Here is an 82,625-nt window from a genome sequence, read left to right as displayed (position 1 = left end):
AAAACAGCCGACTATCGCCGACTGCTTTCTAGGAGATTATATGAAAAAGAATTTGTTTGCTATTTCTAGCTTGAAGACAGTATAGCTCTCATAACTTAAACAAAACTAAAAGATTTCTTATAAAAACCTTAAAGAATGCTCGATTATTTTCAAACAACCTAAGACACGAAAACAGCCGACTATCGCCGACTGCTTTCTAGGAGATTATATGAAAAAGAATTTGTTTGCTATTTCTAGCTTGAAGACAGTATAGCTCTCATAACTTAAACAGAACTAAAAGATTTCTTATAAAAACCTTAAAGAATGCTCGATTATATTCAAACAACCTAAGACACGAAAACAGCCGACCATCGCCGACTGCTTTCTACGAGATTATATGAAAAAGAAGTTGTTTGCTATTTCTAGCTTGAAGATAGTATAGCTCTCATAACTTAAACAGAACTAAAAGATTTCTTATGTAAACCTTAAAGAATGCTCGATTATTTTCAAACAACCTAAGACACGAAAACAGCCGACCATCGCCGACTGCTTTCTAGGAGATTATATGAAAAAGAATTTGTTTGCTATTTCTAGCTTGAAGATAGTACAGCTCCCATAGCTTAAACAGAACTAAAAGATTTCTTATGAAAACCTTAAAGAGTAAATCATCCTGTGGAGTATCTGAATCGAACATATAAAAAACTTGCTCGAAAGGCATTATCTGCTATCGTTGCAAGCCAAATACTAGGCAAGCCTAATTGAAAATTTTTTATTAGAAAATATGCTAGACCTATTCGAACCACCCACATGCCTATACCAGTCGCATAAAAAGGTAGTCGAGCATTGCCCATACCCTGCCAAAGTCCTGTAAAGACAAGAGTTGCTGCTGTAAAAGGTACCCCAAGGACAGAATAGAGCAAGACCGTCTGACTAGCTTGTGCCACTTGAACATCCATCGTGAAAAGACTAATTAGTAAAGGTCCTGCTAAGTAACTAATGCCTCCTATTACGAACATAAAAATCAGCGAGAGTCCAAGACCAATTCGATAAATCCGTTGAACAGCTAACGAATCTTGCCTACTCTTTGCAGTCATAATAAGCGTTGCTACTGAGATTCCTAAGGTGGGCATATAGTTAAATTGAGTAATGGTTTCTCCAATCGCATTTCCAGCAACAACAGCCGTTCCCAAACCAGTAATCATTCCTACAATGACTACATCACCTGCTCTCATCATCAACCGTTCGCCAATAGCAGGTAGGGCAAGCCTAACTAACTCTTTATCAACAGACCAAGCACTTGGTTTAATAGAGATCGAGAGGCGTGACCAAAGTAGACCGCACCCGACTATTCTTGACAATATAGTTCCAAAAGCAACTCCGGCCACCCCTGTATGGAGTACAAAAACTGCAATGGCCGAAAATACGGCATTTAGGAGATTTGAAAATAAACTAATATACATTGGATAACGAGGTTGACCAAGAGTTCTCAGGATTCCACCCAAACAGGTCATAAGTCCCAGTAACAAAATACTACCCCCGACCAAAATCAAATAGAGACCACCAAGTTGAGCTACCTCACGTTCTGCCCCCAAGCTAGTCAGCAATGTTGGACCTAGTATAACCGCTAAAATACCCAGAAATACGCCTACATAAACAGTCAACTTGACACTATCGGTGACAATGGCAGTAATCTGCATTCCTTTCTCTTTTCCTAAAACATGGGCCAATTGGGATGAAACGGCTGCAGCTAACGCAATAAAAACCGCCTGATAGACGGCTAATAGATTATTTGCAATCGATACGCCAGATAAAGCTACGATTCCAAGACTGGCGACCAAATAGGAATCCACCATCCCCATCAACATTTGAAGAAGGTTTTCTCCCATTGCAGGAAAGGCAATTGATATTAGTTCTTTGCAAATCTTTTTGTTCATATTCTCCAATTCATTTTTTGTGGTATCAACATCAACTCAATTAAATATTTTTACTTTAAAAAACAAACTGTCGTTTAAACAGTTTGTATAAAAATATCCATGCATTAAACATCCAAATATCGTTCTACTTCTGCTTGCATATCCGCAGCTGCAACAACGGTATTGTGACGAACCGGTGCAGTTTCCAAACCATCTACAGCTGGTGGCAAGGCTACACCTGAAATCTCATGTAATTTTGCAAGAGCTTCAAAGTCAGTTAAACCTGACTGACCAGTCACAGCTTCAACCGCAACCACAGGGAACTTGTACGGACTAGCTGTTGAAGCAATTACTGTTGGAGTCTGATCACCAGTTTGCTGTACATATTTCTTATAAACTGCAGATGCTACAGCCGTATGTGGGTCTTCAATATAGCCTGACTCCTCATAAACACGTTTGATTTCTGCAGCAGTTTCTTCTTCTGTCGCAAAGGCAGCAACAAAGAAAGATAAAATATCCGGGTCAGCCCCCTGTATCTCATACTGACCAGCTGTGTTCAAGGCTTCCATCAGCTCCGCTGTTTTGACAGCGTCATTACCAAAAAGGTGGAAAATCAAACGCTCCAAGTTTGATGAGACCAAAATATCCATAGATGGACTAGTGGTCACGCGGAAAGTACGGTTCTTGTCGTAAACACCAGTTGAGAAGAAGTCGGTTAGGACATTGTTGTCGTTGGAAGCACAGATGAGCTTGCCAACTGGAAGACCGATCTGCTTAGCGTAGTAAGCCGCTAAGATATTCCCAAAATTCCCTGTCGGAACAGTGAAATTGATCTTGTCGCCCGCCGCAATCTCACCAGTCTTAACCAGCTGAGCGTAGGCATAAACATAGTAAACAATCTGTGGCACTAAGCGACCGATATTCATGGAGTTGGCTGATGAAAACTGGAGTTTTTTATCCGCCAACTTGGCACGAAGATTCTCGTCATTGAACATGTGCTTCACATTAGTCTGAGCATCGTCAAAGTTACCATCAATGGCCACCACGTGAGTATTAGCCCCCGTCTGCGTAGTCATCTGCAATTCTTGGACCTTAGATACCCCGTCACGTGGGTAGAAGACGATGATTTGTGTACCTGGTACATCCGCAAAACCGGCCATAGCAGCCTTACCTGTATCACCAGATGTTGCAGTTAAAATGACAATCTCATTTTCCAGACCATGTTTTTTAGCCGCTGTCGTCATCAAATAAGGTAAGATAGACAGTGCCATGTCCTTAAAGGCAATGGTTGAGCCACGGAAAAGTTCCAAGTTGTACTGACCTTTTAGTTTGACAACTGAGGCAATAGCTGGAATGTCAAACTTGCTATCGTAGGCATTTTTGATACAGTAGTCCAGCTCATCTGCCGTAAAATCATCCAAAAAAGCCGACAAAATCAACTTGGCAATATCTTGATAAGAAGCATCTTTGAGTACAGAAAAATCCAACTCAACCCTTGGCATGGAAATAGGGGTAAACAACCCACCATCAGTTGCCAACCCTTGTAAAATGGCTTGACTTGCTGATACGGTATTCTTGGCATCACGTGTTGATTGATATACTAATGTCATGGTATCCCTCGTAAAAATCTATTTTTTCTATTCTACCATAAATTGACAGAAAATTGGCAAGATATGAGAAATAGTTCCTTCATTTACTAGAATTTCTTAACGATGAAACAAAAAAATCCAAAATCGCATTGATTTTGAATTTTTTTATGTCTATTTTATCCTAAACGTTGTTTAGCATCAGCTGCACGTTGGAAAGCTTGACCGACATAGTTGATACAGAGCATCATCACAAGGATGAATATAGCTGCCGGTAGCCAAATCCATGTCTTATTCTCTAAAATATCTGCATTACGAGCATTGGCAATCAAGGTCCCTAAACTTGGTACTGTCGATGGTAGACCGAAACCAAGATATGTCAATGAAGTCTCGATACCGATATTCCCAGCAAAGTTCAAGGTCAGGTTGACGATAATCAATGAACTTAAGTTTGGCAAAATTTCACGGAACATAATCATGAAGTCGCTTGTTCCCAATGTTTTGGATGCATTTACATAATCCAAACTTGCCTCTGACAAAGTCCTTGTACGGAAGAGACGAGCCTTAGCTGTCCAGTAGAATGCACTCATTATTAAAATGAAATGATAAATAGTATAATCTTTGATTACAGTTACGAATACAATAATAAGCATTGTAACTGGTAAAATCATGATAAAGTCTACTATACGCATTAAGAGGCCATCCAAACGCCCACCATAATAACCCGAAATCAGACCGATTGAGATACCTACTATACTAGTAATGATTGTTATGGCAAAACCTATTACAATTGAATTGCGTGCTCCGATGATTAACTGACCAAAAATGTCCTTACCGCCTTCATCGGTTCCTAAAATATATCCATCAACCCCTGGTTCCAAGTAGCGTCCTAATAGATTTACTTTCATAACTTGTTCCTGATCCAATACTAAGGCACCAATAAAGACTGCCAATAGAACTGTCACCAAGATAAAGAATGAAGCTAATGCAAGCTTATCCTTCGTAAACTCTCGGACAATGACACGGAAACCGCCAGGAGGAGTTGAAGCTGATTGTACTTGTTTTTTCTTATCTTTACTCACCATTCTCCTCCTTCTACTTCACACGGATACGTGGGTCTACAATACTCATGATAATATCTGAAATCAATGTCCCCAGCAAGGTACCCATACCAAAAATTAACAAGAGAGCCAAGATGACACTATAGTCACGGCTTGAGATAGAGTTGAAGAACAATTGACCAATACCGGGATAAGTAAAAATATTTTCGATAAAGATTGAACCTCCGATTAAACCAGTCAATTCATAGCCTAAGAATGACGCAATCGGCAGAATGGAGTTACGGAAAATATGTCGGTTATAAACTACTCTCTCTGGAACACCTTTAGCTCGAGCTGTACGTACATAATCTTGACTTTTTGCATCAATAATTCCTGTGCGGAGATATTGAATTGTGACCGTCGTCGACAGAATAGCCATCGTAATTGCAGGGAGAATCATATGGTGCAGGCGACTCAATATAGCTGCGAATCCTTCTACACCACCTCCAATAGATCCCCGGGTTGGGAACCATCCTAGACTAAAACCAAACATCCATAGCATAAGAATCGCAAATACAAAGATTGGAGTAGAGAAAGTCAAGAAGTTATATACACCAATAATTTTATCTGCCAATGAGTTTTGATAACGACCCGCTATCATACCCAACGGGAGTGCAATAAGATAGGTCAATACCATGGTTAAAAGCGACAACCAAATTGTGTTATTCAAACGTTGTATAATCACATCAATAACAGGTTGTTTAAATAGGATACTTTGACCAAAATCACCTTGCAATAAATTACCAACCCAACGGAAATACTGAATATGGATTGGATCATAATACCCAGCTGCGATACGTTTTTGTTCAATAATTGCAGGGTCAATGTTTGGATCAATCATACCTGTAAACGGATCACCTGGCATCATCTTAGCAACAAGGAAAGCAATGACACTCAAAATAATAATTTGCGGAATCATCATGAGCAAACGACGTAATATTGTTTTCCACATCTTAGTTCTTACCTCCTTCTGGAAGGGCTACCTGATGAGTTGCCGAAAAGGCTTTTAAATCATACACACGACCGTTTTCATCATAGTAACGGCCTTGCATTTCTTGATATTCTTTTTCAGCAGCCAAACGCTTTTCTTTATTCTTTAGACGATTGACTGGATCAATCGACGGAATAGCAGACAACAATCGCTTGGTGTAAATGTGTTGAGGATTCGTATAGATATCACTCTTATTTCCTGTTTCAACAAAACGACCGCGATACATAATGAAAAGCTCATCACACATGTGTTGTACAACACCAAGGTCGTGGGAAATAAATAAATAGCTTAGTTTGAATTCATCTTGGATGCGCTTCATATAATTCAATACTTGCGCTTGAACAGATAGGTCCAAGGCAGAAACAGGCTCATCCGCAATTATTAATCGAGGGTTACTTGCCAAAGCACGTGCAACACCAATACGTTGGCGTTGACCACCTGAGAATTCATGAGGATATTTGATGAGTGCTTCTTCATTTAAACCAATTGTGTCCAACAATTGAAGAACTTTTCTCTTTTCTTCATCGGGTGAAAGACGATCAAAATTACGAATTGGCTCTGCAATAATGTCCAAAATACGTTTTTTAGGATTAAAACTAGAAAGTGAATCTTGGAAAATCATTTGAACATCGCGGTTAAAGTTGCCTTTCTTACCACGAGAATTATTCGTTACATCTTTTCCTTCATAGAAAATCTGACCTGAGGTCGCACGTTCCAAACCAATAATTGCCTTACCAATGGTTGATTTTCCTGATCCTGATTCACCAACTAAACCATACGTTTTACCTTCATCAAACTCAATATTAATACCATCTACAGCATAAACATGGTCTGTAACACGGTTGAAGAAGCCACTACGAATTGGATAATGGACTTTCAAATCTTTTACTTCAATAAATCCCACTATTAGGCCTCCTCTTTAAAATAGAATGTCTCATGGCAGGTGCAACGAACAAAATGATTTGGACCTATCTCATGCATGCTTGGATTTTCTTCATGTGCTTCTGCACCAATCCATGGAATGCGTGGAGCAAAGCGGCAACCTGTACGAAGCATTTTTGTAATTGGTGGTACAATCCCTTCAATTACATGAAGTTCTCCACCCTCACTACCTGTTTGTGGATTTGATTTCAGTAGTGAACGAGTGTACGGGTGTTTCGGATTTGTAAATAATTCCTCAACTGGTGCAACCTCTACAAATTGTCCACCGTACATAACTGCTACGCGATCAGCAGTCTCTGCCACAACTCCCAAATCATGGGTAATCAAAATGATACCTGAACCCGTTTCAGCTTGAATATCATTTAGGAGATCCAAAATCTGTGCTTGAATCGTAACATCTAATGCAGTAGTTGGTTCATCCGCAATGATAATTGGAGGTTTACAAGATAATGCCATAGCTATAATTATCCGCTGACGCATACCGCCTGAAAGTTCATGGGGATATTGTTTAAATGTCCGCTTTGGATTTGGAATTCCAACTTGAGCCAACAATTCTAAAACACGTTCTGTACGTGCACTGGAGTCTAAATCAGTGTGATAGAAAAGTGCTTCATCAATCTGTGCACCAATCGTCATCAATGGGTTTAGAGAAGCCAAAGGATCTTGGAAAATCATACCAATATCATTGCCACGCACTGTATTGTACTTAGCTTCATCCATTCCTATCAATTCCATATCATTGTACTGGATGCTCCCTGTAATTTTGGTATTCAAGGGATTGTGCAACCCCATAATTGTTGTTGCTAAAGTTGATTTACCACATCCTGATTCCCCAACGATTGCCAAAATTTCATTTTCTTGCAATGAAATATCAACACCATCTACAGCATCAAAATAGTCATCTCCAATACGGAAACCGACATGCAAATCTTTAATGTCCAAAAGCTTTTTTTCAGTAGCCACGCTTTCTCCTCCTTTTTTCATCAGCTAACCAACCCTATTCAATACTAATACTTACAAAATTCAATTTCCTGAAGAATATGGTCAGCCAATTTGATAACAAGTTATACTAATCAATCAAGTGTTTCATTAAACATGTAAACGGGTACCTTTTGCTCAAAAAACGAAACGTTCGTACTTAGTATACCTTATCTACTATACCATAACTATCTGAAAATTCCAACAGTTATTTGAAAAAAGCCAAACGAGTTGGCTTTTTTCAAATTATTATTAAAACTCAACCTTATTCAGCTGCTACACCTTTATCAGCTGTGAGTTCTATGTTTTCTAACGCGATACCATTTTCTGATGCGGAACCATAGTTAGTGTCAAAGTTTTTAACGCGCTTATTCAGTGCAGTAATTGCTTCTGATTCAAATGTTGGAATAGCAAACGCTTGTTCAAAAGCATATTCTTGCCATGCTTTGTAGTTCTTCAAGTTTGTTTTCTCATCAAATGAAGCAACAGAACCAATCGCATCCAATAACTCAGTATTCTTTTCATCTACAAAACGTGACATGTTAAATGGTGCAGTTTCTCCCCAAAGTCCATTAGGGTTTGGATCGTAACCAGTTGACCATCCACCAGCATACATGTCGATAGACGGATCATTAGCTTGGACTGCATCATAGAATGTGTTGATTTCTAAAGTTCGACCAGTATACAAGTCAACATTCAAACCAACTTCTTTCCACCAAGCAATGTATTGTTGAACAAGTGCTTCGTTCGCCTCAGTACGTTTACGAGCAGCAAATGTAATTTTAAATTCTTTTCCGTCTTTGCCTTCACGAATACCATCACCATCAACATCTTTATAGCCAGCTTCATCTAATAGCTCATTAGCCTTATCTGGATCATATGAGTAGCCTTCCAATTCAGAATCATGAAGATCACCAAAGAACGAGATGATTAATGAAGTTGCTGGGTGATAAAGTCCATTATAGAGTTTCTCACCAGCTGTTTTCGTATCAATCGCATACGCAATCGCTTGACGAAGTTTCACGTCATTCATCTTAGCATTTTCATCCATGATATTCTTTCCAGATGCTTCATCATATTTACCAAGGTTGAATGAGATGTATTCATATGAAGATTCTAGAGATCCAACAAGGTTAAGGTTAGAGGCATCCTTGTAAGAATCCAACTGGTCTGCTGGCATTTGGGCTATATCATAGTTACCAGCTTTCATTTCAGAAACAATCGTATCCGGTGATACAATATCAATCTTCAATGAACTTGTTTTAGGAGTTGTTCCTTTGAAGTAGTATTCATTAGGAACGTAGGTGATAGACTCACCATTAACGATTTCTTTGATTTTCCATGGACCCATACCGACTAATTTTGCAGTACGTGAGTACTCACTGCTTTCCCATTCTGCAACCGGAATATCTTTGTAAATATGTTCTGGTTGAACATATGCAGGCACATCGCCACCAGCATACATCATTGAAGGTGACATTTCTTTAACGGTCAATTCTACAGTATAATCGTCAACTTTTTTAAGACCTGAGATATCTGAAGCTGTGCCAGCAACAAATTCATCCATACCCACAATGTTCAAGAATTTATCATCAAAACGAACACCTGTGTAATCTTTGCTTGCCATTGCTTTAATTGTGAAAATATAGTCATCAATTGTAAATGGTTCGCCATCAGACCACTTATAGTCTTTACCAGTCAAGCTAACAGTGATTTTCTTGCCATCAACATCAAACTCCGCTTTCGCGAGACCTGAATCATCCAACTTACGATCCCCATCGTAACCAAACATTGAAATATCAACCATTCCACCAAAGGTTGAGTCAGTCGTAGTCTCTGTTAATTCATCAATTAACAGACCTGATGAAGTTGATGCTGATACCAAAGCATATTTCAATTGTGACTCAGCAACTGCTGTACCATCTTGTTTTACTTCTGCTGGGAAAGATAACTCTGCTGTCTCAGAGCTAGAAGAAGATTTAGAACCACACGCAGCAAGTACAGATGCCGAAAGAAGCGTTACACCCGCTAGAGCAAATAATTTAGTCGTCTTTTTCATAGAACACCTCTGTTTCATATAATTCGACATTTAGTACAATGTCTTATGGAATTATTATATCATAAAATTTTCTTAAATCACGTCTTTTTGTCAGAAAATTTTACAAAAAACAGATTTTTCAGTTTTTTCTAATCTTTTTCTATTTATTTTCAGATTTTATCTCACAATTCTTGTGATATAATGGTAAAGAAATGAGGTTAAAGGATTCATAATGCGTAAAATATTTTTATCACTGCTAACAATGTTCACTCTTTTTCTTGGCATCACCCCTGTACTTGCTGAGGACTTTTCAATTGCTGCCAAACATGCTATTGCAGTAGAAGTTTCAACAGGCAAGGTTTTATATGAACAAGATGCACAAACACCTGCTAGTATTGCTTCCATCAGTAAGCTGCTGAGTGTTTACTTGGTTTATGAGGCTTTAGAAAAAGGAGAAATTCAATTAGATACTATGGTGGATATATCAGACTATCCATATAGCTTAACTGCCAATACAGAATTGAGCAATGTAAACCTTGATGCCCGCTCTTATTCTGTCAGCGATTTGCTGAATGCATCTCTGATTACTTCTTCTAATAGTGCGATTATTGCGTTAGCTGAGAAAATTGCTGGAAGCGAAGCTGCTTTTGTTGACAAAATGAAAGCTAAGGTCGCTGAATGGGGAATTACTGATGCAACGATTGTCAATACTTCTGGTCTTGACAATTCTGACTTAGGGGAGAATATCTACCCTGGTTCAAAACCTGATGACTCCAATCAATTTTCTGCTTTAGACGTAGCAATTATTGCAAGACGTCTAATTCTGGACTATCCCCAAGTCTTAAATATCACTTCATTGAATGCCTACGATTTTGGTGAATATACCTACTATAGTACAAATCAAATGCTTAGCGAGGGGACTCACGCTCGTGGTGGTGTTGATGGTTTGAAAACTGGTACTTCTAATTCAGCTGGATCAAGTTTTGTAGCCACGACAATTCAAGCCAATATGAGAATTATTACAGTGGTACTAAATGCTACTGATGGGTTGACAAATTCAGATAATCGTTTTGTAGAAACAAATAACCTGATGAATTATGTCTATAATAATTACTCAGCTATTACTCTCGTAAAAAAAGGGGAAGCTTTTGAGAATAGCTCTGTTAAACTATTCAATGGTACTAAAGCATCCAGTCCTGCCGTTGCAACCGCCGACTTACTTGCTATTCAAAAGAATACCTCTGAACAACCCGTTACTGCCACTTTCACCTCTAATCAGTCTGAATTTGATGCACCTATCACGTCTGGAACTGTTGTGGGGCAACTAAAAATTATTGATAACGATTTAATAGGTGTAGGCTATCTTGACAACATAGCCCAAATTGATATGGCAATACCAACTACAATCAAGACAGCTCCTTGGCCAGTCTCTTGGTGGAATCAATTTGTGAGATATGTCAATGAAAAATTATAATCGTTTTAAAATGGGGATGCTCATTTTTCAACATACTTTGAAATAATTCATATAAAAAACGCATAAACCATCGTTCTTTCATAGGAACAGGTGATTTTATGCGTTTTTTATTATGAGCGACTCCCGTCGCTCCTTATTTCCTACTTCCTTGGCGGGAGTTCCTGCGGAACTCCTTATTACATATCGCTTCCTTACAGGAAGTGACGTCAGTAGGATAAAAATAGTCTCCCAGACTATGTTATTTATAGAGAAGAGCGATTTCCATCGCTCCCTATCTCCCACCTCGGTTGGAGAGAGTTTCTACGAAACTCCTAGCTACATATCGTTTTCTTACAGAAAACGACGAGCGTGGAAGGTAACAATTCCATTCGTCAATTTATAAAGAAGAGCGACTGCAGTCGCTCCTCATCTCCTACTTCAGTGGGGAGTTTGACGGGCTTGAACAGCTTTAAAGCTATTTGAGTCACAAGGTTATCTGAATTACAAAGAAGAGCGACTGCCATCGCTCCTCATCTCCTACTTCAGTGGGTAGTTTGACGGGCTTGAACAGCTTTAAAGCTGCTTGAGTCACAAGGTTATCTGAATTACAAAGAAGAGCGACTTCCGTCGCTCCTTATCTCCAACCTCGGTTGGAGATTTTTTGGCTTTTAGCAAACTCATGTTTGCTAAATTGCCAAAAATCTAACCAACCGACCCCTCCATCTCATAGGCAATCAATCTGTTAAGTTCAACTGCGTATTCCATTGGGAGTTCTTTGGTGAATGGTTCGACAAAGCCCATGACAATCATCTCTGTTGCTTCGGATTCGGATAGGCCTCGGCTCATGAGGTAGTAAAGCTGTTCTTCTGAGATTTTTGATACTTTGGCTTCGTGTTCGAGGGCCACCTGCGAGTTGTGAATTTCATTGAATGGGATTGTATCTGATTTAGAAATTCCATCCATAATAATGGTATCACATTCAATATGGCTAATCGACTTGGCTGAATTTTTAGCAAAAGTTACTTGACCACGATAATTCACTTCCCCACCGCCACGGGCAATAGATTTAGATACGATAGAAGATGAAGTCCGTGGTGCGTTGTGAATCATCTTAGCACCTGTATCTTGGACTTGTCCTTTGTTGGCAAAAGCTATTGACAGCATAGTTCCACGGGCACCTTCGCCTTCCAAGTATACCGCAGGGTATTTCATAGTCGTCTTGGCACCAAGGTTACCGTCAATCCACTCAACTGTGGCATTTTTTTCGGCACGGGCACGCTTGGTTACCAAATTATAAACGTTGTCAGACCAGTTTTGAATGGTCGTGTACCGCATATAGGCACCTTCATGGGCAATGATTTCCACAATGGCAGCGTGGAGGCTGGCCGTTGAGTAAGTCGGAGCGGTACAGCCTTCTACGTAGTGAACGCTTGCACCTTCATCTACGATGATGAGGGTACGTTCAAACTGACCTGTTCCTTCATTGTTAATACGGAAGTAGGTTTGGAGTGGAATATCTAACTTAACGCCTTTTGGTACATAGATGAAGGTCCCGCCTGACCAAACCGCTGAGTTGAGGGCGGCTAGTTTATTGTCTGACGGTGGAACGAGTTTTCCAAAGTATTTTTTGAAGAGTTCAGGGTGTTCCTTAAGCGCTGTATCTGTATCTGTAAAGATAATGCCGTGCTTGTCGTACTCTTCCTTCATGTTGTGGTAGACTACTTCTGATTCGTACTGGGCAGAAGCACCTGCCAGGTAAGTACGCTCAGCTTCTGGAATACCAATGCGTTCAAAGGTTTCCTTGATTTTATCTGGCACATCATCCCAGCTACGTGCTGGCTTATCCGACGGTTTTTGATAGTAAACAATATCATCAAAATCTAGTTCGGATAGATCGGCCCCCCAAGTCTGCATAGGCATTTTCTTGAAGGTTTCATAGGATTTTAAACGGAATTCCAACATCCATTCAGGCTCCTCTTTGATACGGGACATTTCACGAATGACTTCTTCGTTCAAACCCTTACCAGTCGAAGCTACCAGTTCCACGTTTTCATCATGGAATCCAAATTTGTATTCCCCAAGATCAATCGGGGTTGGTTCTATTCTTTCTTCTGACATAATTTAAGATACTAAGCCCGTTAAGAAAGCAAATGAAAAATAGAGATTCGATTTCGTGTGCAAACACACGAGGAGATTTATCTTTTTTCATAAGCTCTTAGGGCGAGTTCAATTTCAATTCCAATCAGAAACTGAACAATCCTTTCTGTATGATTTTCGTTTTTGTTATTTTATTGGTTTTCAGTCAGCACTCTCACTGCGTTCCAGTGCTTTCTTCAAGACACTAAACTTGGTTGGGACTTGCTATTTGAATCCATGTTTCGCAAAGAGAATGTTATGTTCTATCAATGACACGAACTACGTTCGCTTCATTTCCAACCTCCAAAGGTTCCCCAAACCTTTGGAGCTAATTAGCTGATTTTGGTATTATCGACCAAAATCGCTCATGTCGCAGTCCCCCTTCAGTCAGTACTCTCACTACGTTCCAGTGCTTTCTCCAGGGCATTCCATGGTAAAGTAGCACATTTGATGCGTTGAGGGAATTTTGCGACACCAGCTAATAATGAGGCATCTTGCAGTTCCTTTTGGCGTTCATCTTTTTGACCTTGGACCATTTGTGAAAAGACTTCTGCTAATTCTTGCACGTGTCTTTTTTCTTTTCCAATAACGGCATCCGTCATCATTGAAGCCGATGCAGTTGAAATAGTGCACCCTTCTCCATCAAACGCAATGTCTGTTATAACACCATCTTCAACTTTGACAGACAATTCGATCACATCTCCACAGGTTGGATTGTGAAGTTCTAGCTTTTCCACTCCGTCCAAACTTCCATGGTGATGAGGCGACTTAGAGTGTTCTGAAACAACTGCCATATAAAGAGAATCTAATCTAGATAGGGCCATTGAAAAACTCCTTCGTCTTTATCAAAGCCTCGACCAACTTGTCGCAATCAGCCTTTGTATTGTATATGTAGAAACTTGCTCGAACTGTAGCAGGTACCTGCAAATACTTGAGGAGAGGCTGAGCACAATGGTGTCCTGCTCTTACGGCAACTCCTTCATAATCCAGAGCCGTAGCTACATCGTGAGGATGTAGATGATCTAAGTTAAAGGCAACAAGTCCAGTTCTTTTGGCTACATCCTGACTTCCATATATTGTTAAACCAGGAATGGCCTTTAGTTTCGGCCAAAGATAGGTAATGAGTTCTTCTTCATGCTCACGAACTCTATCCATACCAATTTGATTCAAATAATCAATCGCTGCTGCAAGACCAATCGCACCTGCTATATTCGGAGTTCCTGCCTCAAACTTCCATGGTAATTCTTTCCACGTAGCTGATTGCTCATAGACAAAGTCAATCATCTCACCACCAAATTCAACAGGAGACATCTGGTTCAAAATCTCTTCCTTACCATAAAGTACCCCTATTCCAGTTGGCCCTAACATCTTGTGGCCTGAAAAAGCAAAGAAATCAACATCTAAATCATGAACATCAATAGCTATGTGTGGAGCTGATTGTGCTCCATCCACTACCAAATAAGCTCCTACTTCGTGTACCAAAGTTGCAATTTGCTTAATGGGTGCAATTGCCCCCAAAACATTGGAAATATGGGCAATGGAGACAAACTTAGTTTTAGAAGACAAAAGTAATTTCAAGTGTTCTATATCAATTTCACCATCTCGTAGATAAACATATCGGAGATGTGCACCGGTTTGTTGACAGGCTTGTTGCCAAGGAATGATATTTGAATGATGCTCCTGGACGGAAATGATTACTTCATCGTCTGGCTGTAGAATTTCTCTAGCAAACTGAGCAACCCAGTTTAAACTCGTTGTTGTTCCTCGAGTAAAGAGAATTTCCTTGCTTGATTTTGCATGAATAAAATCTGCAACCGTTTGACGAGCAGCTTCATACCGAGCTGTTGCCCGCTCTGAAAGGGTATGCACCCCTCGGTGAACATTGGCATTATCCTGTTGATAGTAGTCAGCAAGTACGTCTAGAACCTGCTGAGGTTTTTGGGTGGTCGCAGCATTATCCAAATAAACCAAGGGCTCATCATTGACAAACTGGTCTAAAATTGGAAAATCCTTGCTAATACTATTCAATTCGTTCATAAACTTATCTCTTTGTTAATATTTCATCAATTACTGCGACTAGTTCATCACGAACTTCCTTCACCGGAATTTCTGTAATAACAGACCCAAGGAAACCACGAACAACTAAACGCTCCGCTGTTGCACGATCCAAACCGCGACTCATGAGATAATACATGTCCTCTGGATCAACCTGACCAATGGAGGCCGCGTGACCCGCAGTTACTTCATTCTCATCAATAAGGAGTATTGGATTAGCATCTGATCGCGCCTTATCCGACAACATCAACACACGGCTTTCTTGTTGAGCATCAGCACCTTTGGCACCACGAATAATGTGGCCAATCCCATTAAAGGTTAACGTTCCACTCTCTAAAATAACACCATGTTGAAGAATATGCCCCACCGAATTATGGCCATAGTTGGTTACCCGTGTATCCACACCTTGCACTTGACGACCAGATGATAAAGCTACCACTTTGAGGTTCGCATGACTTCCATTTCCTTTTAAATCACTATCAAAATCGGCAACGACATTTCCTTGGTTCATTAAGCCGATTGCCCAATCAATACTTGCATCATTACCAAGTAAACCGCGACGTGCGATATAGGTATCTAAATGCTTTCCTAAGCGATCAATCGCAGCAAATTTAATTTGACTCCCCGCTTGTGCAATGATTTCAACAACAATGTTGGCGGAACTAGCCACATTTCCATCGCCCAAACTTTCAAAACGTTCTAAATAATTGAGCTTGGCATTTTTCCCAGCAATAATTAAAACCCGCTTGTTAAAGGCAACCGGACTGGTGCTGTCTTGGTAGAATAAAGCTTCAACAGGTTGCTCAATTTCGACATGGTCTGGAACATAGAGTATTGCAGTTGCATTAAAATAGGCTGTATTGTAAGCTGAAAGTTTGTGTTCATCATATGCAACAGCTGCACCTAAGTATTTCTCAATGACATCTGGAATCACATCCATGGCAGATGCAAAATCTGTAAAGACGACGCCCTGTTCCACCAAATCCATCGGTAACTGCTCTAAAACAGTTTGACTGCCAACTTGCACCAATTTCGGATTATCACCAAGCTCTGTAAAATCTGGAACTGAACCAATTGCATCATTGGTTTCCAAACGTCCATCTCCTAAATTCCAACGGTGAAATTTAACGCGCTCAACAACTGGCAAGTCTAGCTCGGATACTTTTTCAAAGGCCTTGAGACGGAGATCTGTCAACCAAACTGGCTCTGCCTGTTCTAATGAAAATTCTTGAATTCTATCTTTGGTCATATATCCCTCCAAAGACCTAAATGTCATCTTCTTTGTAGTCAATGCCAAGTTCGGCAGCTACTTGTACGTAACCTTCATTTTCCAAACGTTGTGCCAATTCTGGTCCGCCTGAAAGAACAACACGTCCTTCCATCATGACATGAACAACGTCAGGTGTAATGTAGTTCAACAATCGTTGGTAGTGGGTAATGATCATTGCACCAAAGCCTTCGCCACGCATAGCATTGATTCCTTTTGAAACCACTTTAAGCGCATCAATATCCAACCCTGAGTCAATCTCATCAAGAAGTGCAAAAGTCGGTTCCAACATAAGCAATTGCAAAATTTCGTTACGTTTCTTTTCACCACCTGAGAAGCCTTCATTGAGGTAACGCTCTGCCATTTCTTCTTTCATGTTTAAAAGTTCCATTTTTTCATCCAGCTTAGTGATGAAATCACGAACTGAAATCTTGTCCTCATCTTCTTTACCAGCATTCATAGCTGCTCGGAGGAACTCTGCATTAGTGATGCCTGGGATTTCTGATGGGTATTGCATAGCCAAGAAGAGTCCCATACGGGCACGTTCATCAACTTCTAATTCCAAAATGTTTACACCATCAAAAAGAATCTCACCTTGGGTAACTTCATAACTTGGATTACCCATAATCGCTGCTGAAAGGGTGGATTTTCCTGTTCCGTTAGGTCCCATGATAGCTGCAATTTCACCTGTTTTCAAGGTCAAATTCACACCTTTTAGGATTTCTTTGCCTTCAATTTCCACATGAAGGTCTTTGATTTCTAATACTGACATACTACACTCCTTGTATTGTTTATCCTCGTTAAAAACTATACGTATCTTTACATTGTGTTTTTATCGGGCATGGATTTATTTTTATAGTCTTTTCTGACAATTTTAATAAATCATATCTTTTACATTATATCAAAAAAAGAGCCAAAGGGCTCTTTCTTTGTCTTCAGAAGATTAATTATTTTCCTTAGTATCCTGCGAATCTGAACGCTTTATTTTTCTCTTTGCAATCATTTCTTGCCGATATGAACTGTTTCCAATAAAACGCAGTAGATTTAGGACAGGTGTCCTATTTTCACCAAAAATTCCAATCAATTCACACAAAATTTCCACGCCCAAGGCAAGTGAAACCACCAACAAGACTCCCCCTGCTTGACTGGAAATATTCAAAAGCAAGGACGTTAAGGAAAAAATAAATGAAATCGCGTAAATGACTAAGACAGTTCCACGATGCGTCAGCCCTAGCGAGAGTAATCGGTGATGCAAATGCATCCGGTCAGCTTCATAAATCTTTTGTCCAGACAATTTTCGACGAATAATTGCCACCACAGTATCAGTGATTGGAACTCCAAGTATAATAATTGGTGTTACAACCGCAACCGCTGTTGAGTTTTTTAATCCCTGCAAGGAGAAGACGCCAATCATAAATCCAATAAAAAGCGCACCTGTGTCTCCCAGATAAATAATAGCCGGATGGTAATTATAGGGGAGAAAGCCTGCAATCGCCGCAACCAAAACAAAAATTGTCAAACTTAAGAAAATATTACTATCATACAAAAAGAAATAGGATACTATCCCCATCGTTAAGAGGGAAATAATGGATACCCCTGCAACCAAACCATCCAGCCCATCTATCAGATTAATTGCATTTGTAATCGCAACAATCCATAAAACAGTTAAACAAAATGCTAGCCAAGTTGGGAACACCAGTAACGGTCCCCCAAATGGAATTTTAAAACTATCAAAATGAAAATCTGTGAAAAACCAAATGATAAGAGCAGCAAATAAGATACCTAAAAGTTTAGGTAGCGGTGCTAGTTCCCTGACATCATCAATTAATCCCGTCAGGATAATCACAGCACCCGCAACCACGATAGGAAATACATATTCAAAATAGGTGTCAAAAAAGTGAACGCGTGTAACAATAAGGGGTAAGAACACCAAACTGGATATTGCAAAAGAAATAAATATTGCTAGACCACCAGCCGATGGCATTGGAACTTTGTTGATTCGTCTTGCATTCGGGTTATCAACAGCTCCAATTCGTAATGCCAAGAAACGAACCAAGGGAGTAAGCACAACAGCCATAACGATTGTCACTATTAAGACCATAACATACTTAAGCGCAAATGGAATCATACCGTTTGCACCTTTTTCAACTCATCAATGGCCCCATTTCCCAACATCAAGATTCCGTGCTCTTGAAGAAATGGTCGTGTCAATTTGGTATCGTTTGTAAATTCAAGCATGCGAGATAGAATATACTCCGGATACTGCTTTGAACGCTCTGCAACATTAATCAATACTGTCATATAATAGGTTTGTTCCACCTTGTAGAGCTCAGATTCTTCAACTGGATAATCCACTGTTTGAACAAAATTTACCGCATCAATCAAAGCAGGAAATTCTAAGATATAGTAAATATATTGTTCTTGGTATTCATCACTATCTTCTTTTTCAGCATCTTCTAATAGACGAACTGCTTTTGAGTCATGCGTGCTTCGTTCACGAACTGTACGTTCCAAACTTTTCAGCAATTCATCTGGAGTCATTCTTGATACATCGCCTAATTCCGATAAATCTGTAAATTCATCAAAATTTAAACTTTGATCCATTTCAGATTTTGTGACAAAAATATCCACTTTATCCGGTTTTGGAGTAACTCTAAAACTAAGCATTCCACTTTCTCGGAAAGTCATTGGCAAATCCAATTCATCCAATACTGTATAAAAAAACTCTTCCGTCTTTTCTTGAGGGATAAGGAAATCCGCAATTTCCATCCCGCGCTCCTCTAAATCTTCTAATTGGATAGTGATTTTTAGAGTCGAATCACTTATTTGTTTTACTTTCATAACTACCTCATTCATCTAGTACGATACTTCTAGCCTAGATAATATTAATTCTCATACAAATCTCTTCTCATTATACTAAAATGCCTCTCGAAAAACAAAAAAAAAGCAAGTTTCTAAACTTTCTGCCTCAACTATAGAAAAACGGCACAAGAAAAGCCTAGAACTACAATCTAGACTTTTTTGCCGATTTAACAACTAAATTATCTTATAAAATGAATGTGAAAAATGAGTAAATCAGTAAGATAGCCCCCAAAACAATCCGGTAGTAACCAAAGACTGTAAAATCATGTTTTTTCACAAAATCTGTCAACATTCGAATGACAACTACTGAAACTAGGTAAGCAGTCACACTAGCTACCAATAATATTAAAACTTGTTCAAGTGACAAACTATTACCATCCAAAAAGTATTTTACAGCTTTTAATCCACTGTAGCCAAACATCGTTGGAATTCCCAAAAAGAAAGTAAAGTCCGCGGCAACAGAACGACTTGTCCCAAGAATAATTGCGCCCAGAATAGTTGCACCAGACCTACTTGTACCCGGTACAATACTTAAGACTTGAAAACATCCAATCAGTAAAGCTATTTTGTAGGACATTTTTTCCAAATTCGTCACTTGTGGCTCAACATCTTTGTTACGTTTCTCAATCCAAATAAAGGCAATACCATAAACTATCAGAGCAATCGCAATCGGCACCATAAAATTGAAATGCGCTTCAAACCAATTATCTAAGGGAACTGCAATGATAATGGACGGAATACAAGCAAGTACTACCTTTGCCCACAATTGCCAAGTTAAACGAATTTCTTTCTGCGTTTTTCCAGGTTGAAATGGATTAAGTCTTTGGAAGTAAATTGTAATAACCGCTAGTATTGCTCCCAATTGGATCACAATATTAAACATCTCAATAAAACCAGCACTTTGTTTTAATTGAATAAATTCTTGCACTAATATCAAATGGCCAGTAGATGAAACTGGCAGCCACTCAGTTATCCCCTCAATAATACCCAAAAAGATGGCTTTCAAAATCTCTATTATCATGATAACTCCTTAAGATAAATTCTACTCATTATACCACAAATTATACCACATAAATAAATATCCCCAATAAAAATTGTGTAAAAAACTATCTCTCACAGCCAGCTGAGTCAGTATCAGATAAGTATTCAAATTTGCTATTTTCAAACATTTTAATACGAATTTTTCATACAATTTGAGTGAATAAATAAAACAAGCATATTGAAATTTTTCAGAATTTTTTATACAATAGTATAATACATTTTACTAAGGAGATTTTATGAAGCATAAAATTAGTATACTCCTGCTAAGCTTATTAGCTGTTTTTTCGATAACAACTGGAGTAAAAGCAGATGAATACCTTCGTGTCGGAATGGAAGCTGCCTATGCTCCTTTTAACTGGACACAGGAAGATGATAGCAACGGTGCAGTCCCAATCGAAGGAACCAATCAATTTGCCAACGGATACGATGTCCAAGTAGCGAAAAAGATTGCTGAATCGATGAATAAAGAATTGCTTGTTGTCAAAACCAAATGGGAAGGCTTGGTTCCTGCCTTAACATCTGGAAAAATTGACATGATTATCGCTGGTATGAGTCCAACTGAAGAGCGAAAAAAAGAAATCGCCTTCTCAGATAGCTATTATACTTCTATACCAACCCTTGTTGTCCGTTCAGATAGTCAATATGCAGATGCAACTAGCTTATCAGATTTTGCTGGTGCCAAAATTACAGCTCAGCAGGGTGTCTATCTTTATGATTTGATTGATCAAATTGAAGGGGCTGATAAACAAACTGCGATGGGCGATTTCTCCCAAATTCGCCAAGCACTTGAAGCTGGTGTGATTGATGCCTATGTTTCTGAGCGACCAGAAGGACGTACCGCTGAGGCTGCTAACAAAGCTTTCAAAATGGTTGAATTGACAGATGGCTTTGAAACAAATGCCGAAGACGTTACGATTGCAGTTGGTATGAGAAAAGATGATACTCGTATCACACAAGTAAACGAAGTGTTAGCAGCTTTTTCTGAAGCAGATCAAATCGCACTCATGGATAACATGATTAAAAACCAACCTGTTGAAAAAGCGTCAGATGAAAATCCAAATTTCTTTTCTCAAGTTTGGAAAATTATTGTTAACAACTGGCAACAGTTATTACGCGGAACAGGAATGACCCTACTAATCTCAATACTTGGTACAATTATAGGTACAATTATTGGTCTTCTCATCGGTGTATTCCGTACCGCACCAAAAGCAGCTAATAAAGTTTTAGCAATCGGACAGAAACTCTTAGGTTGGATTATCAATGTATATATTGAAGTGTTCCGTGGCACCCCAATGATTGTACAATCAATGGTTATCTACTATGGTACTGCCCAGGCTTTTGGTCTCAACCTTGACCGTACCTTAGCGGCTATCTTTATCGTTTCTATCAATACCGGTGCTTACATGAGTGAAATTGTACGTGGTGGTATCTTTGCTGTTGATAAGGGGCAATTTGAAGCGGCAACAGCTCTTGGATTTACCCATAATCAAACCATGCGTAAAATCGTACTCCCTCAAGTTGTTCGTAACATTTTACCGGCTACTGGTAATGAGTTCGTTATCAATATCAAAGATACTTCTGTTTTAAATGTAATCTCTGTGGTAGAACTATACTTCTCCGGAAACACGGTTGCAACCCAAACCTATCAATATTTCCAAACATTTACTGTTATTGCTATTATCTACTTTATTCTAACCTTTACTGTAACACGTATTCTACGCATAGTTGAAAAAAGCTTTGACATAGATACGTATACAACAGGCGCAAATCAAATGCAAACGGGGGTCCTCAATGACTAATAATATTATCTTGGAAATTAAAAATCTTAAAAAGTCATACGGACAAAATCAAGTACTTAAAGATATTTCTATTACAGTTGAAAAGGGCGAAGTTATCTCTATCATCGGCTCTTCTGGTTCTGGAAAGTCTACTTTCTTACGTTCTATCAATCTCTTAGAAACACCAACTGATGGACAAATCCTTTACCACGGACAAGATGTTTTGGCAAAGGGTTATAACCTACCTCGTTACCGAGAAAAACTTGGTATGGTGTTTCAATCCTTTAACCTCTTTAACAATTTGAATGTTTTAGAAAATGCGATTGTAGCTCAAACAACCGTCCTAAAACGTGAACGGTCAGAAGCTGAACGCCTTGCTAAGGAAAACCTAAACAAGGTAGGGATGACTGAGCAGTACTGGACAGCTAAACCAAGTCAATTGTCTGGCGGTCAAAAACAGCGTGTTGCTATTGCTCGTGCTCTTTCTATTGATCCCGAATTGATTCTATTTGACGAACCAACCTCTGCTCTCGATCCTGAAATGGTTGGTGAAGTTCTCAAAACGATGAAAGACCTAGCAAAATCTGGTCTAACCATGATTATCGTAACTCATGAAATGGAATTTGCGCGTGACGTTTCCGATCGTGTCATTTTCATGGATAAAGGGATTATTGCTGAAGAAGGTAGTCCAAAACAAATTTTTGAGAATCCACAAGAAGAGCGTACCAAAGAATTCCTCAAACGTTTCTTAGGATAAATTGGAGATTTTTGAATAGGAACACATTCACGATACCAGGTCACTCTGGTATCTTTTTTATGGAAAAAAAGAGGCTCCTCATCGGAACCTCTTTTTTAAAACTACATAGATTAGTTTTCAAATTTTTTGTGGTTTTTATCGTAAAAGTCAATCAAACCCAATGCAGTAGCAAATGAGATGTTATCAATCTTAGCACGGCCTTGTGCAAGAGCGATGACTGACATTTCACGAGCATTAGTTTCTTTACTAATACGGTAGCCAGTGATTTTCTTTTCACGTACCCAGTTAACAACTGCAGCAACTTTTTCGTAACTTGTCATGAGAAACCCCTTTCCATTTTATTCGTGCAACTTAGTATAATATAGCCTTGCACATTTTGTCAAGCAAAATATTCGGCTTTTGCCAAAAATTACTTCACTTTCAGAGCGGATAGTATCTGAGTCCGAATGTCCTCAACTCCTTCTGGATTCCCAGGAAGGAAAATTGTATTATTACCTCCTTGTGCAAAATTATTTAAAGTGTCCAAATATTGGTTAGTCAACAGAATCGACATGATTTGTTCTTCCGACAAACTGACATTGGATTCCTTCAATTCACGAATCGAATCTGCTAATCCATCCACTATGGCTTTACGTTGATGAGCAATCCCCACACCATGTAGGCGATCTTTTTCAGCTTCTGCCTCTGCAGCAGTAACAATTTTAATTTTATCTGCTTCCGCCAATTCCTGAGCTGCAACCCGTTTGCGCTGAGCGGCGTTGATTTCATTCATTGATTGTTTCACTTCTGCATCCGGTTCAACCTTTGTAATCAAGGTTTTTACAATAACATAACCATAGGTCGACATCTCTTCAGCTACTTGCCTTTGAACTTCTAGGGCAATTTCATCTTTCTTTTCAAACAATTCATCCAAAGTCAATTTAGGAACTGATGAGCGTAAGGCATCTTCAATATACGATTTGATTTGTGCCTCTGGATGCATGAGTTTATAGTAAGCATCCGTCACATTATTCTCATTAACTCGGTACTGAGTTGCTACATTCATTGTCACAAAAACATTGTCCTGTGTTTTTGTTTCAACAATAATTTCACTTTGTAGCATCCGTAACTGAATTCGGGCCGCAATCACATCTATACCAAATGGAATTTTAAAGTTAATCCCAGATGTTGATGTCTTTTGATACTTACCGAATCGTTCAATGATAGCGACAGTCTGTTGCTTAACCACATACAAACCTGAAAAGAGCAAAATCAAAGCGATAAATAATACAAACAGCACCACAACAATAAAAATAATTGAACCAGTAGACATAGTAGCCTCCTAAACTAGCATTTTATAAAGCGAATCATTCTCATGCAAATTGATATATTGAGGATCAAATTGTTCTAGTCGTGCAATAAACTCAGCGTAATCCCTCTTATCACCCAATGCAATCCCAATTAAAACCGGACCCGTTCCTTTATTCGCACGTTTTATGTATTCAAACCGTGTAATATCATCATTCGGACCTAAAATGTGGTTAACAAATTCACGAAGAGCTCCCGGTCTTTGAGGAAAATTGACCACAAAATAATGTTTAATCCCCTCATAAATTAGAGCACGCTCTTCCATTTCTGGCATACGGCTAATATCATTATTTCCTCCAGAAATGATACAGCAAATCGTTTGACCCTTAATTTGATCCTTGATAACTTCAAGTGCCGCAATGGTTGCTCCGCCAGCAGGTTCCGCAACAATTCCCAATTTTGAATATAGATCCAAAATGGTTTCCGAAATCCGACCCTCGTCAACGCCAATCAGTTGATCAACATTTTTGCGAGCCACCTCATAAGTTGTTTTTCCAACTTTTTGAACTGCAATACCATCTGCGAATTTATCAATATGCTCCAACTTAACAGGGCGACCTTTATCAAAAGCAGCCTTCATTGACCTTGCACCACTCGCCTCTACGCCAACGATTTTAATCTCAGGTGCTTGGTCTTTCAGATAGGCAGAGACCCCAGCAATTAGACCTCCTCCACCAACTGGGACAAGTAGCTGATCAAAACTCACAGACTGCTCTTCAGCTTCCTCAAGAATTTCATAAGCAACAGTACCTTGGCCTGCTTGTACATTTGGATCATCAAAGGGGTCAATAAATGTTTTTCCCGTTTCCTTAGTATACTTCATTGCCGCTGTAGCCGACTCATCAAAGGTATCCCCAACCAAACGAATCTCGACAAACTCTCCACCAAAAAACTTAACTTGTCCAATTTTTTGTTGAGGTGTCGTTATTGGCATAAAAATTGTTGCCGGAATCTGCATTTCTTTACAGGTATACGCTACCCCTTGGGCATGGTTACCAGCAGATGCGCAAACAACTCCATTCGCTTTGTCTGCATCTGTCAATTGTGAAATGGCATAATAAGCACCGCGAATTTTAAACGAGCGAACCCGCTGTTCATTTTCTCTCTTGATATAGATGCTTGCTCCATATCTTTCAGATAAATAGCGGTTAAAATCCAATGGAGTCCGAACGACAACATCTTTCAGAACTGAATACGCTTGCTCAATATCTCTTGCTGAAATCATAATGCACTTTTTTCTTTCTATTTATATCTATTGTACCAATAATGCAAAAATAAATATAGTATTTATACTTAAATATTCTATTTTTTATTATACCAGTTTTTTAATCACTTCAAAAATAAATTTCCAAATCAATGAACCGCCATAGAGAGGATGATATTGCATCCAATAAATGACCTAGTTACTTGAATTAGCTTTGATACACCGTCACTTTCGGCTTGCCCTACTCTAGTATTGCCTGCACCTCAGTTCCTTGTCTGGAAACTAATTCATTCAACTATACAAACTGCTTTTCATTTATTTGTTTTCATTACAATGTTGAGTTAATTCTCGGAAATATACTGAAAACATTCTTTTAATTTTCTAAACAACTTTCCAACAATGACTAAAAGAGCCGGGCAAGCCAGCTCTTGTAGTTCTATCAATTAAACAGAGGATTGGAATCTGACAGTTTGGGAAACTGTCAGAGGGGAGATATAGGGCTAGACAATAGGCAAGTCTCTCTTTTGCATAGTTATAGGCTTCCTCGCTCTTTCATTTTCAGGCGAGGGCTAAAATAGTATCCTTCCCTTGCCTCGCTTTTCAATTTCTGGGCGAGGGCTAAAACAGTCCACTGGACTGTTTTAGTTATAAATCTTGAAGGCGTCGTCGTCGTTGCGTCCGACAAATGGCATTGCTTTACGAAGTTCTGCACCAACTTTTTCAATTTCAAGATTTTCTGCTTCTTTACGATATGCTTCCATACGTGGGCGACCTGCTTTATAGTCGTTTACAAAGTCATTTGCGAATTTACCTGACTGGATATCCGCAAGAACAGCTTTCATGTTTTCTTTCACTTGATCAGTAATCACTCGCGGACCTGATACATAGTCACCAAACTCAGCAGTGTTTGAAATAGATTGACGCATTTTCTTGAAACCTCCTTCATAAACAAGGTCAACAATCAGTTTCATTTCATGCAATACTTCAAAGTAAGCTAATTCTGGTGCATAGCCAGCTTCTGTCAATACTTCAAACCCTGCTTCCATCAAAGCAGTTAAACCACCGCAGAGAACAGCTTGTTCACCAAACAAGTCTTCTTCGGTTTCTTCCTTGAAAGTCGTTTCCAAAAGACCTACACGTGCTGAACCAACTCCTTTTGCCCAGTCCATCGCAATATGTTTCGCGTTTCCAGTAGCATCTTGATACACTGCATAAAGCGCTGGCACACCAAAGCCTTCCTCAAATGTACGACGAACCAAGTGACCTGGACCTTTCGGTGCACACATAAAGACGTCGACATCAGCAGGTACTTTGATAAATCCAAAATGAATATTAAAACCATGAGCAAAACCTAGCGCATTTCCAGCTTCCAAGTTTGGAGCAACTTCGTTCTCATACAAATCTGCTTGAATTTCGTCTGGAGCCAAAATCATAATGACATCAGCTTGTTTTGTTGCTTCTGCAACTTCAAATGTTTCAAAACCATCTTCTTTTGCTTTGTCAAATGACTTACCTGCACGAACACCGATGATGACATCATGGCCTGTATCACGCAAGTTTTGTGCATGTGCATGACCTTGCGAACCATAACCGATAACCGCGATACGTTTGCCATCAAGTGCTGCTACTGTTACATCTTTTTCATATTGCATTTCTACTGTCATAATTCTTTCTCTTTTCTATATTTTATTTGAAGTTTTGGTTGCTCAAAGAAAATAAACGCTAGATTAGGCGACGAAGGAGAAGATAGAACGAATGTTCATCAAACCAAGTCAACGAAGTTTAGTGTTTATTATCGATAAGCATTAGTCTCTGCTGAAACCAGTTGCCCCGGTCCGTGCAATATTCTTGATTCCATAGGGTTGAATCACCCGTAAGAGTGCTTCTATCTTATCTCCATCACCAGTCATCTGGATGGTAATAGAATGCGGTGCTACATCTACAACATTTGCTCTAAATGGCTGAATAATTGCTAAAATTTCTGCTCGTTTTGTAGGTGGTGCTGAAATCTTAACAAGTATCACTTCGCGCTCTAGGTGAGGTATTTCGGTCAAGTCGCGGACACGAACTACATCAATTAAACGATTCAATTGCTTAATAATTTGTTCGATTTCGTCAAGGTTTTCAACATCCACTATCACCGTCACTCGGGAGACATCTTTTACCTCTGTCGGTCCAACAGATATGGACTCAATATTGATTTGACGGCGAGAGAGAACACCTGTAAAGCGGTTAAGAACACCAGATGAATTTCGCAATTTAGCTGTTAACATTCTACGCATTGAACTTCACCCCCAACATTTCCGCATTACTCTTACCAGCTTGCACCATCGGTTTAACATGCTCCTGATTGGAAATATGTATTTCAATCAACATTGGCTTATCTTCTAGGATAACTTTCATATCTTCGCTCAGTGTCGCTGGATTGTCAAAACTATAATGACTAATACCATAAGCTTCTGCCAACAATTGGAAATTTGGTTCATCATCAAAGACTGATTGACTGCGGCGTTTTTCATAGAATGATTCCTGCCATTGCCGAACCATTCCAAGAGAATGGTTATTGATCAATACAACCTTTATCGGTACGCCATAGCCATTCAAAATAGCCAATTCTTGGTTGGTCATTTGGAATCCTCCATCACCAACAAAGACAATTACTTCTTTATCTGGATTAGCTAATTTGGCACCGATAGCTGCCGGAATACCAAATCCCATGGTACCCATACCACCTGATGTTATAAGCTGTCGAGCATGTTTGTAAGGATAAAATTGGGCAGCCCACATTTGATGCTGACCAACGTCTGTCACGACAATGGCATCCCCTTGCGTCAACTGACCAATTAATTCAATTGCCGCCTGTGGCTTAACAACCTTTTCATCTTCATCATACCAAAATGGCGCCCGACGTTTGTTTTCCAATACTTGTGCCGTCCAATCAGCATAGCCTGTTTCAACTGTTTCTAAAGCAAGCAGAGCTTTCAAGGTTGCCTTAGCATCGCCCACTACTGGAATTGCGGTTTTGACAACTTTACCAATTTCTGCGGGATCAATATCAATATGTGCTACCGTCGCATTTGGCGCATAGGTTGTTGGATTGCCTGTTAGGCGGTCATCGAATCGCGCTCCAATATTGATAATGTAATCAGCCTGATCCATAGCCATATTGGCAGCGTAAGAACCGTGCATACCACCCATGGCTAATGACAGTTCGTGCTCAATTGGCATCGCCCCCAACCCTAGAAGGGTTGAAACAACTGGAATGCGGTAACGTTCTGCAAAGGCAACTAATTCTTTATTGGCATCTGCATAGTTGACACCACCACCAGCCAATATAACTGGTTTCTGAGCTCGGCTAAGCTGTTTCAAAATTTTCTTAACCTGCAAACCATTTGGTTCAACTGTCGGTTGGTAACTTGGTAAATGCAGAGCAGGATCATGGTAAGATTCTACGATCTTCTCTTGAATATCTTTCGGAACATCAATCACAACTGGTCCAGGACGACCTGTAGTCGCAATATGTACCGCTTCTGTAATCACTCGAGGAATATCTGCCGTGTCACGGATCTGATAATTATACTTGGTAATCGGCATGGTCATACCTAATACATCCGCTTCCTGAAAGGCATCTTTACCAATCCCTCTTGTTGCTACTTGTCCACTAAATACCAACAGTGGCACACTATCGCCCATGGCATCAGCAATCCCTGTAATGGCGTTTGTAGCCCCCGGTCCTGAAGTGACAATCGCTACGCCCACCTTTCCTGATGATTTAGCGTAGCCTTCTGCTTCGTGAACGGCACCTTGCTCATGACGAGCCAAAATATGCTGAATCCCCTCATACTGATGTATAGCATCATACAGTGGCAATACTGCTCCACCTGGATAACCAAAAACAAGGTCCACTCCAAGTTGATGCAAGGTATCTAAGATTAGAAATGATCCCGAACACGGTTGATTCAATTGAATTTCTTGCACAAATATTCCTCCTCCCTGCAAACGTGGTATCTACTATAATAACACACAGTGTTAGAATGTCAAGGAATATTCTGAAAATTCCTACATTTGTTCTACCTTTTTGCCTGAATTCTTAACGATTCCCTAATATTTTCTTAAGGAAAACTTAAGTAAAACCCAGTACTAGCTTGCTTTCAGCTTGGTTTTAGAAAACTCCCCTATAGTATAACCATCAAGAAAATAAATGAGGTTTATGGATATGTATTACGTTACGATACCGGCTTATCAGCCAGATGAAAAATTAATCCAATTACTAAAAGGGATGAAAAAAAGGCTAAATTGTCAAGTGATTGTTGTCGATGATGGGAGTAGCGGTGAATCTGTAGAAATCCTAGAAGCAGCTAGACAATACGCAACAGTCCTCCATCATGAGGTCAATAAAGGAAAAGGCCAGGCCTTGCGTACTGCCTTCCAATACATTTATGAATTAAACAAACCAGGAGTGGTTGTCACTGCCGACGCTGATGGCCAGCATGCCATTAATGATATTGATCGAGTTGCACGCGCTGCAATGAATCTCCCAAGCCGATTAATACTAGGTGTTCGCCAATTTACAAATGATACTCCCTTGCGCAGTCGCTTTGGAAACAAGCTGACCCGGGTCTTATTCAAATTCCAAACCGGTGTTACCGTTAGCGATACACAAACTGGTTTACGTGGTTTTCATTCCGACCTAATTCCTTTTATGTTAGAAATAGAAGGTGATCGATATGAATATGAAATGAACATGCTTACGCAAGCGAGTCAGCGTTATCAGATTACAGAAGTTCCTATCCAAACAATTTACATTGATGATAATGCTAGCTCACACTTTCGACCAATCAAAGATGGTTTATTAATTTATAAAAACTTATTTAAATTCGCCCTCGCATCCTTTGGTGGATTTCTAGTTGACTATGGTGTATATGCCTTAGCCTTACTGGTTTTTACAACTTTTCCGACCGCCCTACGGTTACTTTTAGCTAATACCATCGCTCGAATTTGTAGCGCCATTTGTAACTTTACTTTGAATAAAAAATTGGTTTTTCATAATAAAGACAGTGTTACAAGAACGGGAGTAGGCTATTTCACACTCGCATTCATTCTCTTCTTATGCGATACTACTCCCCTTTACTTATTCAATCAACTGTTAGGTCTAAACCTTTATCTGGTTAAATTAGCAGTTGGACTCCTTCTATTTCTAGTATCTTGGTTTATTCAAAAGAATATTATTTTTAAAGAAAGGAAATCATTATCACATGAAATTGCTTAAAAAGCCATTTGCCTACGCTACTATCTTCGGAATGCTCTTAACAGGAGGATTTACTTATTCCATGTTAAAAACCTTTGTGATTTCCGAAGCCATCTCAACTGTCTCAGCAAGCAATACTACTACGGGTAGTCAAAATACTACCACCGTATCATCATCTACTGCTGCAACAATTGCAACCAATGTATCTACAACCGATACGAGCTACTCAGATGACAATATCCAGATTAATCTAGAGACAATCACTATAAATAACACAACCGCTTACGTCGCAGATATTCAAGTTAGTTCTGCTGAATATTTGAAAACAGCTCTTGCTCAAAATACATATGGAACCAACATAACGGCTAAAACCTCTGAAACAGCCGCAGCAAACAATGCCATTTTGGCGATTAACGGGGACTATTACGGGGCAAATTCAACAGGTTACGTTATCAAAAATGGTGTCCTTTACCGCGATACAGTCCGCGACAATTCCTCTTATGGCGACCTTGCAATCTATGCAGACGGCTCATTTGAAATCGTCTACGAGGACGAGGTTACTGCACAAGAATTAATTGACAAGGGTGTTGTCAACTTACTAGCTTTTGGCCCTTCGTTGGTTGAAGATGGTGAAATCGTCGTAGATACTTCTACTGAAGTCGGACGCGCAATGGCCTCCAACCCGCGTACTGCTATTGGAATCATTGACGAAAACCACTATATCATCGTTGTCGCTGATGGACGAACTACCGAAAGCGAAGGATTGTCACTTTATCAAATGGCTGAAATTATGAAAGAGTACGGCGCAACTACTGCCTATAACCTTGATGGTGGTGGCTCATCAACCCTTTATTTCAATGGTCAAGTTATTAACAATCCAACAACAAACGGAAACACTATTTCAGAAAGGGCGGTGAGCGATATTGTCTACATCGGTTACTAATTCAACAACGAGATTCTCAAGAACATTTATCTCCTACTTAGCTATGGCAGCCTTCCTATTCATCTTCAGTCGTATTTACGAGAGCCTTAGTTATGGGGAAGTTTCAGTCTTTATGCACTATATGTTCTGCGCAACTTTAGTGGGAGGCATTCTGCTATTGGGCCTTCTGCAAGTCAAGCCCAACTTATCACGAATGACTTATAACTTGTGGAACTCAGGCATTGCTACCATTACAGCCGGATGTCTCTTCCGAGGTATCATAAATCTATCCGGTCGCTCAACCACCTTAGATCAACCTTACTGGTATGTTGGTGCTGGTTTCCTGGCACTTTCACTCATCACACTATTCATCAGTGACACAAGAAGAACTCGTCAAAAATTGACAGCTTAACTGACACACCGACTTTTAAGACATTTGGTATAAACCATCTGTCTTTTTGTATTTCATTGAGAGTTTTTTTACAGAATATTCAGAAATTTACATTTCTTTATCCATTCTCTTATCTATTCCGCTATTTCTGTGATATAATAGGTAAAATAAGATAGGGAGAAGAGTAATGACCGAAAAAGACACACTAAAAAATCTCCGTCACCGTAGTTCTGTCTACGATTCGATGGTCAAATCACCTAACCGAGCTATGCTTCGTGCAACTGGAATGACTGATGATAGTTTTGAAAAACCTATCATAGGGGTTATTTCAAGTTGGGCTGAAAATACACCCTGTAATATCCATCTACATGACTTTGGAAAATTAGCTAAAAAAGGTGTAAAAGATGCTGGCGCTTGGCCTGTCCAATATGGAACCATTACCGTTGCTGACGGGATTGCTATGGGAACACCCGGCATGCGCTACTCACTCACGTCACGTGATATCATTGCTGACTCTATTGAAGCTGCAATGGGTGGACATAACGTAGATGCCTTTGTAGCAATCGGTGGATGCGATAAGAACATGCCTGGCTCTATGATTGCAATTGCCAATATGGATATTCCTGCAATATTCGCCTATGGTGGAACCATTGCTCCAGGAAAATTAAATGGCAAAGATATTGATCTCGTTTCAGTTTTTGAGGGAATTGGTAAGTGGAACCACGGAGATCTAACCGCGGAGGAAGTCCGCGAAATTGAATGCAATGCATGTCCTGGACCTGGTGGTTGTGGCGGTATGTACACTGCTAATACAATGGCAACAGCCATCGAAGTTTTAGGTATGTCTATCCCGGGTTCCTCATCTCATCCAGCGGAATCTCCTGAGAAAAAGGCTGACATCGAAGAAGCTGGTCGTGCAGTTGTTCGTATGTTAGAACTCGGACTCAAACCATCTGACATTATGACACGTGAAGCTTTTGAAGATGCGATAACTGTTACGATGGCTCTAGGGGGCTCAACCAACGCCACCCTCCATCTCCTTGCTATTGCTCATGCCGCAAATGTCGATCTAACTCTTGAAGATTTCAACGATTTCCAAGAACGAGTACCTCATTTGGCAGACTTAAAACCATCTGGTAAATATGTCTTCCAAGATTTATATAACGTTGGTGGCGTACCTGCCGTTATGAAATACTTGTTGAAGAACGGTTTCCTTCATGGTGACCGCATCACATGTACTGGTAAAACAGTGGCTGAAAACTTGGAAAATTTTGCCGATTTGACACCCGGTCAAGATGTCATCATGCCGCTTGATAATCCAAAACGTGCTGATGGACCACTGATTATCCTCAAAGGAAACCTAGCTCCTGAAGGTGCTGTCGCTAAAGTTTCTGGTGTAAAAGTACGTAATCACACTGGGCCTGCGAAAGTCTTTAATTCCGAAGAAGAAGCAATTGAGGCTGTATTGACCGATGAAATTGTCGACGGAGATGTGGTCGTTGTCCGTTATGTTGGTCCAAAAGGTGGACCTGGTATGCCTGAAATGCTGTCCCTTTCTTCTATTATTGTCGGAAAAGGCCAAGGTGACAAGGTAGCCCTACTAACAGACGGTCGTTTCTCTGGCGGCACCTATGGACTGGTTGTTGGTCATATCGCTCCTGAAGCTCAGGATGGTGGCCCAATCGCCTTCCTCCGCACTGGCGATTTGGTAACAGTTGATCAGGATACAAAAGAAATCACCATGCATGTGTCTGATCAAGAAATTGAAGAACGCAAGCAAACAACAGTGATTCCACCACTCTACTCTCGTGGCGTGCTCGGGAAATATGCCCATACAGTGTCATCAGCCTCTAAAGGAGCTGTTACAGACTTCTGGAGACCTGAACGTACTGGTAAACAATAAATCATATCACAAAGCCTTGTCTAACCGACTGGGCTTTTATAAGGTGGAAACGAAGTTGAAATTAAATGTTGAATTATCTCGTTTTCGTGTAAAAGAGGGTAAGATTGCAAAAGTAGACGAATGGATGGCCTTTCTCAACAATCACATGAAAGACACATTATTGACACTCGAAAATGAAAAAATGTATGTCGAAACAATTTTCCGTGAAATACTAGATGGATGTGAATACCTTTACTGGTATTCTGTTCAAGCCGAAGGAGGGATTGAAGTCACAGATTCGGAATCATACATCGACAAGAAACATTTAGAATACTGAGAAGAATGCATTGATCCAAGCTATGGCATGGTCGATCTGGATCCTCAAGTCCTTATGATTCCCAAACCCATTTATGAAACGATGGAAGAATTAGACAGACAATACGATGACACATTTAAAAAAGAGCTGCAGTAAAATAAAACTGCAACTCTTTTATTTTGGGCTTATCCCCAGAGTAATTCGACCTAAGCGACTAATTCTTGTCATTTTCCAAGCGGGAGACCAAACAATCTCGATTTGAGCATCTTCTATTCCGTCAATAGTCTTTAAAGCTGCTACTAGCTCACCAGGCATCGTATCTGCACATGAGCAACCTGCATCAGTAAAGGTCATCACTACTTTACAAAACCCGGTTTCATCTAGATGAATTTCATAGACAAGTCCTAAATTGTATATATCTAACTCAATCTCGGGATCGTAAATGGATTCCAACACCTCCACCAATTGATCTGACAAAATAAGGGCTCGCTCATTGACTTGAATATCTTCTCTCATTTATCCAAACACTCCTAAAACATTTATAAAAAGTATTGTATCATAATTATTTGAAATATACTTGTCTTATCAAATGTTTTCATCTAGTTTTCAAAGTGCACGAACCTCTGAATGCACACCTTGACCAATAGAAAAGATATACTTATGACCTTGAGTCAAGCTATGATAGAAGCCATGACCAGCATTAATCTGAAATACTTGCATTGTATCACTAGACTCATCTTTATAGATATGTTGATAATAAGGATTATCCGCAAAAACTGTCTTTAGATAGTCGTTCTCCACAGGTCTGGCAGTCCCTTCTACACGCACTACCTGGATAAGGTACCCTTCCTCAGAAATAGCCGTCATCGCAACTCTTTGATCCCCCATCAATTGATCATAGAAATGCGTTTCTGGGCTTGTCATAAAGAAAATCCCTTCTTCGTTTGCTGCAGTGATATGAGCATGACGAGCATGTGGATTTCCATGCTCATCCATAGTAGCAAAAACCCCAACCTTCATATCTTCCAAAATATGCATAATATCTTTTAGTTCCATGGTATCACCCCTTGAAAACACCTATTTTCTAAAGTATATCAAAAATAGGCAAAAATGTTAAGTGGAATATTGATAGAAATGGTGAAAGTGTTTCATGAACAACTCCCTACTGACGGAAGCATTTAAGAAGGTAGCTTTCCATGAGTATGAAGATAAAAAGGGAGGGCAAAATGAGCCTTTGTGTCAATAAGGTATAAACTTGCTTATACCCAGCACTTCGAATAATACATTGGGTAACTAGATAAAAAACTTCTGTAATTAATATTTGTAAAATAGCCAGATTTCACAAACTGAGATGGATAGATAACTTTCTAAAAAGTTAGTCAAAAAAGTTAGTCACTTGTATTATTTGTACTTATCAGAAAAACTGTATTTAACAAAATGGGAGGCGTATCCAATGAATTCTCCACTAAATATCAGTATTACAGAAGTTAGTAAAGAAGGATTGAGTATAGAAACTAGCATTCTCAAAGATGTGGCAACAATTAACTTTGACAAAGAATTGGAAAAAGCCAAGAATCAATACGAAGAATTATTGAAAGAATTGATAGATAATTGAAATCCCTATCTAAACAAATTTGACATATTAACAACTAATTCTTGAAATAAAGTCTATAATAAAAACAAAGTGGTTATCGACCTGATTGTTAATAGACACTTTTCTGTATTCTACTGTATCCTACTTCATAAAGGATAAACTATCTTTCAACCAAAGTATAGTACTGATTTCTATCATTTTTGTTTGCGCCGTACCAATTAAGGATGCCCAATTCTTGTAAGTTTTTCATAGTTTTTACAATAAATTTACGGCTTCTACCAGTAATTTCAATCGCTTTTGCTGTTGTCATTTTCTCGCCAGAATTGTACATATAGTGGACAATAACCTGCTCATCTGCATTTAAATTACTAAAATAAGAAAACTGTTTTTATAGGCTGTCACGTGTACGAAGATGTCGGCTGACAATGTTATTCTCAAGCGTCAGGACAACCTTATTCCCTGGCTCTGAGTATTTTGGCTCATGAAGAAAGGCTGATTCCATCTCCGAGTAGATACGTTTAACACCTTCATTCATCTCACGTACCCAACCCAACTCTGTCAAGGTTCGGGCAATGCGAAGGTTTCGTAAAAAGCAGTCAAAGCATTTTCATTGACTATTTTCCAAAAATTTAAAATCAATCTCTTTGATGAGGAGCTTAGAAGCCATTTCAGAAGCTCTGACACATAGTGACCAATCCATCACTAAGATCTATATCAATACCAAAAACACAGTTAAACAAGCTGCTGGAGAAACAGCATATCGAATTGTCAAAAAACGTTGAGGGAAATTTTCAGGGAAACTTTGGATTTTTGGACGAAAAAAGACACCCAAGAGATAACTCTTGAATGCCTTGAAACGTTGATATATCGCGGATAATTAACATTTTGAGAATTGTGAAGCTTTACGAGCTTTTTTAAGACCTGGTTGGAAAGATTTTTCTTTGAATAAATTTCAAAAGCTTGTAATATCAATGTTTCCACAAGTTTTCAAAACTCACAATTTCATCCAATTCCAACTAATTTCATCTGAATGATGTGAACTTTATCCTAAAAATACACGAATTGAGCTGATAAATACTAAAAGTTCACACCATTAGTTAAATTATTTTTTGTTACATACATTTTTTTTAGATGATAGACCTCCTAATTTATTTCTTATAGCATTTGAGCAAACCTCCGTTATCAGAAAACAACCAGAAAGAAAAACTGCAAAATTTATATTTTCTTTCTTGTTGTTATTTTATAAATTGAATTTGCAGTAAAATACTTTAATGTACTTTCTTTCATCTAAAGAAAAATCTCGTATTCATCAATTTTATTTTGTTATAGGTAAGAAAGAAGAACAAACAAGAAAAACACGGCATAAAAACCTATTCAGTTCATCGTCCTCAATCCTTGTCTGCTTCAATTTCTTTTACGAGATCGTTTTGTGAATTTTTTTCAGAGAGTTTTTGATCGATATACTTGTCAATGTTTTCGTAAAATTCCTTGGTCGTCTCACTATCTAATTTTGTCGAATTATGGACTTGATTGACTTTCAATTGAACAGATTGAATACCGTAAGAGGCTTGTTTTTGGCGAATTGTTTCTAATTCTTCTTTTGAAATTGGATCTCCAACAACCGTCAAGACCAATTCATTATTCCTTGACTTGTAGAGTTGATTAATGACCGTATGATTGGCGAACTCTTTTCCTACAAACTGTTTGATCCCTTCTTTTCGCGCTTGATCCATCGTCAGAGTGACTGCTGAATAGCTTGCTGGAAGGACCAATGATACAATCAAGAATATCAACCCAATTCTCATTTTAATGTTTAGCTCTTTAAATGAACTTAAGGGAGATTTTCTCATCAAAATTCTTGTTCCAATAATATTGGTTAGCATGATAAAGACACAGTTGATCAAGAAAAGATAGAGAGCCCCAAATAAATATCGTACATTTCCATTAGCTAAACCATACCCCGCAGTACAGATAGGTGGCATTAGAGCTGTTGCGATGGCTACTCCTGGCACGATATTGTTTGCTTCTTTTTTCCTTGAACCAATGACACCTGCTATCCCACCAGCAATAGCAATGACAACATCCCAAATGGTTGGAGAGGTTCGTGCAATCAACTCGCTACTTGCGTAAGATAAGGGAGAAATCCAGAAATACAGAGTCGATACAAGCAAACTGACCAATACTTCAGTAAATAAAACCTCTAGAGATTGTTTGATTAAACGTGTATCAAAAATTGCTAAACCGAATCCCAGTCCAACAATCGGTGTCATAAGAGGGGAAATCAGCATGGCTCCAATAATGACAGCTGTTGAATTCATATTTAGACCTATAGAGGCAATAAAAATCGCACACATCAAAATCACTGTATCACTTAATCGAACATGAAGGTCATCATATAATTTCTCTCGGTATTCACGTGTTGAATAGTTTCCGGTCATTGGTTATTCCTCTTATTTCATATAATTTGTTTCCGCATGGATGATCGTAGAAAGTCTTCTGTCCAATCTTACATATTTTTAATTTTCACCTGTAATTCTTTTGAACATTATCTTTTAAATATCTATCAGACCATCCTTGACGTTATATCAAAAATTTTACAGTCTTTCTCTGAAGAAATCAATTAATTTAAATGATAAAGAAAAGAAGAAATTTTTGTTTCCTTCTCCGAAGAAGAAAAAACGATATCTCCTCTGAAAGAAGATACCGTTTTAATGTTTAAACATGATGAGTATGTTTAACAATCCATTGCTCCATTTTTATGTTCAACCAGAAGCCATAGATTCCAAACGTGATGATGGTTAGAAGAAACCACTTAATCCAGTTACCGAACAGTTGTGCTCCAGTCCCGTCAAAGTATAGACGTTGACCATCCACTACCGTATGTTTGGTTTTCCAATTTTGTATGATGCAAACCGCCCAAGATGTTGCGATACCAAAGGTAAGTAAGCTAATTAGGGCTGCTAAGATAGAGTATCCAATATAATCTAGGATTCCTCCGTCAAAATAAATTTCTTTCATTTTTGTCTCCTTTATTTTTTGATTATATTCTAGTCGTTTGCTAGTATAACGTTTTTTTATATTTGGACAATCTTACGATAACTTCTTGAAGTAATTATAAAGATTAAAACATAGATAAGGGCAAAGACACCACAAATGGAAAGAGTTACAGTTGACATCATAGCTGTATCCACAACCCCAATGACCTTGAGGATCAAATTTAATATGTGATAAGCAAATGCTAAATGGATAAAGGAAAAGATTACATGAAGGAAGAAGCCAGTCAAGACTTGCTTGTTAATAGTTTGCTTGATTTGTTTTTTATCCAAACCAACCTTTTGCAAGATGACAAAGCGTTCACGATCTTCATAACCTTCTGAGATTTGTTTATAGTAGATGACTAATACAGCACCAACTATAAAGATAATGGATAGGAATATAACGATAAAGAAGAAGCCACCAAACATTGCATTGACTTCTTGGCTATTATTTGCTTGACTGGATCCGTAAACAACGCTTTCCTGATTTTCAAAATGAAGCGATTGTTTATAAGGAGAGAACAAAACTTGTCCTCTCCAGAGTATGACTTTTTGGTAACCCACTACAGTTGACAAACATACTAAGATTAGTAGTGAAGAAATCTCCGACGGGAGAGAGTACTCACTACTTTTTCTTTATGTTAAAGTAGTGGTGTCTTGTAAAGTCGTAGGGCTCTATGGCGCTAGACGTCGCTTGACAAACTGGCAAGACACCTTGTTTTAGGTGGAGTTTAATCAAAGTATGTAGGACGCTAAACGTCGCGTATTGAAAATAAAATCACTAAAACATGGAATTATTCAAGACAAAAGAGGTAATGTCATGCGTGCAGTATTTGGAATTGATGTCAGTAAAACAAGTTCTGAGGTGGCCATTTTAGTCAACGGTGAGAAGGTTCATAGCTACACCATACTCAATGATGCCATTGGATTCAATCGCCTGTTGGGCGACTTGAAAACTGTTCATAACCATGATATTATATTTGAGGCTACAGGCGTCTATTCTCGACGTCTTCAAGCCTTTCTTGAGGAATATAGTTACGCTTACACACGGCTAAATCCACTGGAAGCTAAGAAGCAATTGGACAGTCTGCGAGTTGTAAAACAGATAAAATCGGCGCTGAAAAGTTGGCTAAATCTCAGCTTGTGCACAATCGTAAACCAACTTACGTGCAGGAAGAAGTTTATCAACACCTGCGTGATTAAAGCCGTTTCTATCAAAATATAACAGAAGATCTTGTTCGAACTAAAAACAGTCTACACAAGGTCCTACAAGTCAACTTTCCTGAATTGGAAAATCTATTATCCACACCTACTCGAGAACAATATTGGAATTTAGTGATGGCTTTTCCATGCAAAGAGTTTGTATTAAGCCTATCTCAAAGTAACTTATGTGAGGTTATCCGTCAATCTACCTCCAAACGCATCTCTGAAAAAAGTATTGCTTACCTGACTGATAAACTTATGAAACTCACTAAACAACCTTTTTGTGCGGTCAAGAAAACCTCTCCAATGCTTGAAGAGGTTCGTTACTATGCTCAAGAATTGCTTCGTCTTTCTGAACGCAGACAAGTTGTCTTAAACGACATGGTAGCTCTAGCTCAGCCTTTACCAGAGTATGACATCTTACGGTCAATTCCTGGCATCGCAGAAACCACAGCGACATCTATCATTGGCGAGTTGGGAAATATTCTTCGCTTTCAGTCTACCAATCAAATCAAAGCTTTTATTGGCATTGACCTGAGACACTACGAATCTGGGAACTTTCTCGCCAAGGAAGACATCACTAAACGAGGTAATCCCTATGCCAGAAAAATCTTGTTCAAGTGCATTCACAACATCGCTTCAGCTAGTCATACCAATCCCTGCCATATCGCTGACTTTTATGAGAAACGAAAAAGACAATCGACAATAGCTTCAACTAAGCCACATACGATTGCCTCTATACATCATCTCATTCGAACAATGTATTACCTCATTACGCATAACAAACTTTACGATTACTCTCTGACCCAAAATCGATAAGGCTGTCTGTGCCGTATTATTGTAACACCTTGTTTCAAAAAATACCAGATGAGGTGTTTTTTAGCATGCCCATTTAAGTATCAAAAAGTGTTAAAAATAAGACAGTAACCTCAGCATAGCTACTGTCTTATCTCTTTTATTACTTAAAGCCTTGATAGACTTGACAAATGGTAGAAAAGAGCCTGAATTTGGTGTGAAAAATGGTGTGAATTTTGTTAAAAAACGTCAAAAAAACACCCCATGGTGTGAACCATGAAGTGTTGTAAATGCTGTATTGTAGGCATTTCTTAACGTTTTGAGAATTGTGAAGCTTTACGAGCTTTCTTAAGACCTGGTTTCTTACGTTCAACCATACGAGCGTCACGTGTAAGAAGGCCTGCGCGTTTCAATGAATCGCGGAAGTCTGGGTCTACTTGAAGCAATGCACGCGCGATACCGTGACGGATCGCACCTGATTGACCACCGTAACCACCACCGTTCACGTTAACGAAAACGTCGTATGAACCTTGTGTTGAAGTTACTGCGAATGGTTGGTTAATAACCAAACGAAGGTCAGCGAATGGGATGTACTCTTCTACATCTTTTTTGTTTACTGTGATTTTACCAGTACCTGGGACCAAACGTACGCGTGCAACCGCGTTTTTACGACGACCAGTACCTGTGTATTGTGCTTGTGCCATTTAGATTACGTCCTTTCCCTTAGATAAGACCTGAAATATCAAGTACTTCTGGTTGTTGTGCAGCGTGAGTGTGCTCGCCACCCACAAACACTTTCAATTTCATGCCTTGGGCACGACCAAGTGTGTTATGTGGAAGCATACCTTTAACTGATTTTTCAATCAAACGAACAGCGTTTTTAGAACGCAATTCACCAGCTGTGATTGATTTCAAACCACCTGGGTGCAATGAGTGAGTGTAGTACACTTTATCAGTTGCTTTTTTACCAGTCAATTTCACTTTCTCAGCGTTGATGACGATAACAAAGTCACCAGTATCAGTGTGAGGTGTGAAAGTTGGTTTGTTTTTACCACGAAGAACGCTAGCAACTACTGCTGAAAGGCGTCCAAGTGGTACATCAGTAGCGTCTACTACATACCATTTACGTTCAACTTGGCCTGGTTTAGCCATAAATGTTGTTTTGTTCATGATTTCTCCTATACGAATCGTTTTTGTTTACTAAGCGGATGTTCCGTTCCGCGGGTATTTGGAAGGTTCCGGGGCCTTTCAAATGGGGTAAACAATACCGTCTACCATTCTATCAAATATGGTGGTTCTCGTCAAGTTATTTTACTTTACTTTTTTTATTTTTTTACCAATAGCAGAGCTTTGAATCATGTGAGCGATTGCAAATGAATTTTCCAAAGCAAAACAGTCGTTCTACTCCCCTAATTGACCTAGAAGTACCAATTTTTCCTTAGCTGAAAAAATTTGATCAAATACTTGCAATTCAGCTTCGTTCACCTCATAACCTGCAGGGTCTGTAAACCACCAGTCTCGATCGTCCAAGGCTTCTGGCCGAAATAACTTAACCAAGAAATGATTGGCTTCTGGGTCCGCCTGATAGCGAACACCAACCTCCTTACCCTTGACAAAACCAAATCGACTGTAGTAATCAGGAAAGCCTGTAATGGCCACCAAGACTGCTCCGCTATTTTCCGCCAAAGCCAGCGAATGTTCTAACAGACACTGACCGCAACCGCGGCCCCGATGCTCTGGCGAGATGCTTAAGGGACCAAAGGTCAGACTAGGCAGGCGAATGCCGTCTGCCGTGATCTCCGACGCCACATAGAGGATATGCCCCACCAACTGACCGTCGGCTTCCGCGACAAGATTGAGGTCTTTTATGACGTGTTTTTTGTTCCATAATTGATGCACAATCAGGTGCTCAATAGCGCGCCTGGGTGATAAACGTTCCAAAAGGCCTCACGCGTCAGTTCTTCAACCGCCCGATGATCCTTTTCTTCTTCTCTTCTGATGATTAGTGACATCTTAATTCCTTTTGATTATCCTATTCTGCAATAGGTCACTGCCACACAAAAAGGAATACATCTTTGCAAGAAATTTCCCTTAGAATCTATGCTCTCGTTTTTGTCCCAATTGATAAAATCGCTAAGACTCCTGTCCCTGTATGAGTGGCAATAACTGGTCCTAATTCTGTCAATAGAACATCAGAAACACGGTCGTCTTCCAATAAACTAGATTTGACGCCCTCTGCCGCCTCAATGTCACCCGTATAAGCAACCATAATTGTAGAATGATCCAAGTTATCCAAGGTCAGGTTCAACATTTCCTTGATTCCTTTTTTACGACCACGGATTTTAGCTATTGATTCTAGTTTTCCATCAGCATTGAGCGAAATAAGGGGCTTGATATTCACTAAACCACCGATTAAACCTGCAGCTTTGGACAGACGGCCACCGCGCACTAAGTGTTGTAAATCATCAACTAAGAGATAGGTCTGCAAGCGTGGCACCAAATCTTCTACGATTGCCATGGTCTCCACCAATGTTTTACCCGCAGCACGCGCCTCAACGGCCTTCATAACCAGATAGCCTTCACCAATGGTCGCCGCCTTCGTATCAATAATGGAAATCACTGCTTCCGGGTATTGATCCAAGACCATGTCGCGTGCAATGACTGCACTCTGATAGGTCCCTGAAAGAGCTGCTGAGAAAGCGAGATAAAGCACCTCTTGACCTTCCTTGGCTGCCACTTCAAAAACTTCTTCAAACTGACCGACATTTACTTGACTGGTCATCGGCTGGCTACCACTTTCCATCTTCTTTAGCAATGTATCACTAGTAAGGCGACTGTCCCCTACAGTCTCATAGGTTTGACCATCTAAATTGATGGTCAAACCTAGTACATCAACCCCATGTTCTTCCACCCATCCTTTTGGCAAATCCGAGGTAGAATCGGTTACTATTTTAAAACTCACTCAGTCATATCCTCCAGCATTTCTTTTAAGGCTTTAAACTGCTGATCTGACCAGGGATTCAGACGCGGGGTGTACAATTCAACTTGATCCACAAATTTATCCAAATCCTTTTTGATTACATTTGTCCGTTCTTCTAGCTCACGCGCAGATACTCGTAAGGCTCCCTGTGAAAAAACAACCCATTGCTCATTCAAATCACTCGTTGCTACCGAAACCTGTTTGCGAGGATTACTATTTAACTCTGCACTCAAGCGTTCAATATAGCTATCTGCCGTTTCTTCCTCTTCAGTAAACACAACTTGAACATTAAATTCATCATAATGCTGACGACTTCCGGGAACATGATGAGCATCAAAAACGCAAATGATGTCTATATTCTCAAATGAAGCATAGTGGGAAAGAATGCGAAGCAAGGTAGTCCTTGCGGCATCTAAATGACCTTTTTTGAAATCTTGTTTAGTTGATCTCCAAAAAGCAATCATATTATAACCATCAACAAGCAGAATCTTTTCTTTCATCTATAGTTTCTTCCGAAATACTTCGTACATCAGCACAGCAGCTGCTACGCTGGCGTTGAGGGATTGGACATGGCCCTTCATAGGAATGGTAACCATCTCATCCACCTGCTTTTTGATATTACTGGAAATCCCTTTACCTTCGTTGCCAATAATAAGTACTAGCTTGCCAGCTGTATTCCACTTATGGCTTGGGGTTCCGTTCATATCAGTACCAAATACCCAGAAACCAGCCTCCTTAAGCTTATCAAGGGTTTGGCTAAGATTAGTCACTCGGGCGATTGGGACATGGGCCACCGCACCTGTTGAGGTCTTTGCCACAACGGGCGTCACGCCAACTGCTCGGTGCTTGGGAATGATGATGCCCGCTACCTGAGTCGCATCTGCGGTCCGCAAAATCGAGCCCAAGTTGTGAGGATCTGTCAGACCATCCAAGATGAGAATGAGAGGATTATCTTCTGCTTCCGCTTTTTCCAAAATCACCGATAGGTCCGCATAGGCAAACTCAGAGACTCGTAGGACAAAGCCTTGGTGAACGGCACCTTCCGTCATGTCAGACAGGCTCTTCTTCGGCGTCCAAGAAATCGACACCTTCTTCTCTGCTGCCAGTGCCTTGATTTTTTCTACATTTTTTCCGCGCAAATCATCCTGAATGTAGAGCTTGTTACCAGTGTTGGCCTCCAAACTCTCCACTACAGCATGTACGCCATATACGATATCATTTTGTTCCATAAGAGTATTATAGCATAGGTTTTCTAAAAAAGGAGTTTCTCTTTGTAATAGCCGATAACCCTTGACTCATTCTTAAAACCATGTTATTCTTCATCATGTTATTCGTCCGTACAATCGGAAGAAAAGGAGATATTATCTATTGAAACAAGAGCAGGACAGAAGTGCCTCAAGAAAAGTATCACAATTTGGCAATACTTTTCTGAGGTGTTTTTTAATTTGAGCCCATGTTTTCTCAATGGGATTATACTCAGGTGAGTAAGGAGGAAGTGGTAAAAGTCTATCACCCTGCTCCTTGCATAACTCTTTTAGCTTATTCATCCTATGAAACCTTGCATTATCCATAATGATAACAGATGGTTTATCTAAAGTGGGTAGTAAGAATGTTTTAAACCAAGCTTCGAAAAAGTCACTAGTCATGGTTTCTTTGTAGGTCATTGGGGCTATAATCTCACCGTTTATTAGACCTGCAACTAAAGATATCCGCTGGAATCTTCTTCCAGAGATTTGACCTGTGATTAACTGACCTTTCAAAGATCGACCATATTCTCGATGAAAATATGTCTCAAACCCTGTTTCGTCAATATAAACATGTGTCAGGTGACTTAAGTTATTAAATTCTTTAAGAAACTGATTTACTTTCTCAGGGTCTTGTTCATAGTAGGTACAGCTCTTTTTTTTCGAGTATATCCCATAGCTTTGAGAGCGTAATGAATAGCTGTTGGATGACAGCCAAATTCAGAAGCTATTTCAGTCAAAAAAGCATCTGGATGAGCTTCAAGATAGTTCTTTAATTTTTCTCTATCAACTTTTCTCGGTTTGGTTCCCTTAACTTGGTGATGAAGCTCGCCTGTACTCTCCATTAATTTTAGCCATTGATAGATGGTGTTGCGGGAAATATCGAAAACAACAGATGCTTCAGTAATACTGCCGGTTTTCTCACAGTATGCGAGAACTTTTTTACGAAAATCAAATGAATATGCCATAAGTATATTATACCACAAATGTACTGTTTTTGTTTCATTTTATTATATTATGACACTACTATTTGGAATTCTGGCAGGCCTGATTACTTTTGCCATTGGCGGCTTATGGTACGACTTGATTTTCCGCGATGCCTGGATTGAAGCCTCTGGCATTGATATGGCAAAGGTTGAAGCTGACCGTCAAGCTGGTAAAAACGGTCAAAAAGAAATGATGATTTCTTTAGCAATTGAAGTTGTTACAGCCGTTGTTGCAATTTTCTTTATCAAAACTCTTGATGTTTCACCACTACATGCGGCTGGTGGCATGGGGGTAATTGCTGTACTTGCTTCATTAAAAAACTATGTTTTTGAGCAACGTCCAATCAAGCTTATCCTTATCAATGAAAGCTACAAATTGGTCTGCTACTTGGTAGTAGGAATTATTGCTTTATTTGCATAAATTAAAAAGTTCTCTGAAAATTTCAGAGAACTTTTTGCTTTCTTTCTTCAATCGGCAACGGTCGAACATCTGACAAAATAATGGGAATCCGCTCTACAGTTACTTCTGAGAATTGTAAACCAAACCAGCGGGCAGGAGAAGCTGTATAACGTTTAATGAATGCTCTCATCCCCAGAATAAATCGATCAAATGTATTCAATTCAGATGAATTGGCCATGGTCTCTTCTATGATAACAAAACGAAAATCTCCAATTTCTTTCTCATCTTGTAAACTATATACCTGTTTCTGTTTGAGTATTCTTCCCTGTTTCATTAAGTCACCCACAATGGTTCTTAAGTATCGAGAGACGTCCTGTCTCATTCTAAACCCTAAATAAAGATCTACCTTAATCAAGAAGTTTGTATCCAGGGTGTCAACTGAGTACTCTTTTGTGTAGGGTTGGTCTGTTACATGAACACGCACAAACCAGTATTGATTAGCCCGCTTTGGTTTTTTCTCCAAAATTGAGTAGAGAATCGAGTGATCGATGAAATGTCCCTGTAGATGCCTACTGAGATAAACCAAATTACTTGCATAAAGGGGGATACTTTTGTCTTGAGATAAGGCTTGTAATTGCCCCATATACTTAGACAATGGGAGCAATTTTGTATAATGAGATAATATTTGATTGCTTTTATGCCAAACAAACATGACAAATAAAATGAATAGAGAGATAATAACAACCACATAACCACCATGGACAAATTTAATGACCGATGATAAGAAGAACATTCCCTCTATCAATAAAAAGAATGCCAGACCCAGATAGGCTTGCCAGGGTTTGATGCCCGATTGTATCACAAACTCAGTCAATAGAATAGAAGTCATTAACATGGTCACAGTAATCGCCAAACCATAAGCTGCTTCCATTTTTTCTGCACTCTTAAAATAGAGAACAATTGTGGAGGTCGTCATCCAAAGAAGCCAATTTAACCTTGGAATATATAACTGACCTAAACTAGCACCAGGATAAGTAATACGTAATCTAGGGAACAATTTTAAGCGCATTGCTTCTGAAACGAGTGTAAAAGAGCCTGAAATGAGCGCTTGTGATGCAATGATTGCAGCAAGAGTTGCTAAAATCACAGCAATCATGCTTAATCCTTGGGGAACACTCGCGAAAAATGGGTTTAAAGTAATTGCCTCTGTTTGATGTGACAAAATCCATGCACCTTGTCCGAAGTAAGATAGCAAAATGGATACTTTTACAAATGGCCAACTAACATAAATATTTCCCCTACCAACATGCCCCAAATCTGAATAAAGCGCCTCCGCACCGGTAGTAGCAAGAAATACCGAACCCAGTATGAAAATACCTTCCTTATTTTCAGGACTCATCAATAAGGAAATCGCATAAAGAGGATTGAATGCCTTAAAAACTTCTGGATAAGTGATAGTATTTGTTAAACCGACAAGTCCTAAAAATAAGAACCAGATAAACATGACTGGACCAAATACATTACCAACAAAGCCTGTTCCAAATCGTTGAATACTAAACAATACTGTCAAAATCGCTAAACTCGTTGCAATAACGATTGATTCATCTTGATAAAAGGTTTCCAACAACGGAACACTTCGTAAACCTTCTATAGCAGAAGTGACTGTTACAGCTGGCGTCAACGCCCCATCTGCTAGCAAAGTTGAGCCACCAATCATAGCAGGAATGATGAGCCATTTGGCTCTTTTTCTAACAAGGGTATATAAGGAAAAAATCCCCCCCTCATGATCATTATCCGCCTTCAACGCAATCAATACATACTTAATTGTCGTAATTATAGTTAAAGTCCAAATAATTAAGGAGATAGAACCCAGAATAAATTCCTTATTAACAGCCCCAATTCCTCCTTGGCCTCTAACAAGAGCTTGCATGGTATAAAGTGGACTTGTACCAATATCTCCATAAACCACCCCGAGAGCAATAAGAAAACCAGCCTTACTACCACGTTCAAAGCTTAAACTATCTTTCTCAGTCATTTTTCACTTCTCCTTACATCACCACAGTATAGCACCGATAGAACAAAATAGCAACATCTCATTTTAAAAATGAAAACTTTTTAATAACTCGAATTTTTTCACTAACGTTTTACTTTATGTTACAATATTTTTATCAATTAGAAAGAAGTCGAATATGCCTCTCTTACACAGAACAATAAAACTTATTCTAGCAACTGTTCTGTCAATTTATCTGGCAGATTGGCTGGGATTATCATACGCAACTTCTGCCGGAATTATTGCAATTTTAAGTATTTTGGATACTCGAAAATCCAGTTATAAAATGGCTCTTAATCGCTTCTATTCCACTCTACTTGCCTTATCTATCGCAACGATAACTTTTTACTTGCTAGGTTTCGGGATTTGGACTTTAGGTGTCTACTTAGTCTTCTATGTTCCTCTTGCTTACCATTTTCGGTGGGAGGCAGGAATCGCACCCGCTACAGTCCTGGTCACTCACTTAATGCTTGAGGAAAACCTATCCATTTCCCTCTTGAGCAATGAGATGGGCTTGTTTCTGATTGGAGCCTTGACAGCCTTAATTTCAAATCTCTATATGCCTTCTCAAGAACGCATGATTGAGGAATATCACGAAAGAGTTGAAGACAAGTTGAAACAGATTCTCCTACGCTTTGAACAGTTTTTAATCGAAGGGGACGGTAGGAATGATGCAACCCTCATCAACGAACTCGATCACATGCTGGACGATGCACTAAAGATTGTCTATTTAGAACGCCACAACCAAGTCTTTCAACAAACAAATTATCAAGTCCATTATTTTGAAATGCGGGCTGCACAAAACAAAATATTACGGACCATGGCAACCAATATCAATAAGTGTTTACTGGAAACCCGAGAGAACATCATCCTAGCCAGCCTCTTTGAGCGAACAGCCCAACAACTCAGCGAAGAGAATTCAGCAAAAGAATTGTTATTGGATATTGAATTATTCCATGCAACCTTCAGAGAGCGACCTCTACCTCAAACTCGAGAAGAGTTTGAAACCAGAGCTACCCTTTTCCAACTCCTGCACGATATGGAGCATTTTATCCAACTCAAAGTCGATTTTTACCAAGCTTATTCAGAAAATAAATGACCTAATCATTGAAAGATCTGCTATGTTTTACTTTTACTTATCAAAATTAATGTGCCTCTGTGTTTAGAACCTAGATTGACCATTTAACACCTCAATCTAAGACTTGTTTTCACCTACTCATATTTTTACAAAATACAGTCAGTAATTTCTCAATAAGTTGCCTTTATTGCGATTAAATAGCTATTGCATAAAAGCACTCTACTTGTGAATACAGATTTTAAGGTAAATTCAGCCAACAATTTTAAATCGGAGGAACCATGATATTATTTATATCTGCAATTATTCTTAGTATTTCAACAAGTATTGACTACTTGCTTCTTTTAATACTCCTCTTTTCAAAAACTAAAAATAGAGGTGATAAACAACACATCTATCTGGGGCAATTACTTGCATCTTTTATCTTGATAGTATCTAGCTTTATCATCAGTCAATTCGCCAATTTACTACCTTCTGAGTGGATGATTGGCTTACTTGGAATCTTCCCGATTTTTTTGGGAGTTCGCATTCTATTTGAATCGGAAGAAGAGGTTCAAATCTCAGACAAAACAATAGGAGTCCTATCAGTTTTACTCCTTTCATTAGCATCTGGCGCTGATAATTTAGGAATTTTCTCGCCCTATTTCACCACCTTAACAATGCCAGAATTTATCGTAACAGCTATCATCATTTTGTTGGGGACAACCGTTATTTGCTTCATCGCAGATGCTTTTGGCAGTCTCTCTCCTATCTCTGAATTTCTTGAAAAATACGAGCGTATCATTCTACCATTAGTGTTTGTTCTCTTAGGAGTCTATATTTTGATCGAATTCGGCACGCTAAATTATTTACTCGCATTTTTTCATTAAGTGGTCTTATTCAAAAAATACCCCGTCAGTGACGGGGTATTTTGATGCCATCAATCATGCTTAAACGATTGATTGGTCTGTTTCATCATTAAAGAAATGTGCTTTGTTGAGGTTGAAAGTAAGACGAACTTTTTCACCTGGTTTGTGGTAATCACGCGCATCCACACGAGATACAAATTCTGTATTTCCAACTTTAGAATACAACATTGTTTCTGCACCAAGAAGTTCAGATACTACAACTTCAGCTTCTACGATAGATGATGGATAAGTATCTAATTCCAATTGAGAAGCTTTAATGTCTTCTGGGCGGATACCCAATGTAAATGACTTACCATTGTAGCCTTTTTCTTCCAAGTGTTTGCGACGACCTTCTGGAAGACCTAGTTTGAAACCATCTCCGATAAGGACACCATCTTGAAGAGTAACTGTAAAGAAGTTCATAGAAGGACTACCGATGAAGCTAGCAACAAACTTGTTAACTGGATGGTTGTAAAGTTCTTCAGGGCTACCGATTTGTTCAATACGACCGATTGTACCTGTACCTGCTTCGTTCTTCGTTGCAGACATGATTACGATACGGTCTGCCAATGTCATCGCTTCTGTTTGGTCGTGCGTTACGTAAATAGTTGTTGCACCAATGCGGCGGTGAATTTTAGCAATCTCAGTTCGCATGGATACACGAAGTTTCGCGTCCAAGTTTGACAATGGTTCGTCCATCAAGAATACTTTAGCATCACGGACGATAGCACGACCCATGGCAACACGTTGACGTTGACCACCAGAAAGGTCTGCAGGCTTGCGTTGCAAGAATTCAGTCAAGCCAAGGATTTGCGCTGCTTCTTCAACACGTTTTTTGATTTCATCCTTGCTGTATTTACGCAATTTAAGACCAAAAGCCATGTTGTCAAATACAGTCATATGTGGATAAAGCGCATAGTTTTGGAATACCATAGCGATGTTACGGTCTTTTGGAGCAACGTCGTTCATCAATACGCCGTCGATGTATGCTTCACCTTTTGTGATATCTTCCAAACCAGCAATCATACGAAGAGTAGTTGATTTACCACAGCCTGAAGGACCTACAAAAACGATGAACTCTTTATCTTTTATATCTAAGTTAAAGTTTTCAACTGAGTAGTGTTCGCTATTTGGATATTTTTTATAAATGTTTTTTAAATTAAGATGAACCATGTTCAAGCCTCACTTTCTTTGATAGCTTTATTGTAAATGAAAGCGTTTTTAAAATCTAGGTCAAGTTGCACAAAAAGAAAAAAACCTTTTGTACAACTTGCACAAAAGATTAAATACTCATTCCCAAGATAGCCTGATGGCAAATAGCTAAATCATTTAAATCTTTCAATTGAAGACCTGTCATCTCCTGCCATTTATCAAGCCGATATTGCAAAGTGTTTCGGTGTATATAGAGTTTCTGAGCTGCTTTTGTTAACACTGCCCCTTCTTCCCAAAGAGCCTCAATGATCGCTTCCATCTGTTGGTTTGAAATCAACTGCCTCAATCCTGATTGTAGCTGAAGGTAAGACTGTCCGCTCCACAAATACAGATAGCTAAATGTCAAGAGGAAGGATTGTTGATGACCAGCACACCACTTTCTAAACAAATCTTGCTCAGCTTGAATTAACAGTGGCCACTGTGACTCTAGCCATTCAGGCCACAACTGACCAAGAAAAATAGTCATACGAAGTCCAAAATCAAACTCCATAGTGGCGAGCGTGTCCCCTAAAATTTCTCGAACGTCCAACAAGGTCGATTGGTCTAAAATAAAAATATGATGGTTGGACTCCGGAGAATAGCTTGCTTGAAGATTTGGTAATAGTTGCTTCATCATATCCAACCAAGCCGTTTGCCCCTCCTGATCAATTGATGACCAAATATGTACATGAAGAACTTGCAATAGGCTAAAGTTTGTTGGTCGAATGCCGTCATTCTCAAAATAGGATTGCCAAGGAGAACGAGCGTATGTGTTTGCTTGATTCTGCAATAGCTCAATCAACAGTTTCTCCCTTTCAGTCAATGTCATCCTATCAAAAGAAAAATAGCCCATTCCTGGCACATCAATGGTAATATCATCTCCATTTGCGTTTCTTTCGTTCCATCTCCCCTGTGGGAAAAAGGCTAAAACACTGTCTCTATCCATTGCACTTCCTCTCTATTGTTTTGGATAAGGATTGCTCCCCATACTTTCCATCACCATTCCAACTCTTTAAAAATCAAAATGCACCATTGCCAAGCTTCTTTGATGAATGGAATCGGCAAAGAACCCTACCATTAACCATTAAAAAAAACGATTGGCAACAAGCCATTATTTCTACTTTCGATTCTCATTGAATATAACTCTATTATCCTTCAAAAGCAACACAACGTCAAGATTCAACCTATATCTCCTTATGTCAAAACATGATAAACGAAATAAAAAAAAAAGCCTTACGGCTCTTTAACATTATACACGTTCAACTTTACCTGATTTAAGTGCACGAGCTGATGCCCAAACTTTTTTAGGTTTACCATCAATCAAAACAGTAACTTTTTGAAGATTTGGTTTAACTGCGCGTTTAGTTTGGTTCATTGCGTGTGAACGGTTGTTACCAGATACAGTCTTACGACCAGTAAAATAACATACTTTAGCCATTGTATATTCCTCCTCATTTGATCAAATATTACGGATGTGCTAGCACCACATACCATACTAGTCTACCAAAAAATAGAGTGGTTGGCAAGGATTTTTTTTAATATTTTACCCTGGCTACTGGCAACATTGACTTTTTATCAGCTAGTACTTTATTGAAAATCAATAAGACTTCTAGATTTAAAGACAACTCTAAAACAACAGATTATTGAAATATAGCTTCAACTCGGTAAATGACCTTACCTTTATTTGAGAATTTTTCCTCATACTCAGTCATAATATTGCCTTCTAGGCCGTCCGCATGTAAGTCTAACCAAACCTGCTTCAATACCATACCGTACTGTGAAAAGCTAGCTAAGCTATATTCAAACAGTCCACGGTTATCCGTTTTAAAATGAATTTCACCGCGTTCCGGTAGGATTTCTTTATAGGTGTCCAAAAATGTCTTATAGGTCAAGCGACGTTTCTCGTGACGTTTTTTCGGCCATGGATCAGAGAAATTTAAGTACAATCTATCAATCTCTGCTGGCGCAAAATAATTTGTCAAACTTGAACCGTCTACTTGCAATAACTTTATATTCGGTAAATCTGCTTCCAGAACTCGATCCAAGGCATAGCTTAGAACGGTCATCTGAATATCAATCCCAATATAGTTCACATTTGGATTTTGTGCAGCCATTCCTGTCACAAAACGACCTTTTCCAGACCCGACTTCAATATGAATAGGGTTATGATTCCCAAAAATTTCTGCCCACTTCCCCTTACATTCTTCCGGATTGGAAATAACAAACTGAGGATTGGTTGCTAAGAGCTCACTAGCTCCCTTTCGATTTCTAACTCTCATATATCTTTCTTGAAACTCTGACGAAATTGACGCAGAGCATATATTTCTTTGTTTGCCGCCGGCACGTTGTAGCTTTCAACATGCTTCACAATTTGGTTTAAATACCCAAGCTGACCATACCAATATATCTTACTGAGTACGGTTTGATTGTATTTGTACCCATATGCTTGAAGCCATTCTTTCCACTCATGACGCGGAATATAATGCGTTAACAGATATGCCACATCTAACATACGGTCCGTCAAACAAGCTGTTTCCCAGTCAGTCAAGTATACTAATCCACTCGTTGTTTCTACCCAATTTGTATGATGTAAGTCACCATGGACAAAAGTAGCTACTTCTTGACGGAAATTAGGCAAATGATTTAACAAATCTTGACAAATCGATTGCAAATATGTGTTTTGTGCCAATCGAGCTGGCGCTTCTTTTCGCCAACGATGTACCAAATCCTGTGGCTCCATATAAGTATAATTCATCTGAAGAGCCTGATTCAACAAAATACGAGAATAGTGCATGCGCACCAGAATCTGACGCACCTGTTTACTTCCCATATCTTGACGTTCTAACGTCCTACCATTCAGCCACTCCTGCTCAACCCTATGCCCCATACCTGCCTCACGATTTGCTGATAAAATCGGTGGGGTAATTTGTTCCCGTGCCAAAACTGAAACAATAGGAGGCATTTCATACTTCACAAACACTGGCGTTCCGTCTGACCGTTGGCCTTTGAACGCCTTGCCACTATTCCCTGCAATAGACTGTAATTGTAGCCCACTGGTATCAAACTGCATGCCATTCCTCCTTGAAAAATTCCTTACTATTTTACTAGTTTTCAGCTATTTAGTCAATCAATTTTTTTAATTTGGCTGGTAAATATCCCTCGTGCAAAAAAATCCCAACCAACAGCAATAGCACCACCATTATACTCTCTTTAGAAAATAGCAGAGCAAAACTCACTTCGATTCCTAAAAGTCCGTAAAGTACAATACGCAGAACTTTTTGGAAACCACGCCTTTTTTCATCTTTTCCCAACGGATATAACTGAGTCAAATATTGATAATCATAATGCCTGAAGAGCCCTAGCAACTGGAACAAGAGTAAATAATGAAAAATGAGGACCAAGCCAATTGACAACCATGATTCATCAATCGCAACCAATGATAAGATGGCTAACAAAAACAAGCGCAATGCTAAAGCTAAGTAATCCCCTGCCCTCATAAAAGCACGTAGGTACAGATAAAACCACGTTTGTTGATCATGCACAAGGCGCAATATCCCATTTAGATAGGTTCTCGGTTTAACAGGTACACTAATTCCTTTCACCGTGGTAAACAGGGCAAAGAAACGCAAAATTGACTGTTTTCTCTTCTGTTCATCCTGAATGGCTTTGGACCAATCCAACACTCCCTGCGACTGATATTGTGCCATTTGGTGCTTGACTAGAATGTATTTTAGCACCAACAGCAAAAGGATATAGCAAACAATCATCCAAACAGCTAAACCCAGTATTAAGTAAATAGGAACCAATAACATTTGTACCAGCACCTGAATTCCAGACCAGAGGATATAAGTCCGTCTAGCTGCTACATGGATAATTTGTAGAACTTCTTTTTCCTTTGGTAAAAGGAAAATCTCATCTGCCTCTTCCAAATAAGTGGCAATTTTCCCAGAAAATAACACCAACAAACTGACCACTAAAAGCAGCAAGTAGATTGGCAGGGAGTTTTCAGGAAAATTCAGTAGTAATTGCCGATATTGCAAGCTTAAAAATCCGATAAATACCATCAGCACTAACACAAAATGGTCATTCAATACATAGCGCAAATACTTGGAACATTTAGTTAGGAAGTCCCTTCTGCGTTGTTGAAACATTGCCTTCATCTGGCCACTCCTTCTTGTGTCAACGCCAGATAAATTTCGTTGAGACTTGCACCTTTCATGTTAAAGGCATGTTGCAATTCCTCTAAATTCCCAGTTGCCCGAACCTGACCTTGATGTAAGATAACAAAAGAATCACACATTTTCTCGGCCGAGTCAAGAACATGAGTAGACATCAGAATTGAAGTTCCTTTAGCTTTCTCCTCTTCTAATAGGTTTACTAAGTCCGAAATCGCTATAGGATCCAGCCCTAAAAACGGCTCGTCAACAATCAACAAACTCGGTTCCACCATGAAAGCACAGATTATCATAACTTTCTGTTTCATTCCCTTAGAAAAATGAACAGGGAACCAGTCCAATTTTTCACCCAACCGAAAAACCGTTAACAACCCCTGAACTCGACTCCAGGCTTGATCCCAAGTCAAATCATAGGCTAAAGCTACTACCTCTAAATGTTCCTTAAGCGTCAATTCCTCATACAAGCTAGGTGTTTCAGGGATAAATCCAATTTTCTTCCGATAATTATCTGCATCCTGTACAAGACTTTTCCCATCAATTAAAATTTCTCCCTGATAAGGAGTCAAAAGGCCAATAATTTCCTTTATCGTCGTTGATTTCCCTGCACCATTCAATCCAATTAAGCCAACTAACTGACCGCTCTCAACAGTGAAAGATACATCTTTCACTACGGGAATATTGATGTAGCCTCCTGTTATATTTTTTACTTCTAACATACATTTCTTCCTATAATTTGATATAATTATTATATCAAAAATTCTAAAAAGAGGTTGTCATTATGTCAGATTGTATTTTTTGTAAAATTATTGCTGGAGAAATCCCAGCTTCTAAAGTCTATGAAGATGATCATATCCTTGCCTTTTTAGATATCACCCAAGTCACCAAAGGACACACTTTAGTTGTTCCTAAGAAACATTACCGCAATATGCTTGATATGGACGCAGAAGCAGCAGCTACACTCTTTTCAGTGATTCCTACTATCTCCAGTCATTTGAAGGAGACACTCGGTGCTAAAGGCCTAAATATTGTCAATAATAACGAAGAAGTGGCTGGTCAGACTGTCTTTCATACCCATATCCATCTCTTACCACGATACGATAAAGAAGACGGGCTGGAAATCCATTTCAAGACCAACGAACCTGATTTCCCAGCATTAGCCCAGCTAGCGCAAAGCCTATATTTAGGAGAATAAGATGAAACTTAGCAATATTATAGTGGCTGTAGGTGCTGCCAGTGCAACCTTTCTTGCTATTACCAACCGAGAAAAAATTTCAAAAGAAGTCAAGGAAATACAACAACTCTTGACTGATATTCAGACCAGCAAATCAAATATCCAACATCAACTAGCCATTATCCAAAGTTTTCAAAAACCTTTGCAAGAATTAACAGCTGATCTCCAGTATAAAACACGCATCTACCAACAAAGTATAGCAGGCAACTTACAAGAGATCCAAACCATCCAAGAAAAATACGCTTCAAAACACCCCCAAAAATAATAGAAAGCTGGGTAAAAAGTTTTAATACCCAAAAATAGCTTTGAATCAACGTTTTTGATAACGTAATTCAAAGCTATTTTCGTTATGCAAATTTAAATGATAGTGAGTTTTGCCCGATTTCTTTAACGATATTATTTGAGCTTATTCCCCTTCTGAACTATAGGTATCTGTAGCAGTGGTTTCTAAATTCATCTCTGCTGTCGTATCATATGTGGTCGAATCTTCAGTTGACGTTTGGGCCCAGGGACTTGCTTCAAGCACCAATTCATTTGTATATGCATTATATACATTAACTGGACTTGGAAGGTACATCATACTTTCATTCACTTGAACATTTGTCACTAAATCAGTAGCAGTTGGTTGCCCGGTCGATGCTTTCAAAACATTTTGCATTTCCAACAGATGCTCACTAGTAGGCAATTGATAGCTGAGTTCGTTAATCATCTGTTCCTCACCCTGCAATTGATACGGTTCCAAATTAGATAAAGCATCTTTATACCCCAATAGAGAAGGGATAGTTGAGGTGTTAATTTCAATATTTGTCCGCATATTATTTGAAATAGCTGTCAGAATTTTTTTGTATTGTGTTAATCCATCTAAATTTAACAACTTCTTTACGATAGCGGTAATCACTTCTCGTTGCCGTCTTTGCCGACCTATATCACCTTCAGGGTCATCATAACGCATTCGGGAATAAACCAATGCTTGATTACCATTTACTAATGATTTTCCTTCCGGAACAACTGCAGTATAAGCTGGTTCATGTTCCGAAATTGAGATTGGGAATCCCAAAGTATTATTTACCTCAATCCCCCCAAGTGCGTCAACCAATTCAACTAGCCCATCCATATTAATCTCAACATAGCGATCAATGGTAATATCCATCATTTTTTCAATCGTCGCAATTGCCATCGGAGCTTGTCCATAGCTATAGGAATGATTTAGTTTTTCAATTGTCCCACTGGATGTCCCATCTGGCTCTGCAATTTCAACCATGATATCTCTCGTCAGACTCATCATAGTAGTTGTTTTCGTCGTGGGATTTAAGGTAACAAGTATCATCGAGTCACTTCGACCACCGTCCCACTGACCCCCGCGAGAAGCCTGGTCCATATCAACCCCCATCAACAAGATGGTTAATGGTTCTGTCGCATCAATTGGTTGAATCGAATCATCATTATCATCCAAAGATTTAAATGTTTTTGAGATTTCCCCGAGCGAAAAGCCCAATAAACTATTGCCGTAAACTCCAGCGGCTACCACTGTCAACAAGAAAATCGACAAGGACATCAAGACTATTTTTTTCCAAATTTTCATAGATCACCAATCAACATACCCATATAATAGAGATCTAGCCATTCACCTTGATCAGTTCTAGCTCCTCTATATTGAGTTCCTTCTATTTGAAATCCTAATTTTTTATAAAGATGTACTGCAGCTTGATTGCGAACTTGGACTGTCAACTCTAATCGGCTCAGCAAACCAATTTCCCGTACCCAATGCAAAACTTCTTCTAAGAGTATAGTGCCAATTCCATAACCCCAATATTCTTTCTTAACTGCAATAAAGATATTTCCAATATGGCTAATTCGAAATTGTTTAGAAGACTTAACAGTTATTGCACCGACAACCTCATTCTCTAGTTTTGCCAGCAAATGGATTTCCCTAGGATTTTCAACCCCAGCCGCAAAAATCGTTTTCATCTGCTCTTGATGATATGCAAAACCAGTTTCGTCCATGACCAAGAAATCTGTTTCTGAGGCTACTTGCTGCATAAAATGGATAAACGCCTGCGCATCACTGGGATCTGCTTCACAAAATTCAATCTCTTTTCTACGCATTTGGAATCTCCGCAAGTAAACTTTGGCTTTGTCTTCCAAAGGATTCAAAAGAAAGAGAGCGACCTTCTTCAACCTTTTCAATATAGATTCTTAGATAATCATCGAACAAAGATAAATCCAATAACTCTCCCCATTCGATGACAGTAATTCCGTCACCAAAAAGAAAATCATCCAAATCAATAGAGTCAGGATCATCTCCAATTCGATAAACATCTAAATGAAATAATGGTAGACGTCCTTCATATTCGCGTACAATCGTATAGGTTGGACTTTTAATCATTTGCTCAATGCCAAGACCCTTCGCAATACCTTTTACCAATGTTGTTTTTCCAGCACCAAGATTTCCAGATAACAGTATCACTTGCCCCGCTTGACAAACACTACCGAGGTTTTCACCAATTGAAATCAATTCATTTTCATTTCGACTTAACATACATTCCATTATACCATAGGCCAATTTGTTTGTCATAAGCAGACCAGAAAATCCCAAACGAAAGCGAAAAAATCGTGAGTATGATCACATACTCACGATACATTTTTATTCAACACTGAACAGATATGGGTAGACTGGCTGATCTCCTTGGTGGATTTCAACTTCAAGGTCTTCAAATTGTTCTTCTAATTTTTCAGCTACGGCTTGAGCTAATTCTTTGTCACCTTCTTCGCCAAGATAGATAATAACAATTTCACTATCTTCATCAAGCATTCTTTCAAATGTTGATTCAAGGGTCTCCATCATATCTGGATTAGATACAACAATTTTTCCATCAACCATACCAAGATTATCATTTTCATGAATTTCAAGGCCATCAATTGTTGTATCACGAACAGCTGTCGTAATGCTACCACTTTTCACATTAGCTAGTGAGGCTGTCATGGCTTGTGCGTTACTGTCCAAATCACGACTAGGATCAAATGCCAACAAACTTGTAAAACCTTGTGGAAGGGTCTTAGTTTCTACTACTTTTACAGCAACTTCCGTCGCTTCAGCCGCAGACTGAGCTGCCATTAAAATATTTTTGTTGTTCGGTAGTAAAATTACATTACGCGCATTGACCAAATCAATAGCTTTCAAAAAGTCTTCTGTGGACGGGTTCATGGTTTGACCTCCAGAAATCACATAGTCAACACCTTGTGATTTGAAAATCTCAGTTAACCCTTCCCCAGCTGCTACAGCAATAATAGCATATTCTTTTTGCTCAGCTGGTTTTTGTAAAGAACCCTCTTTCTCAACTTGCGCTTCATGTTGCTCACGCATATTATCCACTTTAACTTTAACCAAGCTACCATATTGAAGACCAGCCTGCATTACCAAACCAGGATCTTCCGTGTGAACGTGTACTTTTACAATGTCATCATCGTTGACAACTAGGAGAGAATCCCCCAGATCATTGAGATAATTACGGAATTCTTCATAGTCAAATTCTTTAACATAAGTAGGACCTTGGCGTAGAGCTACCATGATTTCTGTACAATAACCATAAGTAATATCTTCCGTTGCAACGTGACCAGCTACAGACATGTGGTGTTCTGCATTTATCATCTCTGACATAACTGCTGGAGTCGCCTCAAATTCTTCAGAAGCAATGTACTCACCTGTAAGAGCTGACAAGAAACCTTCATAAATATATACAAGTCCTTGACCGCCTGAATCGACAACTCCAACCTCTTTCAAGACTGGAAGCATATCAGGTGTTTTCTTTAGGGCGCGATTAGCACCATCCAGTGTTGCACGCATAACTTCGATTGCATCATCTGTTTCTTCAGCTTTTTTGAGCGCTGCAGTTGCGGCACCACGAGATACAGTAAGAATAGTACCCTCAACAGGTTTCATAACGGCTTTATAAGCTACCTCTACACCATGTTGAAAAGCCTGTGCTAAATCCTTACCATCCAATTCAACCTTACCCTTAACAGATTGACCGAAACCACGGAATAACTGAGATGTAATAACACCAGAGTTCCCGCGCGCTCCCATTAGCAATCCTTTGGACAAAATTTGTGCAGCTTCACCTACTGTAGAAGCAGGCTTATCCGCAACTTCCTTAGCACCATTTGCAATGGTCATCCCCATATTGGTACCTGTATCCCCATCTGGTACAGGGAATACGTTTAGTGAGTTGACATATTCAGCTTGTTTATTCAGACGAGTTGATGCAGCCTGCACCATTCCTTGAAATAAACTAGTAGTAATTTTAGACACAATTATTCTCCTACGACTTTAATATTTTGGATAAAAACATTAACGGCATCAACAGAGATACCCAATTGACTCTCCAAGTTAAACTTCACGCGTTCTTGGATATTGCGAGATACTTCACTTATTTTTACACCATAACTCATCACAGTATAAACATCGACTGCAATACGACCATCTTCTAAAGTCTTGATAACTACACCTTTGGAATAGTTTTCTTTTCTCAAAAGAGCCTGAAAATTGTCCTTAATCGCAGATTTACTAGCCATCCCAACAACACCAAAAATTTCAGTCGTAGCACCGCCGACAACTGTGGCAATCACGTCATCAGTCAATTCTATTTGGCCGTCTTTTGTATTGATCTTAACAGTCATATTCCTTACCTCAAATAGTTTTATCACTCCATTTTACCATATTTTCAGTATTCTGTAAAAAACAAGCTTGTGACATCTGATATCTTCTTGTGTTCTGAAGTATGATTCTTCTATATCTGAAAGAATGGGTAGCAACCCCCATGCTTTCTAACAGTCTATCTTTTTCATCTGCACTTTTGATGTATATTTCTCTCAGCTTTTACAAAATTGAGTTCTTTTTCAAAAAAATTGAGGTAGCTAAGAATCAACTTAGCAACCTCAATCCTATCAGCCAGTTTTAGTTGGCAAATCTAATTATCTCCGAGAAGGTACTTTCAAAAATTATTGCACGAATAAGGAAAGATATTATTTAATCCGACCCGGACGTTCTTTGTAACCGTAGTAAGCGTCATTCATGATTTCTTCCATATCTGCTACCATTGGCAAGCGTGGGTTAGCAGGTGAACATTGGTCTTCATATGCTAGAAGAGCCAATTCATGAGTGTATTTCTTCCATTCTTGTTCGTCAATACCTTGATCTTTAAAGTTCATCTTGATACCAACTTTTTCACCCAATTCGTAAACTGCTTCAGCATAAGCTGCAACAGCTTCTTCTGGAGTAGAATGTGGCAAACCTAACATACGAGCGATGTCTTGGAATTTTTCATCCGCTTTCCAGTAGTTGTACTTAGGCCATGTAGTTGTCTTAGACGGACGAGTACCATTGTAACGGATAACGTATGGCAACAAGATTGCGTTTGTACGTCCATGAACTGTGTGGAAGCGACCACCAATCTTATGGGCCATAGAGTGGCTCATACCCAAGAAGGCATTTGCAAAAGCCATACCAGCCATTGTAGAAGCATTGTGGATTTTTTCACGTGCTTCTGGATCACCAGTCAAGACAGATTTTTCAAGGTATTGGAATACCAACTTAATAGTTTGAAGGGCAATACCATCAGTGTAGTCGTTCGCAAAGTTAGAAGTGTATGCTTCTGTCGCATGAGTCAATACATCCATACCAGTATCAGCTGCGATGAAGGCTGGAACTGACTCTACCAATGCTGGGTCTACGATTGCAATTGTTGGTGTCAATGAGTAGTCAGCGAGTGGGTATTTGCGGTTATTTTTCTTATCAGAAATAACGGCAAACGGTGTTACTTCTGAACCTGTACCAGATGTAGTTGGGATACCGATGTATTTAGCTTTTTGACCCAATGATGGGAATTTGAAGGCACGTTTACGGATATCCATGAATTTCTGAACAAGGTCACGGAAGTCGATTTCTGGTTGTTCATAGAAGAGCCACATTACTTTAGCAGCATCCATTGGTGAACCACCACCGAGCGCAATAATTGTATCCGGTTGGAATGCACGCATTACTTCAGCACCGCGTTCAACTGTTGTAATATCTGGATCTGGTTCAACATCTGAGAAGACTTGAATAGTCACTTGATTTGAGCGAGCATTCAATTGATCGATGACACGTTGAACAAAACCAAGACGTTCGATTGATTTGTCTGTTACGATCATAACACGTTCAAGGCCTTCTGCTGTTTGAAGGTATTGAATAGAGTTACGTTCGAAGTAAATTTTTGAAGGAACTTTAAACCATTGCATATTATTTCTACGTTTCCCTACTTTCTTGATGTTAAGAAGGTTGATAGCAGATACGTTATCACCAACTGAGTTACGTCCATATGAACCACATCCGAGTGTTAATGATGGAATAAATGCATTATAAACGTCACCGATACCACCGAAAGTAGAAGGTGAGTTCCAGATAATACGCATTGCTTTCATTTCAGTACCGAAACGTTTTGCAAGTTCTTCATCTTTAGTATGGATTGCAGCAGAGTGTCCAAGACCGTTGAACTCTACCATTTGACGAGCTTTTTTAATGCCATCTTCTACGTCTTCAGCTTTCAATACAGCAATTACTGGAGAAAGTTTTTCACGTGTAAGAGGCTCATTTGGTCCAACTTCAGCACATTCAGCAGCCAAGATGTTTGTTCCTTCTGGAACTTTGAAGCCTGCTTGTTCCGCAATCCATGCAGCAGGTTTACCAACGATATCAGCATTCAATTTACCTTCTGCACAGTTTTTGCTATTTGCTTTTACACCGAAGCAGTACTCTTCAAGGAGTGCTTTTTCTTCTTTGTTAACAAAGTAAGTTTTGTATGACTTAAATTCTTCAACGAATTCATCATAAATTTCTTTATCGATGATGACTGCTTGCTCAGAAGCACATACCATACCGTTGTCAAATGATTTAGACATAACGATATCGTGAGCTGCTTGACGAATATCTGCAGATTTTTCGATATATGCTGGAACGTTACCTGCACCAACACCAAGAGCTGGTTTACCACATGAATACGCTGCACGTACCATTGCGTTACCACCTGTTGCCAAGATAGTTGAGATACCATCGTGGTTCATGAGGGCATTTGTAGCAGCAATAGATGGCTCAGTAATCCATTGGATACAGTTTTCAGGGGCACCTGCTTTTACAGCAGCTTCATAAACGATACGTGCTGCATGTGCAGAAGATTCTTGTGCAGATGGGTGGAAACCAAATACGATTGGGTTACGAGTTTTAAGTGCGATAAGTGATTTGAAAATAGCTGTTGAAGTTGGGTTAGTTGTTGGAGTAACACCACAGATAACACCGACAGGTTCTGCAATTTTTGTCAAACCAGTAATAGGATCATCTTCGATAATACCAACTGTTTTTAAACCGCGCATGTGATTTACAACGTGTTCACACGCAAACAAGTTTTTTGTAGCTTTGTCTTCAAAGACACCGCGACCTGTTTCTTCTACAGCGTGTGCTGCTAAGATACCGTGAGCATCAAGCGCTGCTACGGATGCTTTCGCAACGATGTAGTCAACTTGTTCTTGGTTCAATTTGCGAAACTCATCCAAGGCTACCAAACCTTTTTGAACAAGTTCGTCAACATGTTTTTGAGCTGCCACCAATTTTTCTTCAGGTGATACTACTTTTTGTTCAGCCATTTTAGTCCTCCATTTATAAAACAGACGTTTGTTACTTTTTTCACATGTTTATAATACAACAACTTTTTGATTTTGTAAAGTGTTTTTGTTAATTTTTTCACAATTTTTTCGAAAAATCCGAATAAAGCGCTTTCATTTTTCGTTTTTGATAAACCATCTTCTTATAAAGATGGCTCATCAATACACTATCATAGGATACAACACTAATTTTCACTTAGTTTTTCTAAAATACTAGCAAATTCTGTTTTAACTATTTCAAGACTTGTTTCAACCTCTTTTCGAGTCTGGTTATTTTTCACCACGACTTGACCTGATTCGATTTCGCTACCACCTAAGGTAATGATTGTCTTGGCTCCAAATACATCTGCTGACTTAAACTGGGCTTTGAGCTTGCGGTCAAGGTAGTCTCGCTCTGCTCGGAACCCTTGCTTGCGGATGGCTTGAACCAACTCAAGCGCTCCGCCATTGGCCTCCTGACCCAAAACAGCTATGTAAACATCTATTTGGGTATCAATCGGAAGCTCAATACTTTGCTTTTCAAGTACGAGAATCAGACGTTCAATCCCCATGCCAAAGCCGAAGGCTGGTGTTTCTGGACCACCAAAATAGCTAACCAATCCATCATAACGACCGCCAGCACAGATGGTCAAGTCACTGCCACCTACTTCGGTCATGAATTCAAAAATAGTATGGTTATAGTAGTCTAGACCACGTACCATATTCGTGTCGATTTCATATGAAATGCCAAGTTTGTCTAGCATAGACTTGACTGCTTCAAAGTGAGCTGTACTTTCCTGATCCAGATAGTCCAAGATGGATGGTGCATTTTCTACAGCAACCTTGTCTTCTTTTTCTTTTGAGTCTAACACGCGGAGAGGATTTTCTTCCAAACGGCGCTGGCTATCTTTAGACAGTTGATCCTTGAGCGGTGTCAGATAGTCAATCAAGGCTTGGCGATAGGCTGCGCGACTTTCTGGATTCCCCAAACTATTGAGATGCAAACGAACATCTTTAATCCCCAACTCTTCAAAGAAATGATAAGCCATGGCAATAATTTCTACATCTGTTGCTGGATTATTTGAGCCGAAGCACTCTACACCAATCTGATGGAACTGACGCAAACGACCTGCCTGAGGACGCTCATATCGGAACATGGGCCCCATATAGTAAAATTTTGCCGGTTTTTGCACTTCTGGGGCAAAGAGTTTATTTTCTACGTATGAACGAACAACTGGCGCTGTGCCTTCTGGACGAAGAGTAATATGACGTTCTCCCTTATCGTAAAAATCGTACATTTCCTTGGTCACAATATCTGTGGTATCGCCAACAGAGCGACTGATTACTTCGTAATGTTCAAAGATAGGTGTGCGAATTTCCGAAAAATTATACTGTTTAAAAATAGAACGCGCGAAATTTTCTACATATTGCCATTTGGCAGAGTCCTGTGGAAGTAAATCTTGCGTCCCTTTTGGTTTTTGTAGTTTCATGGGCTTTCTCATTTCTCTAAATATTGCCCCTTATTTTATCATATTTTGGGCTTTTTTGGAAATGGCAGAGCAAACAAAAAGCCGTGCCTACTGACACGACCTTGTTTAAAACCTATTTCTTGTCTACAATCTGGAAATTCAAGTCGGCCACTTCGATTTCAACCTCAAGTTTTTCTTCTGAATTGAGATTGAGGAGGTTTTCTAAGGCTGTTTCAGCAAAGGCCGCTACTTTTTCTTGGCGTTCCGCGTCATTCAATACTTTCTCACTTGTCTTGTAAATGGCTTCTTGGGATTTTTCATTTAGAAATTCCTGGGCCTTTAGTCCAGAAGTGAAGACATCGACTGCCTTGTCCAGCAGACCATTGCTATTGTTGCTGATTTTAATTTCTCCATGTTGCTGAGAATCAACTTCGACAAGAACAGGTTTCTTGAAGGTTAAATTATTGTTTTGAATCTGGACATCTGACTGACTAATCCCTTCCAAGACCAACTTGAACTCCGTCTGCACAGGAATATCAACAGACATTTCACGTCCTACAAAGAGCTTGGTAATCGGTTCTGTCCAGTCTGGCCATTCTTGCAGATTATTATTATCAAAAGTATGGTTGGCAGTTGTATCCACCTCGGCACCTGCCACAACCAGCTTGCTTTCCGCTTCAAACTTCTTAATGACAAACTCATATTGAACCTTGTGGGTCCCTTGGAACCATGCTAGAATACTATTTCTAAACCAGAAGATCCCTATACCTAAAACTAGCAACAAGACCAAGAGGCTAGCCAACTTTTTCGCAAAAAACTTCCCAACTGTTTTCATACAGTTCTCCTTCATATTGAATAATTGGAACTCGTCCTATAACTATTATATAAATGCCGTCAAGTGAATTTTGTTTCTTTTTGAATATTATAGCAAACTTTCTTTAGTAAAAGTTCTATAATGAGTTAGCCACCTCGCCTTGTTCAAAAATATTTGTTTCACTATCTTTGAGTAAGCCGGTAATTTCATTTGATAACAGGCTTGAAGCTGTTAGGCTAAGTGGCAAAGGCTAATAGTAGCCTTGGTTTAGCTACCAAAACAGGTTCAAGGGTTCCTGTTGTCAAAGGAAATCGATGTTAAGGTAAAAGAAAATATCTCTGTGCTATACTTGTTGTTCACCACAAACACAAGGAAGGGCACAGAGATGCAAAAACATTATACACCAAAAGGCAAACATTTGACAATGGATAACCGTCGCCTGATTGAACGATGAAAAAATGAAAATATGTCCAATCGTGAAATTGCTGGTTTACTTGGAAAGGCTCCTCAGACCATTAATAACGAGATCAATCGTGGTACAACCTTACTACAAGTGCGAAAAGGGCTGTACAAAAAAGTCTATTCTGCTGACTATGCACAAACTGTTTGCCACACCGATCGAAAGAGGTCGGTGAAAAAATTAATTCTAACCAAAGAAATCAAAGAGTAGATTTTACACTATACTAAGCAAAAGTTTTCTCCCGAAATGATGGTGAAGAAGAAACAGCTGGCTGTTGGGAGTTCAACTATTTACTGTTCGGTTCATCATGGTCATTTAGGATTGAAAAAAGCGGATATGCTTTATCCTAGAAAAAAGAAAGCAATCAAAAAGCAAGCTAGTCCTAACTTTAAACCAACAGGCAAATCTATCGAATAACGTCCTGACGTTATCAATCTTCGCTTGGAAAATGGGTATTATGAAATTGATACGGTTCTATTAACTAAGGTGAAAAATCATGCCTGTTAGTCTTAACCGACCGTCGGAGTAGACACCAAATCATCCATTTGATACCTAACAAAACCACTGAATCAGTCAATCAGGCACTGGAGGGAATCTTGAGGGAACATCGTATTCTGTTAATGGTACAGAATTTTGTCGTCTGGCTGAAGTGTTTCCTGAGGAGTATATCTACTATGCGCATCCCTACTCTTCATGGTAGAGGGGAACGATTGAAAATCACAATCGATTGATTCGGAGATGGCTACCAAAAGGAACCAAGAAAACGACCTCGAGAGAAGTCACTTTTATCGAAAATCGGATGAACTATTACCCTAAAAAATGCTTTGACTACAAGTCGCCGAGTGAATTTCTTATGTGTGGCTAATTTCAACTTGAAATTTGGGAAACTTTCTTTAGGTGGGAATTTAGGTGAATAAAATTTTTAAAAATATCTGTCAAGTAACTTTACTTTACAAAGAAGTTTTGATATACTGTTAAAGTTGACGAAAGTCATACTATAACTTTTAAATTTGAAGAGGGCTTTGCTCTCGTATTTTAATGGAGGAAAATAGAAATGGCAGTACCTGCACGTCGCACTTCAAAAGCGAAGAAAAACAAACGTCGTACTCACTATAAAGTAGCAGCTCCAACTGTGAAATTTGATGAAACTACTGGAGATTACTCACGTTCACACCGTGTATCTTTGAAAGGATACTACAAAGGACGTAAAATCGCTAAGGCTGCTTCAGCTGAATAATAGAAGGGAGATACCATGCGCGTAAATATTACACTTGAACACAAAGAATCTGGTGAACGCTTGTACCTTACTTCAAAAAACAAACGTAACACTCCAGACCGTCTTCAATTGAAAAAATACTCACCAAAATTGCGTAAACACGTGATTTTTACTGAAGTAAAATAAGACAATATACAGAAAGCCCTTGAAAACAACGTTTCAAAGGCTTTTATCTTTTGATTTTAGCAAAATAACTGAATTTTAACTGATTATAATAAATCAAATAATTATTTCTGCTAAATCTATCATAGCCTGTTCAATCTTATGTAGAACATGCAGATAATGAAAGGAACACTTCGAATGAGGTGTTCCTTTTTATTATTGCTCTTTCAGCATGAAATATCCTCAGTTAAAATTTCCATTCTTCTTGTATTTCTAAGAACGCATTTTTCAACTCTCCAATTGTTTTATATCTATAATTATGATTCGCGTGCAATCCCTTTTCCATAAATTCCTTTAATTTGGGGAAATCGAATCTATTCATATTCTTAAATCTTCCAGTCAACACAAAGTAAATTAATTTTGAGAGGGCATAGTATTCGTATTGCTTGCTGTAATTTTTAAATCCTTCTGTACTTAAACCAGATGCATCATCAAAATAGCCACGAACTTCTGTTTTTAATGATGTTAATTAACTATCAACTGTTTTAACTAATCCAAAGTCAGCAATTTTTACGACAACCTCTTCTAGATATTTTTTGAGTAAAACATTTTTAGGGCTAATGTCTTTATGTAAAAGCCCAATTCTGTCAAACACATCAAAAGCCCTAATTATTTGTAAACAGATTTTTCTACGTGCAATAAAGCTTAGTTTCTGATTATTCTTCAAAATATAATCACACAACGAAAAATCTGCGAACTCTATATAGTATTCATTTTTGTTTTTATCTAGGCGATAAACTTCTAATACATACGGAGAATTTATAGATTTCATAACTTCATACTCTTTATAAAATCTCTCCTATTCTTTAGCGTCCAAATCTGTCTTAGCTCTTTTCACAGCAAAATATTTATCATAAAAATCATCAAAGCATTTAAAGATCTGAGTATACGAACCTTCACCAATAGGGAACAATTTAAAACTGGATTCAACAGTCCACTTTTTTTATTAATAATATCTCCAATAAAAAATATTGTAGTTCGTATTTAACTTCAACTTGTCCCATATCTGTTGGTATAGAACTTCCTCTATATTCCATAAGAAATTCTTTGCAATTATCAAATATTTCACCGAAATCTCTATCAATAATAAAACCACTATTTTTTAATTCCGAAACATTTAATAATCTATTTACAATATCAATACAAGTAACGAATTTGAATATTCTGCAACCGAAAACTCAATTACACTTCCAGACCTTGTAAAGAAGGATACAGGAGATGAGGTTACGTTAACAAAAGAGTAGAAAAAGATGAGTGACGGAACTCATCTTTATTTGCTTTCTGAAATTTAACTGATAAGAGTTTTAGATTGATTTGTGCATAAGGGTGTTTAGATAAGGTAGAATTTAAGGTCATTAAGAGATATAACTTTGTTAGTAAAGAAGATTGATTCAAGGGGCATTCAATACATTAGTACATTAGTAATGCTAACGATCACTACTTCTACTTTACACAACAAATTTCTAATCACTTATCAATATCACTTAAAACCTTTGACTTTGAAAGTTCAAACAATTTTTCTTCTATTAGTGCCATAACACTTAAGAATTCACTGTCAGCTTTTCCAGTCGGATCATCTAAACCCCAATCTTCTCTATGATGACAAGGTAGATATGGACAGTCCACGTTACACCCCATTGTTATAACAATATCAATGGGTGGTAGTTCATCAAGTAACTTAGAATATTGTGTCCTTTCCATATCGATATGATGCTTTTCTTTTACTAGTCGGACTGCATCTTGATTGATTTGTGGTTTTGTTTCCGTTCCTGCCGAATAAGCTTCAAAATAGTCCGAATAATATTTTTTGGCCAAGGCTTCGGCCATTTGACTTCTACAAGAATTATGAACACAAATAAAGGCTACTTTAGGCTTAGGCATCAACAATCTCCTCCTGAATAATCTCTTTAACTTCATTCACAGAGAGGACTTTTCCTGAAGCAACAACTTTTTCATTTAATACCAAAGCAGGAGTAGACATAACACCATATGCAGCCATCTTAGAAAAATCCCTTTCATGTTCGATTGTGACATCTATCCCTTCATCAATACAGGCCTGTTGAACATGTTCCTCTAATAAATTACATTTCTTGCACCCAGAACCTAGAACCTTAAACACAATCTGGTTTGATAAAACGTGTGACATCTATATTTCCTCCTAAAGAATAATTGTTTGCAATAGATTAAATAAATAACCTGCTAGGATAATTCCAAAAGTGCAGATCGCAATGAATACTGCTAAAAGTTGTGGCTTTATAGCTCTCTTTAACATGATTAGGGAAGGTAGGCTGAGAGTGGTAACCGCCATCATAAAGGCTAATACCGTTCCCAATTGCGCTCCCTTTTCCAACAAGGCTTCTGCTACAGGAATTGACCCAAAAATATCTGCATACATAGGTATTCCAATAAAGGTTGCTATGATAACCCCGAATGGATTCCTATTTCCCAGAGTGCTAGTCACCCAATTCTCCGGTATCCAGTTATGAATAAAAGCCCCTATTCCTACCCCTATTAGAATATAAGGAAAAACTTTTTTAAATGTTTCAGAAACTTGTTCCTTAGCAAAATTAACCCTATCTCGAAATGTTAAATTCTCCTCTTCTAAAAAAGGCACATGGGCATTTTTCACAAAATCTTCAACATATTTTTCCATACCTAGTTTCTCAATAAAAGTACCACCCAAAACTGCAATTACTAAGCCAAATAGCACGTAAATAAAAGCAACCTTACTCCCAAAAATACTCATCAGAAGAATCAAACTACCAAGGTCAACCATCGGAGAGGAAATTAAAAACGAGAAAGTCACACCAACGGGTAGTCCTGCACTGGTAAAACCCATAAATAGTGGAATGGAAGAACAGGAACAAAATGGAGTAACAGTCCCCAATAGAGCTGATACAATATTGGCAGAAATACCATCAAACCGACTTAGAATCTTACGACTTCTTTCAGGTGGGAAATAACTTTGAATATAGGATATAGAAAAAATTAAGACACATAGTAAAATGGTAATTTTGATAACATCGTAAAAGAAAAACTGAAAAGCTCCTCCAAGTCGAGTCGTCATATCAATCCCAATCAGCGACAATAACTTTCCAACACCTTCATTTAACCATTTCATTCCAAGAATTTGTTCTTGAATAAACCTCCACATGATCATACTCCTTTTTATATCAAAAATCATTGATATGTTTTGTTAAATCAAAAGCCATTCTATGATGACTTCCGATTACAATGACATTGTCCTATAGTTTCAACCTCAAAATTCGTTAGTTGACCAAGACGACTCAGGGCATAATTACGCCCTTGATAACTCAGGCTATAGTGTCTCCATTTCCCTTCTTGACGACTAACAACAATCCCTGACTGACATAAAATTTTCATATGATAAGATAGGGCCGACTGAGCAATCCCCAATTTCTCAATAAGTACACAAGCACAGGTTTCACCTTTTTTTAAATAATCTAGGATTAGCAAGCGTTTCTCATCTGCCAGAGCTTTAAACAATTGAGCATCCGTTGAAAAATCTTTAATATTACTCACCTCATATCAAAATATTTTGATTTATCTTTTCAGTAAGTATAAAACAATTTCAAATTATTGTCAATTAATTATAGCACTTTTATTGAGCCATATAAAAATGCATATAGTTAATTTCAAACTATGTGCATTTTTAAAAATAAAATTTATTAAGGAACGGGTACTGTTTAGATGTTTTCCAAGCATATTAATTGAAATAGGATTTTCATCAAACAACAGCTTTTCTTAAAATAAGACGATTGCGCCATTTGTCATTCCTCGATGTTACCCTCAAGTAAAAATAAATGAATTTAATCCAACCATTCTTTTACCTTATCAGGATTTAATTCTATCCAATCTCTTGCAGATTGACGAGGAGTCTTGCCTTCTGAAATTGCCAACATGACAGCCTGCATATCATCTGGTTCCCAATTGAACTGATCAATAATGTTGTAAGCATCTGCCTGATCCTCTTTTAGACCTTGTCTGACAATGGTATGGATTTCTTCCGCATCACCAAATACTCCCATAGGATCTTCTAAAAATTTCAAATCGTACTTAGCAAACATCCAGTGAGGCATCCAAGCCGTAACCACGATATCATCTTCATTTTTCAATGCTTGTTCCAAAGAGGTAACCATAGCACCTGTTGAAGAGGCGGTCAATGACCACGTGGATAAGTTCGCATATTCATTGACTGCGGAGTCAGCAGCTGCCATAATTCCAGCCCCAGGTTCAATTCCGATAATCGTTTGGTTGGCCTGTGAGGTCAATTCCTCAATTGTCGAGATGTCCATATAGCTTGGCACAGCTAGGCCAAGACTGGTACCAAACAAATTTGCGCCCAAATCTACCAGTTGATCTTTATACTGTTCATATTGTGCTTGGTGGGTTGTCGGCAACCATGCAGAGACAGAAGCATCCGCATTTCCTTCTGCTATTGATTTCCAAGCTACTGCATTATCCAATGGGATGAGGTTGACATCATATCCTTGAGATGTTAATACCTCTGCTAAAACATTTGTAGAAGCCACCTCGGAGTCCCACTCCACATAGGCAAGGGTGATTTCTTTTTTATCAGATGTGGTGGCCTTTAGGAAGGATTGAGTAATACCAGTCATCAAAAATGAGATTAGCAAGATTGGAGCAAGGAACTTTGCAAATGTTGAGTGCTTAGCAGCTTTCCGTTTCGGCTGGTTTAAAAACTGAGTAAAGCGATCAATAATGATAGCTAATACAACCAGCGCTAGACCTGAAACAAAACCTGCACCAATCTCTGCATGTTGTAGAGCAGATAAAACTCCATTTCCTAAACCCGGAGCACCAATCATCGAAGCAGTAACGACCATAGAAAGAGCGAGCATGATTGTTTGGTTCACTCCCGCAAAAATAGTATTTTTTGCTAAGGGTAGCTCTACTTTAAACAAGCGTTGTCGATCGGTTGATCCAAATGATTCTGATGCTTCTATCAATTCTTCTGGAATCTCACGAATTCCCAAATTTGTAAATCGAACAGTTGGCGGCAAGGCAAAAATGACGGAAGCAAAGACCCCTGGAACCATTCCAATCCCAAAGAATGCAACAGCAGGGATTAGATAAACGAATGCTGGCATGGTCTGCATAAAGTCCAACAACGGGCTAATGATTGATTTGGCACGATTGCTCTTAGCCATCCAAACACCCAAGGGGATACCTAATAGAACAGAGATTAGACTTGCAACAAGCACCAAAGTGAATGTATATAGCATTTCTTCCCATAATCCCTGATTATAGATGAACAGCAACCCCAACATCGTCAAAGCGGTGAAACCTTTTTTTCTAGAAACATAGTAAGCAAGGGCAGGAATCACAATCAGTAAAAGTAAGGGAGGAATTACATTCAAAGTATCTGAAACGAAGTTCATCATCGTGTCACCACTTACTTGAATGACTTTAAAAAGTCCTGCTAAATGCTCGGTCAGCCAGTCAATTCCTTTGTCTACCAAATCTTTAATCGGTAAGCTATTTTGTAATATATTATCCACACTGATCTCCTATTCTTCTATTTCAATTCCTTGTTTAGTGAGAGCTTCGATGACACGACCTTTAATTAACACCCCTATCAAACGACCGTTTTCAACAACTGCAATAGGTGCTGCCGAATCATAAATTAGAGGTAAAATATCCTCTAGCAAGGTATCTTTTGAGACTGTACGAATATCCGTATCAATATAGTCAATCAAACTATGCTGTTTTGCATTTGCCTTAAATGCCGCATCTGCCGAAATGACTCCTAGTAATTTTCTTTGACGATTGACAGCAAGAAGCATACTCACTTCTTCTGTGTCCATCCGTCTCAAGGCAACTTTTGGGCCATCAATATCTATATTTGTCGTAATCGGCTTAATCATAATATTTTGAGCTGTTAACACTTTTGAACGATCGACATCTTCGATAAACTCACTGACAAATTCATTAGCAGGATTGGTTAAAATTTCTTCACCCGTCCCTATTTGCATAATCTTACCATCCTTCATGAGAGCAATTCTGTCCCCAATACGTAAGGCTTCGTTTAAATCATGTGTGATGAAGATGATAGTCTTCTGAACTTTTTCCTGTAGGTCTAATAATTCATCCTGCATTTCTTTCCGAATGAGTGGATCCAAGGCCGAAAATGCCTCATCCATCAATAATATATCGGGGTTATTGGCCAAAGCTCTTGCAAGACCTACTCGTTGCTGCATCCCACCGGATAATTGATCAGGGTATTGATCTTTGAAAGGTAAGAGTGAGGAATTCTCTAGTGCTTGTTCGGCCAATTTCTGTCGATCAGCCTTATCCACACCCCTAATTTCTAACCCATACTCCGTATTTTCAAGAATAGTTTTATGCGGGAAAAGTCCAAATTTTTGAAAAACCATATTAACGGAATGACGACGAACTTGTCTTAATTCATCTTGATTCATTTTTGCAATATCATGTCCTTCAATGTAAATACTACCATATGTTGGTTCAATCAAACGGTTAATCAGGCGAATGAGGGTCGATTTTCCGCTACCAGATAAACCCATAATAACGAATATTTCACCTTGTTTCACCTCGAAAGTTGCATCATAAACACCTACTGTACAACCGGTTTTCTCCAAAATATCTGTTTTGGCTCTTCCTTGTTTAACCATTTCCAATGCCTGTTTCTGTTTTTTTCCAAAAATTTTCGTAACATTCTTTATTTCTAATATTGATTCCATTTTTTCTCCCTCCAAAGTGAACATATATAATTTTAACATATATTGTCACTTTGAATGTTAAAAGCTGGTATCATTATTACAAGTGTTTATCAGTAAGGTTACAAACAATAATGAATTTTGTGTCACTGGCAATTTTATATACAGTTCTATTTATTTTTTTAACTAACTCTATCCACCTCTAAAATTTTCAAATTGGGGTCTTACTCATAGTATACATTCAGGATTGTTTAATACACGTACAATAAAAAATCGAATGTTTCCATCCGATTTTTTTCTAAATAAATAATTGCATATTTGCCTGCTCACTGTCCCCGATAAAGGTTGCTACACCGCCATACTCAACAAAATCAAATAATTCTTCTTTTTCTATCCCCATTAAATCCATACTCATCGTACAAGCCACAAATTTAACACCCAATTGATGTGCCTGCTCAATCATATCAGGAAGAGAATCAACATTTTTTTGCTTCATAATGTATTTGATCATCGATGCTCCAATTCCTCCCATATTCATCCGAGAAAGTGGTAAGTTATTCGCTTTGGAAGGTAACATGATATCAAATAACTTGGCCAAGCCTGACTTTTTCACCTTTTGTTTCTTAAGAATAGATAGGCCCCAGAAGGTGAAGAAAATCGTTACCTTTTTCCCGTATGCAGCTGCACCAGAAGCAATAATCATTGAGGCTAAAGCTTTATCCAAGTCACCACTGAAAACAACCATCGTTGCACCATCTTTTGTCTCCTTTAAAACTCCCTCTTGCCCTAATGACGGTAGATTTTTCATCTCGCTCTCAGAAATAGAAGACTTCCCTTTCACAATTGTCGCAAGAACCTTTCCATTTTCAATCTTGTTTGATAGTAGAGTATTTCCAGTATTTTGACACCAAGCTGCAAGGTCTGCACCAAAGCCGAAATCACTTGCTTCAATCTCCATTTTTTGACCAATAGACATCTTATCTATTTTTTCTTTCACTTTTAAAATTGGTCCCGGACATTGTAAGCCACAGGCATCTAGATGTATGATTTCTGAAGGCTCTTTAAGGTCTTCACTTTTATGTCTTGTCTGATTGAAAGATAGATAATCTAGTGGTTTTATGCGATAATGAGCAGTTTTATAAGTTTTATAGCCACCATCAAGATTTTTTACATCAAATCCTGCTTGACTTAATATGCGTGCAGCATTGTAGCCACGATGTCCTACTTGACAGTAAACATATATTGGTTGATTTTTGGGAAGTTCTCCCAACCGTTGGCGCAATTGATTTAGAGGTATGTGGTGACTAGACTCTATTGTACCAGTTGCTAGTTCAAATTCTTCTCGAACGTCCAATAAAAAGGCATTATTACTTATCAATTCATCAACTTGTGACCATTGGAAAGTAGCTACTTTCCCTGAGAGGATGTTATCAGCAGTATACCCCAGCATGTTGACTGGATCTTTGGCTGATGAATAGGGTGGAGCATAAGATAATTCAATACTAGCTAGTTGGTCTGCACGTGCTCCAAAACGCATGGCAGTCGCGATCACATCTATCCGTTTTTCTACACCCTCTGTCCCAATTGCTTGGGCTCCTAATATTTTCCCATCTATTCCAAACAAGAGTTTTAGGGCAATTGGAGATGCTCCCGGATAATAACCTGCATGTGAATTTGGATGAATATGGATCGTTTCATATTCAATACCTGCTTGTTTTAATAATCTCTCACTATTTCCTGTGCTAGCTACAGTTAATTCAAACACTTTAGCAACAGCTGTTCCCTGTGTACCGAAATATCCTGCATCACTACCGTTGATGATATCAGCAACCAATCTTCCTTGACGATTGGATGGCCATGCAAGTGGGATATGGGTCGGCTGACCACTAACCAAATCAATGACTTCAATTGCATCACCAATGGCATAGATATCAGGTTGACTCGTCTGCAATTGTTGATTAACCTTGATGCCCCCTTTATAGCCCAATTCAAGCCCAGCAACCTTAGCCAACGTATTTTCAGGTAGGACTCCGATTGATAAAATAGTCATATCTGTTTGAAGGGTTTTGCCACTGGTTAGAAGTAGCTCTCTTCCATTTTGTCGAAACTCCTTTAGGCCATCATTTAAAATCAAATTAACACCATGGATGTTCATCTGTGAATGAATGAGTTGTGCCATTTCTATATCAATTGTCGGCATAACTTGGGGGGCCATCTCAATCAACTGAACCTGAATTCCTAATTCCACTAAATTTTCCATCATTTCAAGTCCGATAAACCCACCACCAACAACGGTTGCTGTCGCAATCTGGTTTTCTGCGATATATGCCTTTATTTGGTCCATGTCAGGAATATTTCGTAAAGTAAAGACATTATCAGCCTCTTCTATACCAACTATCGGTGGCACAATCGCTTTTGCACCAGTGGAAATAATGAGCTGATCATATGACTCGACATAGCGTTCACCTGTTTGATGATTTAGCACTGTTACACTTTTACTCTGCGGATTGATTTCTAGCACTTCTGAAAAGTTCCTAACATCCAATCCATATTGTTGATTCATCCCATCAACTGTCTGAAGCAATAAATTTTCGCGTTCCTTAATAACTCCGCCAACATGATAGGGAAGTCCACAGTTCGCGAAAGAAATATACTCTCCCTTTTCAAATAGAACAATCTTGTCCTCTTCATTTAAACGACGCAACCTCGTTGCAGCTGTTGCACCACCCGCAACTCCACCAATAATAACAATTTTTTTAGACATGAGGTACTCCTAAATATTCTTTTTTATCATTATATACCCTGCGGGGTATGTTGTCAATGTTCTATTATGTCTTTTTCACCAGTTTAACTCCCCTGCACTTAGGAACTTGCTATCTATCCGTACAGAAAAATAAAAACTCCGCCAACTTTACGGCGAAGTTTGTTGATTAATAATTTCAGTGAATCTGTGGGTAAATTGAGCTGTCATTCCCCATATATTTTCAGGAAGTTGTTCATAGAATGGAATAGAGCGCTTTTGATAACTAAATGGGTAACTAATTCCTCCTCTTAATCGTTCAAAAGGAAAATCACATTCTGGAACGACTTTAGAATCCAATTGATAATAGACAGGTTGGATTGTCAGCAGGGTGGATAATGGCACCGTAAATATCCGAGCAACCTCTTCGTTAGGGACGATAGTCATCCAATCCAGATTTAACCGTCCTACAAAGCAATGAATGGTCGAGCGCTCAAAGACCAAATAATCGATTTCTCCAAGTATATCAATTTGTTCTGGTTGAATATTTAGTTCCTCCACAGCCTCCCGAACAGCTGCTTGCTGTGGTGTTTCTCCTTCCTCAACTCCTCCACCAGGAAATGAGACTTCTCCAGGCTGAGAGATTGATTCACTGCGAACTTGATATAGAATCTGCCATTGATTCTCTGACCAAACCAATGGTAGGAGGACTGAAAAACATCGTTTTTCGCCTAAAGGTTGAGGAATATAATTTGCCAATAGTTCTTCCAATTGATTCGGCATCGCTTACTCCTTTTTGTACTAACTAGTGATTTATTTCTATCATAACGAATTTACAGTTAGAATGCAAGAAGTTTGTCTCTAAGTATGAAATAAAAAAAGAAGGAGATGACTCTCACTTCCCTTTTAACATGCCCATAATACCACGTGTCACCACGCGCCCAACTTCCCGACCAACCTGACTCATCAAGTTTTTGGTAAAGCGATCCATTACAGAATCGGTTTTTCGGCTGGTTGGTTGATTGGCTCTTTGAGCAGCTTTAGCCGCTTCTTTCTGTGCTTTTTCTTCCAATTTTGCCTTTTCCTGAGCTTCTTTTTCCGCCCGTTTTTCCTCCTCAGCCTGCTCTGCTTTTTTGATGAGTTCAGCTTCTTTAGCCTCTGTCATGGCTAAAATCTGCTCATGGGCAGATTCACGGTTGACCGCGTCAGCATATTTTTCCATCAAAGGAGAATTATTAATGACTGACAAAAGGGCGCTTGGCTCCACCGTTCCAAGCATACTCTTTGGAGGGTAAATCAATACTCGATCCGCAAAGCTTGGTGTCCCGTCAGCTTGCAGAGTAGACACAACCGCTTCACCTACCTGCAATTCCTGAATGACCTTAGCCAAATCCTTCCCACCTTCTTGACGGAAGGTTTCGGCAACAGTCGCGACTGTCTTGAGCTCTTTTGGTGTAAAGGCGCGAAGACCATGTTGGATGCGGTTGCCCAACTGAGCTGCCACGCTATCAGGAATATCCGTCGGATTCTGCGTTACAAAGAAGACACCAACACCTTTTGAACGAATCAAACGAACAATCAATTCAATCTTTTCAAGAAGAACTTTTGGAGCGTCCTTGAAGAGAACATGAGCCTCGTCAAAGAAGAAGACCATCTTAGGCTTGTCCAAATCGCCCACCTCGGGTAGGACTTCATAGAGTTCTGATAAAAGGCTGAGAAGGACTGTCGAATAAAGAGTTGGTTGATTGAATAACTCAGTAGCTTGAAGGACGTTGATAACACCACGGCCATCTTCTGCTGTACGCATCAAATCAGCAATGTCAAGACTGGGCTCACCGAAGAAAATCTTACCACCTTGTTGCTCCAAAACAACCAAGCTACGCAAGATGGCACCAACCGAACGAGCTGGAATATTTCCATAATATTGGCTCAGCTCTGCTGCATTTTCGGCTACAAAATTGAGCATAGCACGCAGGTCCATTAAGTCAACCAAGAGAAGTCCATGCTCGTCTGCCACTCTAAAAACGATGTTCAAGATGGACTCCTGAGTATCATTCAAGCCCAGCAAGCGCGTCAACAAGACAGGCCCCAGCTCTGAAATAGTCATGCGGACAGGAGTCCCATTTTGCCCCAAGACATCCCACAACTCAACTGGATAAGCAACTGGACTATAATCTGAATAGTGGGTCTTCTCCAGACGACTAGGATCAATCTCCTTGGTATTGGCCGCAATCAAACTATTCAAGTCGCCCTTGATATCTGATAGGAAGACTGGAATGCCCGCATCACTCAACTGCTCTGCCAAGACCTTTAAGGTTACGGTCTTCCCTGTACCTGTCGCACCTGCGATGATTCCATGACGATTGAGTCGCTTCAGCTGCATCTCCGCTCGACTGCTTCCATAACCAAAAGCAATAACATCTGACATATTCTAGCCTCTTTTCCGGTTTTTTCTAGCTTTATTGTAGCATAGTTTCTAGGAAAATAGCAGAGCAGACAACCGAATCACCTCAGTATCCATAAAACAAAAAAGAAAAACCCGACGAATCGGGTTCACTATTAAAGATACAATAATTTGAAAAGTGCAATAGCAACAATTGCAGCAAGAATTGGAGCACATACACCAACCCAAGCATACCACCATTTTGAATCAGCCTTGTTTTCACCAAGAACAGATTTTGGAAGTAGGGCATGGACGATACGTGGACCAAGGTCACGCGCTGGGTTAAGACCAGGACCTGTTGGTCCACCAACAGCAGCCACAAGAGCCATAACTAGGAAACCAATTCCAATGTGAGCAACAGCAAGTGAACCTGATGTATATGGCGCAACCATTGTTTCAGCAACTGTTTTGTCGTAACCTTGTTCAATGACTTTACCAACAAGCTCTCCACCAAAGAAATTCTTAGTCAAAGCAAGAGCACCAAAGAACAATACAAATGAACCAACAAACTCATTCAAGAAACCATTGATCGTTGCCGCTTTACGACTTTCTTTTGTACCATTGTCAAGCGCGTTGATCGTTGAGAATGAACCCAAAATATGGTTTGGATTTTCCGTTTTCATAAAGTATGGTTTATAAACCGTTACAATAACCAATTGACCAAACATTGCACCTAACAATTGAGCAACGATATACTGTGCAACATGTTCCCATGGGAAGAGGCCTGATACTGCCAATCCGAGGGTGAAGGCTGGGTTGATGTGGTTTCCAGAAACATTACCAAACATCAATGCTGGCATCATAACTGCCAAACCATAACCAATCGCAATCAGAATCCAACCAGAGTTGTTTCCCTTAGTGCTTTTAAGGTCAGCGTTTGCAACTGTACCGTTACCAATGATGATGAGGAGTGCAGTCGCAATAAATTCAGTGATATATTTCACTGTCCATGTAACATCCATATTTTTCTAAATTTCCTTTCAAAAGTTGAATTATTTTGGACAACAACCATTTTATCAAGTATAATAAACAAAGTAAAGCCATTCGATAAAAAGAAAACGTTTACTCGAAAAAAGTAGTAGATAAAGTGAGGAGATTAGGATGGGAGCTACCCAAGTTACACTACTATATACAATTGAAAAAAGCAATAAGAAAAAAGCAGATTTGTTTGAACACAGCTTTTCTGCCTACGCTGTTCGATCGATGTTAGCCAGCCTCTATCTAGGTTTGGGGATTGTCATTTCTCTTTATACGGCAGATAAACTAAACCACGTCGCAGAAGGGCTCGGAAAATTTAGCTACAGTTTGATGTTTGGCTGGGGATTACTCATGATTTTATATATGAATGCCGAACTTGGAACATCCAACATGATGTATATGACTGTTGCCATTCACCGAAAAACAATTCCTACTAAAACAGCCCTCAAGATGTTGGCAACCTCTATCCTTTTCAATTTCATCGGCGCTGTCCTTGTTTGTTACTTGGTCTCACTGACTCTACCTTATCAGCACGTTGATGCTCATAGCTACCTATTTGAAGCGACAGTGACAAAACTAGAAAAAACACCTCTTACCCAGTTTATTGAAGGAATCTTTGCTAATATTATTGTGAATATCGGCGTATTTACCTTCTTACGCATCAAAGATGATGCCGGACGTCTCATTTCCGTTATTTTCATCATCTTTATCTTTGCTTTCTTGGGATATGAGCACGTCATCGCAAACTTCTCTCTCTTCTCTTTAGCCTTCTTCTCAAATGGTGGACCAGTTGAGGGAATGAACCTATTAAGTGTATTAAGCAATTTCCTCTTTTCTGGACTAGGAAACTACGTTGGT

General features: G+C 39.0%; 74 protein-coding genes and 7 pseudogenes (1 of these 81 only partly in view). 20 read left to right on the top strand and 61 right to left on the bottom strand.

The window, feature by feature from the left end:
* Nucleotides 1-644: 644 nt before the first annotated feature.
* The 7 genes from ACPC57_RS00630 to ACPC57_RS00600 all read right to left on the bottom strand — a co-directional run bounded on the left by ACPC57_RS00630 (nucleotide 645) and on the right by ACPC57_RS00600 (nucleotide 9,548).
* A complete protein-coding gene (locus ACPC57_RS00630; RefSeq protein ID WP_434066086.1) occupies nucleotides 645-1,913 on the bottom strand; it encodes an MATE family efflux transporter in 1,269 nt (422 codons plus the stop codon).
* A 104-nt stretch (nucleotides 1,914-2,017) separates the two neighbouring features.
* Nucleotides 2,018-3,502: a threonine synthase gene (gene thrC, locus ACPC57_RS00625; protein WP_434066085.1), complete on the bottom strand. Its 1,485-nt coding sequence runs from the start codon at nucleotides 3,500-3,502 to the stop codon at nucleotides 2,018-2,020.
* A 155-nt stretch (nucleotides 3,503-3,657) separates the two neighbouring features.
* Entirely contained in the window at nucleotides 3,658-4,560 is a 903-nt protein-coding gene (locus ACPC57_RS00620) for an ABC transporter permease (protein ID WP_418127578.1), read from the bottom strand.
* 13 nt (nucleotides 4,561-4,573) lie between these two features.
* Entirely contained in the window at nucleotides 4,574-5,530 is a 957-nt protein-coding gene (gene opp4B, locus ACPC57_RS00615) for an oligopeptide ABC transporter permease (protein WP_217374205.1), read from the bottom strand.
* A 1-nt stretch (nucleotide 5,531) separates the two neighbouring features.
* Nucleotides 5,532-6,473, bottom strand: coding sequence for an ATP-binding cassette domain-containing protein (locus ACPC57_RS00610; RefSeq protein WP_302480027.1), 942 nt, complete (start codon nucleotides 6,471-6,473; stop codon nucleotides 5,532-5,534).
* 2 nt (nucleotides 6,474-6,475) lie between these two features.
* On the bottom strand, nucleotides 6,476-7,495 hold the full coding sequence (locus ACPC57_RS00605; protein ID WP_434066084.1) for an ABC transporter ATP-binding protein: 1,020 nt from the start codon (nucleotides 7,493-7,495) through the stop codon (nucleotides 6,476-6,478).
* A 259-nt stretch (nucleotides 7,496-7,754) separates the two neighbouring features.
* Nucleotides 7,755-9,548, bottom strand: coding sequence for an oligopeptide ABC transporter substrate-binding protein (locus ACPC57_RS00600; protein WP_217374207.1), 1,794 nt, complete (start codon nucleotides 9,546-9,548; stop codon nucleotides 7,755-7,757).
* Between the two features lie 211 nt (nucleotides 9,549-9,759).
* Here ACPC57_RS00600 and pbp3 point away from each other — a divergent pair, with 211 nt between their 5' ends.
* Nucleotides 9,760-11,001 carry a D-alanyl-D-alanine carboxypeptidase PBP3 gene (pbp3, locus tag ACPC57_RS00595; RefSeq protein WP_434066083.1) on the top strand — a complete coding sequence of 414 codons (1,242 nt, stop codon included), beginning with the start codon at nucleotides 9,760-9,762 and terminating at the stop codon, nucleotides 10,999-11,001.
* 681 nt (nucleotides 11,002-11,682) lie between these two features.
* Here pbp3 and sufB read toward each other — a convergent pair.
* The 8 genes from sufB to ACPC57_RS00555 form a co-directional block, all read right to left on the bottom strand.
* Entirely contained in the window at nucleotides 11,683-13,098 is a 1,416-nt protein-coding gene (gene sufB / locus ACPC57_RS00590; protein WP_434066082.1) for a Fe-S cluster assembly protein SufB, read from the bottom strand.
* A gap of 401 nt (nucleotides 13,099-13,499) precedes the next feature.
* A complete protein-coding gene (sufU, locus tag ACPC57_RS00585; protein WP_434065136.1) occupies nucleotides 13,500-13,940 on the bottom strand; it encodes a Fe-S cluster assembly sulfur transfer protein SufU in 441 nt (146 codons plus the stop codon).
* The gene (locus tag ACPC57_RS00580) at nucleotides 13,927-15,153 is read right to left on the bottom strand and encodes a cysteine desulfurase (protein WP_434066081.1); all 1,227 of its coding nucleotides are present in this window, start codon (nucleotides 15,151-15,153) and stop codon (nucleotides 13,927-13,929) included. The genes sufU and ACPC57_RS00580 overlap by 14 nt, the downstream gene beginning before the upstream one ends.
* A gap of 4 nt (nucleotides 15,154-15,157) precedes the next feature.
* Complete coding sequence (gene sufD / locus ACPC57_RS00575; protein ID WP_217374211.1) at nucleotides 15,158-16,420, bottom strand: Fe-S cluster assembly protein SufD; 1,263 nt, start codon at nucleotides 16,418-16,420, stop codon at nucleotides 15,158-15,160.
* Nucleotides 16,421-16,436: 16 nt separating this feature from the next.
* Nucleotides 16,437-17,210, bottom strand: a complete 774-nt coding sequence (sufC, locus tag ACPC57_RS00570; protein ID WP_171989104.1) for a Fe-S cluster assembly ATPase SufC — start codon at nucleotides 17,208-17,210, stop codon at nucleotides 16,437-16,439.
* 171 nt (nucleotides 17,211-17,381) lie between these two features.
* Nucleotides 17,382-18,566, bottom strand: coding sequence for a glycosyltransferase family 4 protein (locus ACPC57_RS00565; RefSeq protein WP_289648125.1), 1,185 nt, complete (start codon nucleotides 18,564-18,566; stop codon nucleotides 17,382-17,384).
* Complete coding sequence (mecA, locus tag ACPC57_RS00560) at nucleotides 18,563-19,279, bottom strand: adaptor protein MecA (protein WP_130554705.1); 717 nt, start codon at nucleotides 19,277-19,279, stop codon at nucleotides 18,563-18,565. The genes ACPC57_RS00565 and mecA overlap by 4 nt, the downstream gene beginning before the upstream one ends.
* Nucleotides 19,280-19,484: 205 nt before the next feature.
* Nucleotides 19,485-20,324 carry an undecaprenyl-diphosphate phosphatase gene (locus tag ACPC57_RS00555; protein WP_434066088.1) on the bottom strand — a complete coding sequence of 280 codons (840 nt, stop codon included), beginning with the start codon at nucleotides 20,322-20,324 and terminating at the stop codon, nucleotides 19,485-19,487.
* Between the two features lie 253 nt (nucleotides 20,325-20,577).
* On the opposite strand from ACPC57_RS00555, the gene ACPC57_RS00550 reads away from it, so the two are divergent.
* Both ACPC57_RS00550 and ACPC57_RS00545 read left to right on the top strand, forming a co-directional pair.
* Complete coding sequence (locus ACPC57_RS00550) at nucleotides 20,578-22,140, top strand: ABC transporter substrate-binding protein/permease (RefSeq protein WP_434066080.1); 1,563 nt, start codon at nucleotides 20,578-20,580, stop codon at nucleotides 22,138-22,140.
* Nucleotides 22,133-22,876: an amino acid ABC transporter ATP-binding protein gene (locus ACPC57_RS00545; RefSeq protein WP_130554708.1), complete on the top strand. Its 744-nt coding sequence runs from the start codon at nucleotides 22,133-22,135 to the stop codon at nucleotides 22,874-22,876. Before ACPC57_RS00550 ends, ACPC57_RS00545 begins: the two co-directional genes overlap by 8 nt.
* Before the next feature lie 110 nt (nucleotides 22,877-22,986).
* Here the strand turns inward: ACPC57_RS00545 and ACPC57_RS00540 are convergent, their stop codons facing one another.
* The 6 genes from ACPC57_RS00540 to ACPC57_RS00515 form a co-directional block, all read right to left on the bottom strand.
* The gene (locus ACPC57_RS00540; protein ID WP_024391394.1) at nucleotides 22,987-23,196 is read right to left on the bottom strand and encodes a hypothetical protein; all 210 of its coding nucleotides are present in this window, start codon (nucleotides 23,194-23,196) and stop codon (nucleotides 22,987-22,989) included.
* Nucleotides 23,197-23,285: 89 nt separating this feature from the next.
* Nucleotides 23,286-24,188 carry an SPFH domain-containing protein gene (locus ACPC57_RS00535; protein ID WP_217374215.1) on the bottom strand — a complete coding sequence of 301 codons (903 nt, stop codon included), beginning with the start codon at nucleotides 24,186-24,188 and terminating at the stop codon, nucleotides 23,286-23,288.
* Nucleotides 24,189-24,197: 9 nt separating this feature from the next.
* Nucleotides 24,198-25,448 (bottom strand): threonine ammonia-lyase IlvA, encoded by a 1,251-nt coding sequence (gene ilvA, locus ACPC57_RS00530; protein ID WP_434066079.1) that lies wholly within the window; start codon nucleotides 25,446-25,448, stop codon nucleotides 24,198-24,200.
* Between the two features lie 620 nt (nucleotides 25,449-26,068).
* On the bottom strand, nucleotides 26,069-27,091 hold the full coding sequence (gene ilvC, locus ACPC57_RS00525) for a ketol-acid reductoisomerase (protein WP_434066078.1): 1,023 nt from the start codon (nucleotides 27,089-27,091) through the stop codon (nucleotides 26,069-26,071).
* Between the two features lie 141 nt (nucleotides 27,092-27,232).
* Complete coding sequence (gene ilvN, locus ACPC57_RS00520) at nucleotides 27,233-27,709, bottom strand: acetolactate synthase small subunit (protein ID WP_274504260.1); 477 nt, start codon at nucleotides 27,707-27,709, stop codon at nucleotides 27,233-27,235.
* Entirely contained in the window at nucleotides 27,702-29,405 is a 1,704-nt protein-coding gene (locus ACPC57_RS00515) for an acetolactate synthase large subunit (RefSeq protein WP_434065128.1), read from the bottom strand. The genes ilvN and ACPC57_RS00515 overlap by 8 nt, the downstream gene beginning before the upstream one ends.
* A gap of 238 nt (nucleotides 29,406-29,643) precedes the next feature.
* Between ACPC57_RS00515 and ACPC57_RS00510 the strand changes: the two genes are divergently transcribed.
* The 5 genes and pseudogenes from ACPC57_RS00510 (at nucleotide 29,644) to ACPC57_RS00490 (ending at nucleotide 34,342) form a co-directional block, all read left to right on the top strand.
* On the top strand, nucleotides 29,644-30,696 hold the full coding sequence (locus ACPC57_RS00510; RefSeq protein ID WP_434066077.1) for a glycosyltransferase: 1,053 nt from the start codon (nucleotides 29,644-29,646) through the stop codon (nucleotides 30,694-30,696).
* Entirely contained in the window at nucleotides 30,683-31,618 is a 936-nt protein-coding gene (locus tag ACPC57_RS00505; RefSeq protein ID WP_434065126.1) for a phosphodiester glycosidase family protein, read from the top strand. Before ACPC57_RS00510 ends, ACPC57_RS00505 begins: the two co-directional genes overlap by 14 nt.
* The gene (locus ACPC57_RS00500) at nucleotides 31,599-32,009 is read left to right on the top strand and encodes a hypothetical protein (RefSeq protein ID WP_277844365.1); all 411 of its coding nucleotides are present in this window, start codon (nucleotides 31,599-31,601) and stop codon (nucleotides 32,007-32,009) included. Before ACPC57_RS00505 ends, ACPC57_RS00500 begins: the two co-directional genes overlap by 20 nt.
* 166 nt (nucleotides 32,010-32,175) lie before the next feature.
* A complete protein-coding gene (ilvD, locus tag ACPC57_RS00495; protein WP_434066076.1) occupies nucleotides 32,176-33,891 on the top strand; it encodes a dihydroxy-acid dehydratase in 1,716 nt (571 codons plus the stop codon).
* A 55-nt stretch (nucleotides 33,892-33,946) separates the two neighbouring features.
* Nucleotides 33,947-34,342 (top strand): annotated as a pseudogene (locus tag ACPC57_RS00490) (DUF6176 family protein).
* An 18-nt stretch (nucleotides 34,343-34,360) separates the two neighbouring features.
* On the opposite strand, the gene ACPC57_RS00485 reads toward ACPC57_RS00490, so the two are convergent.
* Nucleotides 34,361-34,702: a metal-sulfur cluster assembly factor gene (locus tag ACPC57_RS00485; RefSeq protein ID WP_434066075.1), complete on the bottom strand. Its 342-nt coding sequence runs from the start codon at nucleotides 34,700-34,702 to the stop codon at nucleotides 34,361-34,363.
* Nucleotides 34,703-34,792: 90 nt separating this feature from the next.
* Entirely contained in the window at nucleotides 34,793-35,242 is a 450-nt protein-coding gene (locus ACPC57_RS00480) for a pyridoxamine 5'-phosphate oxidase family protein (RefSeq protein ID WP_434066074.1), read from the bottom strand.
* Nucleotides 35,243-35,639: 397 nt separating this feature from the next.
* Between ACPC57_RS00480 and ACPC57_RS00475 the strand changes: the two genes are divergently transcribed.
* Nucleotides 35,640-35,801: a hypothetical protein gene (locus ACPC57_RS00475; RefSeq protein WP_434066073.1), complete on the top strand. Its 162-nt coding sequence runs from the start codon at nucleotides 35,640-35,642 to the stop codon at nucleotides 35,799-35,801.
* A 139-nt stretch (nucleotides 35,802-35,940) separates the two neighbouring features.
* Here the strand turns inward: ACPC57_RS00475 and ACPC57_RS00470 are convergent.
* Nucleotides 35,941-36,372: pseudogene (locus ACPC57_RS00470) on the bottom strand (ATP-binding protein); the annotation flags it as partial.
* A gap of 61 nt (nucleotides 36,373-36,433) precedes the next feature.
* Between ACPC57_RS00470 and ACPC57_RS00465 the strand changes: the two are divergent.
* A pseudogene (locus ACPC57_RS00465) lies at nucleotides 36,434-36,562 on the top strand (site-specific integrase); the annotation flags it as partial.
* A gap of 606 nt (nucleotides 36,563-37,168) precedes the next feature.
* On the opposite strand, the gene ACPC57_RS00460 reads toward ACPC57_RS00465, so the two are convergent.
* The 3 genes and pseudogenes from ACPC57_RS00460 to ACPC57_RS00450 form a co-directional block, all read right to left on the bottom strand.
* Nucleotides 37,169-38,218, bottom strand: a complete 1,050-nt coding sequence (locus ACPC57_RS00460) for a DUF389 domain-containing protein (protein ID WP_434066072.1) — start codon at nucleotides 38,216-38,218, stop codon at nucleotides 37,169-37,171.
* 277 nt (nucleotides 38,219-38,495) lie between these two features.
* Entirely contained in the window at nucleotides 38,496-38,798 is a 303-nt protein-coding gene (locus tag ACPC57_RS00455) for a DUF898 family protein (protein ID WP_289648102.1), read from the bottom strand.
* A 56-nt stretch (nucleotides 38,799-38,854) separates the two neighbouring features.
* Nucleotides 38,855-39,295: pseudogene (locus ACPC57_RS00450) on the bottom strand (FtsX-like permease family protein); the annotation flags it as partial.
* 340 nt (nucleotides 39,296-39,635) lie between these two features.
* Here ACPC57_RS00450 and ACPC57_RS00445 point away from each other — a divergent pair.
* Nucleotides 39,636-40,837: pseudogene (locus ACPC57_RS00445) on the top strand (IS110 family transposase).
* A gap of 287 nt (nucleotides 40,838-41,124) precedes the next feature.
* Here the strand turns inward: ACPC57_RS00445 and rpsI are convergent.
* The 7 genes from rpsI to ACPC57_RS00410 all read right to left on the bottom strand — a co-directional run bounded on the left by rpsI (nucleotide 41,125) and on the right by ACPC57_RS00410 (nucleotide 46,005).
* A complete protein-coding gene (rpsI, locus tag ACPC57_RS00440; RefSeq protein WP_172036793.1) occupies nucleotides 41,125-41,517 on the bottom strand; it encodes a 30S ribosomal protein S9 in 393 nt (130 codons plus the stop codon).
* A 19-nt stretch (nucleotides 41,518-41,536) separates the two neighbouring features.
* Nucleotides 41,537-41,983, bottom strand: a complete 447-nt coding sequence (gene rplM / locus ACPC57_RS00435; RefSeq protein WP_024381069.1) for a 50S ribosomal protein L13 — start codon at nucleotides 41,981-41,983, stop codon at nucleotides 41,537-41,539.
* Between the two features lie 231 nt (nucleotides 41,984-42,214).
* Nucleotides 42,215-42,712, bottom strand: a complete 498-nt coding sequence (locus ACPC57_RS00430) for a GNAT family N-acetyltransferase (protein WP_434066071.1) — start codon at nucleotides 42,710-42,712, stop codon at nucleotides 42,215-42,217.
* 199 nt (nucleotides 42,713-42,911) lie between these two features.
* Nucleotides 42,912-43,775: a DegV family protein gene (locus ACPC57_RS00425; RefSeq protein WP_434066070.1), complete on the bottom strand. Its 864-nt coding sequence runs from the start codon at nucleotides 43,773-43,775 to the stop codon at nucleotides 42,912-42,914.
* Nucleotides 43,772-44,293, bottom strand: coding sequence for an NYN domain-containing protein (locus tag ACPC57_RS00420; protein ID WP_277837458.1), 522 nt, complete (start codon nucleotides 44,291-44,293; stop codon nucleotides 43,772-43,774). Before ACPC57_RS00420 ends, ACPC57_RS00425 begins: the two co-directional genes overlap by 4 nt.
* On the bottom strand, nucleotides 44,294-45,022 hold the full coding sequence (gene rlmB / locus ACPC57_RS00415; protein WP_217374236.1) for a 23S rRNA (guanosine(2251)-2'-O)-methyltransferase RlmB: 729 nt from the start codon (nucleotides 45,020-45,022) through the stop codon (nucleotides 44,294-44,296). It lies immediately after the preceding gene.
* A 132-nt stretch (nucleotides 45,023-45,154) separates the two neighbouring features.
* Nucleotides 45,155-46,005 (bottom strand): IS630 family transposase gene (locus ACPC57_RS00410; protein WP_434065608.1). Its coding sequence is split into 2 segments (ribosomal slippage): nucleotides 45,155-45,702 and nucleotides 45,702-46,005, totalling 852 coding nucleotides; the frame shifts between segments, so codons are not numbered across the junction.
* Nucleotides 46,006-46,054: 49 nt separating this feature from the next.
* On the opposite strand from ACPC57_RS00410, the gene ACPC57_RS00405 reads away from it, so the two are divergent.
* The gene (locus tag ACPC57_RS00405; protein ID WP_434065607.1) at nucleotides 46,055-46,444 is read left to right on the top strand and encodes a DUF1761 domain-containing protein; all 390 of its coding nucleotides are present in this window, start codon (nucleotides 46,055-46,057) and stop codon (nucleotides 46,442-46,444) included.
* Between the two features lie 22 nt (nucleotides 46,445-46,466).
* Here the strand turns inward: ACPC57_RS00405 and ACPC57_RS00400 are convergent, their stop codons facing one another.
* A complete protein-coding gene (locus ACPC57_RS00400; protein WP_434065606.1) occupies nucleotides 46,467-48,458 on the bottom strand; it encodes a KUP/HAK/KT family potassium transporter in 1,992 nt (663 codons plus the stop codon).
* A 154-nt stretch (nucleotides 48,459-48,612) separates the two neighbouring features.
* Here ACPC57_RS00400 and ACPC57_RS00395 point away from each other — a divergent pair, with 154 nt between their 5' ends.
* Together ACPC57_RS00395 and ACPC57_RS00390 are read left to right on the top strand one after the other, a co-directional pair.
* The gene (locus ACPC57_RS00395; protein ID WP_434065605.1) at nucleotides 48,613-49,572 is read left to right on the top strand and encodes an aromatic acid exporter family protein; all 960 of its coding nucleotides are present in this window, start codon (nucleotides 48,613-48,615) and stop codon (nucleotides 49,570-49,572) included.
* Between the two features lie 257 nt (nucleotides 49,573-49,829).
* Nucleotides 49,830-50,417: a cadmium resistance transporter gene (locus tag ACPC57_RS00390; protein ID WP_434066069.1), complete on the top strand. Its 588-nt coding sequence runs from the start codon at nucleotides 49,830-49,832 to the stop codon at nucleotides 50,415-50,417.
* A gap of 60 nt (nucleotides 50,418-50,477) precedes the next feature.
* Here the strand turns inward: ACPC57_RS00390 and ACPC57_RS00385 are convergent, their stop codons facing one another.
* The 7 genes from ACPC57_RS00385 to ACPC57_RS00355 form a co-directional block, all read right to left on the bottom strand.
* Complete coding sequence (locus ACPC57_RS00385; RefSeq protein ID WP_217374242.1) at nucleotides 50,478-51,608, bottom strand: ABC transporter ATP-binding protein; 1,131 nt, start codon at nucleotides 51,606-51,608, stop codon at nucleotides 50,478-50,480.
* A 109-nt stretch (nucleotides 51,609-51,717) separates the two neighbouring features.
* Complete coding sequence (locus tag ACPC57_RS00380) at nucleotides 51,718-52,572, bottom strand: helix-turn-helix domain-containing protein (protein ID WP_217374243.1); 855 nt, start codon at nucleotides 52,570-52,572, stop codon at nucleotides 51,718-51,720.
* Between the two features lie 303 nt (nucleotides 52,573-52,875).
* Nucleotides 52,876-53,064, bottom strand: a complete 189-nt coding sequence (gene rpmB, locus ACPC57_RS00375) for a 50S ribosomal protein L28 (protein ID WP_001140948.1) — start codon at nucleotides 53,062-53,064, stop codon at nucleotides 52,876-52,878.
* A gap of 202 nt (nucleotides 53,065-53,266) precedes the next feature.
* The gene (gene trmB / locus ACPC57_RS00370) at nucleotides 53,267-53,905 is read right to left on the bottom strand and encodes a tRNA (guanosine(46)-N7)-methyltransferase TrmB (RefSeq protein WP_171989646.1); all 639 of its coding nucleotides are present in this window, start codon (nucleotides 53,903-53,905) and stop codon (nucleotides 53,267-53,269) included.
* Nucleotides 53,902-54,696, bottom strand: a complete 795-nt coding sequence (gene ccrZ / locus ACPC57_RS00365; RefSeq protein ID WP_217374244.1) for a cell cycle regulator CcrZ — start codon at nucleotides 54,694-54,696, stop codon at nucleotides 53,902-53,904. Before ccrZ ends, trmB begins: the two co-directional genes overlap by 4 nt.
* 49 nt (nucleotides 54,697-54,745) lie before the next feature.
* The gene (locus ACPC57_RS00360; protein ID WP_434066068.1) at nucleotides 54,746-55,786 is read right to left on the bottom strand and encodes an ABC transporter permease; all 1,041 of its coding nucleotides are present in this window, start codon (nucleotides 55,784-55,786) and stop codon (nucleotides 54,746-54,748) included.
* Nucleotides 55,783-56,517: an ABC transporter ATP-binding protein gene (locus ACPC57_RS00355; RefSeq protein ID WP_434066067.1), complete on the bottom strand. Its 735-nt coding sequence runs from the start codon at nucleotides 56,515-56,517 to the stop codon at nucleotides 55,783-55,785. The genes ACPC57_RS00360 and ACPC57_RS00355 overlap by 4 nt, the downstream gene beginning before the upstream one ends.
* A 62-nt stretch (nucleotides 56,518-56,579) precedes the next feature.
* Here ACPC57_RS00355 and ACPC57_RS00350 point away from each other — a divergent pair, with 62 nt between their 5' ends.
* Nucleotides 56,580-56,993 carry an HIT family protein gene (locus tag ACPC57_RS00350; protein ID WP_130555357.1) on the top strand — a complete coding sequence of 138 codons (414 nt, stop codon included), beginning with the start codon at nucleotides 56,580-56,582 and terminating at the stop codon, nucleotides 56,991-56,993.
* Between the two features lies 1 nt (nucleotide 56,994).
* The gene (locus ACPC57_RS00345) at nucleotides 56,995-57,297 is read left to right on the top strand and encodes a chemotaxis protein (protein WP_130555356.1); all 303 of its coding nucleotides are present in this window, start codon (nucleotides 56,995-56,997) and stop codon (nucleotides 57,295-57,297) included.
* Between the two features lie 141 nt (nucleotides 57,298-57,438).
* On the opposite strand, the gene brpA is transcribed toward ACPC57_RS00345, so the two are convergent.
* The 8 genes from brpA to ACPC57_RS00305 all read right to left on the bottom strand — a co-directional run bounded on the left by brpA (nucleotide 57,439) and on the right by ACPC57_RS00305 (nucleotide 67,007).
* Nucleotides 57,439-58,614 carry a biofilm formation/cell division transcriptional regulator BrpA gene (brpA, locus tag ACPC57_RS00340; RefSeq protein ID WP_313095029.1) on the bottom strand — a complete coding sequence of 392 codons (1,176 nt, stop codon included), beginning with the start codon at nucleotides 58,612-58,614 and terminating at the stop codon, nucleotides 57,439-57,441.
* Entirely contained in the window at nucleotides 58,611-59,138 is a 528-nt protein-coding gene (locus ACPC57_RS00335) for an N-acetyltransferase family protein (protein WP_434066066.1), read from the bottom strand. Before ACPC57_RS00335 ends, brpA begins: the two co-directional genes overlap by 4 nt.
* Nucleotides 59,131-59,571, bottom strand: a complete 441-nt coding sequence (gene tsaE, locus ACPC57_RS00330) for a tRNA (adenosine(37)-N6)-threonylcarbamoyltransferase complex ATPase subunit type 1 TsaE (protein ID WP_277844571.1) — start codon at nucleotides 59,569-59,571, stop codon at nucleotides 59,131-59,133. The genes ACPC57_RS00335 and tsaE overlap by 8 nt, the downstream gene beginning before the upstream one ends.
* A gap of 105 nt (nucleotides 59,572-59,676) precedes the next feature.
* A complete protein-coding gene (locus ACPC57_RS00325) occupies nucleotides 59,677-61,341 on the bottom strand; it encodes a DAK2 domain-containing protein (protein ID WP_434066065.1) in 1,665 nt (554 codons plus the stop codon).
* A gap of 2 nt (nucleotides 61,342-61,343) precedes the next feature.
* Nucleotides 61,344-61,709 (bottom strand): Asp23/Gls24 family envelope stress response protein, encoded by a 366-nt coding sequence (locus ACPC57_RS00320; protein ID WP_024392607.1) that lies wholly within the window; start codon nucleotides 61,707-61,709, stop codon nucleotides 61,344-61,346.
* A gap of 345 nt (nucleotides 61,710-62,054) precedes the next feature.
* Entirely contained in the window at nucleotides 62,055-64,706 is a 2,652-nt protein-coding gene (gene adhE, locus ACPC57_RS00315; RefSeq protein WP_434066064.1) for a bifunctional acetaldehyde-CoA/alcohol dehydrogenase, read from the bottom strand.
* Nucleotides 64,707-64,909: 203 nt separating this feature from the next.
* Nucleotides 64,910-66,193: a histidine--tRNA ligase gene (gene hisS, locus ACPC57_RS00310; protein WP_130555351.1), complete on the bottom strand. Its 1,284-nt coding sequence runs from the start codon at nucleotides 66,191-66,193 to the stop codon at nucleotides 64,910-64,912.
* Nucleotides 66,194-66,305: 112 nt separating this feature from the next.
* A complete protein-coding gene (locus ACPC57_RS00305; RefSeq protein ID WP_434065593.1) occupies nucleotides 66,306-67,007 on the bottom strand; it encodes a hypothetical protein in 702 nt (233 codons plus the stop codon).
* Between the two features lie 364 nt (nucleotides 67,008-67,371).
* On the opposite strand from ACPC57_RS00305, the pseudogene ACPC57_RS00300 reads away from it, so the two are divergent.
* The 3 genes and pseudogenes from ACPC57_RS00300 to rpmG all read left to right on the top strand — a co-directional run bounded on the left by ACPC57_RS00300 (nucleotide 67,372) and on the right by rpmG (nucleotide 68,848).
* Nucleotides 67,372-68,311 (top strand): annotated as a pseudogene (locus ACPC57_RS00300) (IS30 family transposase).
* A gap of 189 nt (nucleotides 68,312-68,500) precedes the next feature.
* Nucleotides 68,501-68,683, top strand: a complete 183-nt coding sequence (rpmF, locus tag ACPC57_RS00295; protein ID WP_002937589.1) for a 50S ribosomal protein L32 — start codon at nucleotides 68,501-68,503, stop codon at nucleotides 68,681-68,683.
* Nucleotides 68,684-68,698: 15 nt separating this feature from the next.
* Complete coding sequence (rpmG, locus tag ACPC57_RS00290) at nucleotides 68,699-68,848, top strand: 50S ribosomal protein L33 (protein ID WP_002262412.1); 150 nt, start codon at nucleotides 68,699-68,701, stop codon at nucleotides 68,846-68,848.
* Between the two features lie 505 nt (nucleotides 68,849-69,353).
* Here rpmG and ACPC57_RS00285 read toward each other — a convergent pair.
* The 11 genes and pseudogenes from ACPC57_RS00285 to gla all read right to left on the bottom strand — a co-directional run.
* Nucleotides 69,354-69,668 (bottom strand): annotated as a pseudogene (locus ACPC57_RS00285) (protein kinase domain-containing protein); the annotation flags it as partial.
* A gap of 683 nt (nucleotides 69,669-70,351) precedes the next feature.
* A complete protein-coding gene (locus tag ACPC57_RS00280; RefSeq protein WP_172036821.1) occupies nucleotides 70,352-70,765 on the bottom strand; it encodes an arsenate reductase ArsC in 414 nt (137 codons plus the stop codon).
* On the bottom strand, nucleotides 70,758-71,030 hold the full coding sequence (locus ACPC57_RS00275) for a thioredoxin family protein (protein ID WP_217374255.1): 273 nt from the start codon (nucleotides 71,028-71,030) through the stop codon (nucleotides 70,758-70,760). Before ACPC57_RS00275 ends, ACPC57_RS00280 begins: the two co-directional genes overlap by 8 nt.
* A gap of 12 nt (nucleotides 71,031-71,042) precedes the next feature.
* Entirely contained in the window at nucleotides 71,043-72,038 is a 996-nt protein-coding gene (locus tag ACPC57_RS00270) for a permease (RefSeq protein WP_434066063.1), read from the bottom strand.
* A 59-nt stretch (nucleotides 72,039-72,097) separates the two neighbouring features.
* On the bottom strand, nucleotides 72,098-72,418 hold the full coding sequence (locus ACPC57_RS00265) for an ArsR/SmtB family transcription factor (RefSeq protein ID WP_024392595.1): 321 nt from the start codon (nucleotides 72,416-72,418) through the stop codon (nucleotides 72,098-72,100).
* 296 nt (nucleotides 72,419-72,714) lie between these two features.
* Nucleotides 72,715-74,427, bottom strand: a complete 1,713-nt coding sequence (locus tag ACPC57_RS00260; RefSeq protein ID WP_434066062.1) for an ABC transporter permease/substrate binding protein — start codon at nucleotides 74,425-74,427, stop codon at nucleotides 72,715-72,717.
* Between the two features lie 9 nt (nucleotides 74,428-74,436).
* A complete protein-coding gene (locus ACPC57_RS00255) occupies nucleotides 74,437-75,630 on the bottom strand; it encodes a quaternary amine ABC transporter ATP-binding protein (RefSeq protein ID WP_274504281.1) in 1,194 nt (397 codons plus the stop codon).
* Nucleotides 75,631-75,904: 274 nt separating this feature from the next.
* Nucleotides 75,905-78,370 (bottom strand): FAD-dependent oxidoreductase, encoded by a 2,466-nt coding sequence (locus ACPC57_RS00250; protein WP_434066061.1) that lies wholly within the window; start codon nucleotides 78,368-78,370, stop codon nucleotides 75,905-75,907.
* Nucleotides 78,371-78,517: 147 nt separating this feature from the next.
* Complete coding sequence (locus ACPC57_RS00245) at nucleotides 78,518-79,129, bottom strand: NUDIX hydrolase (protein ID WP_171989565.1); 612 nt, start codon at nucleotides 79,127-79,129, stop codon at nucleotides 78,518-78,520.
* 112 nt (nucleotides 79,130-79,241) lie between these two features.
* Nucleotides 79,242-80,774, bottom strand: coding sequence for a helicase HerA-like domain-containing protein (locus ACPC57_RS00240; protein WP_434066060.1), 1,533 nt, complete (start codon nucleotides 80,772-80,774; stop codon nucleotides 79,242-79,244).
* Between the two features lie 131 nt (nucleotides 80,775-80,905).
* Complete coding sequence (gla, locus tag ACPC57_RS00235; RefSeq protein ID WP_217374261.1) at nucleotides 80,906-81,751, bottom strand: aquaglyceroporin Gla; 846 nt, start codon at nucleotides 81,749-81,751, stop codon at nucleotides 80,906-80,908.
* A gap of 139 nt (nucleotides 81,752-81,890) precedes the next feature.
* On the opposite strand from gla, the gene ACPC57_RS00230 reads away from it, so the two are divergent.
* Nucleotides 81,891-82,625, top strand: partial view of a formate/nitrite transporter family protein gene (locus ACPC57_RS00230; RefSeq protein WP_130554378.1) — the 5' portion only. It continues 66 nt past the right edge of the window; the window shows 735 of its 801 coding nt (coding positions 1-735); the start codon lies at nucleotides 81,891-81,893; the stop codon falls past the right edge of the window.

The sequence above is a fragment of the Streptococcus sp. VTCC 12886 genome, assembly GCF_049893425.1.
GTDB classification, from domain to species: domain Bacteria; phylum Bacillota; class Bacilli; order Lactobacillales; family Streptococcaceae; genus Streptococcus; species Streptococcus suis_AA.
Note: the sequence above shows the minus strand (reverse complement) of the source record. Positions and strands in the feature narration are given on the sequence as shown.

Bases quoted from the DNA above. Each gene is read 5' to 3' on its own strand.
- ACPC57_RS00630 (WP_434066086.1), bottom strand. From the start codon at position 1,913: ATGAACAAAAAGATTTGCAAAGAACTAATATCAATTGCCTTTCCTGCA.
- thrC (WP_434066085.1), bottom strand. From the start codon at position 3,502: ATGACATTAGTATATCAATCAACACGTGATGCCAAGAATACCGTATCA.
- opp4B (WP_217374205.1), bottom strand. From the start codon at position 5,530: ATGTGGAAAACAATATTACGTCGTTTGCTCATGATGATTCCGCAAATT.
- ACPC57_RS00605 (WP_434066084.1), bottom strand. From the start codon at position 7,495: ATGAAAAAAGGAGGAGAAAGCGTGGCTACTGAAAAAAAGCTTTTGGAC.
- ACPC57_RS00600 (WP_217374207.1), bottom strand. From the start codon at position 9,548: ATGAAAAAGACGACTAAATTATTTGCTCTAGCGGGTGTAACGCTTCTT.
- pbp3 (WP_434066083.1), top strand. From the start codon at position 9,760: ATGCGTAAAATATTTTTATCACTGCTAACAATGTTCACTCTTTTTCTT.
- sufB (WP_434066082.1), bottom strand. From the start codon at position 13,098: ATGTCAGAAGAAAGAATAGAACCAACCCCGATTGATCTTGGGGAATAC.
- sufU (WP_434065136.1), bottom strand. From the start codon at position 13,940: ATGGCCCTATCTAGATTAGATTCTCTTTATATGGCAGTTGTTTCAGAA.
- ACPC57_RS00580 (WP_434066081.1), bottom strand. From the start codon at position 15,153: ATGAACGAATTGAATAGTATTAGCAAGGATTTTCCAATTTTAGACCAG.
- sufD (WP_217374211.1), bottom strand. From the start codon at position 16,420: ATGACCAAAGATAGAATTCAAGAATTTTCATTAGAACAGGCAGAGCCA.
- sufC (WP_171989104.1), bottom strand. From the start codon at position 17,210: ATGTCAGTATTAGAAATCAAAGACCTTCATGTGGAAATTGAAGGCAAA.
- ACPC57_RS00565 (WP_289648125.1), bottom strand. From the start codon at position 18,566: ATGATTCCATTTGCGCTTAAGTATGTTATGGTCTTAATAGTGACAATC.
- mecA (WP_130554705.1), bottom strand. From the start codon at position 19,279: ATGAAAGTAAAACAAATAAGTGATTCGACTCTAAAAATCACTATCCAA.
- ACPC57_RS00550 (WP_434066080.1), top strand. From the start codon at position 20,578: ATGAAGCATAAAATTAGTATACTCCTGCTAAGCTTATTAGCTGTTTTT.
- ACPC57_RS00545 (WP_130554708.1), top strand. From the start codon at position 22,133: ATGACTAATAATATTATCTTGGAAATTAAAAATCTTAAAAAGTCATAC.
- ACPC57_RS00540 (WP_024391394.1), bottom strand. From the start codon at position 23,196: ATGACAAGTTACGAAAAAGTTGCTGCAGTTGTTAACTGGGTACGTGAA.
- ACPC57_RS00535 (WP_217374215.1), bottom strand. From the start codon at position 24,188: ATGTCTACTGGTTCAATTATTTTTATTGTTGTGGTGCTGTTTGTATTA.
- ilvA (WP_434066079.1), bottom strand. From the start codon at position 25,448: ATGATTTCAGCAAGAGATATTGAGCAAGCGTATTCAGTTCTGAAAGAT.
- ilvC (WP_434066078.1), bottom strand. From the start codon at position 27,091: ATGACAGTAGAAATGCAATATGAAAAAGATGTAACAGTAGCAGCACTT.
- ilvN (WP_274504260.1), bottom strand. From the start codon at position 27,709: ATGCGTAGAATGTTAACAGCTAAATTGCGAAATTCATCTGGTGTTCTT.
- ACPC57_RS00510 (WP_434066077.1), top strand. From the start codon at position 29,644: ATGTATTACGTTACGATACCGGCTTATCAGCCAGATGAAAAATTAATC.
- ACPC57_RS00505 (WP_434065126.1), top strand. From the start codon at position 30,683: ATGAAATTGCTTAAAAAGCCATTTGCCTACGCTACTATCTTCGGAATG.
- ilvD (WP_434066076.1), top strand. From the start codon at position 32,176: ATGACCGAAAAAGACACACTAAAAAATCTCCGTCACCGTAGTTCTGTC.
- ACPC57_RS00485 (WP_434066075.1), bottom strand. From the start codon at position 34,702: ATGAGAGAAGATATTCAAGTCAATGAGCGAGCCCTTATTTTGTCAGAT.
- ACPC57_RS00480 (WP_434066074.1), bottom strand. From the start codon at position 35,242: ATGGAACTAAAAGATATTATGCATATTTTGGAAGATATGAAGGTTGGG.
- ACPC57_RS00475 (WP_434066073.1), top strand. From the start codon at position 35,640: ATGAATTCTCCACTAAATATCAGTATTACAGAAGTTAGTAAAGAAGGA.
- ACPC57_RS00460 (WP_434066072.1), bottom strand. From the start codon at position 38,218: ATGACCGGAAACTATTCAACACGTGAATACCGAGAGAAATTATATGAT.
- ACPC57_RS00455 (WP_289648102.1), bottom strand. From the start codon at position 38,798: ATGAAAGAAATTTATTTTGACGGAGGAATCCTAGATTATATTGGATAC.
- rpsI (WP_172036793.1), bottom strand. From the start codon at position 41,517: ATGGCACAAGCACAATACACAGGTACTGGTCGTCGTAAAAACGCGGTT.
- rplM (WP_024381069.1), bottom strand. From the start codon at position 41,983: ATGAACAAAACAACATTTATGGCTAAACCAGGCCAAGTTGAACGTAAA.
- ACPC57_RS00420 (WP_277837458.1), bottom strand. From the start codon at position 44,293: ATGAAAGAAAAGATTCTGCTTGTTGATGGTTATAATATGATTGCTTTT.
- rlmB (WP_217374236.1), bottom strand. From the start codon at position 45,022: ATGGAACAAAATGATATCGTATATGGCGTACATGCTGTAGTGGAGAGT.
- ACPC57_RS00405 (WP_434065607.1), top strand. From the start codon at position 46,055: ATGACACTACTATTTGGAATTCTGGCAGGCCTGATTACTTTTGCCATT.
- ACPC57_RS00400 (WP_434065606.1), bottom strand. From the start codon at position 48,458: ATGACTGAGAAAGATAGTTTAAGCTTTGAACGTGGTAGTAAGGCTGGT.
- ACPC57_RS00395 (WP_434065605.1), top strand. From the start codon at position 48,613: ATGCCTCTCTTACACAGAACAATAAAACTTATTCTAGCAACTGTTCTG.
- ACPC57_RS00390 (WP_434066069.1), top strand. From the start codon at position 49,830: ATGATATTATTTATATCTGCAATTATTCTTAGTATTTCAACAAGTATT.
- ACPC57_RS00385 (WP_217374242.1), bottom strand. From the start codon at position 51,608: ATGGTTCATCTTAATTTAAAAAACATTTATAAAAAATATCCAAATAGC.
- ACPC57_RS00380 (WP_217374243.1), bottom strand. From the start codon at position 52,572: ATGGATAGAGACAGTGTTTTAGCCTTTTTCCCACAGGGGAGATGGAAC.
- rpmB (WP_001140948.1), bottom strand. From the start codon at position 53,064: ATGGCTAAAGTATGTTATTTTACTGGTCGTAAGACTGTATCTGGTAAC.
- trmB (WP_171989646.1), bottom strand. From the start codon at position 53,905: ATGAGAGTTAGAAATCGAAAGGGAGCTAGTGAGCTCTTAGCAACCAAT.
- ccrZ (WP_217374244.1), bottom strand. From the start codon at position 54,696: ATGCAGTTTGATACCAGTGGGCTACAATTACAGTCTATTGCAGGGAAT.
- ACPC57_RS00360 (WP_434066068.1), bottom strand. From the start codon at position 55,786: ATGAAGGCAATGTTTCAACAACGCAGAAGGGACTTCCTAACTAAATGT.
- ACPC57_RS00355 (WP_434066067.1), bottom strand. From the start codon at position 56,517: ATGTTAGAAGTAAAAAATATAACAGGAGGCTACATCAATATTCCCGTA.
- ACPC57_RS00350 (WP_130555357.1), top strand. From the start codon at position 56,580: ATGTCAGATTGTATTTTTTGTAAAATTATTGCTGGAGAAATCCCAGCT.
- ACPC57_RS00345 (WP_130555356.1), top strand. From the start codon at position 56,995: ATGAAACTTAGCAATATTATAGTGGCTGTAGGTGCTGCCAGTGCAACC.
- brpA (WP_313095029.1), bottom strand. From the start codon at position 58,614: ATGAAAATTTGGAAAAAAATAGTCTTGATGTCCTTGTCGATTTTCTTG.
- ACPC57_RS00335 (WP_434066066.1), bottom strand. From the start codon at position 59,138: ATGCGTAGAAAAGAGATTGAATTTTGTGAAGCAGATCCCAGTGATGCG.
- tsaE (WP_277844571.1), bottom strand. From the start codon at position 59,571: ATGTTAAGTCGAAATGAAAATGAATTGATTTCAATTGGTGAAAACCTC.
- ACPC57_RS00320 (WP_024392607.1), bottom strand. From the start codon at position 61,709: ATGACTGTTAAGATCAATACAAAAGACGGCCAAATAGAATTGACTGAT.
- adhE (WP_434066064.1), bottom strand. From the start codon at position 64,706: ATGGCTGAACAAAAAGTAGTATCACCTGAAGAAAAATTGGTGGCAGCT.
- hisS (WP_130555351.1), bottom strand. From the start codon at position 66,193: ATGAAACTACAAAAACCAAAAGGGACGCAAGATTTACTTCCACAGGAC.
- ACPC57_RS00305 (WP_434065593.1), bottom strand. From the start codon at position 67,007: ATGAAAACAGTTGGGAAGTTTTTTGCGAAAAAGTTGGCTAGCCTCTTG.
- rpmF (WP_002937589.1), top strand. From the start codon at position 68,501: ATGGCAGTACCTGCACGTCGCACTTCAAAAGCGAAGAAAAACAAACGT.
- rpmG (WP_002262412.1), top strand. From the start codon at position 68,699: ATGCGCGTAAATATTACACTTGAACACAAAGAATCTGGTGAACGCTTG.
- ACPC57_RS00280 (WP_172036821.1), bottom strand. From the start codon at position 70,765: ATGCCTAAGCCTAAAGTAGCCTTTATTTGTGTTCATAATTCTTGTAGA.
- ACPC57_RS00275 (WP_217374255.1), bottom strand. From the start codon at position 71,030: ATGTCACACGTTTTATCAAACCAGATTGTGTTTAAGGTTCTAGGTTCT.
- ACPC57_RS00270 (WP_434066063.1), bottom strand. From the start codon at position 72,038: ATGTGGAGGTTTATTCAAGAACAAATTCTTGGAATGAAATGGTTAAAT.
- ACPC57_RS00255 (WP_274504281.1), bottom strand. From the start codon at position 75,630: ATGGAATCAATATTAGAAATAAAGAATGTTACGAAAATTTTTGGAAAA.
- ACPC57_RS00250 (WP_434066061.1), bottom strand. From the start codon at position 78,370: ATGTCTAAAAAAATTGTTATTATTGGTGGAGTTGCGGGTGGTGCAACA.
- ACPC57_RS00245 (WP_171989565.1), bottom strand. From the start codon at position 79,129: ATGCCGAATCAATTGGAAGAACTATTGGCAAATTATATTCCTCAACCT.
- ACPC57_RS00240 (WP_434066060.1), bottom strand. From the start codon at position 80,774: ATGTCAGATGTTATTGCTTTTGGTTATGGAAGCAGTCGAGCGGAGATG.
- gla (WP_217374261.1), bottom strand. From the start codon at position 81,751: ATGGATGTTACATGGACAGTGAAATATATCACTGAATTTATTGCGACT.